The sequence below is a fragment of the Flavobacteriales bacterium genome (assembly GCA_030584065.1).
GTDB lineage: Bacteria > Bacteroidota > Bacteroidia > Flavobacteriales_F > PHOS-HE28 > PHOS-HE28.
In genome coordinates, this window is the sequence record CP129489.1 from 2,524,768 (window position 1) to 2,640,110 (window position 115,343).

97 protein-coding genes and 1 tRNA gene (2 of these 98 only partly in view) are annotated in these 115,343 nt (G+C 65.3%); 36 read left to right on the plus strand and 62 right to left on the minus strand.

What is annotated here, in order from left to right; all coding sequences use genetic code 11:
* From QY325_10690 to QY325_10700, 3 genes are all read right to left on the minus strand, one after another.
* Positions 1-315, minus strand: the 5' portion of a protein-coding gene (locus QY325_10690) for a heavy metal-associated domain-containing protein (GenBank protein ID WKZ65227.1). The gene continues 39 nt to the left of window position 1, outside the view; the window shows 315 of its 354 coding nt (coding positions 1-315); it begins with the start codon at positions 313-315; its stop codon lies off the left edge, out of view.
* Positions 312-2,561 (minus strand): TonB-dependent receptor, encoded by a 2,250-nt coding sequence (locus QY325_10695; GenBank protein ID WKZ65228.1) that lies wholly within the window; start codon positions 2,559-2,561, stop codon positions 312-314. The genes QY325_10690 and QY325_10695 overlap by 4 nt, the downstream gene beginning before the upstream one ends.
* A gap of 75 nt (positions 2,562-2,636) precedes the next feature.
* Positions 2,637-3,038 (minus strand): hypothetical protein, encoded by a 402-nt coding sequence (locus QY325_10700; protein ID WKZ65229.1) that lies wholly within the window; start codon positions 3,036-3,038, stop codon positions 2,637-2,639.
* Positions 3,039-3,123: 85 nt separating this feature from the next.
* Between QY325_10700 and QY325_10705 the strand changes: the two genes are divergently transcribed.
* The 4 genes from QY325_10705 (at position 3,124) to QY325_10720 (ending at position 6,195) form a co-directional block, all read left to right on the plus strand.
* Positions 3,124-3,738 carry a NifU family protein gene (locus QY325_10705; protein ID WKZ65230.1) on the plus strand — a complete coding sequence of 205 codons (615 nt, stop codon included), beginning with the start codon at positions 3,124-3,126 and terminating at the stop codon, positions 3,736-3,738.
* 62 nt (positions 3,739-3,800) lie between these two features.
* On the plus strand, positions 3,801-4,550 hold the full coding sequence (locus QY325_10710) for a TonB-dependent receptor (protein WKZ65231.1): 750 nt from the start codon (positions 3,801-3,803) through the stop codon (positions 4,548-4,550).
* 9 nt (positions 4,551-4,559) lie between these two features.
* On the plus strand, positions 4,560-5,132 hold the full coding sequence (locus tag QY325_10715; GenBank protein ID WKZ65232.1) for a sigma-70 family RNA polymerase sigma factor: 573 nt from the start codon (positions 4,560-4,562) through the stop codon (positions 5,130-5,132).
* A complete protein-coding gene (locus QY325_10720; GenBank protein ID WKZ65233.1) occupies positions 5,110-6,195 on the plus strand; it encodes a hypothetical protein in 1,086 nt (361 codons plus the stop codon). The genes QY325_10715 and QY325_10720 overlap by 23 nt, the downstream gene beginning before the upstream one ends.
* Positions 6,196-6,272: 77 nt before the next feature.
* Here the strand turns inward: QY325_10720 and QY325_10725 are convergent, their stop codons facing one another.
* The 3 genes from QY325_10725 to QY325_10735 are packed head-to-tail and all read right to left on the minus strand — an operon-like array spanning position 6,273 to position 19,186.
* On the minus strand, positions 6,273-8,441 hold the full coding sequence (locus QY325_10725) for a carboxypeptidase regulatory-like domain-containing protein (GenBank protein WKZ65234.1): 2,169 nt from the start codon (positions 8,439-8,441) through the stop codon (positions 6,273-6,275).
* Between the two features lie 14 nt (positions 8,442-8,455).
* On the minus strand, positions 8,456-9,385 hold the full coding sequence (locus QY325_10730) for a type IX secretion system membrane protein PorP/SprF (protein WKZ65235.1): 930 nt from the start codon (positions 9,383-9,385) through the stop codon (positions 8,456-8,458).
* Between the two features lie 54 nt (positions 9,386-9,439).
* A complete protein-coding gene (locus QY325_10735; GenBank protein ID WKZ65236.1) occupies positions 9,440-19,186 on the minus strand; it encodes a gliding motility-associated C-terminal domain-containing protein in 9,747 nt (3,248 codons plus the stop codon).
* Between the two features lie 466 nt (positions 19,187-19,652).
* Between QY325_10735 and QY325_10740 the strand changes: the two genes are divergently transcribed.
* The 5 genes from QY325_10740 to QY325_10760 all read left to right on the plus strand — a co-directional run bounded on the left by QY325_10740 (position 19,653) and on the right by QY325_10760 (position 24,829).
* Positions 19,653-21,200, plus strand: a complete 1,548-nt coding sequence (locus tag QY325_10740) for a S8 family serine peptidase (GenBank protein WKZ65237.1) — start codon at positions 19,653-19,655, stop codon at positions 21,198-21,200.
* Positions 21,201-21,346: 146 nt separating this feature from the next.
* Positions 21,347-21,712: a BlaI/MecI/CopY family transcriptional regulator gene (locus QY325_10745; protein ID WKZ65238.1), complete on the plus strand. Its 366-nt coding sequence runs from the start codon at positions 21,347-21,349 to the stop codon at positions 21,710-21,712.
* Positions 21,709-22,848, plus strand: a complete 1,140-nt coding sequence (locus QY325_10750) for a M56 family metallopeptidase (protein WKZ65239.1) — start codon at positions 21,709-21,711, stop codon at positions 22,846-22,848. The genes QY325_10745 and QY325_10750 overlap by 4 nt, the downstream gene beginning before the upstream one ends.
* Positions 22,849-22,911: 63 nt before the next feature.
* On the plus strand, positions 22,912-23,751 hold the full coding sequence (locus tag QY325_10755; protein WKZ65240.1) for a universal stress protein: 840 nt from the start codon (positions 22,912-22,914) through the stop codon (positions 23,749-23,751).
* A gap of 43 nt (positions 23,752-23,794) precedes the next feature.
* The gene (locus tag QY325_10760; protein WKZ65241.1) at positions 23,795-24,829 is read left to right on the plus strand and encodes a hypothetical protein; all 1,035 of its coding nucleotides are present in this window, start codon (positions 23,795-23,797) and stop codon (positions 24,827-24,829) included.
* A gap of 75 nt (positions 24,830-24,904) precedes the next feature.
* Here the strand turns inward: QY325_10760 and QY325_10765 are convergent, their stop codons facing one another.
* The 5 genes from QY325_10765 to QY325_10785 all read right to left on the minus strand — a co-directional run bounded on the left by QY325_10765 (position 24,905) and on the right by QY325_10785 (position 30,529).
* Positions 24,905-25,513 (minus strand): hypothetical protein, encoded by a 609-nt coding sequence (locus QY325_10765; GenBank protein ID WKZ65242.1) that lies wholly within the window; start codon positions 25,511-25,513, stop codon positions 24,905-24,907.
* 33 nt (positions 25,514-25,546) lie between these two features.
* Positions 25,547-25,714: a hypothetical protein gene (locus QY325_10770; protein ID WKZ65243.1), complete on the minus strand. Its 168-nt coding sequence runs from the start codon at positions 25,712-25,714 to the stop codon at positions 25,547-25,549.
* 70 nt (positions 25,715-25,784) lie between these two features.
* On the minus strand, positions 25,785-25,994 hold the full coding sequence (locus QY325_10775) for a DUF2892 domain-containing protein (protein ID WKZ65244.1): 210 nt from the start codon (positions 25,992-25,994) through the stop codon (positions 25,785-25,787).
* Between the two features lie 274 nt (positions 25,995-26,268).
* Positions 26,269-29,217 carry a gliding motility-associated C-terminal domain-containing protein gene (locus QY325_10780; protein ID WKZ65245.1) on the minus strand — a complete coding sequence of 983 codons (2,949 nt, stop codon included), beginning with the start codon at positions 29,215-29,217 and terminating at the stop codon, positions 26,269-26,271.
* Positions 29,218-29,323: 106 nt separating this feature from the next.
* Positions 29,324-30,529 (minus strand): GNAT family N-acetyltransferase, encoded by a 1,206-nt coding sequence (locus QY325_10785; protein WKZ65246.1) that lies wholly within the window; start codon positions 30,527-30,529, stop codon positions 29,324-29,326.
* Between the two features lie 236 nt (positions 30,530-30,765).
* Here QY325_10785 and QY325_10790 point away from each other — a divergent pair, with 236 nt between their 5' ends.
* A complete protein-coding gene (locus QY325_10790) occupies positions 30,766-31,305 on the plus strand; it encodes a transposase (GenBank protein WKZ65247.1) in 540 nt (179 codons plus the stop codon).
* A gap of 669 nt (positions 31,306-31,974) precedes the next feature.
* Here QY325_10790 and QY325_10795 read toward each other — a convergent pair.
* From QY325_10795 to QY325_10815, 5 genes are all read right to left on the minus strand, one after another.
* Entirely contained in the window at positions 31,975-32,826 is an 852-nt protein-coding gene (locus tag QY325_10795) for a hypothetical protein (protein WKZ65248.1), read from the minus strand.
* 120 nt (positions 32,827-32,946) lie between these two features.
* On the minus strand, positions 32,947-33,738 hold the full coding sequence (locus QY325_10800) for a hypothetical protein (protein ID WKZ65249.1): 792 nt from the start codon (positions 33,736-33,738) through the stop codon (positions 32,947-32,949).
* Between the two features lie 68 nt (positions 33,739-33,806).
* A complete protein-coding gene (locus tag QY325_10805; GenBank protein ID WKZ65250.1) occupies positions 33,807-36,314 on the minus strand; it encodes a ribonucleoside-diphosphate reductase subunit alpha in 2,508 nt (835 codons plus the stop codon).
* A gap of 246 nt (positions 36,315-36,560) precedes the next feature.
* Positions 36,561-37,586 carry a ribonucleoside-diphosphate reductase small subunit gene (locus QY325_10810; protein WKZ65251.1) on the minus strand — a complete coding sequence of 342 codons (1,026 nt, stop codon included), beginning with the start codon at positions 37,584-37,586 and terminating at the stop codon, positions 36,561-36,563.
* Positions 37,587-38,078: 492 nt separating this feature from the next.
* The gene (locus QY325_10815; protein ID WKZ65252.1) at positions 38,079-38,669 is read right to left on the minus strand and encodes a DUF3109 family protein; all 591 of its coding nucleotides are present in this window, start codon (positions 38,667-38,669) and stop codon (positions 38,079-38,081) included.
* Positions 38,670-38,845: 176 nt separating this feature from the next.
* Between QY325_10815 and QY325_10820 the strand changes: the two genes are divergently transcribed.
* The 6 genes from QY325_10820 (at position 38,846) to QY325_10845 (ending at position 46,264) form a co-directional block, all read left to right on the plus strand.
* Complete coding sequence (locus QY325_10820; protein ID WKZ65253.1) at positions 38,846-40,387, plus strand: glycine--tRNA ligase; 1,542 nt, start codon at positions 38,846-38,848, stop codon at positions 40,385-40,387.
* 56 nt (positions 40,388-40,443) lie between these two features.
* Entirely contained in the window at positions 40,444-41,982 is a 1,539-nt protein-coding gene (locus tag QY325_10825; protein WKZ65254.1) for a hypothetical protein, read from the plus strand.
* A gap of 183 nt (positions 41,983-42,165) precedes the next feature.
* The gene (locus QY325_10830) at positions 42,166-43,968 is read left to right on the plus strand and encodes a T9SS type A sorting domain-containing protein (protein WKZ65255.1); all 1,803 of its coding nucleotides are present in this window, start codon (positions 42,166-42,168) and stop codon (positions 43,966-43,968) included.
* A 43-nt stretch (positions 43,969-44,011) separates the two neighbouring features.
* Positions 44,012-44,096, plus strand: a tRNA-Leu gene (locus QY325_10835).
* Positions 44,097-44,168: 72 nt separating this feature from the next.
* Positions 44,169-44,633 carry a dCMP deaminase family protein gene (locus QY325_10840; protein WKZ65256.1) on the plus strand — a complete coding sequence of 155 codons (465 nt, stop codon included), beginning with the start codon at positions 44,169-44,171 and terminating at the stop codon, positions 44,631-44,633.
* 5 nt (positions 44,634-44,638) lie between these two features.
* Entirely contained in the window at positions 44,639-46,264 is a 1,626-nt protein-coding gene (locus tag QY325_10845) for a S41 family peptidase (GenBank protein ID WKZ65257.1), read from the plus strand.
* Between the two features lie 69 nt (positions 46,265-46,333).
* Here the strand turns inward: QY325_10845 and QY325_10850 are convergent, their stop codons facing one another.
* Positions 46,334-46,573, minus strand: a complete 240-nt coding sequence (locus tag QY325_10850; protein ID WKZ65258.1) for a hypothetical protein — start codon at positions 46,571-46,573, stop codon at positions 46,334-46,336.
* A gap of 129 nt (positions 46,574-46,702) precedes the next feature.
* Between QY325_10850 and QY325_10855 the strand changes: the two genes are divergently transcribed.
* Together QY325_10855 and QY325_10860 are read left to right on the plus strand one after the other, a co-directional pair.
* On the plus strand, positions 46,703-47,311 hold the full coding sequence (locus QY325_10855; protein WKZ65259.1) for a superoxide dismutase: 609 nt from the start codon (positions 46,703-46,705) through the stop codon (positions 47,309-47,311).
* Positions 47,312-47,382: 71 nt separating this feature from the next.
* Positions 47,383-47,742, plus strand: coding sequence for a TM2 domain-containing protein (locus tag QY325_10860; GenBank protein ID WKZ65260.1), 360 nt, complete (start codon positions 47,383-47,385; stop codon positions 47,740-47,742).
* Here the strand turns inward: QY325_10860 and glmS are convergent.
* Genes glmS through QY325_10875 form a run of 3 tightly spaced genes read right to left on the minus strand, consistent with a single transcriptional unit; the run spans position 47,729 to position 51,742 of the window.
* On the minus strand, positions 47,729-49,573 hold the full coding sequence (glmS, locus tag QY325_10865) for a glutamine--fructose-6-phosphate transaminase (isomerizing) (GenBank protein WKZ65261.1): 1,845 nt from the start codon (positions 49,571-49,573) through the stop codon (positions 47,729-47,731). The two genes, QY325_10860 and glmS, sit on opposite strands and share 14 nt — an antisense overlap.
* Positions 49,574-49,580: 7 nt before the next feature.
* On the minus strand, positions 49,581-50,876 hold the full coding sequence (locus QY325_10870) for a DUF4270 family protein (GenBank protein WKZ65262.1): 1,296 nt from the start codon (positions 50,874-50,876) through the stop codon (positions 49,581-49,583).
* 41 nt (positions 50,877-50,917) lie between these two features.
* Positions 50,918-51,742 (minus strand): glycogen/starch synthase, encoded by an 825-nt coding sequence (locus tag QY325_10875; GenBank protein ID WKZ65263.1) that lies wholly within the window; start codon positions 51,740-51,742, stop codon positions 50,918-50,920.
* Between the two features lie 104 nt (positions 51,743-51,846).
* Here QY325_10875 and panC point away from each other — a divergent pair, with 104 nt between their 5' ends.
* The 8 genes from panC to QY325_10915 all read left to right on the plus strand — a co-directional run bounded on the left by panC (position 51,847) and on the right by QY325_10915 (position 57,768).
* Positions 51,847-52,695, plus strand: a complete 849-nt coding sequence (gene panC, locus QY325_10880; protein WKZ65264.1) for a pantoate--beta-alanine ligase — start codon at positions 51,847-51,849, stop codon at positions 52,693-52,695.
* A 72-nt stretch (positions 52,696-52,767) separates the two neighbouring features.
* Positions 52,768-53,121: an aspartate 1-decarboxylase gene (gene panD / locus QY325_10885; protein WKZ65265.1), complete on the plus strand. Its 354-nt coding sequence runs from the start codon at positions 52,768-52,770 to the stop codon at positions 53,119-53,121.
* Entirely contained in the window at positions 53,118-54,143 is a 1,026-nt protein-coding gene (locus QY325_10890) for a lysylphosphatidylglycerol synthase transmembrane domain-containing protein (protein ID WKZ65266.1), read from the plus strand. The genes panD and QY325_10890 overlap by 4 nt, the downstream gene beginning before the upstream one ends.
* Positions 54,140-54,643, plus strand: coding sequence for a D-glycero-beta-D-manno-heptose 1-phosphate adenylyltransferase (rfaE2, locus tag QY325_10895; GenBank protein ID WKZ65267.1), 504 nt, complete (start codon positions 54,140-54,142; stop codon positions 54,641-54,643). The genes QY325_10890 and rfaE2 overlap by 4 nt, the downstream gene beginning before the upstream one ends.
* Positions 54,636-56,012, plus strand: a complete 1,377-nt coding sequence (gene radA, locus QY325_10900; protein WKZ65268.1) for a DNA repair protein RadA — start codon at positions 54,636-54,638, stop codon at positions 56,010-56,012. Before rfaE2 ends, radA begins: the two co-directional genes overlap by 8 nt.
* Positions 56,013-56,122: 110 nt before the next feature.
* The gene (locus QY325_10905) at positions 56,123-56,563 is read left to right on the plus strand and encodes an STAS/SEC14 domain-containing protein (GenBank protein ID WKZ65269.1); all 441 of its coding nucleotides are present in this window, start codon (positions 56,123-56,125) and stop codon (positions 56,561-56,563) included.
* Positions 56,564-56,643: 80 nt separating this feature from the next.
* Complete coding sequence (locus QY325_10910) at positions 56,644-57,285, plus strand: response regulator transcription factor (GenBank protein ID WKZ65270.1); 642 nt, start codon at positions 56,644-56,646, stop codon at positions 57,283-57,285.
* A gap of 108 nt (positions 57,286-57,393) precedes the next feature.
* On the plus strand, positions 57,394-57,768 hold the full coding sequence (locus QY325_10915; protein ID WKZ65271.1) for a hypothetical protein: 375 nt from the start codon (positions 57,394-57,396) through the stop codon (positions 57,766-57,768).
* Positions 57,769-57,912: 144 nt separating this feature from the next.
* Here the strand turns inward: QY325_10915 and QY325_10920 are convergent, their stop codons facing one another.
* The 4 genes from QY325_10920 to QY325_10935 are packed head-to-tail and all read right to left on the minus strand — an operon-like array spanning position 57,913 to position 60,496.
* Positions 57,913-58,503, minus strand: coding sequence for a GrpB family protein (locus QY325_10920; protein WKZ65272.1), 591 nt, complete (start codon positions 58,501-58,503; stop codon positions 57,913-57,915).
* Positions 58,500-59,330, minus strand: a complete 831-nt coding sequence (fdhD, locus tag QY325_10925) for a formate dehydrogenase accessory sulfurtransferase FdhD (protein ID WKZ65273.1) — start codon at positions 59,328-59,330, stop codon at positions 58,500-58,502. The genes QY325_10920 and fdhD overlap by 4 nt, the downstream gene beginning before the upstream one ends.
* 16 nt (positions 59,331-59,346) lie before the next feature.
* Complete coding sequence (locus tag QY325_10930) at positions 59,347-59,925, minus strand: DNA-3-methyladenine glycosylase I (GenBank protein ID WKZ65274.1); 579 nt, start codon at positions 59,923-59,925, stop codon at positions 59,347-59,349.
* 28 nt (positions 59,926-59,953) lie between these two features.
* Positions 59,954-60,496 (minus strand): lipocalin family protein, encoded by a 543-nt coding sequence (locus QY325_10935; protein ID WKZ65275.1) that lies wholly within the window; start codon positions 60,494-60,496, stop codon positions 59,954-59,956.
* A gap of 67 nt (positions 60,497-60,563) precedes the next feature.
* On the opposite strand from QY325_10935, the gene moaA reads away from it, so the two are divergent.
* Positions 60,564-61,556 (plus strand): GTP 3',8-cyclase MoaA, encoded by a 993-nt coding sequence (gene moaA / locus QY325_10940; GenBank protein ID WKZ65276.1) that lies wholly within the window; start codon positions 60,564-60,566, stop codon positions 61,554-61,556.
* A gap of 115 nt (positions 61,557-61,671) precedes the next feature.
* On the opposite strand, the gene QY325_10945 is transcribed toward moaA, so the two are convergent.
* From QY325_10945 to QY325_10955, 3 genes are all read right to left on the minus strand, one after another.
* Entirely contained in the window at positions 61,672-62,694 is a 1,023-nt protein-coding gene (locus QY325_10945; protein WKZ65277.1) for a nucleoid-associated protein, read from the minus strand.
* A gap of 130 nt (positions 62,695-62,824) precedes the next feature.
* Positions 62,825-64,030 carry a hypothetical protein gene (locus QY325_10950; protein ID WKZ65278.1) on the minus strand — a complete coding sequence of 402 codons (1,206 nt, stop codon included), beginning with the start codon at positions 64,028-64,030 and terminating at the stop codon, positions 62,825-62,827.
* Positions 64,031-64,037: 7 nt separating this feature from the next.
* Complete coding sequence (locus QY325_10955; protein ID WKZ65279.1) at positions 64,038-65,630, minus strand: SUMF1/EgtB/PvdO family nonheme iron enzyme; 1,593 nt, start codon at positions 65,628-65,630, stop codon at positions 64,038-64,040.
* Between the two features lie 128 nt (positions 65,631-65,758).
* Here QY325_10955 and QY325_10960 point away from each other — a divergent pair, with 128 nt between their 5' ends.
* Both QY325_10960 and QY325_10965 read left to right on the plus strand, forming a co-directional pair.
* Entirely contained in the window at positions 65,759-67,870 is a 2,112-nt protein-coding gene (locus QY325_10960) for a GEVED domain-containing protein (protein WKZ65280.1), read from the plus strand.
* A 32-nt stretch (positions 67,871-67,902) separates the two neighbouring features.
* Positions 67,903-69,999, plus strand: a complete 2,097-nt coding sequence (locus tag QY325_10965) for a GEVED domain-containing protein (GenBank protein ID WKZ65281.1) — start codon at positions 67,903-67,905, stop codon at positions 69,997-69,999.
* A 72-nt stretch (positions 70,000-70,071) separates the two neighbouring features.
* Here the strand turns inward: QY325_10965 and QY325_10970 are convergent, their stop codons facing one another.
* The 14 genes from QY325_10970 to QY325_11035 all read right to left on the minus strand — a co-directional run bounded on the left by QY325_10970 (position 70,072) and on the right by QY325_11035 (position 85,199).
* Positions 70,072-70,707: a response regulator transcription factor gene (locus QY325_10970; protein WKZ65282.1), complete on the minus strand. Its 636-nt coding sequence runs from the start codon at positions 70,705-70,707 to the stop codon at positions 70,072-70,074.
* Positions 70,708-70,718: 11 nt separating this feature from the next.
* Positions 70,719-73,850 (minus strand): two-component regulator propeller domain-containing protein, encoded by a 3,132-nt coding sequence (locus tag QY325_10975; protein ID WKZ65283.1) that lies wholly within the window; start codon positions 73,848-73,850, stop codon positions 70,719-70,721.
* Between the two features lie 78 nt (positions 73,851-73,928).
* Positions 73,929-74,837, minus strand: a complete 909-nt coding sequence (locus QY325_10980) for an NAD-dependent epimerase/dehydratase family protein (GenBank protein ID WKZ65284.1) — start codon at positions 74,835-74,837, stop codon at positions 73,929-73,931.
* A 131-nt stretch (positions 74,838-74,968) separates the two neighbouring features.
* Positions 74,969-75,358, minus strand: a complete 390-nt coding sequence (locus QY325_10985) for a GxxExxY protein (GenBank protein WKZ65285.1) — start codon at positions 75,356-75,358, stop codon at positions 74,969-74,971.
* Positions 75,359-75,558: 200 nt separating this feature from the next.
* Positions 75,559-76,476 (minus strand): bifunctional molybdenum cofactor biosynthesis protein MoaC/MoaB, encoded by a 918-nt coding sequence (moaCB, locus tag QY325_10990; GenBank protein WKZ65286.1) that lies wholly within the window; start codon positions 76,474-76,476, stop codon positions 75,559-75,561.
* Between the two features lie 81 nt (positions 76,477-76,557).
* Positions 76,558-77,031, minus strand: a complete 474-nt coding sequence (locus QY325_10995; protein WKZ65287.1) for a molybdenum cofactor biosynthesis protein MoaE — start codon at positions 77,029-77,031, stop codon at positions 76,558-76,560.
* The gene (locus QY325_11000) at positions 77,028-77,252 is read right to left on the minus strand and encodes a MoaD/ThiS family protein (GenBank protein WKZ65288.1); all 225 of its coding nucleotides are present in this window, start codon (positions 77,250-77,252) and stop codon (positions 77,028-77,030) included. Before QY325_11000 ends, QY325_10995 begins: the two co-directional genes overlap by 4 nt.
* A 3-nt stretch (positions 77,253-77,255) precedes the next feature.
* The gene (locus QY325_11005; protein WKZ65289.1) at positions 77,256-77,813 is read right to left on the minus strand and encodes a molybdenum cofactor guanylyltransferase; all 558 of its coding nucleotides are present in this window, start codon (positions 77,811-77,813) and stop codon (positions 77,256-77,258) included.
* On the minus strand, positions 77,810-78,997 hold the full coding sequence (locus QY325_11010) for a molybdopterin molybdotransferase MoeA (protein ID WKZ65290.1): 1,188 nt from the start codon (positions 78,995-78,997) through the stop codon (positions 77,810-77,812). The genes QY325_11005 and QY325_11010 overlap by 4 nt, the downstream gene beginning before the upstream one ends.
* Before the next feature lie 364 nt (positions 78,998-79,361).
* Positions 79,362-80,021 (minus strand): ThiF family adenylyltransferase, encoded by a 660-nt coding sequence (locus QY325_11015; protein WKZ65291.1) that lies wholly within the window; start codon positions 80,019-80,021, stop codon positions 79,362-79,364.
* Between the two features lie 21 nt (positions 80,022-80,042).
* A complete protein-coding gene (locus QY325_11020; protein ID WKZ65292.1) occupies positions 80,043-80,519 on the minus strand; it encodes a hypothetical protein in 477 nt (158 codons plus the stop codon).
* A 44-nt stretch (positions 80,520-80,563) separates the two neighbouring features.
* On the minus strand, positions 80,564-81,037 hold the full coding sequence (locus tag QY325_11025) for a hypothetical protein (GenBank protein ID WKZ65293.1): 474 nt from the start codon (positions 81,035-81,037) through the stop codon (positions 80,564-80,566).
* Positions 81,038-81,175: 138 nt separating this feature from the next.
* Positions 81,176-83,995, minus strand: coding sequence for an FG-GAP-like repeat-containing protein (locus QY325_11030; GenBank protein ID WKZ65294.1), 2,820 nt, complete (start codon positions 83,993-83,995; stop codon positions 81,176-81,178).
* Between the two features lie 67 nt (positions 83,996-84,062).
* Positions 84,063-85,199, minus strand: coding sequence for a chorismate mutase (locus QY325_11035; protein ID WKZ65295.1), 1,137 nt, complete (start codon positions 85,197-85,199; stop codon positions 84,063-84,065).
* A gap of 102 nt (positions 85,200-85,301) precedes the next feature.
* On the opposite strand from QY325_11035, the gene QY325_11040 reads away from it, so the two are divergent.
* Complete coding sequence (locus QY325_11040; protein WKZ65296.1) at positions 85,302-87,575, plus strand: cation:proton antiporter; 2,274 nt, start codon at positions 85,302-85,304, stop codon at positions 87,573-87,575.
* Here the strand turns inward: QY325_11040 and QY325_11045 are convergent.
* The 5 genes from QY325_11045 to QY325_11065 are packed head-to-tail and all read right to left on the minus strand — an operon-like array spanning position 87,559 to position 91,659.
* Positions 87,559-87,984 (minus strand): hypothetical protein, encoded by a 426-nt coding sequence (locus tag QY325_11045; GenBank protein WKZ65297.1) that lies wholly within the window; start codon positions 87,982-87,984, stop codon positions 87,559-87,561. The two genes, QY325_11040 and QY325_11045, sit on opposite strands and share 17 nt — an antisense overlap.
* Before the next feature lie 60 nt (positions 87,985-88,044).
* Positions 88,045-89,061: a zinc-binding dehydrogenase gene (locus QY325_11050; GenBank protein ID WKZ65298.1), complete on the minus strand. Its 1,017-nt coding sequence runs from the start codon at positions 89,059-89,061 to the stop codon at positions 88,045-88,047.
* Positions 89,058-89,750, minus strand: coding sequence for a 16S rRNA (cytidine(1402)-2'-O)-methyltransferase (gene rsmI / locus QY325_11055; GenBank protein ID WKZ65299.1), 693 nt, complete (start codon positions 89,748-89,750; stop codon positions 89,058-89,060). Before rsmI ends, QY325_11050 begins: the two co-directional genes overlap by 4 nt.
* Complete coding sequence (locus QY325_11060; GenBank protein ID WKZ65300.1) at positions 89,747-91,012, minus strand: M28 family peptidase; 1,266 nt, start codon at positions 91,010-91,012, stop codon at positions 89,747-89,749. Before QY325_11060 ends, rsmI begins: the two co-directional genes overlap by 4 nt.
* Entirely contained in the window at positions 91,009-91,659 is a 651-nt protein-coding gene (locus QY325_11065; protein ID WKZ65301.1) for a hypothetical protein, read from the minus strand. Before QY325_11065 ends, QY325_11060 begins: the two co-directional genes overlap by 4 nt.
* Positions 91,660-91,758: 99 nt before the next feature.
* On the opposite strand from QY325_11065, the gene QY325_11070 reads away from it, so the two are divergent.
* The 5 genes from QY325_11070 to QY325_11090 all read left to right on the plus strand — a co-directional run bounded on the left by QY325_11070 (position 91,759) and on the right by QY325_11090 (position 99,539).
* Positions 91,759-92,355 (plus strand): thymidine kinase, encoded by a 597-nt coding sequence (locus QY325_11070; GenBank protein ID WKZ65302.1) that lies wholly within the window; start codon positions 91,759-91,761, stop codon positions 92,353-92,355.
* Complete coding sequence (locus QY325_11075; protein WKZ65303.1) at positions 92,352-94,826, plus strand: bifunctional UDP-N-acetylmuramoyl-tripeptide:D-alanyl-D-alanine ligase/alanine racemase; 2,475 nt, start codon at positions 92,352-92,354, stop codon at positions 94,824-94,826. Before QY325_11070 ends, QY325_11075 begins: the two co-directional genes overlap by 4 nt.
* Positions 94,827-94,935: 109 nt before the next feature.
* Entirely contained in the window at positions 94,936-97,710 is a 2,775-nt protein-coding gene (locus QY325_11080) for a S8 family serine peptidase (GenBank protein ID WKZ65304.1), read from the plus strand.
* A 52-nt stretch (positions 97,711-97,762) separates the two neighbouring features.
* Positions 97,763-98,560: a glycosyltransferase family 2 protein gene (locus QY325_11085; GenBank protein ID WKZ65305.1), complete on the plus strand. Its 798-nt coding sequence runs from the start codon at positions 97,763-97,765 to the stop codon at positions 98,558-98,560.
* Complete coding sequence (locus QY325_11090) at positions 98,544-99,539, plus strand: glycosyltransferase family 9 protein (protein ID WKZ65306.1); 996 nt, start codon at positions 98,544-98,546, stop codon at positions 99,537-99,539. Before QY325_11085 ends, QY325_11090 begins: the two co-directional genes overlap by 17 nt.
* Here the strand turns inward: QY325_11090 and QY325_11095 are convergent.
* Genes QY325_11095 through QY325_11120 form a run of 6 tightly spaced genes read right to left on the minus strand, consistent with a single transcriptional unit; the run spans position 99,502 to position 104,860 of the window.
* Positions 99,502-101,064 (minus strand): O-antigen ligase family protein, encoded by a 1,563-nt coding sequence (locus tag QY325_11095; GenBank protein ID WKZ65307.1) that lies wholly within the window; start codon positions 101,062-101,064, stop codon positions 99,502-99,504. The two genes, QY325_11090 and QY325_11095, sit on opposite strands and share 38 nt — an antisense overlap.
* A 22-nt stretch (positions 101,065-101,086) precedes the next feature.
* Positions 101,087-102,760, minus strand: a complete 1,674-nt coding sequence (locus tag QY325_11100; GenBank protein WKZ65308.1) for a S41 family peptidase — start codon at positions 102,758-102,760, stop codon at positions 101,087-101,089.
* Positions 102,747-102,995, minus strand: coding sequence for a membrane protein insertion efficiency factor YidD (yidD, locus tag QY325_11105; protein WKZ65309.1), 249 nt, complete (start codon positions 102,993-102,995; stop codon positions 102,747-102,749). Before yidD ends, QY325_11100 begins: the two co-directional genes overlap by 14 nt.
* A complete protein-coding gene (locus QY325_11110) occupies positions 102,988-103,377 on the minus strand; it encodes a ribonuclease P protein component (protein WKZ65310.1) in 390 nt (129 codons plus the stop codon). The genes yidD and QY325_11110 overlap by 8 nt, the downstream gene beginning before the upstream one ends.
* A 46-nt stretch (positions 103,378-103,423) precedes the next feature.
* Positions 103,424-104,173 (minus strand): uroporphyrinogen-III synthase, encoded by a 750-nt coding sequence (locus QY325_11115; GenBank protein ID WKZ65311.1) that lies wholly within the window; start codon positions 104,171-104,173, stop codon positions 103,424-103,426.
* A gap of 12 nt (positions 104,174-104,185) precedes the next feature.
* The gene (locus tag QY325_11120; protein WKZ65312.1) at positions 104,186-104,860 is read right to left on the minus strand and encodes a DUF4271 domain-containing protein; all 675 of its coding nucleotides are present in this window, start codon (positions 104,858-104,860) and stop codon (positions 104,186-104,188) included.
* 85 nt (positions 104,861-104,945) lie between these two features.
* Here QY325_11120 and QY325_11125 point away from each other — a divergent pair, with 85 nt between their 5' ends.
* A complete protein-coding gene (locus tag QY325_11125) occupies positions 104,946-106,157 on the plus strand; it encodes an acyl-CoA dehydrogenase family protein (protein WKZ65313.1) in 1,212 nt (403 codons plus the stop codon).
* Positions 106,158-106,162: 5 nt separating this feature from the next.
* Here the strand turns inward: QY325_11125 and QY325_11130 are convergent, their stop codons facing one another.
* The 10 genes from QY325_11130 to nrfD all read right to left on the minus strand — a co-directional run.
* Entirely contained in the window at positions 106,163-107,284 is a 1,122-nt protein-coding gene (locus QY325_11130; GenBank protein WKZ65314.1) for a hypothetical protein, read from the minus strand.
* A gap of 153 nt (positions 107,285-107,437) precedes the next feature.
* Positions 107,438-107,944, minus strand: coding sequence for a hypothetical protein (locus QY325_11135; protein ID WKZ65315.1), 507 nt, complete (start codon positions 107,942-107,944; stop codon positions 107,438-107,440).
* An 81-nt stretch (positions 107,945-108,025) separates the two neighbouring features.
* Entirely contained in the window at positions 108,026-109,051 is a 1,026-nt protein-coding gene (gene ruvB, locus QY325_11140) for a Holliday junction branch migration DNA helicase RuvB (protein ID WKZ65316.1), read from the minus strand.
* A gap of 40 nt (positions 109,052-109,091) precedes the next feature.
* Positions 109,092-109,709, minus strand: a complete 618-nt coding sequence (locus QY325_11145; GenBank protein WKZ65317.1) for a hypothetical protein — start codon at positions 109,707-109,709, stop codon at positions 109,092-109,094.
* 62 nt (positions 109,710-109,771) lie between these two features.
* Complete coding sequence (locus tag QY325_11150; GenBank protein WKZ65318.1) at positions 109,772-111,562, minus strand: cbb3-type cytochrome c oxidase subunit I; 1,791 nt, start codon at positions 111,560-111,562, stop codon at positions 109,772-109,774.
* Between the two features lie 20 nt (positions 111,563-111,582).
* On the minus strand, positions 111,583-112,851 hold the full coding sequence (locus QY325_11155) for a cytochrome c oxidase subunit II (protein ID WKZ65319.1): 1,269 nt from the start codon (positions 112,849-112,851) through the stop codon (positions 111,583-111,585).
* Positions 112,852-112,901: 50 nt separating this feature from the next.
* Positions 112,902-114,110, minus strand: coding sequence for a quinol:cytochrome C oxidoreductase (locus QY325_11160; protein WKZ65320.1), 1,209 nt, complete (start codon positions 114,108-114,110; stop codon positions 112,902-112,904).
* A gap of 23 nt (positions 114,111-114,133) precedes the next feature.
* On the minus strand, positions 114,134-114,793 hold the full coding sequence (locus QY325_11165; GenBank protein WKZ65321.1) for a cytochrome c: 660 nt from the start codon (positions 114,791-114,793) through the stop codon (positions 114,134-114,136).
* 5 nt (positions 114,794-114,798) lie between these two features.
* Positions 114,799-115,332, minus strand: coding sequence for a DUF3341 domain-containing protein (locus tag QY325_11170; protein WKZ65322.1), 534 nt, complete (start codon positions 115,330-115,332; stop codon positions 114,799-114,801).
* A gap of 4 nt (positions 115,333-115,336) precedes the next feature.
* Positions 115,337-115,343 carry the final stretch of a polysulfide reductase NrfD gene (nrfD, locus tag QY325_11175; GenBank protein WKZ65323.1) on the minus strand. 1,382 nt of this gene lie beyond the right edge of the window, so only the last 7 of its 1,389 coding nucleotides appear in the window; its start codon lies off the right edge, out of view; its stop codon occupies positions 115,337-115,339.

Below are 115,343 nucleotides of genomic sequence, written 5' to 3' on the forward strand. Positions count from 1 at the left end.
CTGGCAGCAATCCGGCAGCTTGGCGAAGGCCTTGGGGTCGCCGGGCACGCCATCGGCCGAGTAACCGAGCTTCACCAATGCCGCGCGCAGGCCAGCGGGACTGTTCTTCCGTGCGTCGTACTCGATATGGACGGTGGAGGAGGCCAGATCCACCACGACCTTCTTCACTCCCTTCTCATAGATGAGCTCCCCCTCGATGGTCTGCACGCACATGTCGCAGACCGTACTGCTCACGATATCGAGGTGCGCGGGGGCCTTCTGTGCGGCAAGGCTGATCCAGCAGCCGATGAGCAGAGCGGTAACGATGGTTCTCATGATGGGTTCTTCGTTTGAAGGGTGTAGCGGAGACCGCCATAGACCATGGCCTTGTTGGTGGGCCCCCAGATCAAACTGGCGTCAAAGTACGGGCCATAGGGATCGTCGGGCGCAATCACCTGGCGCTGCTGCAGGGTTCCTGTCAGGTTCTCGCCTCCCAAGTAGAACTCCCAAGCACCTGCCACATGCGTGACCTGCGCATGCAAGGTGGAGTATGCCGGAGAGCGCTCCGGGAAGCGGAGCTCCTCCACGGGATTGGGACGCGTATCCGGTATCCGGCCCTGGCCGAAGACGTTCAGGCTGATGTCGAACCGCCAGCGCTCATCGCGGCTGGCGTAGGCCAAGTCAATGAGGCCCCGGTGCGAGGGCGTAAAGGGACGGTCGAGGAGGCGGCCGTCGTAGGTGGTGCGCACCTCGTACCAGCGATGACTGAGCTTGAGCAGGAGCGTCCGGGTGAGTTCCACTTGCACATCCGTGAGCACGCTGGTGGCATTGGACGGTCCGTCCAGCATGTAGAAGGCGAGCGTCAGGGGATCGCGGTCCATGTCTGCGACCAGCTGCGTGCGGAACTCGGTGCGATACGCATCCATGCCCACCGCCCACTTCCGTCCGAGCCATTTGAACTTGTGCAGGACAGAGGCGCCGAAATTCCATGATCGCTCCATGCCCAGCTCGCCCTCCATGGCCACATAGCGCGAACTGGCCATCACAGCCGCCTGCTCGACTAGGGGATTCGCGGTGCGGAACCCATACCCAGCACTGGCGCGGATGGCGGTGAGCGGGCCGAGGTCGTACTTCGCGTGGACTCGGGGGCTCAGCGCTTCGCCGAAGCGGTCGTTGGCATCAAGCCGCAGGCCGGAGACCACCGTGAGCCGCTCCCGCTTCAACGTATGCTCCACGAAGGCGCCGGGCATGCGCTCCGTGCGGCCCAGATCGAGGCGCTGTAATGTGTCGTTGCGGAACAGTTCGCGGTAATCATCGAATTGGAGCGTCAGACCGGCCTTCACCTGGTCCCTGCCATCGCCCAGCAGCTGCTGATAGACAATGCTCGCATACGCGCTGCGCTGCTCGCCATCGTACCGACGGAGCCCGTAGAGGGACCGCGACTCATGCCAGCGGCCGGCAGCGATGAGGCCGATGCTCCTGGTGGGGTTGTTGCGGAAAACCCACCCGTGCTTCATGACAGCATCGAGCATGCGGTTGAGGACCTCGATGGCGTAAGGCCCATGGAGGGTATGGGCATGCGCCTCAGGGGCTGCCGCGCTCATTCCATCCTGGCCGCCCCGCCGCTCATCATGCACCGCCCTCACCAGCACCTGCGAGCTCCGGCGCTCATCGAGGCGCATCCATCGGTTCGCCGCATTGAGGCGCTTGGTGCGGGGCATGTCCAGCAGGCCATCACCGTTCTGGTCCATGGCCTGGTCGAACCAATTCCCGTGCAGCAGGAGCAGGTTGGCGCTATGCTCACCGGTGCGCTGCGCGGTGTGCACGTTTGCCTCCAGGCGTCCCTGGCTGTTCCCGTATAGGTTCACGAACAGCGGCGGCTCCTCCAACGGGTTCAGCAGGCACAGGTCGATCTGGCCGGTCATGGCGTTGGGGCCGTTCACCGCCGTGCCGATGCCTTTGCTCAGGTTGATGTCCTTGATCCATGTGCCCGGTATCAGCGTGAGCCCGGAGGCGATGGAGAGTCCGCGGACGAAGGGCACGTTCTCCAGACTCATCTGCGCGTACTTGCCGTCGAGTCCGAGCATGCGGATGGTCTTGGTCCCGGAGACCGCATCGCTGAAGCTCACGTCCACCGTGGCATTCGTCTCGAAGCTCTCGCTCAGGTCGCAGCAGGCGGCGCGCTTCAGCTCCTTCTGGCCGATGATCTCGGTGGAATTGATGGTGCGGGTGCTGAGCTGGGTGCCCTGGACACGCTCCACCACCTCCACGGGGCCGATCTCCACCGCCCACCGAAGGGTGAACCGCAATGGCGCCGTGGGGGGCTCCTTCAGCAGCAGGGTATCGGGCTTGTATCCCACGAAGGAGGCCACCAGCCGGGCAGGCCAGCGGCCTGGAGCAGGAATGGCGAATGCACCATCCTGATCGGTGGCGGTGCCGATCGTGGTGCCGATCCAATGGACGTTGGCCGCAGGCAGGGTCTCCCCGCCCTCCAGCGCGGTGACGACGCCCTTGACCTCCTGGGCCAGGGCCGGCGGTGCGAGCGCCAATGCGGAAAAGACGATTGAACGTACGGGATGCATGATGACCGATCGAGGTGAAACAGGGGACTTCGGGGGGTGGCCCCCCATGCGCTCAGGCGCTGCTGTTTCCCCGACTCAGACCAAGCGTACCCGCAAGCGCGCGAGCCGTCCCGGCGCATCGTGCGGCGGCGGGCGGCTATCCAGCCACTTCCACGGGCGATTGACGGTCAGCGGCAGAGGTACCACTGCCACCGCATCCGACACCTCCACGGGCAGCGCCAACTCAGGCATCTGCGATTGCAGCGCATCGGGGCGGTCGCCCCCGGCCTGGGTGTAAGCGCAGCAATCCGCCGATAGGGCCATTCCCCCGGTGCCGTCCTGCTCCGGGCAGCAGTCGTCAGCCATGCCCACGCTCACCACGCTATGCCCGCCCATCAGGCAGGTCATCCGCGACAGGGCCACGCCACTGGTGCCGAGCAGCAGCAGCGCCGCCATGGTGAAAGCGGCGACGGGACGGCGGAATGTGCCCAGCAGCATGCGGGCCAAAGATACCGCGCCGGACCGGTCCCTTGAGCCCGCTAGCGACCCGATCCTTGGAGGCCCACCAGCCTACCTTCGCGCCATGGAAACCGCCATGAAGCGCCCGCCGGTCACCGTATATGCCGAGATGACGCCCAACCCCGCCACGATGCGATTCGTGAGCAGCCGGCTGCTGGTGCAGGACGGCCGCTTGCTGGAGTTCCGCGCACCGGACGAGCCGGTGGGCGTATCGCCGCTGGCCGAGAAGGTGTTCAACCTGCCCTTCGTCACGGCCGTCTTCATCAGCGGCAACTTCATCAGCGTCACCAAGAACGCATCGGTGGACTGGGACCTCGTACAGCTGGAGCTGCGCGAGTACATCCAGGACTACCTGAACACCGATGGCCGCGTGGTGTACGAGGATGCCCCGGCACAGGCCCTGGCCGATGCCAACGAGCGCGCCACCACGCATGCTGCGCCCGCAGGCCCCGATGATGAGCGGATCATCCGCGTGCTGGAGGAATACATCCGCCCGGCCGTGGAGGGCGATGGCGGGCACATCGCCTTCAAATCGTTCACGGATGGCGTTGTCACCGTGTCCCTCCGCGGTTCCTGCAGCGGATGCCCCAGCAGCATGGTCACCTTGAAGCAGGGCATCGAGAACCTCTTGCGGCACGAAGTGCCCGGCGTGCGCGAGGTGGTGGCGGAGGAACTGTAGGCGCCGCCGCTCCGGCGTGTGCGATCCGGCGGCTCCCTGCATCCTAGGGGAAACGCCATACGATGCGCAACCTCAGAGCACTACCCACCCTTGCGGCGCTTGCCTTGTGCGGCGCCCTCCATGCCCAGGGCCTCGGCGAGGTCCGCGGCCGTGTCTTCGGCACCGATGGCCAGCCCCTGCCGATGGCCAACGTGTTCACGCGCGTGAACGGCGAGCTCTTCGGCACCACCACCGACCTGGATGGCCGCTTCGTGCTGAAGCCGCTCGACCCCGGCCGCTATGCGATCACCGTCTCCTTCACCGGGAATCAGCCGCAGGAGTTCCCGGGCATTGCGGTGACCGCCGACCGCGCCAGCCATCTGCCCGATGTGCGGATGAAGCCCAAGCAATTCGACGATGTGGAGGTGATCGAATACCGCCGCAAGCGCATCGAGGTCGATGACCCCAGCCGGATGAGCCTTCTCGCCGAGGAATTCGAGAAAGACCCCACCCGGCGCGATCCGATCCAATTCCTGGGCAAGAACTTCGCGGGCGTGACACCCACCCCGAACGGCGACGGCCTCTACTTCCGCGGCTCGCGCTCAGAGAACATGGTGAGCTTCATCGATGGCGTGAAGGTGAGCGGAACGGTGCCGCGCATTCCGCCATCTGCAATCAGCAGCGTGAGCGTATACACCGGCGGCTTGCCAGCGCGCTACGGCGATGTCACCGGCGGGGTGGTGGTGATCGAGACCAAGTCGTACGCCGAGATGCTGCAGCACGCGCGGATGCTGGCGGCCGAGCGCAGCGCGCAAAGCACGGACCCGGACTGAAGCCTACCGATGCTCCTGCGCCGCAAGCAATCCCCCGGCCCCTCGGACGAAGAACTGGTGCTCGCCCTCCGGGGCGGGCACCGTTCCGCGCTGGGGCTGCTGTGGGACCGTTATGCGCACCTGCTCTACGGCGTGGGCATGAAGTACCTGAAGGACGCCGACCGCAGCAAGGACGAAGTGACGGAGCTCTTCGCCGCACTTCCCGCACTGCTTGAGCGCCACTCGGTGGATCGCTTCCGGCCCTGGGTGCACACCGTGATGCGCAACCGCTGCCTGGTGCGGCTGCGCAAGGATGGACGCACGGCGCGAATCGCGGACGACCACCTCGCCGATCACCTGGCCGATGAATCCGAAGAGGGCGCTCTGCGTGAGGCATCACTGCAGCAGCTTGAGCGTGCCATTGCCGGACTGACCGATGCGCAGCGCACCTGCATCACCCTCTTTCATCTCCAGCGCAATAGCTACCAGCAGACCGCTGCACGCACGGGGCTCTCCATCGAACAGGTGCGCAGCCATCTGCAGAACGGCCGCCGAAACCTCCGCCTCATCCTCCTTCGCCATGCCGACCAAGAACGCCCCTGAGCACCCCTTCGCGCCTGAAGGCCCGCTGACGCGCGCGGAGCTCGAAGCCTATCTGAACGGCCGCCTCCCGCCTGCGGAGCAGCAGCGCGTGGAACTGCACCTGGAGGCGGACCCGCTGCTTCGCGATGCTGCAGAAGGCCTGGCCCAGAACGGTGCCCTCGCCGGCCTTGCAGCCCTGCGCGACCGGCGCCCGGTCCGCTCATGGTCGTGGCGCTGGTGGATCGCCGGTGCGCTCGCCGCAGCTGTCACCGCGCTCCTGATCATGGTGCCGATCAGGCCCGCGCCCGAGGGCGCGCCCGTGCCGCACCCTGAGGCGGCCGCCCCGCGCATCGAGCAGATGGTGCTGGCTGCCACGGAGATCGAGGCCGCCCAGGAGCAACCGGAATCGCTTAGGATCGGCCATGAGCCCACCGCGCTGCATCGGCGCACCGCAGACCAATCGGCTGTCGCACGCGACGGCGGCATAGAACCGCTGCCGGCCCGCCCCCCTGCCATGGAGCGCGGGCCCGAGGCATCCGGTCCGCTCAGCAGTGGGCGTTCACGCCCCTCCCTCAGGCTGCTGTTCCTCCACGACCTCAAAGTGGTCGATCCCCGCGAGCTCTATGCCACTGACCCGACCCTCACCCTGGCCGATGCGCATGTGGCCGCCCGCTTCGCGGATCAGCGCGCGCAGCAGCAGGCGCGTGAGGAATCCATTACCCTGAGCTACACCGTCTTCATGGATGAGGCGCTCGCCCGGTTCGCCCGCAACGACCACAAGGGCTGCCTCGATGACCTGCGCTTCCTCATGGAGCAGTACCCTGATGATGTGAATGCGCTCTTCTACGCGGGTCTCTGCTCCTACAATCTGGGGCTCTATGGCCGTGCGCGCACCTTGCTGCACCATGCAGCCACCCATCCGGTGCCCGTCTTCGACGAGGAGGCGGCGTGGTACCACGCGCTCAGCCTGGAGCAGCTGGGCGAGGCCGCAGCTGCGCAGGAGGCCTTCGGCCGCATCGCCGCCGGCCGAGGCTTCTATGCGGACCGCGCAGCCGCCAGGCGCGGGCCCGACGCGCGCCCCTGAACGACGAACGGGCCTCGGCGCTTGCCTCGACCCGTCCGTCCCCCTTTGGTCCCCTAACCCCGGACCAGTGCGTTGACCTACTTGCTCAGCACCTTGAACTCGGTGCGCCGGTTGCGCGCATGCTCATCCTCCGTGCACTTCTCGCACACGCAGGCCTCACTCGGCCGGCTCTCCCCATAGCCACGGCTCACCAGGCGGTCCTTGGCGATACCCTTGCTGATCAGGTAGTCCACGGCGCTCTTGGCGCGCTTCTCCGACAGGTTCTTGTTGTAGGCATCCTTGCCGCGGCAATCGGTGTGGCTGCTCAGCTCGATGCGCACGGTGGGGTTGTCCACCAAGGTCTGCACCAGCTTGTCCAGTTCCACCGCGGCATCGGGACGGATGTTCCACTTGTTGTAGTCGTAGAAGATGTTGTCAAGCCTCACCACCTGGTCCACCTTGAGCGGATAGAGGCGGAAATCGGTGCGGATGACGGGGTTTGGATTGCCCTTGGTGCTGATGCGCGCCGTCTGCTTGAAATAGCCCTCCTTCTCTGCCGCCAGGCGATAGTCGCTCTCCTTCCGCAGCGGGAACCGGTAGGCGCCCGTTCCATCGGTCGTGGCCCGTGCGACCTCGGTGCCGCTGCCGTCCATGAGCACAACGGTGGCCCCGGCCAGGGGCTGGTTGATGTCTCCATCGTACACGGTGCCCTCTGCCGCGTAGTCGTACTTCTCCATCTCGATCACGATCTCCTCCAAGGGGTCATCGTTCGTGGCGACTGGCATCTCGGCCTCATTGTAGCCGATCGCGTTGGCCACCAGCACGTAGCGCTCGCGGTACTCGGCGTCGATGGTGAACCGGCCGCCGGGCTGCAGGTCGAGCTTGGCGCGCTGAACGGTGGAGCCCTTGCCGTCCTTTAGCACGATCATGGCATCCTCCACCGGCGCCTTGGTGGCCTTGTCGATCACGCGGCCGGCCAGGCGCATGAGCTGTGGCCGTATGGTGCACCCGTAGATGTCGTCGCTGCCAACGCCACCGGTGCGGTCGCTGGCGAAGAAGCCGACGCTGTCGTTGAGGAGCAGGAGGCTGTGGTCGTTGAACCGCGTGCTCATGGGGTAGCCCAGGTTGAACACGTTCCCCGGCCCATTGGCGCCGATGCGCGTGTAGAACAGGTCGAGCCCGCCGAGCCCGGGATGGCCGTTGCTGGCGAAGTAGAGCGTGCCGTTGCCCGCTATGAAGGGGTGCATCTCATCGCCGGCGGTGTTCACCTTGGGCCCCATGTTCTGGGGAGCGCCCCACTGATTGCCCAGGTTCTCGCAGAACCAGATGTCCACACCGCCCTCGCCGCCCGGCCGGTCGCTCGCGAAGTAGAGCCGTCGGCCATCAGGGCTCACGCAGGGATGGCCCGTGCTGTAGTCGGGGCTGTTGTGGTCGAAGGGCACCAGATTGCCCCATTCCGGCTGGCCGAACTCGCCCTTCACGATATCGGCGAAGTAGATGGCCAGGTTGAGCTCGCCGCGAGGGCTGCGGCTCACGGTGCCGTAGTACACGTTGTTGCGCGTGAAGTAGAGGCGCTGGGCCAGTGAATCGAAGCTGGCGGTGCCCTCGTGATAGCGCGTGTTGATGTGCTGCCTCATCACCAGCGGCTCCTCGGCCGTCTCCCCCTTGAGCATGGCGCTGTAGAGGTTGAGGAAGGGCTGGTCATCCCACGGGTAGGAGCTGCGGCCGCCGGGGCCCTCGCCCCGTGCGCTGCTGAAGAGCAGCAGCTCGCCCATCACGGTCATGCCGAGGTCCGCCTCGGCGCTGTTGATGGGCACGGTGCGGATGGTGGCGCTGGCGCTGTCGCGCTTGAGCCGGAAGAAGAGATCGGGAGTGCGCAGGTAGCCCTGCACGCGCTTGTCATCGGGGCGCTCCTTGGCGTATTGCTCGTATTGCTCCAGGGCCTCAGTGTACTTGCCATTGGCGCGGAGCTGGTCCGCGAAGCTCAGGAGGTCATCGGCGGTGCGGCCCGGTGCGATCATCAGGCGTCGGTAGGCGCCCTCGGCGCTGGGCGCATCGCCCAGCTTCCTGTAGGCGACGGCCAGCCTCCGCAGGATGGCGGCATCGCTCTGGCCCTTTGCATCGAGGTTCTCGTAGATCGCGGCCACTTTGCCGTAGTCGAAGACGTCGGCATAGCGGTCGGCCATGCGCTGCTGCAGCTTCTGCGCCTGCACGCCGCCCCCGGCCATCAGCAGTGCGGCGGCGATCAGCGTGTGAACGGTTGTCATGCGTGCCGTCATGGTCAGAAGTAACGGGGTGAACGGATGCCCTTGGCCGGCTTGCCCAGCTCAAGGCCGAGCATGATCTCGTGGCTTCCGCCGCTGTAGTTGCGCAGGGGCGAGAGCGGGAAGTCGTAGGCGTATCCGATGGTGAGGTCGTTGGTGATGTGGTACTGCGCCAGCGCGCCCACCGCGTCGGTGTGCCGGTACATGGCGCCCAGCCAGAACTTCTCGAAGAAGAGCACGTTGGCGCTGAGGTCGAAGCTCACCGGCGCGCCCTGCACCGCCTTCACCAGGAAAGTGGGCTTGAACTTGTGGTAAAGGCCCAGGTCGAACACGTAGCCGCCAGAGAGGAAATAATGCGGGCGCTGGCCAGGCTGGCTGACGAAGGCGAGCGAATCGGTCTGGAAGAACTCGGTGCGCAGCAGCTTGGGCGTGCTGATGCCGAGGTAGTGCCGGTCGCTGTACCACATGATGCCGAAGCCGAACTGGGGGTCGAGCTTGGTGTTCACGTTCTGCTGGAACACCTGGTCGCCCGCGGTGAGCGGGTTCAGCTCGGTGAAACGGCCTTGGAACAGGTTCAGTCCGCCCTTGAGGCCGAAGGCGAGCTTGCTCTCCCCGAGGAACATCCGATAGGCGGCATCCACCATGAAGGTGTATTGGGTGATGGGCCCGTGGGCATCGCGCATGATGGTGCCTCCCAAGGCGAAGCTCTCGTTGAACACAGGGCTATGCGCCGTAAGCGTCTGCGTTGTGGGTGCGCCTTCGAAGCCGACCCATTGGTGGCGGGTGAGCGCCTTCAGGCTCACCCTGTCGCTGCTGCCCGCGTAGGCCGGATTCAGGGCCAGCAGGTTGAACATGTACTGCGTGAACTGCGGGTCCTGCTGAGCGAAGAGCGCGGTGCCGAGGAAGAGCGCGAGCGCCGTCCCCATCCATCGTTTGGCCTGTCTCATCTTCATTGGAGCTTGGTGGGGGCGCCGGCGGGCGCGCCCGTGCGGTTGGGTCATTTAGCGGCGCAGGTAGATGAAGCCCGTGTAGGGGTCGGCATCGGTGCCCAGGTCCAGGACATAGTAGTAGGTACTCTCCGGCAGGCCCTCCTTGAAGGCCGAGCCGAACTGGCTGGTGCCATCCCACTGGTTGGTGTAGGGGGCCGCCTCATACACCTTGTTGCCCCACCGGTTGAACACGATGAACTTGCTGCCCGGGTAGCTCTCGATGTTCGTGATCACGAACACATCGTTCACCCCATCGCCGTTGGGCGAGTACGCATCGGGGATCGTGATCGTGAGGCAGTCCTTGATGAAGACCACCATGGTGTCCGAGGTGGTGCCGCAATCGCCGTTGGTCACGGTCCATGCGAAGACGTTGGTGCCGAGCGCGAGCCCCGTCACGGCCGAGGCGGGGTTGCCAGGCTCCTCGATGACACCGCTGCCGCTCACCAGGCTCCATGAGCCGCTGGCCGTACTTGTTGCCGGTACGGCATCGAGCGTAGCGGTGGTGATATCCTGGCAGAACTGCTGGCTCGGGCCCGCATCCGCCGCAGGCACCGCGCTGTCGAACACGGTGATGGAGACCGCATCGGAGGTGAGGCCGCATTCGCCGTTATCCACCGTCCAGCGGAAAATGTTCTCCCCGAGGCCCAGGCCTGTGATGGCCGTGAAGGGGTCGGCTGCATCGACGATGGTGCCTTGGCCGCTCACGAGGCTCCAGCTGCCGGTGGCCGGCGCCGTGGCCGAGCTGGCCAGCATGGTCACGGGGCCGTCGATCGGCGTGCAATAGCTCTGGTCTGGGCCAGCCGCTGCCGCAGGGGCCTGGCCGTCGAACACCTGTATGGTCACCTGATCGGTGGTGATTCCGCAGGGCCCATTGTCCACCACCCACTGCAGCACGATGGTCCCCACGCCGAGACCGCTCAGGGTGGCATTGGGATCGTTCGGGTCGCTCAGCGTGCCGGTGCCGCTCACGAACACCCACGTGCCGGTGGCCGGGAAGGTGACCGCGCTGCCGCTGAGCCCGGTGCTGGTGACGGGCGTGCACAGCTGCTTGTCGGGTCCCGCATTGGCTGCAGGCTGACTGGCATCGAACACGGTGATGGTCACCTCGTCCGAACTGCCCTCGCAGGGGCCGTTGCTGATGGTCCACCGGAAGGTGTTGGTGCCCACCGAGAGCCCGCTCACCGTGGTGGTGGGGCTTGCATCATCCGCGAAGGAGCCGGTGCCGGCGATCACCGTCCACTGGCCCGTGCCAGGGAAGGTGACTGCGTTGGCCGCCAGGGCGGTGCTCGTCGCAGGGGTGCACAGCTCCTGGTCGGGGCCGGCATCGGCGGCGGGCTGGTCGCCATCGAAGATGAAGACGCTGATCTGGTCGCTGCTGGTTCCGCATGCGCCATTATCGATGGTCCATTCGAAGACATGCTCACCCACACCGAGGCCGAACACCGCCGTGTTGGGGTCGTTGGGGTCTGCGAGCGTACCGGTGCCGCTTATGGAGACCCAGGTGCCAACCGCCGGGAACACGGGATCGTTGGCGATCAGCACAGCGCTGTTCGTGGGCGTGCACCAGTTGATGTCGTTGCCGGCTTGAGCAGGGGCCGCTTCGCCATCGAAGATGTCCACCTGCACGGTATCGCGGCTCGGCGGTCCGAATCCGCACTGGCCGTTGTAGATCTCCCAGACGAACTGGTAGGATCCCACGCCGAGGCCGGTGATCACAGTGGCCGGGTCATTCGGGCTGACGATGACTGCGGGTGCGCCGAGCACCTGCGTCCAGGTGCCTACGCCCGGCGTCTCCGGCACATTGCCCGCCATCGCGGTCTGGTCCACCGGTGTGCAGAGCTCCTGGTCGGGCCCGGCATCCGCCAAGGGCGCTGACGGATTGTACACGCGCACGCTCACCGTATCCGTGAGCACGCCGTTGTTGGGGCAGGGGTCCCATTCCAGCGTCCACACGAAGGTGTTCACGCCCTGTGAGAGCCCGGTGATCTGGGTGTTCGGATCGTTGGGGTCGGCGATGATGCCGGTGCCGGCGATCAGCGTCCACGTGCCCTCTGCCGGTGCGGGTGGCTGCTCGCCCTGAAGGTTGATCGCGGTGATGGGGAGGCAGGTCTCCAGATCGGGGCCCGCGTTTGCCGCTGCGGTGGTGTCATCGTAGAGCACGATGGTCACTTGGTCGAGGCTGCTGCCGCAAGGCCCGTTGTACACCTCCCATTGATAGGTGTTCACGCCGATGGCGATCTGCTCAATGAGCGTGAGCGGATCGTTGGGGTTCACCGGGTTCCCTGCTCCGGCAAGCACGCTCCATGTGCCTTGGGCCGGGAAGATGAGCGCGCTGCCCGCCATGAACACGCTGTCCTGCGGCACGCACAGCTCCTGATCGAGGCCGGCATCGGCCGGGGGATTGGTTGGGTCGAAGACGAAGATGCTCACCTCATCATCGGTGGTGACGCACGTACCGCTCGCGATGGTCCATCGGAAGATGTTCTCGCCCACGGCCAGGTTGGTGACGGAGGTGATCGGCGATGACGGGTCGGCGATATCGCCCTGGCCGGCTGCCAGCGTCCATGTGCCCACTGCGGCGCCCACAGGTGCATTGCCCGTGATCGTCACGCTGTTGTCGGGGAAGCAGAGCTCCTGGTCGGCTCCTGCATCCGCAGGCGGCGCCTGCGCATCGAAGAGGATGATCGTGACCTGGTCGCTGGTGAGGCTGTTCGCGCAGGAGCCGTTGTAGACCTCCCATTGGAACACGTTCACGCCGAGGCCGAGGTTGGTGATCTCGGTATTCGGATCGTTCAGGTCGGCGATGTCGCCGCTCCCGCTCACCACTGTCCACGTTCCCACCGCGGGGAAGGTGATGGCACTGCCCGCCATGGTGGCGCTGGTCACCGGCGTGCACACCTGCTGGTCCGGACCCGCCTCCGCATCCGGATTGTTCGCATCGTAGACACGGATGGTGACGATGTCGGTGGTGAGGCTCGGGTCGCACGGGCCGTTGCTTACGGTCCACTGGAAGATGTGCTCACCCACCGTCAGCCCGGTTACGGCGCTCGCCGGGTCGTTCGGGTCGAGGATGCTTCCGGTACCGCTCACAAGCGTCCACGTCCCGATGGCGGGAGCGATGATGGCGCTGCCCTGCAGGTTGGTGGCCGCAGCAGCGCCGGTGGGCGTGCAGAGCTCCTGATCGGGCCCGGCATCCGCCACCGGGTTGTTCTCATCGTACAGCGAGATCACGGCCTGATCGCTGGTGATGCCGTTGGGGCAGGCGCCATTGTCCACCGTCCATTCCACCACGATCACGCCGACACCGAGGCCGGTGATGGTGGTGCTCGGACTGTTGGGGTCCGTCACGGTTCCTGTGCCTGAAACCACGGTCCAGGTGCCTACGGCCGGGAAGGTCACCGGGCTGCCGTTGAGCTGTGCCGAGGTGCCCTCGCTCGTGCACAGGCTCTGGTCGTTGCCGGCATTCGCGTTCGGGTTATTGGCATCGAATACCTGCACGCTCACCGCATCCGTGGTGATGCCGTTGGCGCAAGGCCCGTTGGTCACCGTCCAGGAGAAGATGCTCTCGCCGATGGCCAGGTCGAAGACCACCGTGCTGGGGTCGTTCGGGTTGGCGATGGTGCCGGTGCCGCTCACCAGGGTCCACGTGCCCACGGCGGGGAAGGTCACGGGGCTGCCCTGCAAGGTGGTGGTGGTAACGTCCGCCGTGCACAGCTCCTGATCGGGACCCGCATCGGCAACGGCATTGTCGGCGTCGAAGACGAAGATGCTCACCAGGTCGCTGCTGCCGCTGGTCTCGCAGGGGCCGTTGTCCATGGTCCACATGAACACGTTCTCGCCCACGGCCAGGTTGGTCACCAGGGTGTTCGGGTCGTTGGGATCGGCGATGTCGCCCTGCCCGCTGATCAGGGTCCATGTGCCGAAGGCCGGCACGATGGGCGTATTGCCCTGCAGGTTGGTGCTGGTCTGCGGGGTGCAGAGCTCCTGATCGGTTCCGGCGCTGGCGCTCGGATTGTTCAGGTCGTAGAGGAAGATGGTCACCTCATCCTGCGTGAGGCCATTGGCGCAGGGCCCATTACTGACCGTCCAACGGAACACGTTGATACCCACGCCCAGGTCGGTGACGGTGGTGGTGGGCGAATCGGGGCTGGTGATGGTGCCCTGCCCGCTCACCAGCGTCCACTGGCCCGTGGCCGGGAAGATGGGGGCATTGCCGAAGAGCGTGGTGATGTTCGTGGGGGTGCACAGGTCCTGGTCCTGGCCGGCATCCGCAGCGGCGTTGTCGGCATCGAATACGAAGATGCTCACGCGATCCACGGTGGGCGCTGCGCAGGGCCCATTGAATACGGTCCACTCGAACACGTTCTCGCCTACAGCGAGGCCGGTGATGGCCGTGGCGGGCGATGACGGATCGGCGATGCTGCCCTGGCCGCTCACCAAGGTCCACTGGCCTGTCGCCGGGAAGATGAGGCCGCTGCCCGCCATCACGGTGCTGGTCTGCGGCGTGCACAGCTCCTGATCGGGACCAGCATCGGCCACCGGGTTGTTGGCATCGAACACGCGTACGCGCACCTCATCTTCGGTGGTGCCGCAAGGGCCGTTGGCGATGTTCCATTGGAACACATGCTCACCGGCCGGGAGCCCGGTTACGGTCGTGGCCGGATCGCTCGGGTCCGTGATGGCGCCGAAGCCGCTGACCTGGAACCAGAAGCCCTCCGCCGGGAACGCTGCCGCGTTGCCCGAGAGCGTCACTTCGCTCGCCGGGGTGCAGATCTCGATGTCACCGCCGGCATCGGCCGCGGCCTGCTGGTCGTCGTACACGAAGATGCTCACCAGGTCGGTGGTGATGCCGTTGGCGCAGGGGCCGTTGCTCACCGTCCACCGGAAGATGTTCTCGCCCGTGCCCAGGCCGATCACCAGGCTCGTGGGGCTGGCCGGGTTGGTGATGGTGCCGCTGCCGCTCACCAGCGTCCACGTGCCGGTGGCCGGGCTGATCACATTGCTTCCCTGCAGCGAGGTGCTGGTGGCTGGCAGGCACAGCTGCTGGTCGTTGCCGGCATTCGCAACGGGGTTCAGGGCATTGAAGACGCGGATGGTGACCTCGTCCGAGGTGGTGGAGCACTGGCCATTGACGATGGTCCAGGCGTAGGTGTGGGTGCCCACGGGCAGACCGCTGATGGTCGTATTGGGGTCATTGGGGTCGGCCACCGTTCCGCCTGCGCCACCGGTGAGGGTCCAGGTGCCCACGGCAGGGCCGATGGGCGTGTTGGCCGCCATGCTCACGCTGCTCGCGGGCGTGCAGACATCGATATCCGCACCGGCATTGGCAGCGGGCGCTTCATCGTCGAACAGGAACACCGTCACCTGATCGGTGGTGATGGGGCTCGGGCAGGCGCCGTTGTTCACCTGCCACTGGAATACGTTGGCCCCGATGCTGAGGCCGCTGACCCCCGTGGTGGGCGAATTGGGGTTCGCGATGGTGCCGCTCCCGCTCACCAGCGTCCAGGTGCCGAGGGCGGGGAACACCGGCGTATTGCCCGTGAGCACGGTGCTGGTCGTGGGTGTGCACAACTGCTGGTCCGCACCGGCGGCAGCCGCGGGGCTATTCGGGTCGAAGACATAGATGTCGACCAGGTCGCTCGTGATGCCGCATGCGCCGTTGTTGATGCTCCAGCGCAGCGTGTTCAGGCCGATGCTCAGGCCCGTGACCGTCGCGGTGGGGCTGCTGGCATCGCTGATGCTGGCCGTGCCCGCCACCACGCTCCAGCTGGCCGTGGCCACGCCGGTGGGCGGATTCGCTGCCATCACCACGCTGCTCGACGTGCCGCATACGCTCTGGTCCGGGCCGGCCACCGCCGCTTGCGCATCGCCGTCGGCCAGCGTGATGGTCATGGTGCTGCTGGTGATTCCGTTCGGGCAATTGCCGTTGGTCACCGTCCAGGTGAACTCGCTCACGCCGACCTGAAGGCCCGTGATGGCGGAGGTGGGGCTGCTGGGGCTGACGATGGTGGCGGCCGGGCCGGCGCTCTGGCTCCAGACGCCCTGGGCGGGGAAGGTCACCGGACTGCCTTCCAGCACGGTGCTCGTCACCGGCGTGCAGAAGGATTGGTCGGGACCGGCCTCAGCGAGCGGGTTGTTCGGATCGTAGATGAAGATGCTCATCTGATCCGTGGTCACGCCCGAGCAAGGGCCGTTGCTCACCGTCCACTGGAAGATGTTCTGACCGACCTGCAAGCCGGTGATGGACGTGATGGGGCTCGACGGGTCGGTGATGGTACCGGTGCCGCTCACCAGGGTCCAGGTACCCGTGGCCGGGGAAATGATGGCGCTGCCGGCCATGGTGGCCGTGCCGTTGGTGGTGCAAAGCGACTGGTCCGGGCCGGCATCCGCGGCAGGCGTGCCGAAATCGAACACGCGCACGGTCACCTCATCGGCGGTGACGCCGGAAGGACAGGGCCCATTGTCCACCGACCAACTGAAGACATAGGTGCCCACCGCGAGATTCCCGATCTGCGTGGTGGGGCTGTTCGCATCCGCGATGGCCGCGCCCGGCGGACCGCTGACGATGCTCCAGGTGCCGATGGCGGGGAATGTGGCGTTGCTGGCCGCCATGATCACCGCATTCGGTGCCACGGGCACGCAGATCTCCTGGTCCGGACCGGCATTGGCCGGCGCATTGGCCGGGTCGTAGTTCAGGATGGTCACCTCATCCTGCGTGGTGCCGCAAGGGCCGTTGCTCACGGTCCAGCGCAGCGTCACGCTGCCTGTGACGAGGCCGGTGACCGCCGTCGTCGCGCTGTTCGCATTGGCAATCGTCGCGGTCCCGCTCACCACCGTCCAGATGCCCTGTGCGGGAGCGGCCACCGCGCTGGCGGCCATCACGGTGGAGCCGGCTCCGCAAAGGCTCTGGTCCGCACCCGCATCGGCCGCCGCCACCGCAGGGTCGAAGAGCGTCACCCGCACATCGTCGGTCGTCGCGCTGCCCGGGCAGGGTCCATTGGAGGTGGACCATCGGTAGATGTTCACGCCCAGCGCCATGCCAGTCACTGTGGTGGCCGGGTTGGTGGCATCGGCGAAGGTGCCGGCTCCGCTCACCACGGTCCAGGAGCCGCTGGCGGGTGCTGTCGGCGCATTGGCGGCCAAGGTCACGCTGGCTACCGGGGCGCAGAAGCTCTGGTCGGGCCCTGCATTGGCCGCCGGGGCGTTGCGGTCGAATACGCGGATCACCACCTGGTCATTGGCGGTGGGCGGAATGCACGGGCCATTGCTCACCGTCCAGCGCAGCGTATGCGTGCCAACCGCCAGGTTGGTCACCGTGGTGGTCGGGCTGGCGGGAGCGGTGATGACGGCGCCTGCGGGGCCGCTCACGATGGACCAGCTGCCCGTTGCAGGCAGGGCCACGGCCGATGCCGCCAGCGTTGCCGAGGCAAAGGAGCTGCCGGTAGCGGTGCAGACATCCTGGTCCGGGCCGGCGTTCGGTGCCGGCAATGCGGGATCGAAACGGGTGATGGTGACCTGCGAGCTGGTGACGCCATTGGCGCAGGGGCCATTGCTCAAGGTCCACCGGAACACGTTGGCGCCGAACGAGAGTCCGCTGACCCCCGTGGTGGGGCTCGTCGCATCCGTGAAGGTCCCCGTACCGCTTACCACGCTCCAGACCCCGGAGGCCGGAGCAAGAGGTGCGTTGCCCGCCAACGTGGTGGAACTGCTGCACACAGACTGGTTGGGGCCCGCATTCGCGGCGGGGCTCGCCGGGTTGAACACCACGATGCTCACCTCATCCTGCGTGGTGGGCGGAACGCAGGGTCCGTTGCTGATGGTCCAACGGAAGGTGTTCACCCCGATGCCCAATCCGCTGACAGCGGTGCTCGGGCTGCTCGCATTGGCGAAGGTGCCGGTGCCGGCGACCACCGTCCACGAGCCCGTGGCGGGCGCAATCGGTGCATTCCCCGCAAGCGTGGCGGAACTCGATGGCGCGCAGAGCTGCTGGTCGGGGCCTGCATTCGCCGTCGGCTGCGCATTGCTGAACACGAACACGGTCACTTGGTCGCTGGTCGGTGCGCCGCAAGGCCCATTGGTGATCGTCCAGCGGAACACGTTCGCTCCCACGCTGAGGCCGCTGACGGCCGTGGTGGGGCTGGCGGCATCGGCGAAGGTGCCAGTGCCGCTCACGAGCACCCATGCACCGCTTGCGGGCGCAGGCGCGCTGTTGGCCGCCAGCGTGGTACCGGTGCTGGGAAGGCAGATGCTCTGGTCGGGGCCCGCGTTCGCCGCCGGCTGCGCGGGATTGAAGCTGGTGATCACCACATCGTCGCTGGTGGTGCCGCAGGTGCCGTAGTTCACGGTCCACCGGAACGTGTTTGCGCCGAGGCCCAGCCCGCTGACGCTCGTCGTCGGGCTGTTCGGGTTGGCGAAGGTGCCCGAGCCGCTCACCACGCTCCAAGTGCCCTGCACCGGCCAGGGAAGCTGCCCGGCCAGGGTGGCGGTGGTCCCGCAAACGCTCTGGTCGGGACCCGCATTCGCCGGGGTGAAGGGCGGCGTCACCTGCACGACGTAGCCGAAGTTGTTCACGCCGTTGAGCACGCACGCATTGTCGGCCACGTTCACCGCGAAGAGGTTGGGGCCGATATCGCTCGCGGTCGGAGTCCAGCAGAATGTGCCCACCGGCAGCGGTCCGCTGGTGGTGGTGAAGGTGGCCCCTGGAATGCCGTTGTTCCAGCTCATCGTCACCGTCTGGCCCGCATCGGCATCGCTGCTGTTCACGGTGAAGCAGAAGGGCACGCCGGCGCATACGCTATAGGTATAGGTGCCCGTGCCGTTCACGCCGCTCACCTGCGGCAGGTTGTTGGTGCAGGTGATGATCACGAACTGCACGTCGCGGATGTACTCGCCGATCTGCACCCCGTTGCGCCATTCGCGCACGCGCACCGTCACCACGCCCACCTGCTGGATGCTCGGCACGAAGGTGATGGTGCCCGTGACCGGGTCGATCTGCACACCGTTGGCGCCACCGGTGGTGACGAGCGGCTGCAGGAAGGAGTAGCCCGTGTTGTAAGGGATGGTGCTGCCGTTGCTGCCCAGGGCTGGCGCCAGCTCGAAGGAGAGCGAGTCGCCGTCGACATCGTTGAAGCCGTGGTTGTAGCTCACGCTCTGGCCCACGCAGGCGAAGGGCGTGGGATCATTCAGGTAGCGCGGCGAGTTGTTGCAGGCCGCAGCGGTCTGGTTGAGCCGTGCATAGAGATAGAGGTTGCGAGAGCCCGGGTTGTTGAGCGAGGTGATGGCGTTGTTCCGGCAGCAGAGGTCCCAGTCGATGATCCAGTCGCTCCCGCATGCGCCGTAGGCGCTCAGGTTCACCACGGCGCTGTAGCGGTAGCGCTCGATGCCGTACTGCCCCGAAGAGCTCAGGCAACGGTCCACTGCGGTCCCGCAGATCGGCGTCACCACGTCCACGCCGTCAAGGCTGAAGCAGGGGTTGAGCGTGGCGCCGCAGGCCGTGCTGCGCAGGCGGAACTGGCGTCCGTTGCTGCAGTTGGTCGGTGCCGCAACGCCGTTGCAGTCGCGGTAGAAGTTGAGCCGCACGCGGTAGATGCCGGTGCCGATGCACTCGTAGGTGAGCTCGCCGCCCATGGCGTGCGTAGCCCGCGCCTCGCCCTGCCAGAAGAGGAGGGCGGCCAGGGCGGCCATCAGGTGGAGCAGGAAGCGAGCGGGTGATTTCCCCGCGTGGCGCAGGGCGATCGGGAGGCGTCGTTGTGCCGTCATGTACCGGACTGCTTGAGTGGCCCTGCCGTAGGCGCCGTTGCGCTCGGAGCGGATTCCCGTCCCTGTGGATCGCCATCGGCCCGGCTCATCGGCTCAGGAATGACCGCCGATGCACCCGGCCACACTGCGATCCGCGCTTTCCGGTCAGGTGCCGGGCAAACCTATCCGCAGCCCATGCGCTCAGCGGATGGCGCCTTCCGCACTTGTCAACAGCGCCGTGTGGGCCGACCCGTGGAATGCTGCCTTGCAGGCAGCGGGCCCCTGGGTGCCGCTCATCGATGCGCTCGTCATCCTCGTCGAAGGAACGGCTGGTTTCGCTGATGTCGCGGTGCAGGCGCAGCGTGGGCTTCCACGGACCGCAATGGAGCATCCCCGCCGCCGCTCAACAGACCGCTGGTGATGATTCGCGACCCCTCGCCGATCTGCAAGCAAGCGCCTGCGATAGCTTTCGATAAACATCCGCCCTATGCGCCGCTCATTCGCCCTTATCACCCTGGTCGCCCTCATCGCCTCCTGCCGTCGCGAAGAGCCGGCGGCCCCGCAGGACTTCACGCAGGAAGGCCTCTTGGTGGAGAGCAGCCCTGCCCTGCCCGAACCTGCCGGGGATCCCTACACGCAGGAGGAGCTCGACCGCATCGTGATCCGCACCCTGGAGTCGCGCAACGATTTCCGATGGGAGTGGATGGACCTGCGCACGCTTTGGAGCGCCGTGCAGTACAATGACCACACCCTTGCCATCGGCTACCAGCCCGCAGGCGCCGTCGGGGTTGACGACCGCCTGCACGAGGTCGATATCCGCAGCGGAGCGTGGAAGGCGGTGCACGATGCGCTGCTGGCCCGCATCCTCGATGCGCTGAATGCCGACAGGAAGTCGGAACCCGTTACGCTCGACGACATCCTGGTGGAGGACGACCCCGTGCTGCCGATCCTCACCCTGCGCCTCACCGACAAGCGGGCGATCACCATGCTGGCCAACCTGCGCAACGTGCGCTACCTCGAGCCCTTGGACTACTTCCCGGAGGCCGGGCGCGATCAGCGGAGCACCAGCGGCTGCAATGCCAGCACCACGGCAGTGAACGCCGCCGACCTCACCACCATCACGCCGAATGCCCGCCTGCCGTGGAACTTCAACAACCACGGCATCCCCGCCGCATGGACCTCCGTCACGGGCGCAGGCATCACCGTGGGGATCATCGATGCGGGCATCAGCTCCGCGCAGCCGCTCATCGGCGCCGACTTCAACAACGGCGACAGCGATGCGGGGCGCACCATCACCACCGGCTACACCTACGGCGGCAGCGCCTTCAGCAGCTGCGCTCACGGCACCAGCATGAGCGGCCAGGCCGTTGGGCCGCGCAACGCCACGGGCGCCGCCACCGGCGTGGCCTACCGCAGCAGCCTGCGGTTCATCCGCGCCTGCCAGGACGTGGTGCTCGACCAGAGCGGCGAGCGTACCGGCGTGAAGAACGCGCTCGTCGCCCTCGGCGATGACCCTGCCGTGCGCGTCATCAGCATGAGCATCGGAACGCCCTTCAGCAGCAGCGTGCTCACCGATGGCGTCAACTACGCGTATGGCAAGGGCAAGATGCTCATGGCCGCGGCCGGCACGAGCTTCAGCTGGACAAGCTGGTGGGGCGTGATCTACCCTGCAGCGCTCCCGAAATGCGTGGCGGTGACCGGCGTGAAGGAGAGCGGAGCCAAATGCAGCAGCTGCCACGACGGCAGCCAGGTGGACCTCACGATCTGCATGGAGCGAAATGCGAGCAGCAGCCGCAACTCGCTCAGCCTGCCGCCCAGCGGCACCTCGCCCATCTACATCGGCGGCAGCAGCAGCGCCACCGCCACCGCAGCGGGCATAGCCGCGCTGGTGTGGAGCGCACGGCCCACCGCCACGCGTGAGCAGGTGCTGGGCTGCCTCACCTCCACCGCGCAGTTCGCGGCGGCACCGAGCGGCAGCAAGGGGTACGGCAACATCAACGCGGCGGCCGCGGTCAACTGCGCACTGGCACCCTAGGGCTCATCAAGCCGGGAGCGGGCGGGGCGCCCCGCCCGCCTCGCGGCCGCCGTTGCCCAGCCCATCGCCACCGTTGGCCGCACCGTCCGCCCCTTTCCAACTAAATCCTTGGCTATTCGACTAATACTTTAGTTATAATTGGGGCCATGGAACGCCTCACGCGCGCCGAGGAGACGGTGATGCACGCCCTCTGGAAGCTGGGCCCGTCCTTCGTGAAGGACCTGGTCAAGGCCATGCCCCGGCCGCGGCCGGCCGTCACCACCGTGAGCACCATCGTGCGCATCCTGGAGGAAAAGGGCTTCGTCGGGCATGAGGCCTTCGGCCGCAGCCACCGCTACCACGCCCTCGTGAGCCGCGAAGCCTACGGCAAGCGCGCAGCGCGACGGCTGCTGCACGACTACTTCGCCGGGTCGCCGCACGCCCTGCTCTCCTCCTTCATGGAGCGAGAGGACATCGGGGCGGAGGAGCTCGATGCGCTGCTACGCCTCATCAAGAAGCACCGCAAGCCATGACGCCCGCGATCCTCTGGTACCTCAAGGCCAATGCCGCGCTCGCGCTGCTGCTCGGCGCCTACTGGCTGGCGCTCCGATACGAGACCTGGCTTGCGGGCCGCAGGGCGTGGCTCCTCGGCGCGGCCATCTCCGCCCTCCTGCTGCCGCTCCTTCCGCCGTTCCCGCTTCCCGCCGCTACCGTCCTGCAGGACCTGCCCGTGCTACGCCTCGCCCCCGCCTTCGCGCAGAAGGCACCCGCCATCGATGCCGCTTCGCTGCTGGTGACGCTGCATGCGCTGGTGAGCGTCGCGCTGATCGCGCGCCTCGGCTGGCGCATCCGGAGGGCCACACGCGCGCTCGCCCATGGCCTCGGCGGCGCCTCCTCCTTCTTCGGCAGGATCCACATTCCCGATGGCGCATCCGTCCGCGACCGCGCTGCGATGCTGGCCCACGAACGCGCCCATGCCGCGCTCGGCCACAGTTGCGATGTGGTCGCGCTCGAGCTCCTCGCCGCAGCCTGCTGGTCAAGCCCCCTCTGGCGCATCCTGCTGCGCGAACTCCGCCGCGTGCACGAGTACCAAGCCGATGCGATCGCTGCGCGGTCGACCGACCACTACCCCGAGCTGCTCCTCGCCAGCGCGCTCGGCGTTCCTTCCGAAGCGCTCCTCAACCGGTTCCGCACATCCAACCTCCAACACCGCATCCGCATGCTCCACAACAACCGCCCCCCGCGCAAAGCGCTGCCCAAACTGCTGATCGCCCTGCCCCTGGTGCCCCTCCTCGCGCTCCTCACCGGCACCAGCCGCATTCCTGCCGGCATCCCGCCGCCTTCGGCCGTCGTCCTCCAAGCCGACCGTCAGGCGGAATTCCCCGGCGGCATGGAGGCCCTCGTCAAGCACCTCAGCGCAGCCATCGCCTATCCGGAATCGGCCCGTAAGGACGGCGTGGAGGGCATGGTGCACATCGCCTTCACCGTGCAAGCCAGCGGACGCGTGGCCGGCGCCCATGTGAAGCACGGCGTGCGCGACGACCTCGATCGCGAAGCAGTGCGCGTGGTGAGCGCGATGCCCGAATGGAAGCCCGCACTCATCAATGGAAAGGCGGTGGATACCGAGCTCACCCTGCCCATCGCCTTCCGCTTGGGCGCCAAGCCGTAGGCGCTGACCAGCGCCCTGATCGCCGTCAGTGTCCGACCCTGAAGGGCGACCGACCTTTCTGGTATGAATCCGACGGCGGAGCCCCGGCGCATCCTGCATCCCACCAATCTTGAGGCCGCGGCGACCGGCGCCTTCGCGCATGCCTTGCGCCTGGCCGTCTCCGCCCGCGCCACGCTCACCCTGCTCCATGCCGGCGAGGAGGACGACCGCACGATGGGGGCCATGCCGCAGGTGCGTGAAACGCTGCGCACCTGGGGGCTGCTCCGCAGCGCCGATGGCGCACAGGAGCTGAAGGATCTCGGCCTCGGCGTGCGCAAGCTGCTCGCTAGCGGTGATCCCGTGCAGGCCTGCGCCGACTACCTCGAGGAGCACCGCTGCGACCTGGTGGTGCTGCACACGCATCAGCGCGAAGGCGGCGCAGCTTGGCTGGGCGGCCGTGTGGCCGAGCCCGTGGCACGCGAGGCCCAGCAGCCGGTACTGATCGTCCCCGGTGGCGCACAAGGCTTCGTGGACCCCGCTACGGGCGCCCTTCGGCTGCAGCGCATCCTGGTACCTATCGACAAGGCGCCCGCACCCGATGCGGCCGTGCTGCTGACCGTCTGGTTGCTGGAGACGCTCGCCGTGGAGGATGCCGAGGTGATGCTCCTCCATGCCGGCCGGGAGGACCGTGCCCCGCGCGTGCAGCCGCCCCAGCGCCCCGGATGGCAATGGCACCTGAACGTGCAGGAAGGAGAGGCCGTGGAGACCATCCTGCGCGTGGAGCGCGCGTGGCAACCGCACCTGGTGGTGATGACCACGCAGGGCCATGATGGCATCCTGGACGCCTTGCGCGGCAGCACCACCGAACGGGTGCTGCGCCAGATTCGCTGCCCCTTGCTGACCCGTACGCTCAAGCCGGATTGAACCCGGTACGGACATTGCTGTCCAACCCCTGAAACCCATTGCCATGAAGCCGCTGCTTCCCCTCCTGGCCCTGATCGGCGCCCTCGGCGCCCAGGCCGCGCCGCAAGCACCCGATAGCACGGGCCTTCCCGGCGACCAGTTCAGCCTCCGCGGCGCACTCGATGCCTTCAAGCGCTCCAAGGACCTGACTGAATTCGAGCAGGCGCTGAACACCTCCGACAACCAGGTGAACAACCTCGACCTGGACAGCAACGGAGAGGTGGACTACATCCACGTGCGCACCCATGCCGATGGCGATGCGCGCGTAATCGTGCTGCAGGCCGCTTTCGGCAAGGAGGACGTGCAGGACGTGGCGGCCATCGAACTGGAGCGGACGGGCGACGGGCAGGCGGTGGTGCAGATCCGCGGCGATGAGCTGCTCTATCCGGAAGCCACCATCATCGAGCCCGCCGAGGAGGTGAAGGAGGGCGGCCGCAAGGGCGGCGGGCCCTCCGCACCCGATGCGCAGATCACCGTTTGGGTGAACGTGTGGGGATGGCCCAGCGTGCAGTGGTGCTACGGTCCGTACTGGTACGACTGGGCGTCTCCTTGGTACTGGGGCTATTACCCGCCGTGGTGGAGGCCGTGGCGGCCGTGGGGCTGGAGCGTGTGGTGGGGCTTCCCACGGCCCTACTGGGGCTGGTACCATCACGTGCACTACTGCCGCGTGGAGCGCGCGCACAATGTGTACATGCACCGTCGCAGCGTATCGAGCACGGTGAGCAAGCGCCCTGATGTGGTGCGCCGCCCGGCCGCACCCGGGCAGCCGGATGGGAAGGACAGGGGCGTGCGCCCGGTGGAAATGGAGCGCGGTAAGCAGCCCGAGACCAAGCCGCAACGAGTACCGGAAACGAAGCCCAACCGTGTGCCCGAAACCAAGCCTGATCGCAAGCCTACCCGTCAGCCCCAGGTGAATCCCGAGCGGAAGCCGCGCGAGCGCGTTGCGCCCCCGCAGAAGCAGCCGCAGCGAACGCAGCCCGCACCGCAGCGGAACCCGCCCCAGAAGGCACCCGGCCGCCCCCCTGGCGGCAGGCGCTGAAGGCCGTAAGCCGTGAATGCAGGTGATGGCCGTGCCGCCCATCCGAGGCAGCACGGCCATCATCGTCCATGGGAGTCACTCCTGTGCCGCTGCGCGCAGGCGCTGCTCCAAGGCCTTGATCCGATTCAGCTCCGCTTCCAGCACCCGATCATCGGGCCGTTCGGTGCGCTGGTAGCGCTCCATGATCTCGAGCGTGCGCTGCAGCTTGATCAACTCCATGAGTTCCGCGGTCCGCGCCCGGATGGCATCGTATCGGCGGCCCGATTCGCGGGCATCGGCCACGGCCGCAGCATAGCGGGCCTCGCTCTGCCTGAGCCGGCTGCGCTGCTCATCGCGCTCCAAGCTGTCCGACAGCCGATCGGCATGCGCCAGGGCCGCTTCGTAGTACGCGCGGTTGTTGTCCTCGAATCGCTGGTGCGCCTCCACGCTGTCGGCATGCGTGCGATGCTGCCGATCCACGTCACGGATCAAGGTGCGCAAGGCCGTGTCCCGCTCCAGCGCCTCGGCAAACAGCGCTTCCACCAGGTCATCCGCATAGCCGCGCCCCGAGAAGGAGCCCTTGATGTCCTGCACGATATGGCCTTCCTGCAATGCCGCAGGCACCTCTTGCTGCGCACGCTCACTCATCGGCGCGCTGCACCCGGCGATCGCCACCGCCATGAACACTGCTCCGTTCCGATGCATGGGCCCGAAGCTACAGCCAGCGCATTCGACCCGCTATGGGCGCTTCTTCTTTCCTGCGCCTTCCACGATGGCGGTCTTCTTGTGCGCCTTGGCGCTGCTCACGCTCATGAAGCGACCGGTGATCGCACTGCGACCGATGCCGGCGGCCTTCTTCGGGGCGGACTTCCGCACGGTCTTGCGCTGGGGGGCCTTCTTCGCCATGGTGCCAGGATTGGAACCGAAAGGTACCGCCGATGCGATTGCCCGCGCCTGACATCCGGCAGCTTCCCGCTCAGGCCTTCTTCGCCGGGCAGGTGCTGATGCCGAACGGTGCGTACAGCGGACAGAAGCCGATCGCACTGGTGAGCAGGAAGACGGCGCCGAGTGCAAGCAGCACGATGCCCAGCGTACCGCTCACCGTTCCGGTGAAGTACAGCACGGCAAAGACGATGGCGACGAGCGCGCGGATGAGACGGTCTGCGGAACCCATGTTCGGCTTCATGATGGCAGGGTATTGGTTGTCGAACCGTGAATCCGGTTCGCGATGCACTGGCATCGGCCATCGCAACGCGTTACCGTGTAACAAAGGTGGTGGCGGTTCTGCCCTGGTCCGGTGACCCTGGTCACCGTAGCCGTTCTTTCTCCCAATGCCCGATGAAGACGCACACCAGGCCTCGACGCGGCCGCCGTCGTTGCCTGACCTTGCACGCCTCACCAGCTTTGCCGCGACTTCCATGCGCCGGGCGGCAGCTCCGGTTGCGCTCGCCCGCGAAACACTAGCGCAGCAATGTCACATGGCCGATGAGGTCCTTCCGCGCCTGATAGGGGAGACGGTACCGAACCCGGTACACGTACACCCCGTCCTGCGAAACCGTGCCTTGATAGGTGCCATCCCACTTCGCAAGCGGATCCTCCGTGGCATAGATCAGCTCGCCCCAGCGGTTGAACACCATCAGCAGGAACTCCTCGGGGTCGCAATCGCCGACCCAGCTCCAGGCGTCGTTCCGCTCATCGCTGTTCGGCGTGAAGGCGTTGGGGATGTACACGGCGCATGAGTCCGCGCAGTCCTGCAGGGTGATGGTCCGTTCCACGGTGACCGTTCCGCAGCTGAGCTGGGCGGTCATCGTCACCAGCAGCTCGCCCTCGACGGCCAGCATCACCTCTGGATTGATGCCCGTGGCGGAGCCCGCCGCCGCTCCGAACTCCCATTGCGCGCCCACGATGGCCGAATCCGCCACCGCCGTGAAGCGGGCGGGCTCCTGGATGCAGCGCGCGTCAGCCGTGAAGTCGGCGGTGCACAGGCATTCCACGTTGGTCACCCGGGCGGTGGCCTCATCCGTGCAGCCATTGGCATCCGTGATGCGCACCACGTAGTCACCGCTGTCCGCAACGGCAGTGGCGTCACCGACCTCCGCTCCATTGAGCATGTATGCGGCGGTCATGCCGACGGTGGGGAACACCGCGCTGAGGTCGACCGTTTGCCAGGGGCACAGCGCGAAGCTGAGGTCGCCACCGAGTTCCGGGTTGGCGTGCACGGTGTAGTTGACCACCGCCGTATCCGTGCAGTTGAAGCCATTGGTGACCACCAGCTGGTACGAGCCCGATGCGCTCACTGCGCTGGGATCGGCGACCGGAGTGCCGCCCCATGTCCATTCGGTGCTTAGGTCTGTGGTGCTGAAGAATGCCGTGAGATCCGTGGATGTGCCGGCGCATGTGCTCGTGCTCTGATCGCCCCCCAATGCCGGGGATGGGTCCAGTTGCAGGGTGACCATGGCCGTGGCGGTGCATCCGGCGGCATTGGTGACCGTGAGCGTGTAGGTGCCCGCTTCGGTGACGGCGGTCGGATCAACTACCGGAGCACCGGCCAGGGTCCAGGCCGTGTTATCGGTTCCTGTGGCGTAGAGGCCGGTCAGGTCCACCGCAACCGCATCGCAGCCGGTCAACGATTGATCGGGACCCAGCACCGGAAGCGGCATCAATTCCACCGTGGTCTGTGCCGTGTCCGTGCAATTGTTGGCATCCACGGCCACCAGTGTGTATACGCCCGGCGTCATGACCGCAGTGGGGTCCGGCACCGGCAATCCGCCGAAGGTCCAACTGGTGGTGAGTCCCGTGGTTGGGTAGAAGCCTGTGAGGTCCAAGGGCTCATCCTCGCACGTGAAGTCGATCAGGTCCATGCCGAGCAATGGGCTCAGGAGCACGCTCACCACCACCAGGGCCGTATCGCCGCAGCCGGCTGCGGTGGTGGCCACAAGCTGGTAGGTGCCGGCCTGCTGCACCGCAGTGGGGTTGGCGACTGGTGCGCCGATGAAGGTCCAGGCCGCGCTCATGCCATCCGTGGTGAAGAAGGCGCTGAGGTCCAGCGAGGTGTTGTTGCAGATGCTGGCCGCCTGGTCCGGGCCTAGCGCCGGCGGGTTCTCCACGGTCAGCGTCGCCACGGCATCATCGGTGCAGCCATCCGGCGTGACCGCATTCACGTTGTAAGTCCCTGGCAGGCTCGCTGCGGTGGGTGCGGTGATCGGAACGCCGTTGAATGACCAGGTTGCGCTGAGGCCTGCTAGCGTGAACAGCGCGGCGAGGTCGGCACTGCCGCCTGCGCAGATGGTCGCGGCCTGGTCCGGACCGAGCACGGGCGTGTCTGCCACGGACAAGGTGACCTGCGCCGTATCGCTGCAGCCGAAGTTCGTTGCGGCCACTTCATACACCCCCGGTGACGAAGCTGCCGCGGCCTCGATGCTGGAAATCGGTGCGCCATCGTGCGTCCATGTCGCGGTGGTGGCGCCGGCAAAGCTGAAGAGCGTGGTCAGATCCACCGGCCCCGCGCCGCTGCATTGCGTCACCGCTTGATCGCCTCCGAGCGCGATGGACGGTGCGGCATACACCTCGTACGATCCATAATAGTAGCATTCTCCCCACCAGTCGTAGCCCTCGATGTAATAGGTGCCTGCAACGGCAACTGCATACGGATCCGGCACGCTGCCCATCCAGGAGCTCACGATAAGGGTGACGCCCGAGCCTCCCCATGCGCTCTCGAAGCTGCTCAGCACATCCACCGTCTGCCCCGGGCAGATCGTGGCCTGCTGCCAGCCCATGTCGATCATGCAAGGCGGCGGCGGCGTGTTGATGGCCATGGTGAAGCCGCCGCTGTTGGCGTTGCCATCGAACCAGCCCGGATTCCACCCCTCGCCATTCTGCGCGCCACCCGGCCCGGCATTGGGGCCGCCCGCACAAGCCGTATCGATCACCGTGATGACCCAGGTGCCATCGGCATCCTCCCCATCGAACACGCTGAAATCGCCGCCTTGCGGGGCCCACCAACCGGTGAAGGGGGCGCTTCCCGTGGTGATGTCGGAGCCGCCCGCGATGAAGTTGGTGCCCGTGTAGTTCTGGCCGCCCGCGCCGTTGAAAGCCGATAGCAGCAGGGTGGTGCCCTCCGGCGAGGTGAGGGTGATCTGCAGGTACTCCGGATGGTCGGTGGTGATGTTGACGCCCAGCGAATAGATGGAATACACGCCCCAGGGGCTGGAGCCCCAGGGATAGAGGGTCCCGATCCCCGCCACATTCGCCGTGAAGGTGCTGGTGTCGCACGGCGGTATGGGACCGCTGGTGAAGGGAATGGTGAGGGTCTGCGCAGCGCCCGGCAGGGCCAGGCCAAGCATCACCAGCGCTCCCCCGAGGATGGGAAGGATACGGGACCGGAGCCGGGACGGACGGGGCAGGAGCACGTGGAAAGGTAAGCCTATACGGTTGACGCGGCCTCCGGAAGAACGTTGCCTCAGCCGATGGGCCGCGCATGCCATGGACCAGCGCTCGCCGCCGATGGCCCCGCCCCTATCGGCGGAAGGGCGAGCGCAGCTCGAACGCGGCCGGCCTCACCTTGCGGATGAAGGGACCCGCGAGCTGGTTGGTGACGCGGTTGCAGAGCTTCACGTGCACGCCCATGGCCACCGGCACCGCGCCCAGCCCGCTCTTGGCCTGTTCCGAGGTGCGGCCGTAGTTCACGCGGCGAAGGCCGCGCGAGATGGCCAGCTCCAGCAGGTCGACGAGCATGCGCAGGTAGATGGCGTGCTGCCGGTTGTGCGCATAGTCGATGCCCACGAACTGCGCATCGAGGCAATCGCCGTTGACGAAGGCCGCGCTGAAGCCCACGAGCTCGCCATCGAGCCAATAGCCCCGCAGCACCATGGCGTCGCCGAAGCGCTCCTTCCAGCCGGCGTAGGCCTCCACACAGAGCCGCCCGAAGATGTAGGGCGATTGCTCCAGCACGGCATCCAGCAGCTCCTGCATGCGCCCGGCGTTGGCCGCGATTGCTTTCGCGTCGAGCTCCATCACCCGCAGCGCCGATGAGCGCTCCAGGATGGAGCGCAGCCGCGTGCGTGCCTTGGCCGTGAGCGCGCTCTGATAGTCCTCCAGGCACTTCCATGCCGGATTCACCGCGAGCACCATGTTCACGTCGGTGGCCAGCGCATGGTAGCCGCGGCCCTGCAGCACCCGGGCGGCCTCCTCATCCCTGGGCCAGTGCTCCTTGAACACGCGCACCGCCACGCGGCGCTTCAGCCGCCCATCGGCCATCACCGCGGTCATCGCGCGGTCCAGCGCCTCCAGCTGCGCCGCGCGCGGCACACCGGCCACGAAGTGCGCGCCGTGGTCGCCGCAATGGAACACGTTGCCGCAGACCAGGGCCCGCAGCTTCAGCTCGCGCCGCACGCGCGCCTTGAACAGGCCCATCCGGCACGCCGCTTCGCTCTGCTGGCCGCCGTTGTCCTCGAACTCCGCCAGCTGGAACACCGCCACGCCCACCGGGCCGCGCGCCGCATCGCGGAACAGCACGTAACGGAATTCCATCGCGTCGCGCATGGCCTCCTCCAGCGCGTGGAGATAGCCATGGCTCAGGAAGATGGAGCCGTCGGCAGCCGCGGCATCCCAGGTTGCGGCACGAAACGAGGCGATGCGCTCCTTTACCTCCACCTGCACCGGTGCCCCGGCTTCGGCAGGGCCTGCCAGCGCGATGGCAATGCTGCGTGTGGTGGACCGCATCGGGGCGAAAGATCGGGGTTGAGGGCCGTGCGCCGCCGCAATCCGGCGATGCAGGCGCTAGCCGTGGTGAACGCCGCGCAGGCGGCCTGGGTTCGCGGACCGGGAGCCGGGCGGATACTCGACACGGTTTCGCTTCGGGCGCATGCCTCGTCTATGCGCATCCCACGCTCTGCGCGTAGCCTGCGGCTACGCGCAACAACGCAGGCTCATGGTAGCCTGTGGCTACCTTCCCCTCCATGCCGGGCTACAGCATACACGACCAGCACGCCATCCACTTCGTCACCTTCACCATTGTGGAATGGATCGATGTGTTCACGCGGCGCATCTACCGCGACATCGTGCTCGACAGCTTCCGCTACTGCCAGAACCACAAAGGACTGAAGGTGCATGCGTGGGTGATCATGAGCAATCATGTGCACGCCGTGCTGAGCGCCTCGGAGGGCAACCTCTCCGATGTGATCCGCGACCTGAAGGGCCATACGAGCAAGGCCATCGTCGCGGCAGTACAGAATGAGAATGAAAGCCGTCGCGAATGGATGCTGGCCCGGTTCGCGGCGAATGCTGTGACGCACGCCCGCAACACGCACTACCAGGTGTGGACGCATGACAACCACCCGCTCCAGCTTCAATCATACACCATCAAGCAGCGCGTGGACTACACCCACCAGAACCCCGTCCGCGCGGGTTGGGTGGACCAGCCACGCGACTACCTCTACAGCTCGGCGCGTGACTACCAGGATGAGCCCGGCTTGCTGAAGGTGGATAGGGTGTGGTGAACTCTGTGCGTAGCCGTACACTGCGCATAGCCTGCGGCTACGCGCAACACCGTAGGCTCTTCGCAGCCTGTGGCTGCCGCATTCGTTGTTGCCATGCGGCAGGTAGCCAAAGGCTACCATGTTCCTGTTCTTGTCGAGCGTAGCCGCAGGCTACGCTCAGATAGCGGACACGCTACGCGCAGTGGGGGGGAAAATTGCTGATGGCGATTTCGTGAACCTGGATGATTGAATCCTGACCTTCTTCCTTCTGCACATTGCCTGCGGCTACGCGCAACACCGTAGGCTCTTCGCAGCCTGTGGCTGCCGCATTCGTTGTTGCCGTGCGGCAGGTAGCCACAAGCTACCATGTTCCCGTTCTTGTCGAGCGTAGCCGCAGGCTACGCTCAGATGATCGCCACGCTACGCACAGTTGGGACCCCGGATGGCCGGGACCTACGCGCTTCGCGCGCCCGGCCTCCCGCCCTTCGGGCTGGGGGACGATCACGAACGGGGCCGGTGATCACGGCTGCTAGACGCAGGGTCGCCGAAGAAGGCAGACCGCTGCGGTGGCAGGTAGGCGGTCACCCTGCGCGGGTATAATTACACCCTGCGCGGGTCTAGAAGGCGGTACGCGAGTACACCCTGCCGGGGCTTAAAATCTACACGCAGTCGGGGACACCCTGCCCGCTCTCAGAGCTGAGCCAGATTTGTGACGAGGTTGTAGGTGAACCAACCATCACCGGTCTTGAAGATCTGCGGCTTCGCAGTTTGTGCATCACGCACCAGGCCAACGCCATCATCGAAGGGGATGAATGACACGACCTTTGAGTACGGCACCCGCAGGCTCTTTGCTGGCCCAGCGAAGTAGATGTGCCTATCGGTGATATACACCGCACCTTTATCGACCAGAACACGCTCAGTGCTGTAAACAGGTGCGCCTTTAAACGCGCCCACCCTGTAATACACGCCCTGCATCACTTTGATGCTCGCGCCACGTGAGCCACCCTGGTAGGTACGCTTGGTCTTGTCCTCCCAGTACTCGCAACCGCCGAATGCCCACACAACCTTCTCCCCCTTCTGAAGATTGATCGGTAATGGTTCACTCAGGTTGAATCGCTCAGGAATTGCCCCGGCCAGCACATCTCGTATCACGGCTGCTTTGACCACTCGCGTGTGCGCGCCGGTCTTGTCCAAGTCCTCTTCGGTGAACTTGAAGCCATTCTTGACCGCCATGAGCTTGCGCTCCTCCTCCACATCGATGACTCCATCCTCAAGGCACTTCTCCACGCTGCTGCACCAGCCCGCAATGATGGCTTCGCGCACATCTTCCTGCGTCAGCTTGCCGGATTGTGCTGCTTCATCAATGAGTTCCTTGATTCTGCCTGCCTCCGATGGTTGGAGGACCGCCGCCACAATGCTATCCCGCAGCTTGTCCTTGAACACCTTCACAACTGCCACGCGTGCCTTCTCCTTTGCATCGCACTCAGCATGTTTCGATCGGAGAAGACCGGCCGGCTTACCACAGTAGATGCAATTGCCCATGTCAGATTGGTTTGCCCGGCTGAAAGTAACCAAGCTACTTGACCAAGCAGCGAGTGCCACGAGTCACAGACTCGCGGCAGCGGGGGAGCCACAGGCTCACGGCAGCGGGGTCAATCTGAATCAGCCATTGGCCAAAGGAACCGTGCGGGCCTTGAACTGCAAGTCATCTGAGACAACACAGTTCGTGTCTGTCAGGCTGTGAAATGATACTTGCATAAGGACATCCAAAGCCATCTGCGGCGCAGGCGGCATCGCTCCCAGTTTGTCGTTCGCGAAGGCTTCAATTTGAAGCAAGCATGCCTTCATAGCTGTCAGTACTTCGTCAATGCTTACTGAAACAAGGCCATACGAGTCTCTATTGACTCTACCGATCGCCGTGAGGGTAACCCTGTCGATTGTATTAAGCAGAGCCCTTCCGCACGGATTCGTACCGTTGAAGGTTTGCTCTGGGAAGGGGTAATAACCACATGTCATACTGAACATCTGACCATGATCATCTGAAACGCTCTCTCGCGCTACCCACCCTATCTGACCAAACGGTACCGTGCTTGCATTCATCATGGCTTCTTGTGCAATGCGCTCATCGAGGTGCTGAACGGTATCGCGCAACTGCTTCACCTGACCTATTGAAGAAAGCGAAGATTGATCAAGTGAACATCCCGTCTCCTTGCCAAAGATCCGAGCGATCTTTTGGAAGCGATAGGCACAGTCAATAATGGACCAGACGCAATCAAATACGAGGTGACTAGCTGGGGGCTTGTCGGTAAAGGAAATTAAGTGCAGTTGCTTGTGAAGCTCCAGCGTCTTGTCCTTCGCGATAAGTGCGCAAGTCCGCATCCCGTCTAGGAGCAGGACCTGGTTGGGGTGCAGATTTCTAGGCAGCCTGTTCAGAGGACTATCGATCGCTAGCATGCTTCTCCAAATGTCCGCAGGGCCCACTTCCGTGAGCCCTGCGATTGCGTTTCATTCGGTGCTCACTCCTACCCGCTGCACATCTCGCACCCCTCCGGGTTATCGAGGCTGCAGGCAATCTCGGCGGCGGCGCGCTCCTCGGCGGTCATGGCCTTGGGGCTCCGTTCGACTGAGCTCACGGCATGGGTCGTTGTGGGGCCGCTGATCACGGGGTCCATCACCACGGTGCTGCCCACCGCCACGCCGTTGCCAGCTCCCTCGCTCGCCGAGGCCTTGGCGTAGGCGGGCTCCTTCGCCGCCGCAGGCTCCGCGAGCTTGCTCTTATCCACCGTGAACTTGATGGCATCGGTAGCGGCCTTGGTGCGCAGGTAGTACATGCCGGTCTTCAGGCCCGCCTTCCAGCTGTAGAAGTGCATGCTGGTGAGCTTGCCGAAGTTGGCGTTCTCCATGAAGATGTTGAGGCTCTGGCTCTGGCAGATGAAGGCACCGCGGTCGGCCGCCATGTCGATGATCACCTTCTGGCTGATCTCCCAGGCGGTCTTGTAGAGGTCCTTGAGGTTCTGCGGGATCTCCGGGATGTTGGCCACGCTGCCGTTGGCGGCGATGATCTTGTTCTTGAGCGTCTCGTCCCACAGGCCCAGCTTCACCAGGTCGCGCAGCAGGTACTTGTTCACCACCACGAATTCGCCGCTGAGCACGCGGCGCGTGTAGATGTTGCTGGTGTAGGGCTCGAAGCACTCGTTGTTGCCCAGGATCTGCGCGGTGCTGGCCGTGGGCATGGGCGCCAGCAGCAGGCTGTTGCGCACGCCGTGCTGCTTCACCTCGGCGCGCAGCGCCTCCCACTCCCAGCGGTCGCTGGGCTTCACGCCCCACATGTCGGGCTGCATGATGCCCTTGCTCATGGGGCTGCCGGCGTAGGTCTCGTAGGGGCCTTCCTCCTTCGCCAGGTCCTTGCTGGCGGTGAGGGCGGCGTAGTAGATGGTCTCGAAGATCTCGCGGTTCAGCACTTTCGCCTCCACGCTGTCGAATGGATAGCGCATGAGGATGAAGGCGTCGGCCAGGCCCTGCACGCCGATGCCGATGGGGCGGTGGCGCATGTTGCTGCGGCGCGCCTCGGGGATCGGGTAGTAGTTCTGGTCGATGACCCGGTTGAGGTTCTTGGTGAGCTGGTAGGTGACCTCGAAGAGCTTGTCGTGGTCGAACTTGCCCTTCTCCACGAACTTGGGCAGGGCGATGGAGCCGAGGTTGCACACGGCCACTTCATCGGGGCTGGTGTACTCGATGATCTCCGTGCAGAGGTTGCTGCTCTTGATGGTGCCCAGGTTCTGCTGGTTGCTCTTGCGGTTGGCGGCATCCTTGAAGAGCATGTAGGGCGTGCCGGTCTCGATCTGGCTCTCGAGGATCTTGAACCAGAGCTCCTGGGCCTTGATGGTCTGGCGGCCCTTGCCCTCGGCCTCGTACTTCTCATAGAGCGCCTCGAACTCCTCGCTGTGGGTGTCGCAGAGGCCGGGGCACTCGTTGGGGCACATGAGGGTCCAGTCGCCGTTCTGCTCCACGCGCTTCATGAAGAGGTCGGGGATCCACATGGCGTAGAAGAGGTCGCGGGCGCGCATCTCCTCCTTGCCGTGGTTCTTCTTGAGCTCGAGGAAGTCGAAGATGTCGGCGTGCCAGGGCTCGAGGTAGATGGCGAAGGAGCCTTTGCGCTTGCCGCCGCCCTGGTCCACGTAGCGGGCGGTGTCGTTGAAGACGCGCAGCATGGGCACGATGCCGTTGCTGGTGCCGTTGGTGCCCTTGATGTAGCTGCCCTTGGCGCGCAGGTTGTGCACGCTGAGGCCGATGCCGCCGGCGCTCTGGCTGATCTGGGCGCACTGCTTCAGGGTGTCGTAGATGCCGCTGATGCTGTCGTCCTTCAGCTGCAGCAGGAAGCAGCTGCTCATCTGCGGCTTGGGGGTGCCGGCGTTGAAGAGCGTGGGGGTGGCGTGGGTGTACCAGCCCTCGCTCAGGTCGTTGTAGGTGCGGATGGCACTCTCCAGGTCCTCCTTGTGGATGCCGACGGCCACGCGCATGAGCATCTGCTGCGGGCGCTCCACCACCTTGCCGTGCATGCGCAGGAGGTAGCTGCGCTCCAGGGTCTTGAATCCGAAGAAGTCGTAGCTGAAGTCGCGGTCGTAGATGATGGCGCTGTCCAGCGTATCGGCGTGCTTGCGGATGATCTGGTACACGTCCTCGGCGATGAGGCTGGCCTTCTCGCCGGTCTTGGGGTCCACGTAGTCGTAGAGGTCCTTCATGGTCTCGCTGAAGGACTTCTTGGTGTTCTTGTGCAGGTTGCTGACGGCGATGCGGCTGGCGAGCTGGGCATAGTCCGGGTGCTTCACCGTCATGGTGGCGGCCACCTCGGCGGTGAGGTTGTCGAGCTCGGTGGTGGTGACGCCATCGTAGATGCCGTCGATCACCTTCATGGTGACCACGGTGGCATCCACCATGGGGTCCAGTCCATAGCACAGCTTCTTCACCCGGGCGGTGATCTTGTCGAACTTCACTGCCTCCCGGCGGCCGTCGCGCTTGATGACGTACATGTTCTCTCGATGGGTTTGGTTTTGGTGGACCGGCCCGCCTCGGCTCCCGCCTCGTCGGTCCGGCGTGTTGTTTTTCCTGTCAATGCAGGGCTTCCAAGATGGTCCCCTGCCCGTCCCTTGGCCCGGTTGTCAAACGGATGATCGTCAACCGGCGGATGTGAATTGCGGATGCATGCCGGCTGTCTGCTGTCCGAGCCCGATGCCGCACGGGCCATGCATCGGGCATCGGACAACGACCGCCGACAACTAGAAGTCAGCGTCGAGGGTGAACTTGGCCTGGTCCTTCTCCTTGTTGAGCACGCCGGCCTTCTGGTACTCGCCCACGCGCTTCTCGAAGAAGTTGGTCTTGCCCTGCAGGGAGATCATCTCCATGAAGTCGAAGGGGTTCATGGCGTTGTAGATCTTCTCGTTGCCGAGCTCCACCAGCAGGCGGTCGGCCACGAACTCGATGTACTGCTGCATGAGCTTGGCGTTCATGCCGATCAGGTTCACGGGCAGGGCGTCGGTGACGAACTCCTTCTCGATCTCCACCGCGTCGCGGATGATGGTCTCCACGGTCTTCTTGGGGAGCTTGTTGATGAGGTGCTTGGTGTAGAGCAGGCAGGCGAAGTCGCAGTGCAGGCCCTCGTCGCGGCTGATGAGCTCGTTGCTGAAGCTGAGGCCGGGCATGAGTCCGCGCTTCTTGAGCCAGAAGATGCTGCAGAAGCTGCCGCTGAAGAAGATGCCCTCCACGGCGGCGAAGGCGATGAGGCGCTCGGCGAAGCTGCCCTTGCCGATCCAGCGCAGGGCCCACTCGGCCTTCTTGCCCACGCACGGCACGGTCTCGATGGCGTGCAGCAGCCGGTCCTTCTCGATGGGGTCCTTGATGTAGGTATCGATCAGCAGGCTGTAGGTCTCGCTGTGGATGTTCTCCATGGCGATCTGGAAGCCGTAGAAGAAGCGGGCCTCGGGGTACTGCACCTCGTGGAGGAAGTTCTCGGCGAGGTTCTCGTTCACGATGCCGTCGCTGGCGGCGAAGAAGGCCAGCACGTGCTTGATGAAGTAGCGCTCATCGTCGTTGAGCTTGTCGGCCCAGTCCACCAGGTCGGCATGCAGGTCGATCTCCTCGGCGGTCCAGAAGGCGGCCTCGTGCTTCTTGTAGAACTGCCAGATGTCGTGGTGCTGGATGGGGAAGATGACGAAGCGGTCCTTGTTCTCCTTCAGGATCGGCTCGTTGGCGTCAGCGTTGCTCGGGAGCTCCATGCTCATCTGGGGGTCTTGTTGGGCGCTCATCGGTAATGCGTTCTGGGTTCGTGTGGGGACGGTTTCGCCGGCAGGACGGGTCCCGCCATCTTCACTTCTCGGTCTTTTCGCTGGGTCCGCCGGCGTCGTGCTCCGAAGGGATCGGGGCCGGGGCGTCGGCGGGTCACAAAAGTGGCCCCGGAGCGGGGGCGGTGCAACGGGTCGGCGGCACCACTTACCTCTACTTTTCAACACGGGCCGGTTCCCCGCGACAGACGCGGAAGAGACGCACCGCGGACACTTGCAAGCGATTTCTTTTCACGATCGGTTAACAAGCCCGGAGCCGCGCGGCCGTAGGGCGAAAGCGCGAACATGGGTGCGCGGTTCGCAGCGGTGACGGGCGTTCCACGGAGGGAGCGGCACGGAGGGTCGCGAGCGGCGGGGGATCGGTGGATGCGGGCTCTGCCGGGGACGCAGCGGACGGAGCGAACGCGCGCGCGGGCCTTTCCTCCCGGTGCCCCCTACGAGGCAGGGCGCAGAGGGCTACTGCTTGCCGCTCTTGCGCTCCATCTCCCACTCCGCGTAGATCCCCTCCAGCTCCGCATACCAGGCCTCGCCGTACTTGCGGATGAGCGCATCCTTCAGGAAGCGGAATACCGGCACATCGAGCTTGGCGCCGCACGCACGCGCCGGCTTGCACAGGTTCCACTGATGGTAGTTGAGCCCCTCGTGGAACTTCAGTTTCTCGATGCGGATGGGATACAGGTGGCAGCTGATCGGCTTGCGGAAGGGGATCCTCCCGTCCTTCCACGCCTTCTCGATGCCGCAGAGCGCGATGCCGTTCTCGAAGATGGTGAAGGCGCATTCCTTCCTGCCATCCACGAGCGGCGTCACCAGGTCACCGTCCTCGTCGATCACGCTGAAGCCCTGCTCGGCAACGGCCTGGCGGCCCTTCTCCGGGATGTAGCTGCGGAACTCGGGCCAGAGCTTCTCGATCTGCTCGGCCTCCTCGGGCTCCAGCGGGGCGCCGCTCTCGCCCTCCACGCAGCAGGCGCCCTTGCAGGCCCCCAGGTCGCAGACGAAGCGCTTCTCGAAGAGGTCCTCGGAGATGAGGGTGCCGCGGTGCTCGATCATGGCGCGAAGCTACCGGGTTCAGCCGCAACCATGCGGCGGCGCAGCGGGAACGCCACCTTCACCGCCGACCTGGGCGTCGCGAATTCGTCGCGTGTCCGCTCCGTTGCGGTTCCTTCGCGCTTCACATCTTTGCGCCCCGCGACGCTGAAGGTTTCCAGAGCGACCGCGCGCACATCATGAGCAACCAGGAAGACCGCCTCAAGACCCTCATCGGCCATGCCAAGGAGTATGGCTTCGTGTTCCCCAGCAGCGAGATCTACGACGGCCTCAGCGCCACCTACGACTACGGTCCGTACGGCGTGGAGCTGAAGAACAACATCCGCCGCTACTGGTGGGAGGCCATGACGAAGCTCCACGAGAACATCGTGGGCATCGACGCGGCCATCTTCATGCACCCCACCACGTGGAAGGCCAGCGGGCACGTGGACGCCTTCAACGATCCGCTCATCGACAACAAGGACAGCAAGAAGCGCTACCGCGCGGACGTGCTCCTCGAAGAGCACATGGCCAAGTACGCCGACAAGATCGAGAAGGAGGTGGAGAAGGGCCGCAGGAAGTTCGGCGAGGCCTTCGACGAGGCGCAGTTCCGCGCCACCAACCCCAACGTGAAGCGTTCGCAGGAACGCATCGATGCTGTGGAGGGCCGCATGAAGGCCGCCCTGGAGGCCAACGACCTCGCCGCCCTGCGCCAGCTGATCATCGACGAGGAGATCAAGTGCCCCATCAGCGGCACGGGCAACTGGACGGACGTTCGCCAGTTCAACCTGATGTTCGCCACGGAGCTGGGCAGCGTGAGCGGCGAGAGCAGCACCATCTACCTGCGGCCCGAAACGGCGCAAGGCATCTTCGTGAACTTCCTCAACGTGCAGAAGAGCGCGCGCATGAAGATCCCCTTCGGCATCGCGCAGACCGGCAAGGCCTTCCGCAACGAGATCGTGGCGCGGCAGTTCATCTTCCGCATGCGCGAGTTCGAGCAGATGGAGATGCAGTTCTTCGTGAAGCCCGGCACCGAGATGGAGTGGTACAACGCGTGGAAGGAGCAGCGCATGAAGTGGCATCGCGCGCTCGGGCTCCCCACTGAGAGCTACCGCTTCCACGACCACATCAAGCTGGCGCACTACGCCAACGCCGCCTGCGACATCGAGTTCAGGTTCCCGATGGGCTTCAAGGAGCTCGAGGGCATCCACAGCCGCACCGATTTCGACCTGGCCAACCACGAGAAGCACAGCGGCCGCAAGCTCACCTACTTCGACCCCGAGGCCAACGAGAGCTACGTGCCCTATGTGGTGGAGACGAGCATCGGGCTGGACCGCATGTTCCTCGCCATCCTCAGCGCGGCCTACGACGAAGAGAAGCTCGAAGGCGGCGAGGAGCGCGTGGTGCTGCGCATCCCTGCCCCGCTTGCCCCCGTGAAGGTGGCCGTGCTGCCGCTGGTGAAGAAGGACGGCCTGCCCGAGAAGGCGCGCGCCATCATCGACCGGCTGAAGCTCGACCACAACTGCCAGTACGACGAGAAGGACAGCATCGGCAAGCGCTACCGCCGCCAGGACGCCATCGGCACGCCCTACTGCATCACGGTGGACTACGACACCATGCAGGACGGCACCGTCACCATCCGCGAGCGCGACAGCATGAAGCAGGAGCGCGTGGCCATCAGCGAGCTGGAGCGCATCGTGAGCGAGAAGGTGGACCTGCGGGTGCTGCTGCGGAGGCTCTGACCCGCCGAGTAACTTCGTGCGTGCACGGTCCGTCCCATGACGGACCTGCGCATTCCATGGCCGTACGTTTCCCCACCCTGCTATTGGCCTGCACCCTGCACGCCGGCCTGCTCGCCCAAACAGGCATCACGGTCAACCTCGATCTGCGCGACCAGCGCAATGACCGCCTGGAAGTGGAGATCCTCGTGCCGCCCATGCCCGGCGATGCCCCGCTGGTCTTCGCCCTGCCACGCATCGTCCCCGGCATCTATGGCGTGATGGACCACGGCAGGCTGGCCGGAGCCATGGAGGCCTTTGATGGCGATGGCGATCCGCTTCCCATCGAGCGCATCGATGTGGACCGCTGGAGGCTGCCGAAGCCACAGGGATTGACACGCATCACCTACTCCGTTGACGATGGCTGGGAGGAGTTCGACATCCGCTTCTCCATCGGCAACTACCGCTCGTCCGAAGGCACGGTGAAGCCCACGGCCGCCGTGCTGAACCACAACACCATCATCGGCTATTTCGAAGGCTTCGAGCACCTGCCCTACACGCTCCATCTGAAGAAGCCCGCCACGCATTACGCCGCCACGAGTCTGCCCCGCACCACCGAAAGCGGCGGGGCAACGGCCTTCCAAGCCACCAGCTACCGGCACCTTGTGGACAACCCGATGCTGGTGGCGGAGCCGGATACCGCCCGCATCCGCCTGCAGGACATCGAAGTGCTGGTGGCCTGCCACAGCACCACCGGCCAATCGATCGCGCATGATGTGGCCACGCACATCCGCCCCCTCCTTGCCGACCAGCGTGCCTACCTCGGCGGCACCTTGCCTGTGAAGGAGTACACCTTCCTCATCTACCACAACCCCAGCAACCGCGAAGGCAGCACCATGGGCGATGGGCTGGAGCACTCCGCCTCCACCTTGATCCTGCTCTGCATGCCGCTGGACCCGGCGGCCATCGCCCAAAGCGTGCATGGCATCGCCAGCCATGAGTTCTTCCACACCATCCTGCCGCTCAGCGTGCACAGCGAGGAGATCGAGCACTACGACTTCCATGCCCCGCGCATGAGCCGCCACCTCTGGCTGTATGAGGGCATGACCGAGTACTTCGCCATCCACATGCCCGTGAAGCAGGGCCGCCGGTCGGTGGAGGAGTTCCTGGGCGTGGTGAACGAAAAGGTGCGGATGATGCGCAAGTTCACCGACAGCATCCCCCTCACCACGCTGAGCCAGCAGGCCATGGAACGGCAGGACCAGTACTACAACTTCTACCTCAAGGGCACGCTCTTCTGCATGGGGCTGGACATCGCCCTGCGCGATCGCTCGAAGGGCGCCTACGGTGTGCAGGAATTGGTGCGCGACCTGCAGCGTGAATACGGACCGGGCAAACCGTTCAAGGACGAGGACCTCTTCGCCGCCATCGAGCGGCTCACGGGGCCGGACATCGGGAGCCTGCTGCAGCGGCACCTCAACGAGCCGGGCGCGCTGCCGATGGCCCACTGGGCGCAGCGCACCGGACTTCGCTTCGACGAGGGAACCGGACAGCTGAGCGTTGCCCCCAAGGCCACCCGCCAGCAAGTGCAGCTCAGGAGGTGGTGGCTGGGCCGGTGAGTGCACGGTGAGTGTGCCAGCGCCGCCATGCCGCACCTCGGGGCTGATGTCCTGCGCCTTTGGCTGACCGCGCAGGCCGCTTCGCCGGGCGGCATCGCCCGTTCACTGTTCACCCCAATCGGGGAGTCACAGGCCGGTGTAGGTTCACATTCATAGCGTCCAACCTACCTCAATCCGGCACCCATGGAACGTCTCTCCACCGCCCTGCTCACGAGCCTTTCGCTCATCATCCACCACGCGCACGGCCAAGCCTTCGCCGAGCTCGACATCAACGACGTGCGGGCCCGGGTCCACTCCAACGGGCTCATCGGGCCCAACCTGGCCACCGGCAGCAGCGCCTTCATCGTGCCCGTGGCGGGCGGCGCAGCGCCCCTCTATGCGAGCGGCCTCTGGATGGGAGGGCTCACCTCCTCCGGCCAGTTGCGGCTGGCGGCTCACCTTGCCGGAGCCACCGGCAGCGATTACTTCCCCGGTCCCCTCACCGTCACCGATGCCTCCATCACGCCTGCGGTATCCGCCGCCTTCGACCAGGTATGGAGCATCACCCGCCAGCAGGTGGAGGACCACCGCGCCTGGTTCGGATGCATCCAGGACCCCGGGTGCGACATCAGCGTGCTGTTCCCCGACGGCTACATCATTCCAGAGGCCTTCCTGACCTGGCCGGCCATGGGCGATGTGAGCGCCGACCAGGCCCTCTACCTGGCGCCCTTCATCGACCAGGATGCCGACGGGGCCTATGATCCATTCAACGGGGATCATCCCTGCATCCTCGGTGACCAGGCCCTCTATTGCATCTTCAACGACAACCTTGGTGCGCACCAGGTGTCCGGCGGTCTGCCCATCGGCGTGGAGGTGCAGATGATGCCGTTCGCCTACACCGGGGACCCGGCGCTGGACCAGACGATATTCGTCCATTACAAGGCCATCAACCGCAGCACGCAAACGCTCACCGGATTCCGGATCGGCCATTATGCCGACTTCGAGCTGGGCTGCCCCGATGACGACATCGTGGGCACCGATGCGGGCCGCAGCATGGTGTATGCGCTCAATGGCGACCCTGACGACCAGAACTGCCTGGGCGCGACCGGCTATGGCGCCCAGCCGCCGGCCTTCGGCACGGTGGTGCTCAAGGGCCCCTTTCTCGATCCGGATGGGGCCGACAATGGCCAGACGCTTGCCGAGGGCTATGTGAACGGAACGGGCTTCGGCGACGGCATCCTGGAGAACGAGCGCTTCGGCCTGAGCAACTCCATGTATTTCCTCCGGCAAGGACCCAACGCCATGACCGACCCCTCGAATGCCGCGCACTTCCACAATCAGCTCCGCAGCGTGTGGAAGGATGGCTCGCCCCTCACCCATGGCGGCACGGGCTACCCCACGGATCCCGGCGCGGTGCCGACCCTCTTCGCCTTTCCCGGCGATTCGGACCCACTGGGCAATGGCACCAACGGCGTTCCGCAGGGCGCCTGGGCCGCCACCCTCGACGGCACCGGCCTGCAGGTCGACCCGCGTACCGTGGCCGGCATGGGACCCTTCACCCTGGAGCCGGGGATGCATGTGAACCTGCTGGTGGCCTATGTGTTCGCACGGGCCGCGAGCGGTGGGCCGGAAGCCAGCGTGGCCGCCCTGCAGCAGCGCGTGGACAGCGTGCGGGCCTTCGCCCATGCCATCCCGTCCATGTTCGACCACCTCACCGAGGATTGGCCGCCCTGCCAGGAAGCCTTTGCGGGCATCTCCGATGCTGGATCCCCTGCACCATGGGCCACCCTGCATCCGAACCCCGCCACGGACCGTGTCACCCTGAGCCTGCGCCGGTCCGGTGAGCCCGTAGTGATCACGATCATCGATGCCCGTGGCAGAACGGTGCTGACCCAGCGCGCAGCCGATTCGGCGGTCATCGCCGTCGACCACCTCCCGGCCGGGCTCTACCTCGTCCGGTGCGAAGCGGCAGGCCGTGTGAGCGGCCTTCGCCTGGTGCGGGAGTGAGGTCTCGCGTCCCATGCGGCTTCGCCTATCTTCGCCGCCCCCTGCCCAGGTGGCGGAATCGGTAGACGCGTCGGTCTCAAACACCGATGATGCAAGTCGTGTGGGTTCGAGTCCCACCCTGGGCACCAGGATATGCGCTCATGCGAGCATGCGCCCATGACCTGCCGAAGATTGCATCGGACCCATGAGCACATGGCCCCATGCCCGCCGGACACATGCAACAGGACGCACTGGTCTATTCAGACCCTGGGAAGCAGGAGCGCTACGACCGCGCCTACATGCGCATGGCGCTGGAGTGGGCCAAGCTGAGCCATTGCACCCGCAAGAAGGTGGGCGCCCTGCTGGTGAAGGACGGCATGATCATCAGCGATGGGTACAACGGCACGCCCACCGGATTCCCCAACGATTGCGAGGATGAGAGCGGCATCACCCTCTGGTACGTGCTGCATGCCGAGGCGAACGCCATCATGAAAGTGGCGCGGAGCACCAACAATGCGCGCCACGCGACGTTGTACCTCACGCACTCCCCCTGCAAGGAATGCAGCAAGCTCATCCTGCAGGCGGGAATCAGGCGGCTCGTGTACCTCGATGCCTACAAGGACCCATCCGGCCTGGCGCTCCTGGAGAAGGGCGGACTGCTCGTGAGCAAGCTGGAGATGCCCTGACCGCCGTGAACCGACAGCGCCATCCCATATCGCCCTTCGTACCGCTGCTGCTCTCGCTGGCGCTGGTGGCCGGCCTGTTCCTGGGCCGCAACATGGGCAGTGGCATGCAGGGGCCGCTGGCGGTGTTCCAGCTGCGGCAGCCCGGTGCCGCGGAGAAGATCGGGCAGGTGCTCGACCTCATCGACCGCCAGTACGTGGACAGCGTGGAGAAGGAGGCCCTGGTGGAGGAGGTGCTGCAGGAGATGCTGCAACGGCTCGACCCGCACAGCTACTACATCAGCGCCGCCGAACTGCGCGCCGCCACCGAGCCGCTGGAGGGCAGCTTCGACGGCATCGGCGTGGAATTCGCCATCCAGCGCGATACGGTGGTGGTGGTGAGCCCGGTGGAGGGAGGCCCCAGCGCCCAGCTCGGCATCCGCGCCGGCGACCGGATCCTGCAGGCCGATTCGCTGCCCCTGGCCGGCGTCGGCGTCACCAACGACCAGGTGATGAAGGCCTTGCGCGGCCCCCGCGGAAGCAAGGTGGACGTGCGCATCGCAAGGCGCGGCCGGCCCGAGCCCATGGAGGTGACCATCACGCGCGGCGCCATCCCCATCCACAGCCTGGCCGCCTCGCTGCTCCGGCCCGATGGCACCGGCTACATCAAGTTGAGCCGCTTCGCGAAGAACACCCATGCCGAATTCGTCGAAGCCGCTGAAGCGCTGCGCCGCCAAGGCATGCAGCGCATGGTGCTCGACCTGCGGGGCAATGGAGGCGGCTACCTCAACGCGGCCGTGGAGCTCGCGGATGAATTCCTTCCCCAGGGCCGTGTCATCGTGTACACCCAGGGGCGCAAATCGCCACGGCGCGACCTGGTGGCCACCGCCCGCGGCGATTTCGAGGACATCCCCCTGGCCATCCTCATCGATGAGGGCTCCGCCAGCGCCAGCGAGATCATCGCCGGGGCGCTGCAGGACAACGACCGGGCGCTGATCATCGGCCGTCGGTCCTTCGGCAAGGGCCTGGTGCAGGAGCACGTGGACCTGCCCGACCACAGTGCCGTGCGCATCACCACCGCGCGCTACTACACCGCCAGCGGCCGCAGCATACAGAAGCCCTATGGCGAGGGGGTGGACTACGAGGCGGACTTCGACCACCGTACCTCGCATGGCGAGCTGTACTCCGCCGATAGCGTGCGCGTGGACTCCTCGCAGGTCTTCCGCACGCTGAAGGGGCGCATGGTTTACGGCGGCGGCGGGGTGATGCCCGACCTCTTCGTGCCGGCCGATACGGCCGAGGGCTCGCAATTCCTCACGGACCTCTTCTTCAGCGGCACCCTCAACCAGTTTGCCTTCGATGTGGCCGACCGCGACCGAGCCCAGCTCAAGGCCTACGGGAGCGCGGCGGACTTCAACATCCGCTACGCGGTGAACGACGCCCTGCTGCAGGGATTGCGGGCCGAGGCCAAGGCCCAGGGCATCGTGGAGCGCCCGGGGGACCTGGAGCGCTCGCGTCGGCAGATCACCACGCGCCTCAAGGCCGGTGTGGCCCGGAATATCTGGGGCGATGCCGGCTTCTACGAGGTGATGCTCGATTCCGACAGCACCTTCCTGAAGGCCAGCGCCGAACTCCTCGCCCAGCAGCGGCCCTGAAAGCCCTTGGGGCAGGGGGAAATGAAAAAGGGGCCTTCCGGCCCCTTTCCCTTCTGCCTTTCGGCAGGATTACTTAGTCGCAGCGGCCTCGGTGGCAGCGGCGGCGGCAGCGGCAGCGCTGTCTGCAACGGCCTGAGCGGCGGCGGCAGCGGCAGCGGCTTCCTCAGCCATGCGGATGCTGTCCTCGCGGAGCACGGCAGCGATGCTGTCAGCCACGGCCTTGGCCTTGGCTTCGATCTCCGCTTGGGAGGGGCCGCAGGCCACCACGAAGGCGGACATGCTGGCCAGAATGGCGAACTTCTTGAACATGTGAGTGGTACGGTTGGTGAAAGTGGGCGCAAAAGTAATCACCGGGACGATCCCTCAAAATCCGGATTCGCTTTTCTGGTGAATACCTTCGGCCCGTCGACCGGGCCATTCCCGGCGAAGACGAAACAGATGCCTTTCCAACTCGCCCCCCTCCCCTACGCCAGCAATGCGCTGGAGCCGCATATCGACACCCGCACCATGGAAATCCACCATGGCAAGCATCACCAGGCCTATGTGACCAACCTGAACAAGGCCATCGAGGGCACCCCGATGGACGGCATGGCCATCGAGGAGATCCTGAAAGGGCTGGACATGGCCAACATGGCGGTGCGCAACAACGGCGGCGGCCATTATAACCACACGCTGTTCTGGAGCATCATGGGCCCCAACGGCGGCGGTGCGCCTGCCGGCGAGCTCGCCGAGGCCATCGCCCGCGACTTCGGCTCCTTCGACGCCTTCAAGGAGAAGTTCTCCACCGCAGGGGCCACACGCTTCGGCAGCGGCTGGGCCTGGCTGTGCGTGCAGAAGGGGGGCAAGCTCGATGTTTGCTCCACACCCAACCAGGACAACCCGCTCATGCCGGCCACCGGCTGCGGTGGCACGCCCATCCTGGGCATGGATGTATGGGAGCACGCCTACTACCTGCACTACCAGAACCGTCGACCGGACTACATCGCGGCCTTCTGGAACGTGGTGAACTGGGCGGAGGTCGCTCGGCGCTTCGCAGCGGCGAAGTGACGATCACAGCGCTCCATCGCACCGTGACGCCCGGCAGTTCCTGCGGCCCAGGCTGGGGGGTCTTGACCGCCATGGCCGCTGCACTGTTGATCGCCATGGGCGGTTCAGCGAGTGCCGCCGGGCCGTTCCTGCCCGCAACGCCCCAACCGGCCATGCTCACCGAAGAGGAGTGGTCAGCGGCCCTGGCCGCTGCTCCGGAGAACCATCGGGCCGTGGCCATTGGCCTGGCAGCCCTGCTGGGGCCCTTCGGTGCGCACCGGCTCTACCTCGGCACCACGCCCAAGGTGGCCGTGGTATACGGCCTCACCTTCGGCGGTTTCGGCGTGCTCGTGCTCATCGACCTGGTGCACCTGATCACGGCCAGGGACCTGGAGCGCTTCCGCAACAACGGCCGCGTCCTCATGTGGGCGGAGGCGCCTACTCCACCGTGACGCTCTTCGCCAGGTTGCGGGGCTGGTCCACGTTGCAGCCACGCATCACGGCGATGTGGTAGCTGAGCAGCTGCAGCGGCACCACACTCAGCAGGGGCACCAACGGATCGGCGGTTTCGGGGATCTCGATGGTGTGGTCCGCCAGGTCCTTCACCACGCGGTCGCCCTCGGTGACGATGGCGATGATCTTCCCCTTGCGCGCCTTCACCTCCTGGATGTTGCTCACCACCTTCTCGTAGCTGGCGCCCTTGGTGGCGATCACGATCACGGGCATCTCCTCGTCGATCAGGGCGATGGGGCCGTGCTTCATCTCCGCGGCCGGGTAGCCCTCGGCGTGGATGTAGCTGATCTCCTTCAGCTTCAGCGCACCTTCCAGCGCCACCGGAAAGCTGTAGCCCCGGCCCAGGTAGAGCGCATTGGCGGCGTCCTTATAGATGTCGGCGATGGAGCGGATCTGCGACTCGGCGGCCAGTACGCGCTGCACCTTCTCCGGTATGGCGTCAAGCTCGTTGAGCAGCCCATGGAATGTGCTGGCGGGAAGGGCGCCCTTGCGCTGGCCGATCATAAGGGCCATGAGGGTGAGCACCGTCACCTGTGCCGTGAACGCCTTGGTGCTCGCCACACCGATCTCGGGGCCTGCATGGGTGTAGGAGCCCGCGTGCGTCACGCGCGCAATGCTGCTGCCCACCACGTTGCAGATGCCGAAGATGGTGGCGCCGCGGCTCTTGGCCAGCTCGATGGCCGCGAGCGTATCGGCCGTTTCGCCGCTCTGGCTGATGGCGATGACGATGTCGTCCTCGTGCACGATGGGGTTCCGGTATCGGAACTCGCTGGCATACTCCACCTCCACAGGGATCCGGGCCAGCTCCTCGAACAGGTACTCGCCCACCAGTCCCGCGTGCCAGCTGGTGCCGCAGCCGAGGATGAGGATCCGCTTGGCATTCACGAACCGCTGCTCATGGTCCTTGATGCCGCCCAGCACCACCTCGCCGGTGGCCAGGTTGAGCCTCCCGCGCATGCTGTCGCGGATGCTGCGGGGCTGCTCATGGATCTCCTTCAGCATGAAGTGGTCGTACCCCCCCTTCTCCAGCGCCTCCAGGTGCATCTCCAGTTCCTGGATGAAGGGCGTCTTCACCTGGTTCTTGATGTTCCTGATCCGGAGCCCATGCGCCCGGTCGATGACGGCGATCTCGCCATCCTCCAGGTACACCACGTTGCGCGTGTGCTCGACGATGGGCGTGGCATCGCTGGCCAGGTAGTGCTCGCCATCGTCGCCGATGCCGATCACCAGAGGCGAGCTCTTGCGCGCCGCCACCAGCATGTCCGGCGACTTTCGGTCGAGCACCACGATGGCGTAGGCGCCCACCACGCTCTGCAGCGCCAAGCGCACCGCTTCGGCGAGGTCGACGCCATCGGTGCGCTGCACATCGTCGATCAGGTGGGCCAGCACCTCGGTGTCGGTATCGCTGCGGAACCGGTGCCCGCGGTGACGGAGCTCCTCCTTGATGGCGGCGTAGTTCTCGATGATGCCGTTGTGGATGATGGCGATGTCACCGCTGGTGGCGCGATGCGGGTGCGCATTGATGTCATTCGGGGGGCCGTGCGTGGCCCACCGGGTGTGACCCATGCCCACGGTGCCCTTGGTGGACTTGCCCGCCACATGGGCCTCGAGGTCGCTCACCTTGCCCTGGCACTTGTAGATGGTGAGCTCCCCGCCATCCATCAGCGCCACACCGGCACTGTCATAGCCACGGTACTCCAGCCGCCTGAGGCCGTTGATCAGGATGGGGTAGGCTTCCTTATGGCCCAGGTACGCCACGATTCCGCACATGGCTGGTTCAGTATGAGGTGAATGTTAGGCGCAGGCGCATGGGCCGTTGCGCCGCTGCCGGCCCGCTGAGCACCACGCGGTTCGCCGAGATGCCCCCGCTGCCGGGGAGCACTTCCAGCTCCGGGTCTTCATACGTGCCATCGATCACGCCCTGCGCGAAGCGCGTGATGTTGAACCGGTATTCCTTGTCCATCGCCCTGAAGTTGCCGTCAATGGCGCCGATGCCGGTCAGCTGGTCGGGCAGGAAGACATCGTTCCCAGCGGCATCCTTCCGGAAGAGGAAGAGCTGGGTGGGCGGCGGATAGTAGGGATACCAGCTGCCATCGGTGGGCACCACAAGCTCGGCCTTGGCCAGCACGGCGCGCTGGCCGCGGTAGGCGGTCAGCGAGGCGAGGCTGATGACGGTGCGCGTGCCGGCGAGCGTTTGCACGTAGGTGCGCTGTGCCGGCTGCTCGGGGTCGGCCAGGGCCAGGAGGAGCCCGGGATCGGTGGCTTGTGAGCGGTCGTGCTCCACCACCCCATAGCGCACGCAGTTGGCGTTGATGGGGAAATCCAATGCGCGCGTCAGGTCGGGCTGGTCGTTCTGGTCGCGGTAGTAGAGGGTCAGCTTCGAGGCCGCTGCGAGCAGGTCGAAATAGAGGATGCCGTTCTGGAGGGGCAGTTGCCCGCTGTTGTCCACGGTGACGTAGAAGCCATGGAAGAACTCGAGGAAGGCCTCGTCGGAGGACAGGTCGCTGGTGCCGAAGGCGTCGAGGAAGGTATCAGCCTTTGCCTGAGCGAGCCTGAGCCGCAGCTGCGGTGCGAGGCTGTCGCCGAGGATGTACGGCTTGCGGAGCGGCTGCGGGGTAATGCGCCCGCCGCGGACGGCGAGCAGGTCGTCGCCCACGGTGACGGGCATCCGGCTGCTTCGGTAGAGGGAATCGATGGCGAGGCGCTCGCCCAGCTCATGCACGCGGAACACCTGCGCGTCGAGGTTGCCGTAGCCGTAGTTCGCCCCATCGAACGCCAGCGCAAGCACCAGGCTGTCGGCCACGAGGCCCGAGGAGCCCTGTCCCGCCCCGATATTGAAGGCGCTCAGCCTCACCTCGGTGACGATGCCGGCACGGGTGAGGCCGAACTCCGGATCGATGAAGGACCCCAGCAGCTGCTTGGAGAGCCCGATGGAGCGGAAACTGGTGTCGGCCACCGTGTAGGCATGAAGGCTCGCGGTGTCGATCACCGTTCCGAGCGGATCGCCGGGCAGCAGGCCGGTACCGGCATCGGGATCCGGCTTCCGGCACGCGGCGAAGGCGATGACGGCCATGGCTGCCGCCAGCCGCAGGACCGATGGTTGCGAAAGCCCGCTCACACCAAGGCGGCTTCGAGCACGCTGTGGTAGAACTCCGCGTGGGCACCGATCAGGTCCGAGCCGCCGGCGTAGGCCAGCGTGGGCTTGTCCTCGGCCTTGATGGCCGACTCAAGGCCCTTGCCCAGCTTCGGGCTGCCCTTCACCACCGCATCGCTCAGGCCCATGCCGAACTTGTAGAGGTCGTCCGTGGTGGGCTTGTTCAAGCCCTTGAGCAGGTCCTTGTCGAAGCCCTCCATGGCCAGCTTCTTCGCCAGGTCCTTGTCCAGCGGCTCCGCCTTCTGGTCGTACACGCTCATCACCAGCTTCGCATTCTCGAAGTGCGGGTCGTCCGCGAAGTAGTGCCGGATATAGAGGGGCACGAAGGCCGTCATCCAGCCATGGCAATGGATGATATCGGGCACCCACCCCAGCTTTCGAACGGTCTCCAGCACGCCACGGCCGAAGAAGAGCGCACGCTCATCGTTATCCGGGAAGAAGGAGCCCTCCTGGTCGTGCGTGTCGGCCTTGCGCTTGAAATACTCCTCATTGTCGATGAAGTACACCTGCATGCGCGCGCTGGGCACGCTGGCCACTTTGATCAGCAGGGCGTGATCGGTGTCGTTGATGATGAGGTTCATCCCGCTGAGGCGGATCACCTCATGCAGTTGGTGCCTGCGCTCGTTGATGCACCCGAACTTGGGCATGAAGACGCGAATCTCGTTACCACGGTCCAGGATGCCCTGCGGCAGCTGGCGCGTCACCTTCGCCATCTCCTCCGGAATGTCCATGAACGGAGAGATGGACTGGGAGATGGTCAGCACTTTCGCATTCTTCAAACTCATGGGGCAAGGGGAATTCAGGGGTACAAAAATATAGACTTTCGGGGGTAACTTCAACGAAGGGACCCTAGATTGGCCCGCTTCCGGCCTCATTCCCAACGACTTCAATGAAGGTGATCACCCAGCCGGCCGAGATGGCCACCTGGTCGGCGGCTTGCCGGCGCAGCGGGGCCCGCATCGGCTTCGTGCCCACCATGGGCGCCCTGCATGAAGGCCATTTGGACCTGGTGCGCATCGCCCTGAGCGAATGCGACCGCGTGGTGTGCAGCATCTTCGTCAACCCCCTGCAGTTCAACGACCCGAACGACCTGGCGAGCTACCCCGTGCAGCTCGAACAGGACCAGCTGCTGCTGGAACAGACGGGCTGCCACGGCGTCTTCCTGCCCCGGCGCGAGGAGCTGTTCGCATCGTTCACCCCGAAGGTCTTCGACCTGCTGGGGCTTGACCGGCACTGGGAGGGCCCGAATCGTCCGGGGCATTTCCAAGGGGTGGTGAACGTGGTGGAGCAGCTCTTCCTGTTCGTGCGGCCGGATGCGGCCTACTTCGGGGAGAAGGACCGCCAGCAACTGGCCATCATCCGTGCCATGGCCCGCGAACACCGCTGGCCTGAGCGCATCCGCCCCTGCCCCACGGTGCGGGAGCCGGACGGCCTGGCCATGAGCTCAAGGAACCTCCGGCTCACTGCGGCGGACCGTGCGCAGGCCCCCATTCTGCACGCAGCGCTGCAAGCGGTTGCGCGCCTGTGCTTCCGGGCCACCGTGGACGAGGCGCTGGATGCCGGCCGGGAGGTGCTCGCCACCGTGCCCGCCGTTGGCGTGGAATACCTGGCCGTTGCGCACCCTGACACCTTGGAGCCGCTGCACGACTGGGACGGGGTGGCGGAGGCGGCCCTGCTGATCGCCGCCCGGGTAGGCGCGGTCAGGCTCATCGACAACATCACCGCCAAGCGGCCCTGAGCGCCCAATCCCAAGCGGGAGGGTAGCTTTGCGCCCCCTGAGGCGTAAAGGCCATCGGGGCCAGTCCGAGCCATGACCATTGAAGTGCTCCGTGCCAAGCTCCACCGTGTGCGCATCACGGAGGCCGATGTGAACTACATCGGCAGCATCACCATCGACGAGGACCTGATCGACGCGGCCGGTTTCGTGGAGGGCGAGAAAGTGCAGGTGCTGAACGTGAACAACGGCGAACGCCTGGAAACGTACGTGATCAAGGGTGAGCGGGGCAGCGGGGCGGTCTGCCTGAACGGTCCGGCCGCGCTCAAGGCCACGGTGGGCGATGTGGTGATCGTGGTGGCCTATGCGCGCATGGGCCTCGAGGAGGCCCGCGCATTCCGGCCCGTGGTGGTCTTCCCCGACGAGCGCACCAACAAACTGAAGGCGTGAAGAAGGCGTTGATCAACGCCCTGAAGCTCGGCCTGCCGCTGGCCATCGGCTTCTGGTTGATCCACAAGCAGTACAGCGACCTGAGCCCGGAACAGCGCACGGAGCTGTTCAACGCGTTCCGACAGGCCGACATGGGCTGGCTGATGCTGGCCATCGCCGTGGGCTGGGTGGCGCATGTGAGCCGCGCCTGGCGCTGGCGCTACCTGCTGGAGCCGCTCGGCTACCGACCCGGGTTCTGGAACTGCTACCATGGCGTCATGACGGGCTACTTCGTGAACATGTTCATCCCGCGCGCCGGCGAGGCGAGCCGAGCAGCGCTGCTGTACCGCGCCGAGCAGGTGCCGTTCGAGAAGGGCTTCGGCACCGTGATGGCGGAGCGCGTGGTGGACATGGCCGTGCTCCTGGCGATCGCGGGAGCAGCCGTAGCCATGCAGATCGACAAGCTGGACCTCTTCCAGGCGCAGATCGCGCGGTTCAGGGCCGAACAGGGCGGTGCGGCGACGGACGAAGGCGGCGGGCACCTGGGGATGATCCTGGTAGCGGCCCTGGCGCTCGTGGCCGCGGCGGGTGCCTACATCGTGATCACGCGCCCGGCGCTGCGCGCCCGGGCCATGGATGCGGTGCGCGGGTTCCTCCAAGGGCTGCAGACCGTGCTCCACACCCGCAAGAAGCTCCTGTTCCTAGGGCACACCCTGCTCATCTGGGCCTCCTACGTGGGGATGTTCTACGTGGGGTTCTATTGCCTGCCGACCATGTCGGAAGTGAGCTTCGATGCCATCCTCGCCGGCTTCATCGCCGGCGCCATCGGAATCATCCTCGTGCAGGGCGGCATCGGCGTGTACCCCGCATTCGTGGCGCTCATCGTGGGGGTATACATGCCACCTCCCGAAGGCGGCGGCCTGTTGCGGCCCGATGCATTGGCCATGGGCTGGCTGCTCTGGGCGGCACAGACCGTCATGCTCATCGTGCTGGGCGGTGCGTCGCTACTTTTGTCGGCGTTGAAGAAACCGGCCCAGCCATGAGCAGCGATGTCGCCACGCCTACAACGGACCGCCGGGTGGTGGACCTGGAGAACCTCAAACGGCTCTGCAACATCTGGCGCATGAAGGGCGACCGGGTGGTGTTCACCAACGGCTGCTTCGACATCCTTCACCGTGGGCACGTGGAGTACCTGCAGGAGGCCGCCGCGCTGGGCGACCGCTTGGTGATCGGCGTGAACAGCGATGCCAGCGTACGCCGTCAAGGCAAGGGCGCGGATCGGCCGCTGAACGACCAGGACAGCCGGGCCAAGGTCCTTGCCGCACTCCGACTCGTGGATGCCGTGGTGATCTTCGATGAGGACACGCCGCTGGACCTGATCAAGGCCATCGTGCCGGATGTGCTGGTGAAAGGCGGGGACTGGAGCGAAGACCGCATCGTCGGGGCCCAGGAGGTGAGGGCCGCGGGCGGCGCGGTGCGCAGCCTGAAGCTCGTGGACGGATTCTCCACCACGGCCCTGGTCGAGCGGATCCGCCGTGGCTAAGGTCCGTTCCCAATTCGTCTGCCAGGCCTGCGGCTCGGCCTTCCCCCAATGGCTCGGGCAGTGCCCCAGCTGCAAGCAATGGAATACCCTCGTGGAGGAGGTGCGCGACCGCGTGGAGGAGAAGCGCGGTACACCGGCCAGCGTGAAGGGCCGGGGCGCCAAGCCCATCGCCATCGGCGACATCCCCGCGCAGGACGGCCCCCGCATCCCGCTGAGCGACCGTGAACTGAGCCGTGTGCTGGGCGGCGGACTGGTGCCCGGCAGCATCACCCTCATCGGCGGAGAGCCCGGCATCGGCAAGAGCACGCTGCTGCTGCAGACCGCGCTGCGCAATCCGCACCTGCGCACCCTGTACGTGAGCGGCGAGGAGAGCGAGCACCAGGTGAAGATGCGTGCGGAGCGCCTGCAGCAGGAAGCCGGCGCGGCCGTGGGAGAAGGATGCTATGTGCTGACGGAGACCAACACCCAGAACATCTTCAAGCACATCGAAGCCTTGCGGCCGGGGCTGGTGGTGATCGACAGCGTACAGACGCTGCACACCGCCACCCTCGATGCCAGCCCCGGCAGCGTGGGACAGGTGCGGGAATGCACAGCCGAGCTCATGCGCTTCGCCAAGGCCACCGATGTGCCCATGGTGCTCATCGGTCACATCACCAAGGACGGCTTCATCGCCGGCCCCAAGGTGCTGGAGCACATGGTGGACTGCGTGCTGCAGTTCGAGGGCGACCGTGACCACGCCTACCGGCTGCTGCGCCCCCTGAAGAACCGTTTCGGCAGCACGAACGAGCTGGGCATCTACGAGATGCACGGCACCGGTCTTGCGGCCGTGGAGGACCCCAGCCAGGTGCTGCTCGGGGACCGCCGCGAGCGCCCCAGCGGCGTGGCCGTGAGCGCGACGCTCGAAGGGCAGCGCCCGCTGCTGATCGAGGTGCAGGCGCTGGTGAGCAGCGCCGTATACGGCACGCCGCAGCGCAGCGCCACGGGCTTCGACCTGCGGCGCATGAACATGCTGCTGGCGGTGCTTGAGAAGCGCTGCGGATTCCGGCTTGGGCAGAAGGACGTGTTCCTCAACCTCGCCGGCGGCTTCCGCGTGGAGGAGCCGGCCATCGACCTCGCAGTGGTGTGCGCGGTGCTCAGCAGCAACGCCGATATCCCGATCCCCATGGACTGCGCGTTCTGCGGGGAGGTCGGTCTCACCGGCGAGATCCGCCCCGTGACCCGCACCGAGCAGCGCATCGCCGAAGCGCAGAAGATGGGCTTCTCGCGCATGTTCATCCCCCGGGGCACCAAGGGCGTCGGCAACCCCAAGGGCATCGCCCTGGTGCAGGTTGGGCGCGTGGAGGAGGTCCTCAGCCACCTGTTCGGCTAGCGGCGGGGAACCAACCCGATGGCGGGATCCACGTCATTGCATCAGCCGGTGCATGCAGCAAGGGTGCACCGGTGGAGGAGCCATGACCCGGAAGAGTCCCACCCTACCCCATGGCCAGGAACCTACCCCCTGCCCCGCTCTTCACCATTGAACAGCCGGAACCGCGGCTCCTCGTGCAGCGCTACAAGTCGAGCATGCGCTTCGAGCCCAACCACATCCGCAAGGCCGCCCGTGCGCTGGAGCGATCGCTTGGCGGTGAGCCGCACGCCCTGCTGGTCATCATCCCGCCCGAAGTGCCGGTCGCACCGGAGGCTACCAACGTGGACCACTTCCTGGGCGAGCGCGACCATCGACGGATCGCCGCACTGGCCGTAGTAGCCCCGGCGCCCTTGATGCACAGCGTCTCCAGGTTCTATTTCAACTGGTTCCCCCAGCCCTTTCCGGCGCGGGTCTTCCGGAAGGAGGCCGCCGCACTGGAATGGCTGCGGACCCAGGTCCCCTCTGCCCTCGGGCGGAGCCGGTCTGCCGGGCGGATCGCCCACAACGGGTGAAACCAGGAGCCGTGCCGTGCGGAGTGCCCTGCAGGCGTTAGCTTCGATGGGCCCTTCCCCTCTGGATGGGCGCATGATCCATGGAAGGCACGCGCATCGTCATCGCCGACCCGCTGGAGCTGATCGCCGAAGGCGTGCGGTCGTGGCTGCAGGGGGTCGACGGATTGCAGGTGACCGGACATGTGCGCACCGGAACGGAACTGCTGGACTTCCTGCGCCGGACGCCAGCTGATCTGGTGCTCCTGGAGGTTTCGCTGCCCGGCAAGGATGGCATCGACACCATGCGGGCCATCCACCGGGAGTTCCCCGGGCTGCGGGTGCTCGCCTTCTCGGCCTTGACCGAGATCGAATACGTGAATAGCATGCTCATCGAGGGTGCATGCGGGTACCTGGTGAAAGGCGGCCCGCGCGAAGAGCTGGTGGAAGCCATATGCAGCTGCGTGCAAGGCCAGCGCTTCCTGAGCCAGGCCGCTCAGGTGAGCGTAGCCAATGGGTATCGCTACACGGAGAAGCGTCCCGATGGGGAATACATCGGCTTGACCGCACGGGAGCGCGAGATCATCCGCCTCATCGCGCTGGAGCGGACGAATTCCGAGATCGGCGCGGCGCTGTTCATCAGCGAAGAGACCGTGAAGAGCCACCGGAAGAAGCTGATGACCAAGCTGAACGTCCGCAGCTCCGCCGGTCTGGTGAAGTACGCGCTGGACCGCCGCTGGGTTTGATCAAGGTAATGCGATCGTTAAGCCTACATGAAGTTTGGCCTTCGCAGGCAAACCGTCATGGGGAAGCGCGCCGTCAAGACCGATATTCACCGCTTAACCGCCTCCGTCATGCAAACGACCACCAGCCGGGCAGCCTTATCCGATAGCGGCCCACGCGCAGCGGAGCGTCTACGGGCATTCGGCGCCTTGGAGGTGCTGCGCATCACCAAGGCCCTTCGCAGCGCACCCGACCGCATGGAGTTCGCAGGGACCCCGGCGCGCCAAGGCAGCAAGGCACGCAGCGTCCTTGTGAGCTTCGTTGCGGACGGCATCCCCCGGCAGCCCCGCTTCGATGAAGCCACAGGGCGCATCGAACTGTTCTATGCTGACCGTGACCATCCGGAGGTGCAGGCACTGCTCAATGGCAAGCGCAACCGGTTCTGCTACTTCTGGCGGGCGGCGAAAGGCGGCCAGACGCATGCCTGGCTGCTGAGCTCTCCTTAGCCCCCCGGCACGGATCCGCCCCACAGGTTCCGCCGGCGGCAGTCCGGCATCAGCCATTAAAGCGCACAAGGCCTTGCGCGGATTCCCGACGCTGCAGTGCCTTGGACTGCGATGCCCGGCATCCGCTCCCGATGGTTTCGGCCCCTAGGCCTCCGGCGGGGTGGCTGTTCCGCGCGCCTCGCGCAGCGCATCCTGGATGAATGCCGACTTGTGCGCCGTGTACGCCGCACGGTCATTCGGGAACTCCTGCGCCAATGCGCGCTTGAGGGATTCATAGGCCGCGGCAGCCTCCGGGCGGGCCCGCAGGTAGTCGCGAAAGAGCAGGCGGTCCGCTGTGGCCTGATCCGGTTCCACCATATGGACATGCACCATCCGGTTTCCCGCCCCATCGCGCGCAATGAACCAGGCATACCATGGCGCCCGCTCGCCCATGCTGGGCCGCCAGATGAACTCATAGCCGAGCTGCTTCATCACCGGCACCACTTCGATGCGAACACGGCCCAGGTCGGTCACCTCCACTTGGATGTCGATGACCGGCTTGGCACTGAGGCCGGGCACGGCCGTGCTCCCGATATGGGCGATGCACGTGCAGAGGTCGCCGGGCAGCGCAGCCTTGAGTCGGGCCTCTTCGGCCGCATACCGCGCTGGCCAGGCCGGATCATAGGGTGTGATGGCGATGGGTTCGCGGGTGAGCTCCGCGATGCGCTCCGAAGGGATGCGGGTAGATGTGCTCATGCTCCGCCTGCATAGATATTGAAGCGGTCGTCGCGGAGGAAGCCCAAGAGCGTGAGACCGCTATCGCGCGCCAGCTGCACGGCCAAGGAGGAGGGCGCTCCTACGGCGGCCATCAAAGGGATGCCCGCCACCACGCACTTCTGCACGAGCTCGAAGCCCGCCCGGCCACTGACGAGCAGCATGCTCTTCTCGGTCGGCAGCTGGGCATTGAGCGCCGCCCCGATCACCTTGTCCACAGCATTGTGGCGGCCCACATCCTCGCGCAGCACCAGGAGCCCTCCCTCACGATCGAACAGCGCGGCCGCATGGATACCACCCGTATGCCTGAATACCGTCTGTGCCGCACGCATGCGGTCCGGCAAGGCCGTGATCACTTCCGCATCGACCCCACCCCAGGGCCGGATGGTCCGCAGGCACTGCGCATGGACCGCCTCGATGCTGCTCTTGCCGCACACCCCGCAGCTGCTGGTGGTGTAGAAGTTGCGCTGCCAGCGCAAGGGATCCAGCTCGATGTCCGGCCGCAGCTCGGCGCGCACCACGTTGCCGCGCTCCTCGGGCTTCACGTTCGCACAGTAGGCCACGCGCAGCACCTCGTCCGGCGCCGCGATAAGCCCTTCGGTGAAGAGAAATCCCAGCGCGAGCTCCTCGTCATGACCCGGCGTGCGCATGGTCACGCTCAGCCGGAACTCCCGGCGATCGTCGAGCGGCCCGTGACCGAGGCGGATCTCCAAAGGCTCCTCGGTGACCAACAGGTCATCCGCCGGCGCGGATACCCCGGCTTCCACCCGCAGGATCGCCACCGGGTCTACAGGCACACGCACGCTCACGCCCCGAAACTACCGCCTATCCCTTCGCCTTGCGGAAGCAGCCCACCAGATGGTCGTCCACCATGCCGATGGCCTGCATGTAGGCGTAGACGATGGTGGTGCCCACGAAGCTGAAGCCCGCCTTCTTCAGGTCTTTGCTCAGCGCATCAGAGACCGGGGTGCTCGCGGGCAGCTGCCGGGTGTCGGTCCAACGGTTCACGACCGTCCGGTGGTCCACATGCTTCCACAGGAAGTCGTTGAAGGCGCCCTTCCCCCCCTCCATGATCCGGAGCCAGGCCTGGGCGTTCTTGATGGCGCTCTCCACCTTGGCCCGGTTGCGGATGATGCCTTCGTCGGCCAGCAGACGCTCAACGTCCCTCTTCCCGTACCGGGCGATCTTCTCCACATTCCAATCGTCAAAGGCCTTCCGATAGCCCTCGCTGCGGTACAGGATGGTCTTCCAGCTCAGGCCTGCCTGGGCCCCATCGAGCACCAGCTTGGCGTAGAGCTTCACATCGTCATGCTCCGGCGTCCCCCACACGGTGTCGTGGTAGGCGAGCATGAGGGCGTCGTCGCCGGGCCAGGTGCAGCGCAGCAGAGAGGCCTTGTGCTTCATCGTCCGATGGTCATTGGAATGGGGCAGCTCAATGAGGCATCCAAGGCGCCATGCCATTTGCCGGTGCTTGATCGTGCCTCACCCAGATGAGCGCATCGGGATCGCAGCCCAGCTCACGGGCCAGCGCCAGATAGCGGACGCGGGCCTCCTCCGGCAGTTCGGGTGTTCGTGACAGGATCCACAGGTACTTCGTGCTGTTGCCCACCACCAGGGCGTGGCGGTAGTCCGCATCGAGTGCCACGACATTGTATCCGCCATAGAAGGGCCCGAAGAAGGACACCTTCAACCGGCCCTCATCGGCCGCACCTGCCAGCTTTGCCTTTCCCGTCGCTTCCTTCCACCGTCCCTGGGCGGTATCGTAGCCGCGGTTCAGCACGCGGATGGAACCGTCCGCGTTGCGGTCGTATTGTGCTGTGACCTGCTCCAGGCCGCGCTCGAAGGAATGGTCCAAGCGGGCCACCTCATACCACAGGCCCAAGTAGCGGTCCACCGCAAAAGGTCGCACCGGCGTCATGCCGGGCGGCTTGGAGGCGCAACCGGCGAAGAGCATGACCAAGAGCGGGGAGAACAAGTTGCGCATATACAATGCGGCGGCAAGCACCGAGGCGAAAAGGTAGCACGGTACCTTCGTTGCGCCCATGATCGCGCTCACCGACGGCCACGGCCGCACGCACCGCAGCCTGCGCATCAGCATCGTGGACAAGTGCGACCTGCGCTGCACCTACTGCATGCCAGAGGACCAGCACTTCCTGAAGCGGGAGGAACTGATGACGCGGGAGGAGATCGCCACCATCGCCCGGCTGTTCGTGGAGCGGTACGGCGTGAACAAGATCAGGCTCACGGGAGGCGAGCCCTTGGTGCGACCGGATGCCGTGGACATCGTGCGTGACATGGCACAGCTCGGCGCATCGCTGGGCCTTACCACCAACGCGCTCAGTCTGCACAAGCACCTGGATGGCCTGGTCGATTCGGGATTGAAGGGCCTCAACATAAGCCTTGACTCCTTCGATGCCGAGCGCTTCAAGAGGATCACGCGACGCGACGGCTTCGCCACGGTCTGGAGCAATATCCGCTCAGCGTTGGAGCGCGGCTTGCGGGTGAAGGTCAACATGGTGGTCATGCGCGACGTGAACGATGACGAGATCCTGCGCTTCGTGGAGCTGACCCGCGACAGCGACATCCATGTGCGCTTCATCGAGTTCATGCCCTTCGCCGGCAACCACTGGGGCCGCGAGCGCGTGTACACCTACGCCGAGATGCTGGGCCACATCGGCAGCGTGCACAGCTTCGAGAAGCTGGACGACGACCCGCACAGCACGGCCAAGGCCTACCGCGTGCCTGGCTGGAAAGGCACCTTTGCGGTGATCAGCACGGTGACAGAGCCCTTTTGCGGCAGCTGCGACCGCCTGCGCCTGACAGCCGAAGGCAAGATGCGCAACTGCCTCTTCGCGCGGGAGGAGACGGACCTGCTCTCCGCCCTGCGCCGTGGCGAGGACATCGCCCCCTTGATCGAGGCGAATGTGCTGGCGAAGCACGCCATGCTCGGCGGATTGCCGCCCTTCAAGCCCGAGAAGCAGGAGGAGGTCCTGCATGACCTGAGCGAACGGCCGATGGTGGCGATCGGGGGGTGAGGAGCTCACCCCAAAGACGCAAAGGCCGCCCAGTGAGCGCGTTCGTCACTCCCATGCCACCCAACACCGGATAGGCACTCCTCCGCGCTCTTGGCATCTCCGCGGCGAACAACCCTCAAAGCTCCTGGTCGTAGTAGATCTTGTAGTACTTCCGGCCGCTGTCGTCCACACCTCGTTCGATCTTGTCGCGGTCCCCGTGGATGTAGATGTGGAAGTTCTTGTCCAGCTTCAGCACGCTCTTGAACACACGGGCCTGCTTCTTCACCGCATCGGCGCTGATCTCGAAGCGGTCCTCCAGGTCCACGGCACGCTCCTCCTTGAATCGGTCGCCGAAGCGCTCGAAGGAACCGATGACCTCATCGCTCTGGAACACCTCGCGGGCGAAGGAGCTGCGATCGAAGGCCGTGTTCTCCTTGAAGTACTGCACCGACCGGTTCAGCAGGTCGATCTGGTCGGCCTTGGGGATCTCGTAGTCCTGTGGCAGCTGCTCGGTGATAAATGTGCGGGTCATCTCCAGCACATTGCGGGTGCTGTTCACGTGGTCCTGCTTCGCCCGCAGGCCGATGAAGACCTGCTGCCAGAAGCCGCTGCGCGGGTCGTCGTCGATCACCAGCAGGGTGTGCTCCTCCGGGGTGAAGAGCACCAGCACCGCCTGGTCGGGCTTGCGGCCGCCCAAACCGCGCTTCAGTTGCATGCTGATGCTGTCCGCCTCGGCGCGGCTCTCGAGGAAGACCTCCTTGTCGTCGAACTTGTACAGGCCAACGGCATCCACGCGGGCGCCGCCCAGCTCCACCCCGTGGAAGCGCACCACGAACAGGTCGCCGGTGCGGACCTCGTGCTCCTGGGCCACTTCGATGAGCTGCTTGGCCATGGCGCGCGACACGGCCACCAGCTCCTTGCCCTGTTCCACCTTGGCGCACAGCTCCTGCAGGTGATTCACCCCGGCATCCTCGCGGTTGGCGAAGGCATGGGTCTGCACCACCCCGGCGAAGGGCTTCAGGAAGAGCTTGCGCAGGAACTCCTGCTCCTCGGGCCCCTGGAGCACCGCGCTGTAGTCGCTGAGGATGCTGGGCGCCCCTTCCGTGCCGATGCGATGGAGCACGAACTCCTCCACCAGGGCCTCCTTGCCGTTGATCATGCGTTGCGCGCCGGGCCTTCTGGCGAAGGCGAGGCGGCGAAGTTATCCGAGACGTACATCACGCATGCACTCCCTACATCCAACGTGGCCAGCCTTGGGTACCCCCCCCCCATAGGAAAGCCTGTTAGGTCTATGGCAACTGCCCCTCACGCGTGTTCGTGGGCACAGCACCTCCGATGTTCAGGAGGATGATGTCCCGGTCGTTACCCTCGCCGGTGTACTTGGCCTGCCCATCCATGTTCACGTCCTCGGTGAGATATCCGCTGCTGACCGCTGTTGGAACGACCCCACCAATGGCCGTGAGTATCGGGTCCCTATCATTCAACTCGCCGGTGTACTTGATGGTGCCATCGTGGTTGACATCACCTGCCCACAAGGCCATGCTGGCATTGATGGACTTGCGGGCCTCCGTCCCGTAGGTCAGGGTGTACGGCTGGGTTAAGTCGACCAGCACCGTGCCCCCGGTGAACGACTGGGGCACCAGGCTCATTACACCCAAGTGATTGCGGTGGCGTAGAGCGACATGGTAGTCACCCGGTGCAAGATCGAAGAAGCCCACCGGGGAGCTTCCATCCGTGTCAACGATGAAGCCGTTCTGCAGGATCAGCGCGCACCGGGAGGCCACCACCTCTGCCGGATCGAGCGCGGAACGCAGCTCGATGAGCACCCAGTCCACCACGTTGCCGTTCCCCTGTGTGTCCAGCACCGAGGGGTCGATGGACTCGCCTCCCCCGTTGATGATCCCGAACCCCAGCGCGGTGTAAGGCTCGGTGAGCGGGATGAGGCCCTGGGCGCGAAGGCTGTCATGCATCTGGAAGAAGCCGTCGTAGGGGCCTTCGAGCCACGCGCGGGCCAGCAGGAGAAGGTCCTGCGGCAGGCTGAAGATCACCATGTGATCGCCCCGTCCTACACCTCCGGAATAGATGGCCGCAGCCAATGGGAGGGGAGCAGGCAGCACGGCGTCATCACCCCGGCCAGCACCGCCTTGGAAGATCGCGACCGGGAGCTGTAGGGGTGCTGGCATGGCGGCATCATCACCACGGCCCGGACCTCCGCTGAAGATCGCCCCGAAAAGCACCATGGGAAGCGGCAGGTCCGCACGATCACCTCGACCATTCCCACCGGTGTAGATGGCGCCGGAAACCGGCGCGAACGAGGGCAGCCAGGCCGCATCGCCACAGCCTGAACCTCCCTGGAGAATGGCCGTGGCGATGGATGATGGCGGCGGCACCGCGGCCCCATCGCCACGACCCACACCACCGGCATACTGCGCATGCACGGTGCTCCAAGGACCGAGCAGCAGCAGCGAACACCAGAGGAGTGCGATCCGCATCATGGTGCGATCAGGGAGCGGAACGTGCGCCGCGGATGCCGGCCCATTCCAAGCGAGGATCCGAACCGGGAGTTCCGGTAGTGTTGCGCGAGACCTGGAGGCTCTCGACAACAGAAGCGAAATGACCACCTCTGGCCCCAAGCCCAGAAGGAGCACCCCATTCAACGTTGAAGGCATCCGCCTCGGCCGCCGCATCCAAACTGCCGTTGCCATGCAACGAATAGGTGTAGGAGTAGTTCGAGTTGCTTGATGGCACATGCACGTCGCCAATCAGTTCGGCCAGGTTGCCGCTCATTTCCATCGCACCGTAATAGGAAACCCCTGCGGTCATGCGGCCATTGTTGGCCGGGTTGGCCGCAAAACAACCCGAACGTACCGGGCCATCGTAAGCCGTGGATGTCCCCGCGTGGTTCGCGTTCCCCAAGGTCGTCTGATATCCCAGACCGATGCCTTCGGTCGCGGTGCCTGGACCGGAGAGGAGATACGGGGTGGTCATGATCGCCGTATTCCCCCAAGCGTACTCATTTATCACCGGCAGGTTCGGCCCCCGGCACACTTTCTCGAATTCCATGTCGGATAGGGGCCTGAGCCCGCTCCAATCCAGGAAGGCCATGTAGTCCTTCCCGCTCACCCAGTTCATCGGGATATCACCGCCGTCATCAGCCTCACCCACCACGTCGTTGCCGTTCAGGTCGCATCCGAACTGAGCGGGCGCGAACCCCGTGCTCGGGACCGCGACCACGAGACCGTTCCGTGCCGTGGCCGAAACAACAGGGGTTCCTGTGGGCATGTACGGGACCGGTGTTGAGGGCGGTGTGAAGGGGGGCGTGGTCCGAAGCACCTGTTCGCTGAGCGTGAGCGTGTTCAAATAATCCGCGTAGGTCTGCTGGCTCAGCTCATACTTCATGCAATAGAACCCGCGATAGCCGTTGGGACGATCCGATGGCGGTTGATCCTCACCGATGGCGTGTCCACCTTGTGGACTGCTCAACGGGCCCCCGTTGCCCGTGGGCACCACGCTCGCATCGGCCGTGTTGATATACGTGCGCTGGAACCGCGCATAGGTGGCGTTCTGCCCCACTATGAAGGGTCCTTCAGGCACGTAGACCATCTCGATGCCGAATACACCGACGTCGTCCACATCGGCATAGGCGATCCCCTCCGCGGCATAGTTCCACTTGAGCTGCACCCCGGTGAGGCTGAAGGTCCCGGACCCGGGAATGCCCCGGTGGATGAATACCCCCACATTGGGGTTGGTGACCGGGTCGTAGGGCGTGTTCACGTTCACCGGCGCCGTGGAGAGCGCCGCACCGGAGCCCGCCGGGATCACATGGCCGTTCGGGGCAAGGTTCACATGGTGCCATACATTGTTCACATCGCGGTACTTCACAAAGACCCAGGCGGCATCCCAGTTCGCCAGGCCTCCTCCGCGCCAGCTGTTCTCCCAGCTCAGGTCGAACTGGATGAAGGCGAAGGTGCCGTTGTTGTTGGTGAGGCTGGCGTTGGTGATCTGGATGTTGTTGGCCAGTGAAGTTGGTCCTTGGCAGGTCAAGAGCGTTGCGATCAGCAGCGTTCTAAGGAGGAAGTGGAGTATTTGCGCCATGGTGCGGTGGGGGAAATGGTCACGGATCACTTCAAAACTCCAACCCTTTCCGCGCAGAAATGGCGTGTTCTAGAACACACCCGATCCGGGATGGATCACCTCCACATTGGTGCACCATACCGAACCCCATGATCCGCACGCTGACCCTCGCTCTGCTCGTTGGCCTTTCTCCCCGCTTACTGGCCCAACCCTGCACTCCCACCACCACCTTCGGCCCCGATGGCGGCAGCTACGTGGCCGGGGTGTTGATGGGTGGCGCTGAGGCCATTGATAACCCAACGTCCTTCACCCCAGGCGCTTCATACCAGGATTATACCTACACGGGCCCGGGCCGGTGGACCCGTCTGCAGGCCGGGAGTTCCTACTTCCTCACCATCACCGCCGGCCCCTTCGTGGGCACCCGCTATGCGGCGTGGATCGACTACGATGGCGATGAGGACTTCGAATCAATCGAGCTGGTGGCCGATCAGGTGAGCACGAGCGCGGGACAGGCCATGCTCTTCTCGTTCACCACACCCGATATCCTCCTCCCCCGGGTGTCCCGTTTGCGTGTGCGCGCCGCCTACAACATGGCCACCGCCGACCCCTGTGCCAACTTCCTCTATGGGGAGACCGAGGACTACCTGGTGGTGCTGGAGAATGGAGCGCCCTGTGTGCCCTTCACCCAGTACGGCTCCACCGAAGGGGACCGCATCACCGCGATAAGCCTGGCGGGTGCATCGAGCAGCGTGAACGTGCAGGGTGCCTACGAGGACCGTACATGGGCCGGGGCCATTGTGCTCGACCTGGGCAGCAACCAGGTGATCCAGGTGACCTCCGGCGAGTACACCGATAACAGCATCGCCGTGTGGGCCGACTGGTCGGGCAACGGCGTGTTCGGCGATTGGGGCCCGGAGCTGCTGGGCGTGGCCACCACGAGCACGGCCTTCGAGACGGTGAGCATCCCCTTCACCGTGCCGACGGACTACCCGGATGTACCGCAAGTGCGCCTACGGATCCGGCTGTGGTTCGGCGACACGCCCAACCCCTGCAACGCACAGAACTTCGGACAGACCATCGACCTGACTGTTGCCATCGCACTGCCGAGCGGCCCCTGTCCGGTAGGCGTGGGCAGCTTGTTCCCGGCCGTTCAGATCGCCACGGTGGACCTGAACGGTCACCTTTGGACAGCATCGCCTTGGAACTTCTCGAGCTACCAAATGGCTTTGGAACCGGGATCCGCGCTGGTCCGTGGCACCACCCAGTCGCTCAGCACCACTACAACGACCATCACCAGTGGTTTCCCAAATCAGACCCAAGCCTGGATGGACTTCAACGGGGATGGGGACTTCAGCGATGCGGGCGAATACATCGGTTCCGACTTCGGCGACGGCAGCTTCAGCTTTCTGCTGCCGAGCACCACGCCGGTCGGGCACACCTGGTTGCGGATCCGTGCCCGTAGCGCCTCACCGGTGGATCCGCCCACCGATGGCTGCGCGTTCCAACTGAACACGTTGGGCACCATGATGGACATCCGTGTCACGGTGCAGGACCCTGACGGCCCGTGCATTCCCCAGAGCACCTTTTGGACCCTCTTCGGCGACTTCATCGACGGCGTGGAACTGAATACCCTGAGCAACATCGGTACAGGAGGTCTTGCGCAGGCGGAGTACCACGACTACACGTCCCTGAGCACAAGCGTGCCCATCGGTTCCGCGCAGGTGCTGTCGATCACCTCGGGCGCGAATGCCACGAATTGGCTCGGAGCCGGTATCGATTGGGATGAGGATGGCACCTGGGAGGGCCCCGGTGAATTCCTCGGGGTATTCAGCGCGGGCGGCAGCTACTCCACGGTGAACATCCCCTTCACCGTGCCCAATGTGAGCCCTGGGCCGAAGCGGATGCGCGTACGAGCGTTCCCCAGCTCAACAGCGACAGCTTGCGCGGGCTCGGAGTTCGGCGAGACCGAGGACTACACCGTGGTGGTGGAGACGAACACGGGCATCGCCAGCCTGGATGCCGCACAGCCGAAGCTGATCGCCGATGGTTCGGTGGAAGGCACCTGGCTCTTGAGCGATGCCTCGTGGTCCGGCGCGAGCGCTGAGGTGCTCGATCCCGCCGGCCGTCGCTTGTGGTCCGGCACCATCACGCACACCCACCAGGCCATCGCGCTGCCATCGGGATCATCCGGCATCTACACGCTGAAGCTGCAGCAGGGCGATCGCAGCTGGACCGGCCGCTTCGCGCAACTGACCCGCTGAGGCGAGCACTCCACATCAACCACACAGACACGATGCGCCACCTCATCTCATTCTTCGGTCTGCTCGCCGCCAGCATATTGCAGGCACAGACCTACTGCATCCCCGAACCGGGTCCCACAGGGCCCGATGAGGGGGACTTCATCCAACGCGTGCAACTGGTCGACCTGGATGCCAGTACTGGTCTGGTCAACGGCGTGGACTACCACGACTACTCCTACCTCGGACCCAACCTGATGGCCACCCTGGAACCCGGGTCGGCTTATACGCTCACCATCACGGCGGGCAACTATGTGAATGACCGCTACATGGCCTGGCTGGACATCGACCAGGACGGTGCGTTCGAGCCGGAGGAGTTCATCGGTGCGGTGAACAACACGGCCGTAGGAGAGGTGTTGACCATGGACGTCTTCGTGCCCGGCGATGCAAGGCCCGGCTACGTCCGCCTGCGTGTGCGCTGCGCCTACGGCGAGATACCGCCTGACCCGTGCATCCAATACCTCTACGGCGAGACCGAGGACTACGCCATCCGCATCGCCGGCCCGCTCGACTGCATCCCCCTGGTGCCCTACGGCATGAGCGATGGTGACTACATCAGCGCCATCACCATCGGGGACCTCGACCTCACCAGCGCGGCGCCCGTACATGCCTACACGGATGCCCTGCACCGCGGCACCGCCCTTACGATCAGCGGCAGCCATGTACTGCAGATCACCAGTGGCGAATACGAGTTCGATGCCATCGCCGCCTGGATCGACTGGGACAACGATGGCAGCTACGATGGTCCGGGTGAAGCCCTCGGCGAACAGGAGACCACGGCGCCCTTCCAACAAGTCACCTTCACCTTCTCAGTGCCTGATCCGTACCGCTTCCCCGGTCACTACCGCCTGCGGGTGCGCATTGCCGATGGGGCTGGCCTCACCCCGTGCAGCGATGCGTTCTATGGCGAAACGCGCGACCTGACGCTCACCTTCAGCGAGGCCCCCGTGCCTTGCCTGCCGGTACAGAACGTCACTCCTGGCAACACCGGGCGCACCCTGTCGTTCGTGGACTTCGCTGGAACCACCTATGCGAACGGCCCTGAGGCATGGCCCTATGCGGATGTCCGGCACCTGCCCGGACCCACGCTCGTGCGCGGCTCCTCCTATGCGCTGAGCATGGGGTTCCGGGAGGCGGGAAGCGTCGCGGATGTGCTCCTGGACATGGACGATGATGGTCTGTTCGAAGCATCGGACTGGCTGCTCACGGCCTCCTCGTCGGTGCCCGACCAGACCTTCAAGCTCATCCTCGTCGTGCCCGCCGACTGTGCTCCGGGACAGCACTGGCTCCGCGTACGCAGTCATGCGAGCGGCGTGATCGTGCCCGAGGATTGCTCAGGCGATGTGGAAGGGGACGGTGAGCTCGTGGACATCCGTGTGATGGTGGTGGATGCCGACGGTCCATGCATCCCGGTGAACGACTATTGGACCGTGTATGACGACCATCTCGCGTCCATCGCGCTAAACACCTTGAACGCAGTGAGCCCGCAAGGCCGCTATGCCATGGAATACCACGACCGTACCGACGAGAGCACGACGCTGATCATGGGGACCGCCTACTCGCTCTCCGCTGAAGTGGGTGCTCCGGGACAGACCGAGGTGGCGGCGTACATCGACTACAACGGCGATGGCGACTGGGACGATGCTGGCGAACAGATCGGCTACGCTGCCGCCGGACCGGCCCTACAGACCATCAACTTCACCGTGCCAGGCGGCCTCCTGCCCGGTGCGCGCCGTCTACGTGTCCGCGCCCTGGCCTCCGCTGGGCCGATCGGCGCCTGCGATCCGGCATTTGCAGGTGAGACGGAGGACTACACAGTATTCATCGACGTGAACACCGCCGTGAGCGAGCAGGACGACGTCGAACCACAAGTACTTGGTGCTGCACAGGGCGAGCAATGGCTGGAGGTCACTGCATCGTGGCTTGGCGCGCGGCTGCTCATCACCGATGCCTCAGGTCGTGTGGTGCAGAGTAGCACGGTGCTCCATGATCGTACACCCTTGCACCTCCCGCATGCCGCCGGGTCGTACCTCGTGCAACTGCGGAGTCCTTCGGGTACATGGAGTGGTCGCACCGTGATCATGGCTCCCTGAGCGCGCTACGCGTCATCAACGAGAAGGGGCGGCCGATTGGCCGCCCCTTCTCATGTCGAACAGACGAACCGGTCAACGGCTGCGGTACTTCTCCAGCGCCTCCTCCTTGCTCCCCACATGCAGTTTCTTGTAGATGCTGTGGATGTGCTGCTTCACCGTGCTGATGGAGATGCCCTCGCGGGCCGCGATCTCCTTGTAGAGCAGACCTTGGGCCAGCAGGTCGAGCACACCCCGCTCACGCGCGGTGAGGTCCTCATGCTCCGGTTCACGGTGCCCAGGCGCGGGTCGCAGATGATCCACCAGCCGGCGTGCGACACTGGCACTCATCGGCGCACCACCGTTGATCAGTTCGCGGATGCCCTCCAGCAGAGCGATCGCCGTGGAGGACTTCAGCATATACCCGTTGGCGCCGGCCTTCAAGGCCTCGAACACCCGGATGTCGTCATCGTGCACGGTGAACACCATGAACTGGGTGGCCGGCATGAAGGGCTTCAGCTTGCGCAGCAGGTCGATGCCCGTGATGCCCGGGAGGCCGATGTCGGTAATGACCACATCGAGCTGCTGTTCCGTGATGGCGGGGAACGCCTCCTCGGCCGAACGGTAAATGCACACCAGCTCCATATTCTTGGCGCTGGTGATCACCTGCTGCAGGAACTGCCGCACCTGGGGCAGGTCCTCAACGATCCCGATGCGGAACGGTGCTGGCATGGTGCGCAAGTTCAGGTTGGACGGACGGTCGCATGGCTGTGTTCTAGTACCCCCGTCCCGGACAAGGCGACGCGCAGCGTCAGGCGGCAGCCCTCACCCGGCGCCGTGTCCACGCTGAGCGCACCACCCAACGCGTGTGCCCGGGCCTGCATGCTGGTGCTGCCCGTCCCCATGGTCCTGCTCCGCGCCGGGTCGAATCCTCGGCCATCGTCGGCGATCAACCACTCCAGTTGACCATCACATTGTACGATCCGGATGGTGACGTTCTCCGCACCGGCATGGCGCACCACGTTGTTCAGCGCCTCCTTGGTGAGCAGCAACAGATGCCGGCGCTGATCGACCGAAAGCTTCAGCAAAGGCTCCTCCAGCTCCGCCGTCATGTGCAGCACGATACCCCGCTGGTCCAGCAGCTCGGCCGCGAAGCCACGGACGTACGCCACAAGATCACCGAGCGTCTCCTGGCCGGAGCCCAGCGCCCAAACGATGCGGCGCATGTTGTCGCTCACCTGTCGCGCACCATCACCCACCTTCTCCAGCAGCGCGCGGGCACGGGCATCCTCCAACTCCAACTGGGCCAGGTCGCTCTCCATGCCGATGGAGGCCAGTCCACTTCCGAGGTCATCGTGGAGGTCCTGTGCGATGCGGATGCGCTCCTCCAGCACCGCGCGCTCACGCTCCAGCACCGCACGTTGCCGGGCCAGACGGATGCGCAGAACGATCCTAAAGGCGATCCACACCAGCGCCCCGACCAGAAGCACCATCAGCGCACGGAACCACCAGGTGGCCCAGAACGGAGGCAGCACGCGCAACCGCACCGTGGTGATCCCGCCCCAGGGGCCTCGATTGGTGCGGGCCTTCAGCTCCAGCCGATAGGTGCCCGGTGCCAGGCTGTTGAAGGTCAGACGGTCCTCAGGTCGCATCGCCACCCACGCAGTGTCCGCACCCACCAGCCGATAAGCGAACTCATCGCGCTGCGGATCCACCAGATTGGTGCTGCGCAGTTGCAGGGTGATGCGCGCATGGTCGTGCGGCACCTCATAGGTCCGATCAGCTGCAAGGTCCGCATGCGCGGATAGCAGGCTGTCCATCGCCCACACGCCAGGCACCTGGATCGATGGTGGAAGCGTCGGCAGTACCGCATCGTTGCGCAGCACAACGAAGCCTTCCCATGCCCCTGCGAGCAAGGGGCCTTGGAGCGGAGCATGACCGTCGTCCAGATTGAGCGGGCTCACCGGCAATCCATCCGCACGCGACACCAGGCGGGAACGGCCCGTGGAAGGGTCCCAGTGCATCAACCCCGAAGGCCGCGTGAACCACAGGGTCCCATCTGCCATGGCCACCACTTCCAGCAGGTTCCGTGTCGGCAGTCCGGCACTGGCATCGTGCAGCTGTAGCGGACCGTTCACCGGAGCATCCGGGTCGATCCGCACCAGGCCGGTGTGCTTCACCACCAGCCATAGACGGCCGTCCGGTGTTTGGGCCATGTCGCTCACCTCGAAGGGTTCCAGCCCCACCGGTGAGCGAAGACGTTCCACGCGGCCATCCGGGAAGAGCACCACCGGGGCCTGTGTGGCGCTCAGGAACCACGTCCGTCCGGCACGATCCGTGAAGACATCCAAGGGCCAATTCCCCAGCAAGGCCGCCACCTCCGGGAACACCTCGGCCAACGCGCGGCATTCGCCGGCCAGGGTGTCGAGATGGTACAGCCCCTTCGATCCCGTCATGCACCAGATCCCTTGCGCACCATCGCCACGGGACCACCAGACAGGCCCGGCACAGACGGATCGCGGTGGAACGAAGGATGGACGTCCCAACGCACCCGTCCGGATATCGGCCAGCAGTGCACCGTCCATCGAGGACAGCAGGTAACGCCCTGCATCCAGTTCCAACAGGTCCAGATAGCGCCGACCCGAGGCATGCGGCAAGGCGATCAGATCGGTCTGGCGCCCCTGCGCATCATGCACGAACAGGCCCCTGCGGTGCGACAGCGCCAGCATCTTCCCGGAACCCTCATCGCGGTGAACGGCCAGCACCTCATCAATCAGATCGGCAGCGGGCTCATCGGGCAGGTGGAAACCCTGCGCGATGTTGTTCCGGTCGGAAAGCAGCGCGACGCCCTGTGTGTAGGAGCCGATGCAGACCACCTCATCCATCACCAGCAACCGTGAAGCACCCGCGAAGAGGTCCTCGCGCTTGCGGCAATCGGCCTCGTCCAGCGAACGATCATAGTGTTCCACACGGCCCGTGCGCGGGTCCAAGCGGAGCAACCCCTGGTCGATGGTGGCCACCAGCACCTGCTCACCCACGCGGACCATGTCCTGCACCATGTGGTCCACGAACGTGGGGGCATGGCGGACATCCGGCCATAACAAGGTGGCACTGCCGTCCGACTTCCGCACCCGGAAGATGCCCTCCGACCAGGTGCCCATGAGCAGGGTGGAATCCTCATCCACCATGCCGCGCACTTGGAACGCATAACCGTGCCCAGGATGGCCGTTCACCGCCTTCAGGGGGAAGGGTGTGGCCGTGCGTGTGGCCGGATCGAAGCGGACCACGCCGCTGAAGGTGGAGAGCCAGAGAATGCCCTGCGCATCCTCCAGCATGCCGCTGATCACCTCGCGCGATCGTGCGGTGGGTGCCGGCGGTGCGATCTCCGTGGTGGTGAAGCGTCGATGGACCGGATCGAACAGGCTCAAGCAGCGTGCACCATGGGCCACCCAGATCCGGCCGGTGGAACCCACAAGCAGATCGGTGACCCGCTGCTCCCCATGTTCGGAGTAGGCCGGAATGGGCAGCGGCACGCGCTGAAGCGTATCCGCCAACGGATCGAGCAGGGTGAGGTAAGGCGCGTTCGTACCAACGAGCAGATACCGGGAACCATCCCAAACGAGTGCCGTGATCTTGTCACCGGGCAGCGCATCCGGGCGGCCCTCGTAGCGGTACACCTTCACCCGTCGGCCATCGAAGCGGTTGAGGCCATCCGAGGTGCCCACCCACAGGTATCCACGACCGTCCACGGCCAACGACTGCACATGGTCGCTCGAGAGCCCATCGCGCATGGTGATGGTGCGCAGGCTGGGCGCCACCAACTGGGCGGACGCTTCAAGGGCGAAGGCCGCGCCCAGGAGTGCGAGCAGATGCATTCGGGATGAGCGCCTCATCGCCCTTGGCTCTCCTTTTCCGCCAAGTTAGATGGAACGTGCCCGCTCCCGGCAAAGCCCTTACAGCGTGGCCTTGATGCCCGTGCGATAGTCCGTGGGCTGCAGGTTCAGCGCCCGCTCCAGCTTGCTGCTGTCGAAGCGGTAGTCGTGCTCGAACTGGTACATCATCTCCTTGTTCTCGCGCAGCACGGGCACGAACAGGCCCATCAGCGCGAGCATCCAGCCCGGCGCCACCTGGATCGCGTAGGGCTTGCCGGCCAGCTCACAGGCCATCCGTACGAACTGCTCACCGGTCATGCCCTCCTTGCTGGTGAGCGCATGCCACACCTGCCCGTAGGCGGAAGGCGTATTGCCCAGCAACGCGACGCTCCTTCCGGCATCCGGCGTGTACGTGAAGGTGTGCACGGTTCTGGCGTTGCCCACCCACTGCGGGGTCTTGCCCGCCCGCAGCCGCTCGAACACGGTGGCGTGCGTGAGGCTCAGGGCCGCGTGCGGTCCGTAGAAATCGGCCGCACGGATGATAATGGCCTGCAGCTCACCGCGCTTCACCTCGTCCATCAAGGTGGTGGCGATACGCGCCCGAACCTCACCCTTCCTGCTGCAGGGGTTGTAGGGCGTGTCCTCGGTCATCACACCGTCCACCCGGCCGTAGGCGTACACGTTGTCGAAGAAGACCAGCTTGGTGCCGTGGCGCTTGCAGGCATCGATGGCGTTGCGCATCACCCGCGGCCATTGGTCGGCCCACACGTTGGCATCGTACTTCAGCCCGGCCACCAGGTAGGCGACGTCGCTGCCCTTCACGGCCTCGCTCACGGCATTGGCATCCAGCAGATCGGCGGAGAACAGCTCATCGGCAGCGCTCACCTGCTTCGGGTGGCGGCTAACCTGCCGGACCTTGTCGGTGTACTTGGGTAGGAGCTTGGAGAGCTCGTTGCCGATGACGCCGTTGGCGCCGAGGATGGTCTGCATGGAACCAGATCTTTAGGTAGGACTCACCGCAAAGGCGCGAAGAGCGCAAAGGTTGTCTCTATGCTGGCTGGACTCGGCTGCCTTGACTCACCGCCAAGACGCAAAGAGCCCCAAAGAACTCATGTCCGAAATTACTCCGGGAGATTATTGACCAAGCGACGGATGCCATCCCGCACGAGCTTCTCGTTGAAGTTCACGAGCAAGCCCAACCGGTTCCCGCTGAGCTTCAGGTACGTGAGCACCTGTGCCGTATGGATCGGATGCAGCGCGTCCACCGACTTGACCTCCACGATGACCGTGCGTTCGATCCAAAGATCAATCCGGTACCCGGCGTCGAGCTTTACTCCCTTGAAGGCCAACGGCAGGGCCACCTCGGACTCCACATTCAGTCCGCGCTGGTGAAGCTCATAGGCCAGACAGTGCTGGTAGCTGCTCTCCAAGAGCCCAGGGCCCAATTCACGATGCACTTCGATCATCGCATCAACCGCTATGCGCGCGATCACATTCTCCCTGAGCTCCATGTCCTCTGGTCCTGGCCTCTTTTCGGTCATTTGCGTGTTGACCAATTCACGCTTTCTATCCCTTGCGCTCTTCGCGTCTTGGCGGTGAACTCTTCCCATTCACGCTTGCGATCCTTTGCGCTGCTCGCGTCTTCGCGGTGAACTCATCCCATTCCCTTACGCTTGCCATCTTTTGCGCTCTTCGCGTCTTGGCGGTGAACTCATAGACCATGTCTGAATGCATGCTCCTGCACCTTCACCACGTGCAGCGCGAAGGGGAATAGGGCATCCATCGTCTCCTGCGCACCGCGGGTTGATCCGGGCAGGGTGATCACCAAGCTTCGTCCGATCATGCCGGCCACGCCGCGGCTCATCATGGCCCAGGGCATGCGCTCCTGGCCGTAGCTGCGGGCCGCCTCCATGATGCCCGGCACTTCGCGGTCCAGCAGGGGTGCGATGGCTTCGGGCGTGCGGTCGCGGGGCGAGAGGCCAGTACCACCGGTGGTGAGGATGAGGTCCAGGCCCTCGGTTGACCATGCTTTCACCATGTTGGCGATCTCCTCGGGTTCATCGGCGCAAACGGCCTGCACGGGTACCTCAACACCCAATTTCTTCAACCGCTCCACGATCGCCGCGCCCGCCTTGTCCTCCTTCTTCCCGCTGGCCACGCCATCGCTGATCACCAGCACGGCCGCCTTCACGGGCACATCGAAACGGTCCTTCCAATCGCTCTTGCCGCCCTTCTTCTCTTGCAACCGGATGCCCGCGATCACCACGCCCTTGTCGATGGGCTTGAGCATGTCGTAGATGGTGAGCGCTGCGACACTGGCACCGTGCATGGCCTCCACCTCCACGCCGGTGCGGTAGATGGTGCGCACCCGCATGGTGACGATCACCTCCATCTCCCCCACCGCGAACGTGCACTCCGCATGCTCGATCGGCAGCGGATGGCAATCGGGGATCAGCTCATGGGTCTTCTTCACCCCGAACAAGGCCGCCACACGGGCGCTCTCCAGCACATCGCCCTTGGGTACGCGCTTCTCCTTCAAGGCCGTGATGGTGGCCGCGTCGCTCACGGTGACCAGCGCCGTGGCCGTGGCCTCGCGCAGGGTGGTGGGCTTGTGGGTGATGTCGATCATGAATGCAGGCGAATTGTGAATGGTCATTGGTGAATGGAACCAGGATCGGCACCATTCGCTAATCGCCAATGACCATTCACCCTATCCATTGGATTTCCAAATATGCCCACCACCCTCCACGATCTCCTTCCCGAAGATGGGCAGCTCGGCCTTGATGCGGTCCACCACCCAGGCGACGGACTCACGTACCGCAGCACGGTGCGGGGCACTGGCAAAGACCATGAAGCACAGCTCGCCGGCTTTGATCGTGCCCAGGCTGTGGTGCACGTGCAGGCAGGTCATGCTGGGCCACTTCGTGAAGGCCTCCTCGCGGATGGCGGTCATGCGCTCCAGAGCCATGTCGCGGTAGGCGGTGTATTCGATGGCGATGACACGGGCGACGTTCACGTCGCCGTGTCCATCACGTTGGTCTGCCCGCACCTGGCCCAGGAAGATCTCGTGCGCACCGATGTCCGTGCGGGTGGCGTGCTTGGCGATGCTCGTGGCGATGAAGGCCGGATCGATCGGCCCTTCCACGAAGATGTCCTTCGCCTTGTGCTTCTTCTCGGGACTCATCCTCCTGCGAATGGTGGCAGCACGGCGATCTCCTCATCTCCCGACAAGGACACCTCCCCGCTCACGATCACGCGGTTCACGGCCAAAGCATAGCTCAGCTCATTCAACCCTTCGACGCGTGCAGCGAGCAAGGCCTTCAGCTCGGCCGTGTCCGCGGCTACCAGCTCCAAGCAATCGGTGCCGGCGCGCTCCGCAATCATGCCGAACAAGAGGACCCTCATGGATCAAAGATCGCCCGGCGCGTTGATGTTCCGGAACAGGTCGCCGGGCCAGCCATCGCGGCCGGGAATCACTTCCACGAAACTGGTGCGGACCTGCGAAAGGGCATCGCCCATCTTCAGCACCTCCAGCTCCACGCAACGGCGGAAGGCGGGCTGGGCGCTTCGGTGGTAGGCGGCGGCCAAAGGCTCAATCAAGCCTTCATGCCGCGGCACCACCGCATCGGTGGAGGTTCCGAGCTGCGCCTTCAGCATGTCGAATAGCCGGTCATTCAGGGCCGGCATGTCGCAGGCGATCACCAGCAGCCTATCGTTGCTGGCGTAGCGCATGGCGGTGGTGACCCCTCCGAGGGGCCCCTTGCCGGGCCATTCATCCGCGATCACGAACGGGCCCACATGGCCGTACTTCTCGGGCTCGCCGATCACGAGCAGCTCAGCGCAATGCGCATCCAATCTGTCAAGCGCGCAATCCAGCAGGCTCCGTCCCGCCCATTCGATCAAGGCCTTGTCGCGGCCCATGCGGGAGCTCCTGCCGCCTGCGAGCACCACGCCGGTCCAGCTCATGCGCGTGCGATCCATTGAACCTCAACCAATGCACCTTGTTCCAGATCACGAGCTCCGGCCGGCAAGATCGCGAGCGCATCGGCGCGAACCAGCGTGGCGAGCATGTGCGACCCCTCATCCGGCAGGAGCTCCACCTTGCCGCTGCGTATGAGCGCGGCACGGAACTCCGATCGCTCGCCCTTGAGCGTTACGGCATGGGCGAGCGGTAGCTGCTCCATCCTCTGCCATGGGTCCGTCTGCCCCTGCATCGCTCTCAGGTAGGGCAGCACATAGGCATACCAGCAGACCAGTACGGCCCGCGGATTACCCGGCAGAGCGAAAACCGGCCTCCCGCGCAGTGTAGCGAAGAGCATGGGCTTGCCCGGCTTCTGGCGGACACCGTGGAAATGGATCGCTGCACCGAGCTCCACCAGGACATCACGCACCAGATCGTGGTCCCCGACGGAGACACCGCCTGTACTGATGACCACATCGTTGACCGCTATCGCCTGCATCAGCGCGTCCCGGATCTCCCCGCGTTCGTCAGCGGCGGGATAGGCGGCTCCTTCCACATCGCAGCCGGCCTCGCGCACCGCTGCGATCAACATCCATTCGTTGCTCGAGTGGATTCGCCCCGCGATAGGCATGCCCTCCTCGATGAACTCTCCACCGGTGCGGACCACGCCAACCGAGGGTCCTCGGGAAACAGGCACTTCCGATAGCCCGCTGCTCAGCAGCAAACCCACGCTTGCTGGGTCTATCCGCGAGCCCTTCGTCAGCAGCAGCTCACCGCGCATGAAGGACTCACCCTTCCGCCGGATGTTGGCGCCTTGCCCGACCTGCGCTCCTTCGAGCCTGAATGTGCCGCCCTCAGCGCGACCGTGTTCCTGCATCACCACCGCCCAGGTGCCCGGGGGGACCTCCGCCCCGGTGAAGATGCGCACGCACTCACCTGTGGTGACGACGCTGCCAAGGGACTGGCCCGCTTGGAGTGCGCCACGGATGCGCCAAGGCCCAGGTCCATCACCTACGGCATAGCCATCCACCGCGCTCATGTCGAACCTCGGATGATCATCCTGCGCATAGGCATCTGATGCGAGAACCCGCCCCCACGCGTCACCCAAGGGCACGAACTCCATGGCCGTCTGCCGGATATGCGCCATCAGGATCCGCTTGGCCTCTTCAACCGTGATCATACCTGTCATGGCTCGTGCCAGCGAAGATGAGCATGGGCGCCCGGCATCCGGCGCCCGGGTGCCATCGGGCCCATCACCCAGATGAGCAGCCCGGGATGACGCCACATGCCCAAGCCACGGCGCGATGTCCGTGTGAGGTGCTTTACCCCGTGGCCCGCCCTGCCGTCGCGCCATCCCCGAGGTTGATTGGCGCACCTACCCCGCCGCACCCATAGCATCCGGCCGCAAACGCGGCCGGAGAAGCGCCCAAGGATGTACCTGGCTCCAAGGCACACCCCGTGAACCCGCGCAAAGCGTCTGAGCCAGACTGGACCGCAGCGAACCGGCCATGGCGAAATGCCAGGCGATGACCGCCGGCAAGGCGCCATGGGGATCAGGCGGGCATAGCGATGCAGAAGGTGCTCCAGTGCCCCGTGCGCTGGTCGAAAACGGCGAGCTCCGCATTGCGGGGGTCAATACCCCGCAGGAAGGCCTCTGCCATCCCGCTCATCCGCACTGCAACCGCACTGATCACCTCGGCCGGCACCCCCCTCATGTCACAGCCATCCTGCTCCTCGGTGATACGGCCCGCGAACAGGTCGCTGCGCATCAAACCCTCCCCCGGTCCAGGGCCGTGCAGCCAGACCACTTGTCCTTGAGCGGCATGGACTCCACCGGAGATCAAGGGCACGCGCAAGTCCCGGCAAGCCTCATCGATGACGCGCTTCGCATGGAGGTCATCCGTGCAATCCAGCACAAATCGATGTCCCCTGAGGAGCTGTCGCGCATTGCCGTCATGAAGGAACGCATCCACGGGCCGAAGGCCACTGGCCCCTTTGGCCATCAAGCGGGAAATGGCCGCCTCCACCTTGGGCCTCCCGATGTCCGCAACGTCGTAGAGCGGCTGCCGCCCGGGATTCCCGGCCTCAACCCGGTCTCCGTCGATGATGGTGAGCGCGATGCCGGGCAGGGATGTCAGCTCCTGCAGGACAGCGCAGCCCAGTGCCCCTGCACCGACCACTGCTAGGCCCGCACTTGCCGCAGCGTTCTCCATGCGGGCGAAGGTAGACGAGCGCTATTCCGTGTAGGCGAGCTCGAATGCGGCGCTGATGGTGCGCGTGGCACCGCCCACGGGAGCGTGCAGTCTACCGCTCACCGTACCCTTGATGCGATTAGAGCCGGTGTCGTGGCCGGTGATGGCCACATTGGCGGGATCGGAGTCGTTCGACCGCCAGGCCAGCCCGAGCCGGTCGGTGTAGAGCACATGGTTGATGCTCTCTCCGGCGGCATGCGTGCCGACGGACGTGGAATCCAGCTCCAAGGTGAGCGTGGCGCCGTTGGTCTGTATGCCGTTCACGGTGAGGACCACCGCCCGGTCAGCGAAGTGCGAGGCATTGGCGCAGAAGTCATCGGGACCGATCGTGGCCTGGAGCCTGAATCCACTCACGCCGCAGTTGGCGGGCGATTCCAGGGAAGGGGCCGGGGCATCGTCCTTGCCGCAGGCATGGAAGAGCAGGGCGCAATAAGCAAGAAGCGCAGGGAGCGGTCTCATCGGTTGACTTTCCCGGGCATGGCGATCACCATGCCAGAGCATGATCATTCACCAGTTGACCATACCACGTCCAGGTTGCCCTGAAGCGAACGGGAGGTGCCGTTCAACTCATTGTACAGCACCGCGTTGAACTGCGCCTTGAGGGCATGGGCGGCGGTATCGACCAGGGTGATGGTGATTGCTCCCGGCTGCTGGGGCGCCACCACATAGGACGATCCGTTCTCCATGAAAAGGATGCCGTTCGAGGCCTCCGTGATGGCCTGGGTACCTGTGGCGAGTGAATCCACTTGGATGACCAAGGAGGTTCCCGTCAGGCTCACGCCTGTGACCACCACGGACGACCCGTCCCCGGTGGCCAGCACCTGGGCGCCTGCGCAGTAATCGGAACCGTTCACCTGGGCCTGCAAGCGCGCCCCGTCATTGCCGCAGGTGCTCGGCAGCAGGCCGGTGTCACGGGCGAGGTCCTCGGAATCCTTGAGGCAGGCGGTGAGCAGAGCGGCGGCGAGCAGGAAGTACAAGGGATGATGAATGCGCATGGCGTGGGCTCCCTATTGCGGGGCGGGGGCTTTAACGCGGCCGGGCTCCGGAAGGATACGAAGCAAGGGCCCCCGGGCACCTTGCGGAACCCGGGGGCCGATCGGGCAAGGCACCAAGGACTACTGCACCACCACGCGCTGCATGGCGTAGCCTCCTGCGTGGGCCACACGAAGGACGTACTCACCGGGCGCTACGCCCTGCAGCCCCATCACGGTGTGCCTGCTGGCGTTGACCCCGATCGAGCGGGCAATGCGGCCAGTGACATCCAAAAGTTCCATGCCGGACACTTGGTCGAGGCGGCCGAGATCGATGGTGATGGCCGCCACCGCAGGGTTCGGATAGACCCGCAGGCCGGCCGAGTCCCGCTCCTCCATGCCCACGCCGCCCACGGTGACCTCCACCGGGGTGCGCGGGCTTTCGCATATCACGCCCTCCGCTTCCACCTCCCAGTCGTAGAAGAAGTAGTAGAAGTTGAGCGCGTTCGCGCCCGTAACGCTGCTGCTGGTTATGGCGCCCACGGTGCCCAACGCGTAGGGATACTGCGGATTGCTGCCGTTGCCATCGCGCCAGAGCTGCGGGTTGCCGCCCACTACCCGGAGGCCATAGTCGCCTGCCGCGGGCACGCCGAAATTGAGCGTGACGCGGCTCTCGCCGTTCGGGATGGCCACCACCTGCGAGGCCACGGTGCTGCCATTGCTCCGATCCACCAAAGCGATCGTGCGGTTGCCGGCGCCATTGGCATACACCTTCACGCTCACGATAGTGAAGGGCTCATAAGCCGTGAAGAAGGGGTAGTTGTCGGCATTGGTGTGGAACTGGCCAGGGGCCGCGGTGGAGAGCCGGTCCTGGGGACCGCCGTACCACTCGCCGCCGCCATGCATGGTGCCAGCGGCAACGTAATAGGTGGTGCTTGCATTCAGGAAGGGCGTGGTGAAGCCATTGCCGCTGGCAACGGGCGCTCCGCCCACCGGGACATCGTACCAGTTGATGTTCGTCCCCGTGGCGATCAGGTCCGCGGTGCCCGGCGAGGGCAGCGAGACATCATCGGCCTGGGGGGCATCCGGCGCATCCAGCACCGTCACTTCGATGGGGGCGCTGGTGAACAGCGCGCAGGTGCCTTCGATGGTGACCGTGTAGCTGCCGCTGGCGCTCACGGTTATGCTCTGGCCAGTGCCTCCGCCCGTCCAACTGTAAGCGCTGGCCGCAGTGCTGGCGAGCGTCACCGACCCGCCCTCGCAGAAGGTGACAGGGCCATCGGCCGTCACCGCAGGAGTCTCATCGGGGCTCTCCTCCACGAAGAAGCTCGCGGTGGCTGTGCAGCCCCCATCGTCGATCGTGACGCTGTAGCTGCCAGGAGCCGTCACCTCGATGGTCTGGGTGGTGGCGCCATTGCTCCACAGGTAATCATAGCCGGCATCGGCGGAAAGGGTGACCGCATCGCCGAGTCCACATAGGACGGGATCGCCCACTGGCGTGATGGTGGCCACCGGTGCGATGCAGGTACCCTCGATGATGGTCACGTACTGGTCGGCGGCGAGATCGTTGAAGGTCTCCACCAGACCGCTGGGCCAGCGCACGGTGAGCGTGGGGATGGTGGTGTGCTGCCCGAGCCCGAAGAGGCCGGCGAAGGTCGTCACCATGCCGTAGCTCTCACCGGCACGCACCTCGCGGATCTGCGTGCCCCAGGGCCCGGTGATCGTCATCCTGGCGCCCACGGCGTCGCGGTTGCTCACCGTGCCCTGCAGGCGCACGCCGAACCAATGGTTGCTGTTGCCGTTGTTCATCCAGAGGCGATCCGGATTGGCGTTGTCCGGCGTGATGTAGTTGCTGCCGTAATTCGCGAACACGTCCACGAAGCCATCGCTGTTCAGGTCGCCCGTGGCAAAGCTGTGGAGGGCCTTGTTCGCCGGCATGAGCCCGGTGATGCGTGTGAAGGTCCCGTCCCCGTCGTTCTTGAAGAAGTACTCCACGCCGCCGCTGATCAGGATGTCCACGAAGCCATCGTTGTCGAAGTCGGCGAACTTGCTCTGGAGCATGAAGCCACCGAACTCCAGGCCACTGCCGGCCGTGATCTCCGTGAACTGACCGGCGCCGTTGTTCTCGAAGAGCTGGATGGTAGCGTCGTGGTTGGTGATCACCAAGTCGAAGTCGCCGTCGTTGTCGATGTCCCCGAAATCAGCCGACCAGCTCTGGTTGCGCACCTGCACGCCGTAGGCGGCGGCCTGGTCCGTGTATTGGTTGCTGCCGTTGTTCACGAACAGGCGGTTCCAGCGGCGGGGGTCGTCGGGGTTGTTCACCCCTTGGCGGCACTTGGCGATATAGAGGTCGAGGTCGCCGTCGTTGTCGAAATCGGTCCACACGCTGCCGTAGTTCCCGCTCATGTCACTGCTCGGGCTGGTGGTGTAATCGATGATATCCGCATAGCTGAGCGCGCCACTGCCGTTGTTGAGCCATTGGCGCGGGGCCCCGTCATCGTGGCACGACCAGTAATCGTTGTGCCCGTCGTTGTTGATATCGGCGATGTTCACGCACTGCGTGAACAGATTGCCGTTGTTGAGGCTGGTGAGCGTGCCATTGCCGACGGAAGCGATGCTCATGTAATGCACCCCGTCGTAGCTGCCACCGCTGATCACGTCCTTGTGGCCGTTGTTGTCCACATCGGCGGCTGCGAAGCCCCACTGCCCGCTACCGCTCATGTTGCCGTAGCCCACCGAAGTGAAGCTGCCATCGGCGTTCTGGTAGTCCACCACCAGTTGGCGTGCGTTGTTCAGCTTGAGGATGTCATCCAGGCCATCGCCGTTCATGTCCACCACGCCCATGCAGCCGCCACTGACGCTGGCGCTCATCAAGGAGGTGGAGTTCGTGAAGGACAGCTGGGCATGGAGCGCGGCTGGCGCCAACGCAAGCGCTGCCGCCCAAAGGGTCGAACGTCCGATCATGGGAAGGGGTGGTTGTGGTTCCGGTTGAATTCTGCTTGCAGGCGGCCCCAAGGTAGGGGAAGCCGGGTCATTCACCGGAAACCTTCGCTGCGCTGGCTGGAGATCCTACCGCGGCCGAGGCCTGTGCATCGCCCGTCTGGCGCCTGATGCTCTCGCGGTGGATGGCGTCCATGAACTCGTTCACGAAGGCCTGACTGAGGCCCAGGTGCGCGGCCAAGCGCGATTGGCGGCGCATGATGCGCTCCCAGCGCTCCGGCTGGAGGATGGCGACCTGGTGCGTGCGCTTATGGTCTCCGATCCGCTCTGCAATGTCCATCCGTGCCCCGAGTTTCTGGGCGATCTCCTCGTCCAGCTGGTCGATCAAGTCGCGCAGCTCATCCAGCCGGTCCCGCATGCCCAGTGTGGGTGCGGCCTGCCTGAAGATGAGGCCATCCAGCATACGGGCGAAGGCCTCAGGCGTGAGCTGCTGGTCCGCATCGCTGCGTGCGGAAGGGGGGTCGGGATGAACCTCCACCATCAGGCCGCTGAAGCCCAAATCCAATGCCTGTTGGGCCACCTGCCCGATGCGCTCCGCGCTGCCCGCGATGTGGCTGGGGTCGCAGAGCAGCTCCAGCTCCGGGTGGGCCGCCTTCAGCCGGATCGGGAACTCCCACATGGGGCTGTTCCGGTAGGGCGTGCGCTCGAACCAATTGAAGCCCCGGTGCACGGCAGCCAGGCGCCGCAGGCCTGCACGCTGGAGCCGCTCCAGCGCTCCCGTCCACAGGTGCAGGTCGGGATTGATGGGATTCTTCACCAGCACCAGGATGTCCACCCCTTGAAGTGCATCGGCGATCGCTTGGACGCTGAACGGATTCGGCGTGGTGCGCGCACCGATCCAGAGCATATCAACCCCGGCCCGAAGGCAGGCCTCCACGTGGTGGGGTGTTGCCACCTCGGTGGCTACCAGGAGGCCCGTCTCCTGCTTCACGCGCTGCAGCCAGTCCAAGGCAGCATCCCCGGCTCCCTCGAAGGTGCCGGGCCGGGTCCTGGGCTTCCAGAGGCCTGCCCGGAACGCCTTCACGCGACCGTCCGCCTTGAGGGCCCGGGCGGCAGCCAGCACCTGGCCCTCGCTCTCGGCGCTGCAGGGGCCTGCCACGACCAAGGGACGATCGAGACCAAGTCCCCATTCGATCAATGGAGCGGGATTGAGCTGGGGATTCGCCACGGCGATCAAAGGTATCGGGTAACGGACAAGCAGCGGCGACGGTTCATGGAGCCCCCCCGATAGCTTTACCGACCGAAACCCGGGTCACTCGCTACCTCCAGGATGTCAACCGACAGGCGCAGCCTCATCTTCTATATGATCGCGCTGGTGGTCTTCGGGGGCATCATTTATACCCTCCTTGACCGCGGCGCCCTGCTTCGGCCCCAGCTGGCCGAAACGCTGTCCCCGGCGGATCCGGGTGAGCCCTTGGAGCTCTTCGGACGCACGCTGGCCGGCAACATCCGGCACCCCTTTGCCGTGCTGCTCCTGCAGGTGGTGGCCATCATCGCATTGGCCCGGCTGTTCGCCTACCTGTTCGCCCGGCTGGGCCAGCCATCGGTGATCGGCGAGATCGTGGCTGGCATCGTGATGGGCCCGAGCGTACTGGGCTACTGGCTGCCCGGGACCTTCAAGGTCCTCTTCCCCGAGGGGTCATTGGAGAGCCTGCACCTGCTCAGCCAGATCGGCTTGGTGCTATTCATGTTCGTCATCGGCATGGAGCTGGATCTAGGGGTGCTCCGCGGGCGCCTGCACACGGCGGTGGTCATCAGCCATTCGAGCATCATCGCGCTGTTCGCCATCGGATCGGCGCTGGCCTACGCGCTCTACCTCGACTTCGCGCCGCCCACCATCGCCTTCCGCTCCTTCGCCCTCTTCATGGGAATCGCGATGAGCATCACAGCCTTCCCGGTGCTGGCGCGGATCATCCAGGAGCGGGGCCTCACGCGCACGCGTCTGGGTGCCATGGCACTGGCCACCGCCGCATCGGATGATGTTGCTGCCTGGTGCATCCTGGCCGCCGTGATCGCCATTGTCAAGGCCGGCACGATGGTGAGCGCGCTCTACACCATCGGGGCATCGGCGCTCTACGTGGCCTTCATGCTCGGGGTGCTCCGTCCTTTCCTGCGCCGTGTGGGCGATGCGCATGGCGAGCGCCGTACCATGGGCCGTCCGCTCGTGGCCGGCATGTTCCTGGTGATGCTGGCCAGCGCCTGGACAACGGAGGCGATCGGCATCCACCCCCTGTTCGGGGCCTTCCTTGCCGGGGCCATCATGCCCTCCAACCTCAATTTCCGCAAGCTCCTCATCGGCAAGCTCGAGGACGTGAGCGTCGTGCTGCTGCTCCCGCTCTTCTTCGTGTTCACCGGGCTGCGCACGCGCATCGGCCTGCTCACCAATGAGCACCTGTGGTGGACCTGCGCACTGGTGGTGGGCGTGGCCGTTGCGGGCAAGAGCCTGGCCGCAGCCATCGCGGCGCGCATCACCGGCCACAACTGGAAGGAGAGCCTCAGCATCGGCGCCCTGATGAATACGCGCGGCCTCATGGAGCTCGTGGTGCTCAACATCGGCTACGACCTCGGGGTCATCAGTGCGGAGCTCTTCGCCATCCTGGTAATCATGGCGCTCGTGAGCACCTTCATGACCGGACCTGCGCTCAGCCTCATCGACCGTGTCTTCCGCGGGCCCGCGGACGAAGCGCCTGCAGCACCTGCGCCCGGCTGGCGGGTGCTCCTCTCCTTCGGCCAGCCCGAGAGCGGGAGGCGCGCACTTCGGCTGCTGCGGCAGCTGGCGGGCGGGGAGCATGGCCGCACAGAGGTCACCGCCCTGCATGTGACGCCGAGCGCCGATGTGAACCCGATCGACAGCCATGCCTTCGAACGGGAGGGCTTCAAGCCCGTGCTCCGCGAAGCCGATCGCCTTGAGCTCAAGGTGCATGCCGAGCACCACGTGAGCGGCGATGTCGGCGCCGATATACTGCGCACCGCGAACAGCGGGGGCTACGACCTGCTGCTGGTCGGCGCCGGGAAGCCCCTGCTCAAGGGCACCTTCCTTGGCGACCTCCTCGGCTTCACGACGCGGGTCATCGACCCTGGCAAGCTGATTGGATCGCTCACGGGCAAGGAGAGCCTGATCCCTGCCGATGACCAGCTGGACCCCAAGGTGCGCCAGCTCATCGAAGAGGCGCAGTGCAGCGTGGGCGTGCTCATGGACAAAGGCCTCGACCGCGCCCGTCGCGTGCTGCTCGCACTCGGGGCCCCAGGTGACCTCTTCCTCCTGCATTACGCGGAGCGCCTGCTCACGGACCCCGAAGCAAGGCTCACCATCCTCGATGCGACCGGACTGACGCAGCGCGACCCTTCGTTCCGCAACGGAGCGCAACGCCTGTCGCAGATCGGCCCCGACCGGGTCGCTCTGCTCCTGCACCGATCGGTCGATGGGGCCGTCCTCTCCGAGCAGGACCTGCTGCTCACCAGCTACAAGGGCTGGAGCCGTGCCGCAGAGCAGCGCGCCTCATGGCTCGAGCAGGTGCCGAGCACCCTCATCCTGCGCCCTTAGGGCGGCGCTCATCCGGCCGCCGCTCCGCCAGCCAGGCCTTCGCTTGTGCCTCCGTGCTGAAGACCTTGATCTGGAAATCCGGCGGGAAGTAGCTGAAATAGAGCTTGGCCACGGCCTCGCCCATTGCATCGGAGGCGGTGACGGCCAGCGCAACCAGGCCGCTCCTGCCGCGCTCCGGCTCGAAGTGGTTCTGCATGGTGATGTCCAGGTCGAAGTCGATGCCTTCCGGGATGACCGTATGCATTACGTAGGGCCCTTGGCCGCCGAGTTCCGCCCGCACCCTGCGGTTCTCCTCGAAACCGGCCCGATCGAGCGTGACATCATTCCGGAAACGCTGCTCGATGTAGCCCGGGGCAATCAGCGCCATGGACGCGCAGCGTGTCTGGATGGTCCTCGGGATGAATGCCATGGTGATCGGTGATGGATGGGCTCCGCCACAGCCAATGTACCACACCAGCGCCGCTGCCCGCTACCAGCGCAGCGCCACCTTGCCCGAGGTGGCACCGCTTGCCAGCAAGGCATGCGCACGAGGGAGCTCACCCGCCTCGAACTCGGCATGGACGTGCGGCCTCAGCAGCCCATCCCGATGGGCCCGCACCGCTTCCTGCAGGCAGCGCGCCACCAGGTCGGGCTTGTGATCGCCCAGCTTCAGCATGTTCACGCCGAGCACGCTCTTGCTCTTCATCATGAGGAAGATGGGCATGAGCAGGCCCATGCGCCAGATGAAGCGGGCCGTTCCGAGCGCACCCATCGCTCCGCGCTCAGCGCCGCCGAAAAGGACCAAGCGGCCACCGCTGCCGAGCAGGCGCATGTCGCGCGGATAGGTCGTTCCAGCAACGGCATTGAAGCTGGCATCGAGCCGGTGCCGACCGAGGTTGCGGTTCACCTGGTCGGCATAGTCGCCAGTGGACCGGTCCACCGCCTTTGCGGCGCCGAGGCTGCGCACGAAATCGGCCTTCGCAGCGCTGCCCACCACCGCATGCACTTCGCAGCCCGCGCTCACCGCCAGCTGCACCAGCAGGTGCCCGACACCGCCGGCCGCACTGTGCACCAGGACTCGCTCGCCGGCCTGCAGGGGGCAGAGCACCCGAGCTGCATACCAGGCCGTTGAGCCCTGCGTGGCCAGCGCCGCCGCCTCCCCCAGCGCGAGGCCCTCAGGAATGACCGCGCAGGCGCGATGGTCCGTGACGGCGCGCTCCGCATAGCCGCCGAATCGCGTCATGGCCACCACGCGCCGGCCGAGGAGGCCATCGGGGACGGTCGCGCCGACCTGCGTCACACGGCCCACCACCTCATAGCCGATGATGCTGGGCAGCGGAGGGGCTTCGCGGTAGAGCCCGCGCACGGCCATCGCATCCGCGTAGTTGAGCCCGAAGCCCTCGCACTGGATCAGCACCTGGCTGGGCCCGGGCTGAGGGTCCGGGTGCTCGCGTAGCGCAAAGGCCGATGCCGGCTCTCCGTGGCGTAACAACGTCCAGGCCTTCATGCTTGCGGTATTGCGCCCGAGAGCACCACCACGAACTCACCGCGCGGCTCATGGGCGGCGAAATGCGCGATGAGCTCGGAGAGCGTGCCCCTGATGGTCTCCTCGTGCAATTTGCTCAGTTCGCGCGAAACGCTCGCGCGCCGCTCAGGGCCGAAGGCCGCGCCGAACTCCTGCAAGGTGCGCAGCAGGCGATGCGGGCTTTCGTAGAAGACCATGGTCCGCTCCTCGGCCTTGAGGGCATCGATGCGCGACCGGCGGCCCTTCTTGTGCGGCAGGAAGCCCTCGAAGGCGAAGCGCTCGCAGGGAAGGCCGCTCACCACCAGCGCCGGCACGAAGGCCGTGGCACCCGGCAGGCATTCCACCCGCAGGCCGGCGCGTAGCGACTCGCGCACGAGCAGGAAGCCGGGGTCGCTGATGGCTGGCGTGCCGGCATCGCTCGCCAGCACAAGCCGCTCACCGCCCAGCATCCGCCGCACCAGCTGCTCCACCATGCGGTGCTCATTGTTCACATGGAAGCTCACCAGCGGCTTGGCGATGCCCAGGTGCTGGAGCAGCCGCCCCGTCACCCGGGTGTCCTCGGCCACCACGGCATCCGCCTCGGTGAGCGCACGCTTCGCGCGCAGTGTGATGTCCTCCAGGTTGCCGATCGGCGTGGGGACGAGGATGAGGCTGGTGACGGTGGCGCTCACTTCCAGGCCTTGATGAAGTCGCGCAGCAGGGCGTGGAGATCGGCGAACTCGGTCAGCGGGAGCGTCTCCGCGCGATCCTGGATGTCATGATAGTGCCCGATGCCGCCCAGCGTGTAGATGTAGATGGCGGGGACGCCGCGCCGCACGAAGGGGCAATGGTCGCTGTTGCATGCCGGCCCCCTTGCCTTTACTTCCTTCAGGTAGCCCTTGGCGCCGTTGATGGCCACCAGGCGGTCGTAGGCCTTCGGCTGCTCCGTCGCGTTCACCACCATGATGCCATCATCGCCGGTGCCCAGGATGTCGAGGTTGACCATCATGCGAACCTGCTTCCAGTCGATGGGGCGATCCACCGCGCACCACTCGCTTCCCACCAGGCCGGCCTCCTCGCCGGCGAAGGCCACGAAGAGCAGGTTGTGGCGCGGAGCCTTGCCCTTGGCCGCGAAGTGCTCGGCGAGGCTCAGGAGCATGGCCGTGCCGCTGGCGTTGTCGTTGGCCCCAGGGAACAGCGCGTCCGGCCCCATCCGGCCCAGGTGGTCATAGTGGGCCCCGATGACCATCCATTTGCGGCCCTTGCCCTTCACCATGCCCATCACGTTGCGCGCCGGCCTGCGGGCAAGCAGCTTGTTGGCCACGCGGAGGGTGACGCTCGCGGAGGAGTCCGTGAGCGCATCGCCGGCCACCTCGATGAGGGGGAAGGGCTCTGCATCCTGCGCGACGCTCCAAGTGAGCTTCTCCACGCGCTTGAGCACGGGACCCCGGGCCATCAGGTCACGCTCCCATTGCCTGAAGAGGCGGAGCGAATCCGCATTGCGCGTTGCCGGCCATTGAACGCACGCGGCCTTGCCCGTGAGCACGCCCATGGTCATGCGCCGGCGCTCCGGCGCACCCAGGTCGCCGGGACCGATGTGCGCGATGGCATAGGTGCCCTGCACGCTGCCGCTCTCGGGATCCACCAGGAACTCGCTGCCCGGGGCGAGGCGCCGGCCATCGATGGCCACCGAGAGCGTGTCGGGGAAGCTGTTCACATTGAATTGGAACGGCTGGTAGTAATCGGCTTTCACCGGCTTCAGTCCGAAGCGGGCGAATTGCGCGGCTATCCACTCCGCTGCGCGCGCATCACCATCCTGCACATACCCGCGGCCATGGAACGCCGGCGAGGTAAGCGTATCGAGCCAGGCGCGCGCACGGGCCGTGACGTCATCCTGGCCCATCGCCGCTGAAGCGATGAGGCCCAGCACCCCGGATAACCAGCGCCGATTCATGCGAAACGGCGCTGCAGCAGTTCGATGAAGGTCTCCAGGGCCTCCGGAGCGGGCGGCTTCTGGAGCTTGGCGAGCAGTTCGCCCTCAAGGATGGCCATTGCGACCTGCGCATCCGCAGCGGCGTTGAGACGGGCGATGCCGGACTCGTAGGCGCCCTTGTCGCCCCCGAAGAGCTCTGCGGTGAACCAGAACTTGTGGCTTACGGAAATGGCCTTCCCGAGGTCGTTTATACGCGCCTTCTCCAGGCGCTCGGCCAGGGACTCCGGCGCTTTAGCCGCTGCCGGCGGCGCAGGACTGGCCGCGGGTTGCGGCGGCTGCGGCTTCTCCTCCACGGTGTCGGTAATCGCCTCGATCAGCGAGATCTGCCGGGGGTCAGCCGGACGGGTATCGAGCCGGATCGACGGCGTTGGCGGCGCAGCCGGGGCCGGAGCGGGCTCGAGCGGAGGGGCCGCCTTCGACGCCTTGAGGTGCGCGTTCTCCCGGGCCTTGTGGCGCAGCACCACGAGCCGTTCGTAGAGCTCACGCGCATCGCCAACGGCCCGATCCAGGCCATCGAGCCCCAACGAACCGCTCTGCAGGCCCTCCCCGGCTCGCTGCAGCGATGCGATCAACGCCGTCATCGGCCGGTATCCCTTGTCGTCGCTCATGTGCATCGGACCGTTCCCGCAGGTCCCGGACGAAGATCCCTATTTTCGCCGCACCCGCAAAACGCCTCGGCATGCGCCGCTGGCGCTTCCGCCCAAGCGATGTTCCTGGAGCATACCGGCAGCCGCGCACCCCGCAAGGGCTGGATCGAGGTCATCTGCGGCAGCATGTTCAGCGGCAAGACGGAGGAGCTCATCCGGCGGCTGCGCCGCGCGGAGTTCGCCCGGCAGCGTGTGGAGATCTTCAAGCCCAGCGTGGACACCCGCTACGCGGAGGCGGAAGTGGTGAGCCATGACAGCACCAGCATCCGCAGCACGCCGGTGCCGAGCAGCAGCAACCTCTTGCTGCTGGCTGGCGATATCGAGGTGGTGGGCATCGACGAGGCGCAATTCTTCGATGAGGGGCTCCCTCAGGTATGCAGCGAGCTGGCCTCCTCGGGCGTGCGCGTCATCGCCGCCGGGCTCGACATGGACTTCATGGGAAGGCCGTTCGGGCCGATGCCGCGCCTGATGAGCATGGCCGAGTACGTGACCAAGGTGCATGCCATCTGCATGCGCTGCGGGGGCCTTGCCAACTTCAGCCATCGCATCAGCACCGGCGAGGAACTGGTGCTGCTCGGCGAGAAGGACAGTTACCAGCCGCTCTGCCGCGCCTGCTTCGACCAAGCGCTGGCCCAACCCGTCGCCGAGCGCCGATGACCGCCATCGGCCACAGGCTATCGCAGCTGGCCGAAGCCGCCGGCGCCCACTGGGCTCAGCGCTGCAGCGACCCGCAGATCGCGCACCTCAGCATCGATTCGCGCAAGCCCTTCTCCGCCGCTGATACGCTCTTCATCGCCCTGCGGGGCGAGCGGCACGATGGACATCGGTTCCTGCGCGAGCTGTACGCCCGCGGCATCCGCAACTTCCTGGTGAGCGAGCCGCGCCATGCCGAAGGGCTGGAGGAAGCCAATGTGCTCGTGGCGGCAGACACCCTGGACGCGCTGCAGCGCATGGCCGCCTGGCACCGCGGGCTGCACACCGCGCCCATCATCGGCATCACAGGCAGCAATGGCAAGACGGTGGTGAAGGAATGGCTCTTCCAGCTGCTGCGCGACCGCGAGCACATCGTGCGCAGCCCGGGCAGCTGGAACTCGCAGGTAGGCGTGCCGCTGAGCGTATGGTCGCTCAGGCCCGAGCACACGCTGGGGATCTTCGAGGCGGGCATCAGCCGGCCGGGGGAGATGAACCGCCTGCGGTCGATGATCCACCCCACCATCGGCATCTTCACCAACATCGGCCCGGCCCACGGCGAGGGCTTCACGGATGACCGGGCCAAGGCACTGGAGAAAGCGCAGCTGTTCGGCCAGGCGAAGGCCGTCGTGTTCTGCGCCGACCACCCGGCCGTGGCGGAGGCCCTTCATGCCAGCGGTGCCGGACGGGGCGCGGCCCTGAGGGGCTGGTCGCGCGAGCGCAACGGTTGGCTGCACGTGGTGCGCGAGGAGGCGCTTCCCCATGGGATGCGCCTTCGGGTGGCCGGCGAGCGTTTCGACTTCGCCTTCGACATCCCCTTCAGTGACCATGCCTCAGCGGAGAACGCCCTGCATTGCGTGACGCTGCTGCTGCACCTGGGCTGCGAACCGGCGTGGATCCAGGAACGCACCCCGCACCTGCCAGCCGTGAGCATGCGCATGGAAGCGGTGGAAGGCGTGCACGGAATGACGCTCCTGAATGACGCCTACAGCAACGACACGGCCTCGCTGGCCATTGCACTGGAGCACCTGGATGCCCTGGCCGCTGGCCGCCGGAAAGCCGTGGTCCTCTCCGACCTGGTGGGCGGGGCGGGCGAGGCGGAAGCCAAGTATGCGAAGGTGGAGGAGCTGCTTCAGCGTGCGCAGGTCGCCACGGTGCTCACCGTGGGCCCCGAGCTCAGCCGGCGCAGCTTCGGCTTCGCATCGCGGGTGGAGCACTATGCCGATGCGCAGGAGCTGGCGGAATCCGTGTCCCCCGCCACGCTCGAGCAGCACGCCGTGCTCATCAAGGGCGCCCGGGCGTACGGCTTGGAGCGCATCGCGCAGCGCTGGCAGAGACAGGTCCATGGCACGGTGCTCGAGATCGACCTGGAGGCCATCCGGCACAACCTGAACCATTACCGGGCGCTCCTTGCCCCCGGCACCCGCGTGATGGCCATGGTGAAGGCCTTCGGCTATGGCGGCGGCGCCTTGGAACTGGCCCGGCTCTTCGCGCACGAACAGGTCGACTATCTCGGCGTAGCCTATGCCGACGAGGGCATCGAGCTGCGGCAGAACGGGATCGCCACGCCCATCCTGGTGATGAATCCCGAGTCTGTGCCCATGGACGTGCTGCACCGCTTCCGCTTGGAGGCCGAGGTGTACGATGAACGGTCCTTGGCAGAGGCCATGCGGTTCGCCAGGCTGCATCCCGACGCGCCCCCGATACACCTGAAGCTCGACACGGGCATGCGCCGGCTCGGATTCACGGAGGAGGAGCTGCCCAGGCTGCTGGAATCACTGAAGGGGCAGCGGCGCGTGCGCATCGCCTCCATCCTATCGCACCTGGCCGCCAGCGAAGATCCGCAGCACGATGAATTCACACGGGAGCAGATCGCCGCGTTCACCCGCATGGCCGAGGCGCTCATCGCGATGCTCGGGTACCGACCCTTGCTCCACATCGCGAATTCCGGGGGCGCCACGCGCTGGAAAGAGGCGCACTTCGACCTGGTGCGCCTCGGCATCGGCCTGCATGGCATCGGTGTGGATGCCCAGGAGACCGGGCAGCTGCAGCACGCGTCCACCCTGCGCACCGTCCTTGCCCAGCTCAAGCGCGCTCCCCATGGCACCACCATCGGCTATGGCCGTCGGGGCATCGTGCAGGGCGACCGCATCATCGCCACCGTGCCGCTCGGCTATGCGGACGGGCTCTCCCGCAGGCTGGGCAACGGTGCAGGCCGCCTCTGGGTCCACGGCAGGCCAGCGCCCATCATCGGCAGCGTGTGCATGGACATGTGCATGATCGATGTCACCGGCATCCCTTGCTCGGTCGGGGATGCCGCCGTGCTCTTCGACCCCGCGCACCCCATCACCGAGCTTGCGCGGGACCTGGGCACCATCCCTTATGAAGTGCTCACGAGCATCCCGCAGCGGGTGAAGCGGGTGCATGTGCGGGGGTGATCCATCGGCCTTCCAAGGCCCTGCGTCATCCTTGTGCAAGGGTCCGTCCCTCAACCGATTCCATGAACCGCTGGTCCCCTAAATTTGTGATGAACCTGCCCTTGGAACCATGAAGAAGACCCTGACCCTGTGCGCGATCGCCCTGCTCTCCTGGAGCTCGGCCAGCGCGCAGCTGAACGAGACCGAATACGTGCCCGGCGACATCCTGGTGATGCTGAAGCCCGGCATGGAGGCACGGCGCATCGCGGAGGACCTGGCCACGCTGGATGGCAGCCCTACGGGCTTGATCGTGATGGAGGAGGTGAGCGCACCCATGCGCGCCTGGCTGCTGCGATTCGATCCCGAGCGGCAATCGCAATGGAGCATGCTCCGCGCCGTCCGCAGCCACGGTGCCGTGCAGCTGGCGCAGAACAATCACATCGTGAAGGAGCGCGCGGTGCCAGACGACCCTCAGTACAGTCAGGTATGGCACCACCAGAACATCGACAGCGAGGCCGCTTGGGACATCAGCACCGGGGGCATCACGGCCACTGGCGACACCATCGTGGTGGCAATCATCGAGAACGCCGACCTCACGCACCCTGACCTCACGGCCAACGCTTGGATCAACTACGACGAGATCCCGGGCAACGGCATCGACGACGATGGCAATGGATACATCGACGACCGCCGGGGCTGGAACACCCCGAGCAACAACGACAACGTGTACAGCGGCAGCCACGGCACCCAATGCGCAGGGATGGCCGGTGCCACGGGCAACAACGGCGCAGGTGTCGTAGGCGCCAACTGGAGTGTGAAGCTGATGCCGGTGAACTATGGCGGCACCAACGAGGCGGCGGTAGTGGCGGCCTACACCTATCCGCTCCGCATGCGGCGGCTCTACAACAGCAGCAACGGCGTGCGCGGCGCCTTCGTCGTGGCGACGAGCGCCAGCTGGGGCATCGATGGTGGCCAGCCGGCCAATTCGCCGCTCTGGTGCGCCATGTTCGACACGCTCGGCACCGCGGGCATCCTGAACTGCGGAGCCACGGCGAACAACGCGGTGAACGTGGACGTGGTGGGCGACCTGCCCACGGCCTGCGGCAGCGACTACATGATCAGCGTCACCGCCACCAACAACAACGATCAGCGGACCTTCTCCGCGTGGGGGGCCACCACCATCGACGTGGGGGCACCCGGAGAAAGCGTACGCACCACGAGCATCGGCGGAGGCTACGGCAATACCAGCGGAACCAGCTTCGCCACGCCCCTCACCGCAGGCGTGATCGGCCTGCTCTACAGCGCGCCCTGTGCAAGCCTGATGGCGCTTGTGCAGGCCGACCCTCAGGAAGGGGCCCTTTACGTGCGCCAGAAGCTCTTCGAGGGCGTTGAGCAGGCCGGCAACCTGCCAGGGAATACCGTCACAGGCGGCCGCATCAGCTCCGGCAACAGCATGCAGCTGATCATGGCCGGTTGCGGCACCTGCCCGGCACCCTATGGCGGGCTGGCGGCGCGGAACGGCACGTCAGCCACCTACAGCTGGAATTCCACCGGCGAGGGCCCTTTCAATGTGCGGTACCGCCTGCTGGGCACTGAGGAGTGGACAGAGCTGGCCGAGGTCGCCGAGCCCGAGGTGGTCGTGGACGGGCTGGACCCCTGCTTGGGCTATGAGTTCCAAGTGGAGGTGCTCTGCGACGAGGAAAGCAGCGGCTACTCACCCAGCACCATCCTTGCCGCACCGAGCGAGGGCGCACCGGTCATCACCGCCAGCGCGTATCCAGTGGTCTGCGCCGGCACCCCGCTTACGCTCACCTCCAGCACGGCCAGCGGCATCACATGGAGCACCGGTGCTCAGACCGCCAGCATCGCTCCGGTGGAGTCCGGCAGCTATACCGTCACGCTCGCCGGCCAATGCGGAACCTATGCTTCGGATCCGTTCGAGGTGACCGTGATCCCGGTGCCCGAGGCCCCAACGGCAGCGAATGTGCAGTTGCCCGGCCCTGGAACCGCGACACTGAGCGCCAGCGGGAGCGGCATCACTTGGTACGACGCCCCCGCGGGCGGCACGGCCGTCGGCAGCGGCAATGACTGGAACACACCCTTCCTCAGCGCCACCACCAGTTTCTGGTGCACGAGCAGCGCGGACAATGGCGCCGTCTCCTCCTACGGCGCGAAGACGGCGAACTCCACGAGCGGGCAGCATCACACCAACGCGAACAACTACCAGGTCTTCACGGCCAATCAGACCTTCATGATCCGCTCGGTGAAGGTCTATGCGAATGCAGCCGGCACCCGGCCCATTGCCCTGGTGGATGGTTCCGGCAACACCCTCGTGCAAGGCAATTTCAGCATACCCGCGGGTGAAAGCCGGGTTCAGCTCGACTTCACGGTTCCGGGGCCGGGCACCTATGGCTTACGCGTGGCCAGCGGCAACCCTGGGCTTTGGAGGGATGGCCTGGGCAGCGCCCAATCCTATCCTTACCCCTTGGGCGGATTCGGCAGCATCACCACCAGCACGGCCACGGGCGGCAACGGACTCTCGTACTATTACTTCTTCTACGATTGGGAAGTGAGCCTGCCTGCGGTGCGCTGCGAGAGCGAGCGCACCCAGGTAACCGTGGAGATGCCGCAATCAGTGGACGACCAGGAGCGGCCCTCCGTCCGGATTTTCCCGCACCCAGCGGACCGCGATCTCTTCATCGATGCGGAGGGGGCGTGGGCCCAAGGCCGGCTGCTGATGACGGTGCATGACGCCACCGGCCGACAGGTGGCCCAAAAAGCCATGGAGAACGGCCGTGCGACGCTCACCACGGCATTCCTGGCCAACGGGATGTACGCCTACCGCATCGAGCGGGATGGCGAAACGGTGCACCAGGGCCGGTTCGTGGTGGAGCATCTCTGGTAGGCCCCGGTCATCCTGGCGTACCGCATCGGCGCGTGTGGCTATCCAATGGGCCATGCGCGCCGATGTAGCTTTCGCGGCCATCGACATGCCACGCATCTCGGTCATCATCATCACGCACAACGAGGAGCGGAACATCGCGCGCTGCCTGGAATCCTGCCAGGGAATCGCCGATGAGACGGTGGTGGTCGACTCCGGCAGCAGCGACCGCACGCGTGAGATCGCCGGAGCGCTCGGCGCAAGGGTGCTCGAACGTGCCTGGACCAACTACAGCGACCAGAAGAACCACGCCAACACCTTTGCTGCGCACGATTGGATCCTCTCGCTGGATGCCGACGAGGCCCTTTCCGACGGCTTGCGAGAGGAGCTTCAGCGGTTGAAGGAAGAGGGCTTCGCCGGTGCCTACCGGTTCAAGCGGCTCACCAACTACTGCGGCCACTGGGTCAGGCATGGCGGCTGGTACCCCGATGCGAAGGTGCGCCTGTTCCCCAAGGCCGGCACGCGCTGGGAGGGCGAGCATGTGCATGAGACACTGGCCCTGCCGGACGGGTGCAGGGTCATCGACCTCGATCACGACCTGCTTCATTACTCCTATCACAGCGTGGAGGACCACCGCGATCGCATCGAACGCTACAGCACGCTGCATGCCCGCGCCATGCACGCCCAAGGTAAGCGGACCGGTGCGATCCGCATGTGGCTGGCCCCGGTGGTCAAGTTCGTGCAGGGCTATGCGCTTCAGCTCGGTTTCCTCGATGGATGGGCCGGGTGGCGCATCGCCACGCTCAGCGCATGGGCCGTACACCTGAAGTACCGGAAGCTGAAAGAGATGCAGGATCATGGGGCGGCCGCTTGATCATATCATCCTGAGCAGGACCGACAGCATCGGTGATGTGATGCTGACGCTCCCATCGGCAGGCCTGCTCAAGCAGCGCCTTCCCGGGGTGCGCATCACCTTCATCGGTCGCCGCTACACCCTGCCTGTGCTCAGTCGCTGCGTGCACATCGACGATTCGATTGCACTGGAGGACCTGCTCGACATGGGGGATGCGGGGGCCGTTTCACGGCTTGCAGCGCTTCGCGCCGCGGCCATCGTGCACGTCTTCCCGGAGCGGCGCGTGGCGGCTTGGGCCAAGCATGCCGGAATCGGACTGCGCATCGGCACCAGCCATCGCTGGTGGCACTGGCTCACCTGCAATGAGCGCATCCCCTTCAGCCGCAGGCGAAGCGACCTGCACGAAGCGCAGCTCAACGTGAAGCTGCTGGCACCGCTCGGCATCAACGCCGTGCCGCCCTTGGACGAGCTCACCCGTCTCTCGGGCTTCTCGGCGCCACGGCCGGAGGCATCCGTTGCTGCGCTCGTCCGCCCCGACCGCATCAATGTGGTGCTCCATCCGCTCTCGAAAGGCAGCGCCGTGGAATGGGGGCTGGAGCGCTATGCGGAGCTCATCAAGGCCCTCGATCCACAGCGCCACCACGCGATCATCACGGGAACGGCCGCAGAGGCTGAGCGCTACCGGTTGGGGTTGCCGCTGAACCTGGCGCACGTGGCGGATGCCGGTGGCCGGTTGGACCTGCACCAGCTGATCGCGCTCATCGGGGCCAGCCAAGCCTTGGTGGCGGCCAGCACCGGACCGCTCCATATCGCCGCTGCCTGCGGCATCACCGCCATCGGGCTCTATGCGGATGTCCGGCCCATCCATCCGGGACGCTGGGGCCCCATCGGCGCGCGCGCGCATTCACTGGTTGCGCCACCGCCTCAGGACAGCCGGGATGCCGTCGCGCTCATCCAGGCCATCACCCCGCAGCAGGTGCTGGCGCTGCTGCCACGCTGAGCTTCGGCGCTCCGAAGACGAACAGTGCATAGTACAAGGCGAAGAACGTCGCCCCTGCCTGGGTCTCGAGCGTGTCATCCGTGAGGCACGACACGCCGAAGGCAATGGCCCAGCAGGCGAAGAGCGGGCTGCGCCAGGCGCCGAGCCGCCATGCCGGCCACCACCACTGGAGGAGTGCTGCCGCAAGACCGAATGCTCCGAAGGAGATCCAGAGCGTGAGGTACTGGTTGTGCGCCCGCAGCCGCCATTGCTCACCGAGCGGGGAATCCACGGAGGCATAGTGCGCGTCGAAGGCACGCTGCGTATCGCCGGTGCCGACGCCCATGAACCAATGCTCCCGCGCGATGCTCCATCCCGCACGCAGGAACTCGAGTCGCATGGCCACCGAATGCCCGCCTGCCAGGCCCGTGCTCCGATACACCTCCAGCTCGAAGAGCACCTCCTCGATCCGCGCCCGCAGACCGCTGCCGGTCTCCCCATCCGCATTGGGCACCCCGCTCTCGATGTCCCGGATTTCTCCTTCGGTGAGGGACATGAGCGCTGCGCTGTCCTTGCGCAAGCCTTTCGAGGCCATGTAGCGCACCAAGGTCGACCACAGCGGGTGCCCGCGGTCATCGAGGTCGTCAAGCATTCGATCGCTCCGCCGCGGCCAGGTGCGCCGTAGCTCCTCCCAGGCCAGGTAGGTCCACACGTGCGAGCCGTTCTCGGTCTGGGTGTTGGTGGTGTCGTGGTAGTAGAGCTCCCCACCGGCGGTGCGCTCCATGCGCCGGGCGAGACCGGACGGAACCGGGTGGTGATGCGTCTGTACCGCCCAAACCGTCACGAATCCTGCGCCAATGGGAATGAGGATGAGTGCGGCCCGCATCCGCCTGCGATGACCGGCGGCGAGGGAGGCACTCCTCCTCCAAAGGGCCGCCCAGGCCATGAGCGCCAGGATGGCGGCACCCTGGATGCTGCCCAGCCGCAGCAGCATCAGCAGCGCAGCGATGCAGCCGGCCGCATGCGCGGCCCGCTGAAGCCACGGTCCGTCCGAATAATGGATAAGCACCGCAATCGCCAAGCACAACAGGAGAGCCAGCCGGATATGGCTGATGAACATGGAGACGGACCGGTAGTCGTGCGGTCCTGCCCCGCTGAACGCCACGCCGACAAGTCCCGATGCGATGGCGCTCCAGGCACCGAGCAGGAGGACGGTCCGCAGCTCCTTCGGCTGCAGCCGTTCCGAACCCGCCAGAACGACCCCGAACACGAGCACGGGCAACAGGATCCTGCAAAGGTCGATTCCCCAGCCGAGGTCCTCTGTCCAGAGCAGGCCGAGGACATGCAGGCCCAAGTAGGAGATGAACACCGTTGCCGGGGCGGAAAGCGCCGAGCGCCATCGCGCGCGCGCCTCGCCCAGCAGCAGCCCTGCTGAGATCCAGTTGGCCGCCAGGATCATCTGCGAGATGCTTAGGAAGGCGGTGCTCCAAGGGAGGAACACGGCGCACAGCGCGAGCGACGCGACATGGATACCGCGATGGGGCACGCGCACCGAGGCGGGCATCTCCCTACTTCCGCTGGCCCGCTAGGATGGGCGCAACCTCGCCTTTCGCGAAGAGCTCAACGGCGCGTTTCACGTACGGGTCGGTTGAAATCGCCGCCTTGGCGCGCCCGGTCTGGAAATGATACCGCGCCACGATCTCGCTGCGCAGCACCTCCTCGATGTCGGAGCGGAACCGCACCAGCTCCTCGGATCGATCGGGAGCAAGCTCCTTTCGGAGCGCGGCGATCTCGTCCTCGGCATGCTCGAAATACCGCTCCTGCTTGGTCTTGGCCACCAGCGCCTCCAGCGCCTCGATGCTCTCGGTGTCGTAATCGAAGTGCTTGTCCTTCACGAAATCCACGAAGGACCGGTAGATCTCGTCAGTGACGACGAATGATTCGGGCGGTCCGATATCGGCATGCGAGAGGCGGTAGCGCGTGGCGAAGTCGAAGAAAAGGTCCTCCTCGTAGAGCCCGCCGACGATCTTGGCCAGCTCGTGCTCCATCACCTCCACATCGGGCAGGATGCCCCTGCCATCCACCACCGGCCGGCCGTTGCGCGTCTTGAAGGTGGTGATGGCCTCCTCCTTCACCTCCACGGCCTTGCCGCTGCTGTCGCGCTGCGCATAGTCCAGCTTCTGGATGCACCGGCCGCTGGGGATGTAGTATTTGGCGACGGTCACCTTCAGCTTGCTGTTGTAAAGGAGGTCCTTGGTCTGCTGCACCAGGCCCTTGCCGAAGGTGCGCTCCCCGACGACCACCGCCCGGTCGAGGTCCTGCAGCGCTCCGCTCACGATCTCGCTGGCGCTGGCGCTCTGCCCATCCACGAGCACCGCCAACGGGATCTCGGCGTCCAGCGGGTCGCTCAGCGTCTTGTAGGTCTTGTCCCATTCGCTGATGCGGCCGCGCGTCTCCACCACGAGCTGATTCTTCGGAACGAACAGGTTGACGATGTTGACGGCCTCGCGCAACAGCCCCCCCCCATTGCCGCGGAGGTCGAGGATCAGATGGCTGGCGCCTTCGTCCTTCAGCTCCTTCATCGCCTTGCGCACCTCGGAGCCGGCGGTCTGCGTGAAGCTGTTGAGCTTGATATAGCCCACTTTGCGCTGGTCATCCACGAAGCCCTTGTAGGGGACATCCGGTATCTTGATCTCCTCGCGGGTGAGGGCATGCGCCGTGGTGGCGCCCTCGCGGCGGGTCACCACCTTCACCACCGTTCCGCTCTGGCCCTTGAGCAGCTTGCTCACCTCATCGGTGGCCAGGCCCGTCACCTTGCGGCCGTCAACCTCCACGATTTCGTCTCCGGCCCAGATCCCGGCCTTCATGGCCGGATAGTTCTCATACGGCTCGCTCACCACCACCGCATCGCCCTTCCGCTTGATGAGCGCGCCGATGCCGCCGTACTGGCCCGTGGTCTGGAAGCGGTAATCCTCCATGTCGCTCTCCGGGATGTACTGCGTGTAGGGATCGAGCGAGGATAGCATCGCATCGATCCCCGTCTTCATCAGCTTGCCGGGCTGGGTGTCATCCACGTAGTAGATGTTCAGCTCCTTGTAGAGGTCGGTGAAGATCTCCAGGTTCTTGCTGATCTCGAAGTAGCTGTCGCCCGCAGCGACGGTGAGCGCTCCTCCTGCAGCGATGGCCGCGCCGATGGCGAGGTTCCTCCATTTGCCCGACCTGTTGGTGCTACGCGTGCTCATGCTTCTGTGGTGCTTCGGGGACCGGGTCGTATCCGTGACCGCCCCATGGGTGACAAGATAGAAAGCGCCTGAGGGTGAGCCATCCGCCGCGGAAGGCCCCATGCCGCTTCAGTGCGGTGATGCCGTACTCCGAGCACGACGGTGTGTACCGGCAAGCGCCCGGCAGCAGGGGCGAGATGGTCCACTGGTAAAGGCGGACCAGAAGGATCATCGGCCATGCGAGGGCTCTACCCATGCTGTTCCATCCAACGGGACAATGCCCGGGTTATTCTCTGGCGCGTCTCCTCCTGGCTAACCGGCTCCCTCCCTTGGAAGATGAACAGCCAGGCGCATTGCCGGCCTTCGGCCCGAAGGCGCTCATGCAGGTCGTGCTTGCCCGTTCGGTAAGCCTCGCGCATCAGTCGCTTCATGCGATTCCGCTGCACCGCACGCCTCATGCTGCGGCTGGGAACAGCGAAGGCCACTTGGGCCGGTGCATCCGTGGGCAATTGCATCATCTTCCCGACCAGCCTGAAGGGCGGTTCGTTCACCGCACGTCCGGTCGTCGCCACCTCTTTCAGGCGAAGGCGGCCGCAAAGGCGCTCGCTCTTGCGGAAGGTATTGCGCGGGGGGGGCATTCGGGGCGATGGCCGCCGCCGCCGGTTCGCCCGGTGACGGACGGGGTCACTTCTTCTTGGCCAGTCGCTTGATGAACAGCTCCATGGCCCCGGTCATGCTCGGCGCTTCCGGGAGCGGCGCCTGCAGATCGAGCCGGAAGCCATTGTCCACCACCGCCTTGGCCGTTGTGGGCCCGAAGGCCGCGATGAACACCCCATTCTGCTTGAACTTGGGGAAGTTCTTGCGCAGGCTCTCGATGCCGCCCGGGCTGAAGAACACCAGCATGTCGTACTTCAGCTCCTTGATGTCGCTGAGGTCGCTGGCCACGGTGCGGTAGAATACCGCATTGGTGTACTTCACGCCGGCCTTGTCCAGCAGCTCCGGTATCTCCTGCTTCTGGATGTCGCTGCACGGCACCAGGTACTTCTCATCCTTGTGTTTCTTGATGACATCCACCAGGTCGGCGAAGCTCTGCTTGCCGATGAAGACCTTGCGCTTCCGGTAGACGATGTACTTCTGCACATAATAGGCGACGCTCTCGCTGATGCAGAAGTACTTCATGGTCTCCGGCACTGTGAGCCGTAGCTCCTTGCACATGCGGAAGAAGTGATCGACCGCGTTGCGGCTGGTAAGCACGATGGCCGTATGATCGAGGATGCTGATGCGCTCCTGCCGGAAATCCTGGCCGCCGACGGGCTCCACTTTGATGAAGGGCCTGAAGTCGATCTTCAGGCTGTACTTCCGGGCCAGCTCATGGTAAGGCGATTTCTCGTCCGTAGGGGCCGGCTGCGAGACGAGGATGGTCTTGATCTTCAAGGCCGGTTCGGCTTAGGAGTGAAACGACGGCAGGATGCGTTCCCCGATTGCCTGAGAGGCGAGCAGCAAGGGCAGGATTTCGGCGCCGCAAAGGTAGAGAATTATGTACCGGAAGGGCACCCCCTCACCCGCGCCGATCCAAAGGCAGCGCACCCACCGGTAGAGCAGGATCATGACCAGAAGCGCCAGTCCCCCGCCAAGCAGGGCCGGCCTCCAATGAGGCCGATAGGATGACAGGATGACCAGCGGAAGCAGGGCAACGCCCAAGGCGGAATAGAGAAGGGACCCGGTGTACCTGTACTCACGGGCACCGGCATCCGCCTTGGCGAGGAAGGCAAGGCCCCTGAGCAGGACGGATTGGATCGCGAGCACGGCCGCCACGGCTGCCGCGCACAGGAGAAAGGAGGGCGGAACCGCCCGTCCGAACACCATTGCGCACTGCCACAGGAGCATGGCGATCGCCACCACCGCCACGGCAAGCAGTCCGAGCACCGTACGGTCGCCAGCATCCAGCTCTTCCCGGAGGGCCTGCCGCCCCAGCCGCATGCGGAATGCAGCCTGCCAAAGCACCCGCCACTTCCGCGGCGAACCCGTATTGATGGCCGCTATCAGAACGAGGCAGCCCAGGTAGCAGGCCGTGACCCACTCCTCCGATAGCATATCCTCCGGGCGCACCACGCCTTTCATCCCCGGCGAAGGTAGAAGCAGCCGCCCCCGGAGGGCGTTCGACTAATTTCGCGGCCCGGCACATCAGCCGTTCACCCCCATCCCGATGAGCACCACCGCAGCCCCGAAGAAAGCAGCCACCGACCTTTTCCAGAGCCATGACCATTATCTGGTGGAGGAGCTATTCACCGAGGAGCACCGCCTGATCCGCGACACGGCCCGCAAGCATGTGAGCCTGCACCTGAAGCCCATCATCGAGGAGCGCTTCGAGAAAGCGGAGTTCAGCAAGGACATCATTCCCGGACTGGCCGAGATCGGCGCGTTCGGCCCCTTCGTGCCCGAGCAATACGGCGGTCCCGGCCTGGACCAGATCAGCTACGGCCTCATCATGCAGGAGATCGAGCGCTGCGACAGCGGCCTGCGCAGCCTGTGCAGCGTGCAGGGCTCACTGGCCATGTACCCGATCTGGAAGTATGGCAGCGAGGAACAGAAGAAGAAGTGGCTGCCGGACATGGTGCAGGGCAAGAAGATCGGCTGCTTCGGCCTCACCGAGCCCGACTTCGGCAGCAACCCCAGCGGCATGGTCACCACCTTCAAGGACATGGGCGACCACTACCTGCTGAACGGCGCCAAGATGTGGATCAGCAATGCGCCCTTCGCCGACCTGGCGATCGTGTGGGCCAAGGCCGAGAACACCGAGGGCCGCATCCACGGCCTCATCGTGGAACGGGGCATGGAAGGCTTCACCACCCCCACCACGCACGGCAAGCTCAGCCTCCGCGCCAGCCCCACCGGCGAGCTGGTATTCGACAACGTGAAGGTGCCCAAGGGCAACCTGCTGCCCGGCAAGAACGGCCTGGGCGCCCCCATGGGCTGCCTGGACAGCGCCCGCTACGGCATCGCCTGGGGTACGCTCGGCGTGGCCATGGAGTGCTACGACACGGCGCTGCGCTATGCCCAACAGCGCATCCAGTTCGGCAAGCCCATCGCGGCCTTCCAGCTCACCCAGAAGAAGCTGGCCGAGATGGTCACCGAGATCACCAAGGCCCAGCTCCTGACCTGGCGCCTGGGTGTGCTGCGCAACGAGGGCCGCGCCACCACCCAGCAGATCAGCATGGCCAAGCGCAACAACGTGCACCTCGCGCTCACCGTGGCGCGTGAGGCCCGCCAGATCCTCGGCGGCATGGGCATCACCAACGAATACCCCATCATGCGCCACATGATGAACCTCGAGAGCGTGGTCACCTACGAGGGCACCCACGACATACACCTGCTCATCACGGGCATGGAGGTGACAGGCATCCCGGCGTTCAAGTAAGCGGCTCATCGGCGAGGCTCCAGCCGCATCGTCCATCCCTGCGGGTCGATTGGCACCTCTACTGCTTGGCCCTTCGTGAGCGGTGACAGATCGACGACGGCCGGCTCATCCCGGAACCGCAGTGGACCCACGAACACGATGGTCTGCACCGCCCACCATGCGCACATCGCGCCGAACAGCGCCGCAATCACGCGCCTCCCCCAGTCCACTGCGGCGATGAGGGCCCACGCAACGAGGACAGCCGGCAGGTAGAAGTTGCGGATGCCGGCATAATAGGGCGAGAGGAAACCCGGCTCGCCACGGTAGCTCACCAGCACGACCAGGAAGAGCGATGCGGCCGCTGCGAATGCGGCCACGCTGAAGCCCCTGGAACGGCGGCGCACCACCAGTGCCAAGCCAGCGAGGGCCAAGGCCACCAGCAAGCCATGCATCCATGCCGGGGTTTCGTGGATGCCTTTGCCCAGCAAGGGGAACCAGAGCTGGAAGAAGGCCGCTTGGACGAATCCCGGATCGAAAGGCTCGAAGGCGCCATCGGTGCGCGCCACCGATCCATGCAGTGCCAACGATGCCGCACTCGCAACGGCGCCGAAGAGGACGATCAGGAACGGGACCATGGCCGTGAACCCTCCTGTGCCGATCCGTGAACGGCCATGCCAAAGCCGCCAAAGTGCCACCGGGGCGAGCACCAAGGCGAAGGGCCCGGTGAAGGCCGCGAGCAGGCAGGCCAGGGCATCCACAGCCCGCCAGCGCCGATCGGCTGCGGGCCGTCCGAAGAGGATCAGCACGATGAGCAGTGCCATAGGCCACTGGGCATTGGTCATGTTCATCCAGATCTCGTTGCCCAACGGGACCAGCACGGTAGAGACCACCGCAACGAATCGCGCCGTGCGCCCAGCCGGAAAGCGCGTCCAAGCGTACCGCCAGAGCGTGGCATACAGGACGAGCAGGGCCGCCAGATTCAACCAGGGCAGCATCATAAGCGGGATGCCGAGGAAGATCCCCAAGTTGGCCGTCAACCGCGGGAAAAGGTGGAAGTAGCCATTGGTCCGATTGAAGCAGGAGGCCCATCCTTCATCATAGGCTTGGGCGAGGAAGTCACGGCCTTCTTCCGCATAGAACCAAGGCATCGTGAATGCATCGGGGCGCCGCCAGATGAGCGCTAAGAGGCAGATTGCCGAGGCCAATCCGAACAACAACCGATCCCTCGGCCCGCTTCTCGCCTCCTCCTTATTGGCAGCTTCCGCCAGCATGGGCATGGCGAAAGTAGGCGGGCTCGCGGGTCACGGCGCCAATGCCCCGGCCGCAACTACGCGCAGGTCGTGCCCCACCTTCATCGAGCCCGTACCCTTCACGAACCGAAGGCTGCCTACCGGTCCATCATAACGCCTTCCTGGCCGCTTCTCCTCAGGCTCCAGCACCACATCGAAATCGATTCGTCGATTGGCGCGCTGCGCCTTGCTGCTCGCCAGTGCATTGCGCGTATCCACCACCACCTCCTTGCTGAGGTGGCCGGGCTTGTCGAACCGCAGGACCGCCCGTGAATTGGCCGGCACCTCTACGATGAAGCGGCCGGATCCGCGCACCTCGGCATAGAGGCAGTGCTCGCCATCCAGTTCCACCACGAGCACCAGGTCCTCCACCGTTCGGTCCTCCACATGCAGCCATCCGGTGAGCAGCACACGGTCGGGGGCTTCATTCGTGGGTGCCGCGAAAACCGAGAGCCCGAACAGGGCCAGCAATGCGGCGAGGGCAACAGCCTCCAGTGGAATGTTGATGCGCTTGACCATGGCGGTGTGGATTGCTGGGGTCAAAGCTGGCCCCGTCACCCCCATGCACCAATACCCACAAGGGGGGATTGCAGCCCTGTGCTATTCGAACAGGCTGCCCGGTTTCACGCTGGGCACGCGCCCAAGGTGGCGGTAGGCGCGCTCAGTAGCCTGCCGACCGCGCGGCGTACGCTGCAGATAGCCCTCCATGATAAGGAAGGGTTCATACACCTCCTCGATGGTGCCTGCCTCCTCGCCCACCGCGGTGGCCACGGTGTTCAGCCCTACCGGCCCACCGCTGAACTTGTCGATGATGGCGCCGAGGATCCGGTTGTCCATCTCATCGAGGCCATGCGCATCCACGTTGAGCGCCTTCAGCGCATGCTGCGCGATGCCTAGGTCGATCGTGCCATCGCCTTGGATCTGGGCGAAATCGCGCACGCGACGCAGCAGCGCGTTGGCGATGCGCGGCGTGCCCCGGCTGCGGCGTGCGATCTCATCGGCGGCCTCGTCGATGATGGGCACGGCCAACAGTCCGGCGCTGCGCCTGATGATTCCCTTGAGCGTGGCTGCATCGTAATAGTCCAACCGGCTGTTGATCCCGAATCGGGCACGCAGCGGTGCCGTGAGCAGGCCGCTGCGCGTGGTGGCGCCCACCAGCGTGAACGGGTTCAGCGCGATCTGCACGGTGCGCGCATTGGGACCGGCATCGATCACCAGGTCGATGCGATAGTCCTCCATGGCGCTGTACAGGTACTCCTCGATCACCGGGGTGAGGCGATGGATCTCGTCGATGAAGAGGACATCGTGCGGCTCGAGGTTCGTGAGCAGCCCGGCCAGGTCGGCGGGCTTATCCAGCACAGGGCCGCTGGTGATCCGTATTCCCACGCCCATCTCGGCGGCGATGATGTTCGCCAAGGTGGTCTTCCCCAGGCCGGGCGGGCCGTGCAGCAGCACGTGGTCCAGCGCTTCGCCCCGCTGCTTGGCAGCCTGCACGAACACCTTCAGGTTGTCCGTCACCGCCTTCTGCCCGGCGAATTCCTCGAAGCGGCGCGGACGGAGCACCTGCTCCATCTCCTTGTCGGAGGCGGAGCGCTGCTCCTTGCGCACATCGAAACCGTCTGTCATCGGATGGCCCTGCACGGGAATGGACGAAGGTAGCGGTGCTTCAGTCCCCTTTGGGCCGCGTATCGCGCCAGAGGTCGCCGATGAAGACGCGCAGGCCGAAGAGGTAGATGGGCGCGGTGAGCCGCTCGCCCAGGTCGTCGCCGGTCTGTATCACCCAGCGGAATCCCCAGCCCGCGCCAATGCCGAAATACCGCAGGAAGCGGTACTGGATGGTCATCGCGGGCTCATAGATGATGAGTCCCGAACGGGCCAGTGTGCGGCGCTGGCCATCGGCGCCTCGCAGCGCCAGCGAGCCGGCACCGAAGCCCAATTGCACGGGAATCCGGGCCTCCCAAGGCCCGCGCTGGAAGAACGCATAATCGACATAGGGTGATATGTATCCCATGCGCAGGCGCACCACGCCACCCGCTTCTCCATCGCGCTCCACCGGCGTGAAAAGGAAGCTGTATCCCAGGCCGTACTGGAAGCGCCGTGCATGTTCGAGTCCCGCCTTCACGCCGGCGAAGCGCACCGGGCTATTGCTGATGAAGGAGCCGCGCACATCCAACCGGGCCACAAAGCGCCCCTGTTCCCGGCTGAACAGCGCGATGCTGTCCAGCAGCTGGGCCTCACAGGCACCGGCAACGGTGATGCCGAGCGTGAACAGGAGGGCGCGCATGGGCCGAAAAAGGAATGTCCGCCTCAAAGGTGCGGACATTCCCAAGGCCTACGCGCGGCCGCCTAGTGCTCCTCCTCGTCCGGCTCGAGCGGCGTGACCTGGCTCACCCAGTCCTCCGCCTTGCCCGGCTTGCTGTAGTCATAGGGCCAGCGATACACCACGGGGATGGGGCCCGGCCAGTTGCCATGGACGTGCTCCACGGGGGTGGTCCACTCCAGCGTATTGCTCTTCCAAGGGTTCTGCACCGCCTTGGGCCCGCGGTAAATGCTGTAGAAGAAGTTGTAGGTGAAGACCACCTGCGCCAGCGCTCCGATGATCGCGAATACGGTGACGAGCACATTCAGGTCGACCACGCCATCGAACATGGGGAACTCCGTGTAGCTGTAATACCGACGGGGCGCGCCGGCCAGACCGATGAAGTGCATGGGGAAGAACACCCCGAATGCACAGACGAAGGTGATCCAGAAGTGGGCATAGCCCAGCTTAGTGTTCATCATCCGCCCGTACATCTTCGGGAACCAGTGGTAGATGCCGGCGAACATCCCGAAGATGGCGCTCATGCCCATCACGATGTGGAAGTGCGCCACCACGAAATAGGTATCGTGCACAGCGATGTCGAGGGCGCTGTCCGCGAGTATGATGCCTGTGAGACCACCCGCGATGAAGGTGGCGACCAGACCGATGCTGAAGAGCATGGCCGGCGTGAAGATGATGTTGCCGCGCCAGAGCGTGGTGATGTAGTTGAACACCTTCACAGCGCTGGGGATGGCGATCAGCAGCGTGGTGGCCACGAACACGCTCCCCAGGAACGGGTTCATACCGGTGACGAACATGTGGTGACCCCACACGATGAAGCTGAGGAATCCGATGGCCAGGATGGAGCCGATCATGGCCCTGTAGCCGAAGATGGGCTTGCGGGCGTTGGTTGAGATGATCTCCGAGGTGATGCCCAAGGCCGGCAGCAGCACGATATACACCTCGGGGTGTCCTAGGAACCAGAAGAGGTGCTGGAACAGGATGGGGCTTCCGCCGGTCTGCTCCAGGGCCTCGCCAGCCAGGTGGATGTCGCTCAGGTAGAAGCTGGTGCCCAAGGTGCGGTCAAGGAGCAGCAGCAGCGCAGCGCTCAGGAGCACCGGGAAGCTGAGGATACCGAGCACGGCCGTGAGCAGCAGCGCCCAGACCGTGAGCGGCAGGCGGGTCATCCTCATGCCCTTGGTGCGCAGGTTCAGGATGGTGGCCACGTAGTTGAGGCCGCCCATCAACGAGCTTGCGATGAAGAGCGTCATGCTCACCAGCCAGAGCGTCATCCCCGCGCCGGAGCCGGGCATGGCCTTCGGCAGCGCGCTCAACGGCGGGTAGATCGTCCACCCAGCGCTGGCCGGTCCGCCCTCCACGAAGAGGGAGGCGAGCATGATCACGCTGCTCAGGAAGAAGAACCAGTAGCTGAGCATGTTGATGAAGCCGCTGGCCATGTCGCGGGCGCCGACCTGCAGGGGGATGAGCAGGTTGGCGAAGGTGCCGGAGAGGCCGCCCGTGAGCACGAAGAACACCATGATGGTGCCGTGGATGGTGACCAGCGCGAGGTACATATTGGGGTCCAGCACGCCTTCGGGCGCCCACTTGTCGCCCAGGAAGAAGTTCGTGAAGGCGAAGCCCTCATTCGGCCACGCCAGCTGCAGGCGGAAGATCAGCGACATGATCACCGCCACCCAGGCCATCACGATCGCGGTGACCAGGAACTGCTTCCCGATCATCTTGTGATCATGCGAGAAGACCCACTTCGAGATGAAGCTCTCCTCGTGATGGTGGTGGTCGTGGTGACCGGCTTGAGCGGTGTGCGCGTGTGCACCCATGTTCGTCAGGGCTTAGCGGTTCATTTTCCGGTTGCGGGCAGGGCGGCGATCGCCGTGCTGTCCTTGGAGGCGGTCGCCGTGGAATCTGCCACCGGCGCGGCCGGCACGGCCTGCTCCTCCTTCGGTTCAAAGGGCTTCTTGTTGGCCTCGGCCACCCAGGCATCGAAGTCCGCCGGGGGGGTCACGATCAGCGGCATCTGCATGTTGTAGTGGCTGGCGCCGCAGATCTTGTTGCAGAGGAGGATGAAGTCGAACTTCTCATCCTTCATCACATGCGTGCGCATGCTGTCCGTGGTGATGGTCGGCACCACCTTCATCATCGTGGTCATCCCGGGCACCGCGTTCATCTGGATGCGGAGGTGCGGGATGTAGGCGCTGTGGATGATGTCGCGGCTGCGGATGAGGATGTTGGCCTCCTTGCGCACCGGCAGGTAGAAATCCTTGGTCACCACGTCATCGGCGCCGTGCATGTAGGCGCTCGCCTCACCCTTGGCCTTGATGTCCTGTTCCATCACCGTGCGGAGGTTGATGATGCGCATGGTCATGCGCTCAAGGTAGCCGATGCGGTCCTCGAGCTCTGCGGCTTTCCCATCCGGCAGCACGCCTTCCAGCTGCTTGCGGGTCTCGGCAAGCTCCTGGTCGATCTCGGAGAGCCGCGTGGCGATGGCCTTGGCGGTAACGATCCCGAGGGGATTGTCCCCGTTGATGAGCCGGTAGTCCGTGGCGCCCAGCATGCCGTCCGCACCAGGGTATCGGGCGGTCCAATCGAACTGCTTGGCGTAGAGCTCCACCTGCACGGCATCGGGCGAAGCGGGTGCCGTGATCTCCTGCCAGGTGGTGAGGCCGTAGATGATGATTACGAAGAGCACCGAGGCCGGCACCACGGTCCAGAGCAGCTCGAGCTTGTTGTTGTGCGGGTACCAGTGCGCGCGACGGTGCTTGCTGAACACGTATTTCCCCGCGAAGTAGAACAGCAGGATGTTTGTGAAGACGAAGACCGTGATGAGGATCCACCAGTTGAAGTTGAGCAGCGCGTCGGTGTCCTCGCCCTGCGCGCTGGCGGCCACGGGGAGCATCTTGTCCTTGTATCGGAGAACGAGCCAGAGGAAGAATCCGAAGTAGGCCACCGGGAAGAGCCACATCAGGGTGGCGTTCATCCGGTTGTCCGCATCGGAGATGTCCTCCTCGCGCTTGCCGCGCAGCCTGGAGGTGAGCTCGTAGACGCGTGCCAGCTGGGCCACCGCCAGGATGCCCAGCACCACCACGATCAGGATCAGCAGTTTGGTCATTGTCCGCTATGCTTCAACCCGGGCACCGGGTTCGATGTTCATTGGTCCGTTCAGATCTGATGATGCACGCTCTCCTCCAAGTAGGGGTGGTTCACCGGCGTGAGCGGCGCCTTGGCCAGGGTTCCGAGCACGACGCGGATGAAGGCACCCAGGAAGAGCACGAACATGCCGGCGTCGAGGAGCTCGATGCCATGATGGAAATCATGCCCGGCAGCGCCCGGCATCACCATCATGTTCACGTCGAGCCAATGGCCGATGAAGATCAACGCACCGACCCCGATGAGGAAACGGGGGTTGCGCTTGGCGTCGCGGCTCATGAGCAGCGCCATGGGCAGGGCGAAGTTGATGCCGAAGACCACCCAGGTGAGCCAGGGATGGTCGTTGATGCGCGACTGGAAATAGGTGACCTCCTCCGGGATATTGCTGTACCAGATGAGCATGAACTGGCTGAAGTAGAGGTAGCTCCAGAGGAAGCTCACGGCGAACACCCACTTGCCCATGTCGTGGATATGGCTGTTGTTCACCTGGGGCAGGTAGCCCTTGCGCTTCAGGTAGAGCACCATCACCACGCCGGTGATCATGGCGCTCACCCACATGCCGCTGAACACGTACCAGCCGTAAAGGGTGCTGAACCAGTGGGCATCGATGCTCATGAGCCAATCCCAGGCGAGGGTGCTGCTGAACACGGCGAAGAACACCAGGAAGAGGGCTCCCCGGCGATAGGTGAGGAGGTGCGTGCGCACGAGGCTCTCCCCGGTGAGGCCGTCCATCTCCAGGCTCTTCTTGCGGAACCAGCGGGCGGCGATCACGAAGGTGGCCAGGTAGGCCAGCGAGCGCACCCAGAAGAAGGGCTGGTTGAGGAAGGCCCTCTTGCCTGCCATGATCGCATCGTAGTTGGGGCCGCCCTTCACGTAAAGGCTCTCGTCCATCCAGTGGTAGATGTGGTGCAGGCCCAGGCTCCCGGCGGCGAGCACGACGAGCATCACCGCCGCACCCACAGGGATCCACCCCATGATGCCCTCGAACACGCGCTTCACCAGCACGCTCCACGCCGTTTCGGTGGCATTCTGCAGGGTGTAGAAGAAGAGCGCGCCCAGGCCGATGCCGAGGAAGAAGAAGCCGTTCACGAGCAGGGCCGACCAGGTGCGCTGATGATGGTCGCTGTGGTCGCCGATCACGCCGGCCACCGTGGCGAGCGCGCCGATGGCGATCAGCGCCATGCTCAGCGTGCCGGCCCGTTTGCTGATGGTGAAGTTCATCGCTGTTCCGTTGTCGTCCTGGTTCACTTGGCTTCCGGGGCCGCTTCGGCCACCGGCTCACGCGTCATCTTCCCTCCGTTCTGGAGGAATTGCACATAGTGCGTCACCATCCACCGCTCCTCCTTATCGAGTTGCGAGGCATGGGAGCCCATGGCGATGTTCTTGCCGTACACGAGGCTGTGGAAGATCTTTCCCTCGGGCAGGTCCTTCAGCGGACCGGTGTAGCTGGGAGGCTGCGGGTAGTTGCCGTTCTTCACCACGCCGCCGTCACCCTCGCCCTTCTCGCCGTGGCAATGCTGGCAGAACTTGCCGTAGATTTCCTTCCCCTTGGCCACCGTGGCCTCGGTCATGGGCACGGGGCTCTTCAGCTGTGCGCCGGCAGCCTCGTAGCCTTCGGTCGTATTGGGGTAGGGATAGGGCATCCTGAACTGCGCCTTGGCGGGGTCCTCGCTGAAGGGGATGGTTCCGGCAGCGGGCTTCCGTGCGCTGGGCCTGTTCCGCTGCTCGCGGGCCAGCTCCTCGCTGAGGTGGTAGGGGTCCTGGCCGTAGTCCACGTAGGCCTCGATGGCGGGGCTGCGGTACATGTCGGGCATGTATTCCACGCCCGGGCTGTTGGGGTCGCCCCCGCAGGAGGCGAGGATGGCCAAGCCGGCGAGAAGGGTGAGGGTCGGGGTCGTGCGCATGGTGCTCAGCATTGGCGCTCGTTGATCTCGAACACGGGGGTCTCGCGCAGCATGCCGACAATGGCCTCAGCGCTGTGGCCGTGGTTGTCCGCGGTGCGCACCTCCATGATGAACTTGTCGTCCGTGGTGCGCGGATCGGGGTTCCGTGCCGGCATGCCGGGCAGCGTCTTGTTGCGGATCAGGTAGGTGATGGCCATGCCATGGGCTGCGCAGAGCACCGTGAACTCGAAGGTCACCGGGATGAAGGCCGGCAGGTTCTTGTAGAGCGCCTGGCTGGGCTTGCCGCCGATGTTCATCGGCCAATCGAAGATGTTGAAGTACCAGATGCCCAGCAGCGCGAGGCAGGTGCCCGTGATGCCGAACATGAAGCTCACAATGCCCAGACGGGTGCGCTTGACGCCGATGATGGGGTCGAGGCCGTGGACCGGGAAGGGCGAGAACACATCCTTCACCCGCACGCCGCTGCTCACCAGCTTGCGCGCTCCGTCCTTGAGCTGCTCGGGGTCCTCGTAGACCGCATAGATGACCTTGTTCGCCATGGTCCTAGTGG

Coding starts and splice junctions, on each gene's coding strand:
- QY325_10855 (WKZ65259.1), top strand. CDS start 46,703: ATGCCTTTCCAACTCGCCCCCCTCCCCTACGCCAGCAATGCGCTGGAG.
- QY325_10750 (WKZ65239.1), top strand. CDS start 21,709: ATGACGCCCGCGATCCTCTGGTACCTCAAGGCCAATGCCGCGCTCGCG.
- QY325_11155 (WKZ65319.1), bottom strand. CDS start 112,851: ATGACCAAACTGCTGATCCTGATCGTGGTGGTGCTGGGCATCCTGGCG.
- QY325_10710 (WKZ65231.1), top strand. CDS start 3,801: ATGCGCAACCTCAGAGCACTACCCACCCTTGCGGCGCTTGCCTTGTGC.
- QY325_10955 (WKZ65279.1), bottom strand. CDS start 65,630: ATGGCGCAAATACTCCACTTCCTCCTTAGAACGCTGCTGATCGCAACG.
- rfaE2 (WKZ65267.1), top strand. CDS start 54,140: ATGAGCAGCGATGTCGCCACGCCTACAACGGACCGCCGGGTGGTGGAC.
- QY325_11100 (WKZ65308.1), bottom strand. CDS start 102,760: ATGAGCACGCGTAGCACCAACAGGTCGGGCAAATGGAGGAACCTCGCC.
- QY325_10840 (WKZ65256.1), top strand. CDS start 44,169: ATGCCCGCCGGACACATGCAACAGGACGCACTGGTCTATTCAGACCCT.
- QY325_10705 (WKZ65230.1), top strand. CDS start 3,124: ATGGAAACCGCCATGAAGCGCCCGCCGGTCACCGTATATGCCGAGATG.
- QY325_10805 (WKZ65250.1), bottom strand. CDS start 36,314: ATGTACGTCATCAAGCGCGACGGCCGCCGGGAGGCAGTGAAGTTCGAC.
- QY325_10985 (WKZ65285.1), bottom strand. CDS start 75,358: ATGGAGCTCAGGGAGAATGTGATCGCGCGCATAGCGGTTGATGCGATG.
- QY325_10720 (WKZ65233.1), top strand. CDS start 5,110: ATGCCGACCAAGAACGCCCCTGAGCACCCCTTCGCGCCTGAAGGCCCG.
- glmS (WKZ65261.1), bottom strand. CDS start 49,573: ATGTGCGGAATCGTGGCGTACCTGGGCCATAAGGAAGCCTACCCCATC.
- QY325_10800 (WKZ65249.1), bottom strand. CDS start 33,738: ATGCTAGCGATCGATAGTCCTCTGAACAGGCTGCCTAGAAATCTGCAC.
- QY325_11165 (WKZ65321.1), bottom strand. CDS start 114,793: ATGCGCACGACCCCGACCCTCACCCTTCTCGCCGGCTTGGCCATCCTC.
- moaCB (WKZ65286.1), bottom strand. CDS start 76,476: ATGATCGACATCACCCACAAGCCCACCACCCTGCGCGAGGCCACGGCC.
- QY325_10905 (WKZ65269.1), top strand. CDS start 56,123: ATGGCCAGGAACCTACCCCCTGCCCCGCTCTTCACCATTGAACAGCCG.
- QY325_10995 (WKZ65287.1), bottom strand. CDS start 77,031: ATGAGTCCCGAGAAGAAGCACAAGGCGAAGGACATCTTCGTGGAAGGG.
- QY325_10960 (WKZ65280.1), top strand. CDS start 65,759: ATGATCCGCACGCTGACCCTCGCTCTGCTCGTTGGCCTTTCTCCCCGC.
- QY325_11120 (WKZ65312.1), bottom strand. CDS start 104,860: ATGAAAGGCGTGGTGCGCCCGGAGGATATGCTATCGGAGGAGTGGGTC.
- QY325_10790 (WKZ65247.1), top strand. CDS start 30,766: ATGCCGGGCTACAGCATACACGACCAGCACGCCATCCACTTCGTCACC.
- QY325_10980 (WKZ65284.1), bottom strand. CDS start 74,837: ATGCAGACCATCCTCGGCGCCAACGGCGTCATCGGCAACGAGCTCTCC.
- QY325_10850 (WKZ65258.1), bottom strand. CDS start 46,573: ATGTTCAAGAAGTTCGCCATTCTGGCCAGCATGTCCGCCTTCGTGGTG.
- QY325_11080 (WKZ65304.1), top strand. CDS start 94,936: ATGAAGAAGACCCTGACCCTGTGCGCGATCGCCCTGCTCTCCTGGAGC.
- QY325_10740 (WKZ65237.1), top strand. CDS start 19,653: ATGCGCCGCTCATTCGCCCTTATCACCCTGGTCGCCCTCATCGCCTCC.
- QY325_11145 (WKZ65317.1), bottom strand. CDS start 109,709: ATGCGCGCCCTCCTGTTCACGCTCGGCATCACCGTTGCCGGTGCCTGT.
- QY325_10795 (WKZ65248.1), bottom strand. CDS start 32,826: ATGGGCAATTGCATCTACTGTGGTAAGCCGGCCGGTCTTCTCCGATCG.
- QY325_10770 (WKZ65243.1), bottom strand. CDS start 25,714: ATGGCGAAGAAGGCCCCCCAGCGCAAGACCGTGCGGAAGTCCGCCCCG.
- QY325_11110 (WKZ65310.1), bottom strand. CDS start 103,377: ATGCCCCCCCCGCGCAATACCTTCCGCAAGAGCGAGCGCCTTTGCGGC.
- QY325_10775 (WKZ65244.1), bottom strand. CDS start 25,994: ATGAAGCCGAACATGGGTTCCGCAGACCGTCTCATCCGCGCGCTCGTC.
- QY325_10825 (WKZ65254.1), top strand. CDS start 40,444: ATGGCCGTACGTTTCCCCACCCTGCTATTGGCCTGCACCCTGCACGCC.
- QY325_10965 (WKZ65281.1), top strand. CDS start 67,903: ATGCGCCACCTCATCTCATTCTTCGGTCTGCTCGCCGCCAGCATATTG.
- QY325_11130 (WKZ65314.1), bottom strand. CDS start 107,284: ATGCCTTGGTTCTATGCGGAAGAAGGCCGTGACTTCCTCGCCCAAGCC.
- QY325_10700 (WKZ65229.1), bottom strand. CDS start 3,038: ATGCTGCTGGGCACATTCCGCCGTCCCGTCGCCGCTTTCACCATGGCG.
- QY325_10920 (WKZ65272.1), bottom strand. CDS start 58,503: ATGAGCACATCTACCCGCATCCCTTCGGAGCGCATCGCGGAGCTCACC.
- QY325_10695 (WKZ65228.1), bottom strand. CDS start 2,561: ATGCATCCCGTACGTTCAATCGTCTTTTCCGCATTGGCGCTCGCACCG.
- QY325_11005 (WKZ65289.1), bottom strand. CDS start 77,813: ATGAGCTGGACCGGCGTGGTGCTCGCAGGCGGCAGGAGCTCCCGCATG.
- QY325_11150 (WKZ65318.1), bottom strand. CDS start 111,562: ATGGGTGCACACGCGCACACCGCTCAAGCCGGTCACCACGACCACCAC.
- QY325_10875 (WKZ65263.1), bottom strand. CDS start 51,742: ATGAGTTTGAAGAATGCGAAAGTGCTGACCATCTCCCAGTCCATCTCT.
- QY325_10830 (WKZ65255.1), top strand. CDS start 42,166: ATGGAACGTCTCTCCACCGCCCTGCTCACGAGCCTTTCGCTCATCATC.
- QY325_11135 (WKZ65315.1), bottom strand. CDS start 107,944: ATGGTCAAGCGCATCAACATTCCACTGGAGGCTGTTGCCCTCGCCGCA.
- QY325_10810 (WKZ65251.1), bottom strand. CDS start 37,586: ATGAGCGCCCAACAAGACCCCCAGATGAGCATGGAGCTCCCGAGCAAC.
- QY325_11000 (WKZ65288.1), bottom strand. CDS start 77,252: ATGAGGGTCCTCTTGTTCGGCATGATTGCGGAGCGCGCCGGCACCGAT.
- QY325_10785 (WKZ65246.1), bottom strand. CDS start 30,529: ATGCGGTCCACCACACGCAGCATTGCCATCGCGCTGGCAGGCCCTGCC.
- QY325_10755 (WKZ65240.1), top strand. CDS start 22,912: ATGAATCCGACGGCGGAGCCCCGGCGCATCCTGCATCCCACCAATCTT.
- QY325_11015 (WKZ65291.1), bottom strand. CDS start 80,021: ATGGAGAACGCTGCGGCAAGTGCGGGCCTAGCAGTGGTCGGTGCAGGG.
- QY325_11070 (WKZ65302.1), top strand. CDS start 91,759: ATGTTCCTGGAGCATACCGGCAGCCGCGCACCCCGCAAGGGCTGGATC.
- QY325_10945 (WKZ65277.1), bottom strand. CDS start 62,694: ATGATCAACGGCAAGGAGGCCCTGGTGGAGGAGTTCGTGCTCCATCGC.
- QY325_11010 (WKZ65290.1), bottom strand. CDS start 78,997: ATGACAGGTATGATCACGGTTGAAGAGGCCAAGCGGATCCTGATGGCG.
- QY325_11050 (WKZ65298.1), bottom strand. CDS start 89,061: ATGAAGGCCTGGACGTTGTTACGCCACGGAGAGCCGGCATCGGCCTTT.
- QY325_11085 (WKZ65305.1), top strand. CDS start 97,763: ATGCGCGCCGATGTAGCTTTCGCGGCCATCGACATGCCACGCATCTCG.
- QY325_11170 (WKZ65322.1), bottom strand. CDS start 115,332: ATGGCGAACAAGGTCATCTATGCGGTCTACGAGGACCCCGAGCAGCTC.
- QY325_10745 (WKZ65238.1), top strand. CDS start 21,347: ATGGAACGCCTCACGCGCGCCGAGGAGACGGTGATGCACGCCCTCTGG.
- panC (WKZ65264.1), top strand. CDS start 51,847: ATGAAGGTGATCACCCAGCCGGCCGAGATGGCCACCTGGTCGGCGGCT.
- QY325_11060 (WKZ65300.1), bottom strand. CDS start 91,012: ATGAATCGGCGCTGGTTATCCGGGGTGCTGGGCCTCATCGCTTCAGCG.
- QY325_10915 (WKZ65271.1), top strand. CDS start 57,394: ATGCAAACGACCACCAGCCGGGCAGCCTTATCCGATAGCGGCCCACGC.
- QY325_10760 (WKZ65241.1), top strand. CDS start 23,795: ATGAAGCCGCTGCTTCCCCTCCTGGCCCTGATCGGCGCCCTCGGCGCC.
- QY325_11090 (WKZ65306.1), top strand. CDS start 98,544: ATGGGGCGGCCGCTTGATCATATCATCCTGAGCAGGACCGACAGCATC.
- QY325_11075 (WKZ65303.1), top strand. CDS start 92,352: ATGACCGCCATCGGCCACAGGCTATCGCAGCTGGCCGAAGCCGCCGGC.
- moaA (WKZ65276.1), top strand. CDS start 60,564: ATGATCGCGCTCACCGACGGCCACGGCCGCACGCACCGCAGCCTGCGC.
- QY325_11125 (WKZ65313.1), top strand. CDS start 104,946: ATGAGCACCACCGCAGCCCCGAAGAAAGCAGCCACCGACCTTTTCCAG.
- QY325_10725 (WKZ65234.1), bottom strand. CDS start 8,441: ATGACAACCGTTCACACGCTGATCGCCGCCGCACTGCTGATGGCCGGG.
- QY325_10765 (WKZ65242.1), bottom strand. CDS start 25,513: ATGCATCGGAACGGAGCAGTGTTCATGGCGGTGGCGATCGCCGGGTGC.
- ruvB (WKZ65316.1), bottom strand. CDS start 109,051: ATGACAGACGGTTTCGATGTGCGCAAGGAGCAGCGCTCCGCCTCCGAC.
- QY325_10970 (WKZ65282.1), bottom strand. CDS start 70,707: ATGCCAGCACCGTTCCGCATCGGGATCGTTGAGGACCTGCCCCAGGTG.
- QY325_10715 (WKZ65232.1), top strand. CDS start 4,560: ATGCTCCTGCGCCGCAAGCAATCCCCCGGCCCCTCGGACGAAGAACTG.
- QY325_11040 (WKZ65296.1), top strand. CDS start 85,302: ATGTCAACCGACAGGCGCAGCCTCATCTTCTATATGATCGCGCTGGTG.
- yidD (WKZ65309.1), bottom strand. CDS start 102,995: ATGGGTAGAGCCCTCGCATGGCCGATGATCCTTCTGGTCCGCCTTTAC.
- QY325_10815 (WKZ65252.1), bottom strand. CDS start 38,669: ATGATCGAGCACCGCGGCACCCTCATCTCCGAGGACCTCTTCGAGAAG.
- QY325_11065 (WKZ65301.1), bottom strand. CDS start 91,659: ATGAGCGACGACAAGGGATACCGGCCGATGACGGCGTTGATCGCATCG.
- QY325_10950 (WKZ65278.1), bottom strand. CDS start 64,030: ATGATGCGGATCGCACTCCTCTGGTGTTCGCTGCTGCTGCTCGGTCCT.
- QY325_10910 (WKZ65270.1), top strand. CDS start 56,644: ATGGAAGGCACGCGCATCGTCATCGCCGACCCGCTGGAGCTGATCGCC.
- QY325_10870 (WKZ65262.1), bottom strand. CDS start 50,876: ATGGCCGTCATCGCCTTCGCCGCGTGCCGGAAGCCGGATCCCGATGCC.
- QY325_10860 (WKZ65260.1), top strand. CDS start 47,383: ATGGCCGCTGCACTGTTGATCGCCATGGGCGGTTCAGCGAGTGCCGCC.
- QY325_11020 (WKZ65292.1), bottom strand. CDS start 80,519: ATGAGACCGCTCCCTGCGCTTCTTGCTTATTGCGCCCTGCTCTTCCAT.
- QY325_11160 (WKZ65320.1), bottom strand. CDS start 114,110: ATGAACTTCACCATCAGCAAACGGGCCGGCACGCTGAGCATGGCGCTG.
- QY325_10820 (WKZ65253.1), top strand. CDS start 38,846: ATGAGCAACCAGGAAGACCGCCTCAAGACCCTCATCGGCCATGCCAAG.
- QY325_10730 (WKZ65235.1), bottom strand. CDS start 9,385: ATGAGACAGGCCAAACGATGGATGGGGACGGCGCTCGCGCTCTTCCTC.
- QY325_10975 (WKZ65283.1), bottom strand. CDS start 73,850: ATGCATCTGCTCGCACTCCTGGGCGCGGCCTTCGCCCTTGAAGCGTCC.
- QY325_11030 (WKZ65294.1), bottom strand. CDS start 83,995: ATGATCGGACGTTCGACCCTTTGGGCGGCAGCGCTTGCGTTGGCGCCA.
- QY325_11045 (WKZ65297.1), bottom strand. CDS start 87,984: ATGGCATTCATCCCGAGGACCATCCAGACACGCTGCGCGTCCATGGCG.
- panD (WKZ65265.1), top strand. CDS start 52,768: ATGACCATTGAAGTGCTCCGTGCCAAGCTCCACCGTGTGCGCATCACG.
- QY325_10930 (WKZ65274.1), bottom strand. CDS start 59,925: ATGAAGCACAAGGCCTCTCTGCTGCGCTGCACCTGGCCCGGCGACGAC.
- QY325_10735 (WKZ65236.1), bottom strand. CDS start 19,186: ATGACGGCACAACGACGCCTCCCGATCGCCCTGCGCCACGCGGGGAAA.